Annotated in this window: 100 protein-coding genes and 2 pseudogenes (1 of these 102 only partly in view); 52 read left to right on the top strand and 50 right to left on the bottom strand. The window is 70.1% G+C overall.

From position 1 onward, the window contains the following. A pseudogene (locus JNB62_RS01975) lies at positions 1 to 230 on the top strand (hypothetical protein); the annotation flags it as partial. Positions 231 to 1,225: 995 nt separating this feature from the next. Here the strand turns inward: JNB62_RS01975 and JNB62_RS01980 are convergent. The 6 genes and pseudogenes from JNB62_RS01980 to JNB62_RS02005 form a co-directional block, all read right to left on the bottom strand. Beyond that, a pseudogene (locus tag JNB62_RS01980) lies at positions 1,226 to 4,402 on the bottom strand (efflux RND transporter permease subunit); the annotation flags it as partial. Between the two features lie 86 nt (positions 4,403 to 4,488). Further along, complete coding sequence (gene crcB / locus JNB62_RS01985; protein ID WP_220299213.1) at positions 4,489 to 4,866, bottom strand: fluoride efflux transporter CrcB; 378 nt, start codon at positions 4,864 to 4,866, stop codon at positions 4,489 to 4,491. Next, complete coding sequence (locus JNB62_RS01990; RefSeq protein WP_220299214.1) at positions 4,863 to 5,276, bottom strand: CrcB family protein; 414 nt, start codon at positions 5,274 to 5,276, stop codon at positions 4,863 to 4,865. The genes crcB and JNB62_RS01990 overlap by 4 nt, the downstream gene beginning before the upstream one ends. 114 nt (positions 5,277 to 5,390) lie before the next feature. Next, positions 5,391 to 6,371 carry a DNA topoisomerase IB gene (locus JNB62_RS01995; protein WP_220299215.1) on the bottom strand — a complete coding sequence of 327 codons (981 nt, stop codon included), beginning with the start codon at positions 6,369 to 6,371 and terminating at the stop codon, positions 5,391 to 5,393. 46 nt (positions 6,372 to 6,417) lie between these two features. Further along, the gene (locus JNB62_RS02000) at positions 6,418 to 6,684 is read right to left on the bottom strand and encodes a DUF7218 family protein (protein ID WP_220299216.1); all 267 of its coding nucleotides are present in this window, start codon (positions 6,682 to 6,684) and stop codon (positions 6,418 to 6,420) included. A gap of 52 nt (positions 6,685 to 6,736) precedes the next feature. Beyond that, positions 6,737 to 7,618, bottom strand: coding sequence for an SDR family oxidoreductase (locus tag JNB62_RS02005; RefSeq protein WP_220299217.1), 882 nt, complete (start codon positions 7,616 to 7,618; stop codon positions 6,737 to 6,739). Positions 7,619 to 7,816: 198 nt separating this feature from the next. Between JNB62_RS02005 and JNB62_RS02010 the strand changes: the two genes are divergently transcribed. Next, positions 7,817 to 7,981, top strand: coding sequence for a hypothetical protein (locus JNB62_RS02010; RefSeq protein ID WP_185843108.1), 165 nt, complete (start codon positions 7,817 to 7,819; stop codon positions 7,979 to 7,981). A gap of 73 nt (positions 7,982 to 8,054) precedes the next feature. On the opposite strand, the gene JNB62_RS02015 is transcribed toward JNB62_RS02010, so the two are convergent. After that, positions 8,055 to 8,825, bottom strand: coding sequence for a MerR family transcriptional regulator (locus tag JNB62_RS02015; RefSeq protein WP_220299218.1), 771 nt, complete (start codon positions 8,823 to 8,825; stop codon positions 8,055 to 8,057). 150 nt (positions 8,826 to 8,975) lie between these two features. Here JNB62_RS02015 and JNB62_RS02020 point away from each other — a divergent pair, with 150 nt between their 5' ends. After that, positions 8,976 to 9,863, top strand: coding sequence for a DUF4097 family beta strand repeat-containing protein (locus tag JNB62_RS02020; RefSeq protein WP_220299219.1), 888 nt, complete (start codon positions 8,976 to 8,978; stop codon positions 9,861 to 9,863). A gap of 2 nt (positions 9,864 to 9,865) precedes the next feature. Next, positions 9,866 to 10,474 (top strand): PadR family transcriptional regulator, encoded by a 609-nt coding sequence (locus JNB62_RS02025; RefSeq protein WP_220299220.1) that lies wholly within the window; start codon positions 9,866 to 9,868, stop codon positions 10,472 to 10,474. A gap of 148 nt (positions 10,475 to 10,622) precedes the next feature. Here JNB62_RS02025 and JNB62_RS02030 read toward each other — a convergent pair whose 3' ends face one another. Next, positions 10,623 to 11,150, bottom strand: a complete 528-nt coding sequence (locus JNB62_RS02030; RefSeq protein WP_220299221.1) for a universal stress protein — start codon at positions 11,148 to 11,150, stop codon at positions 10,623 to 10,625. Between the two features lie 167 nt (positions 11,151 to 11,317). On the opposite strand from JNB62_RS02030, the gene JNB62_RS02035 reads away from it, so the two are divergent. Next, entirely contained in the window at positions 11,318 to 11,515 is a 198-nt protein-coding gene (locus tag JNB62_RS02035) for a DUF3073 domain-containing protein (RefSeq protein ID WP_194397108.1), read from the top strand. A 137-nt stretch (positions 11,516 to 11,652) separates the two neighbouring features. On the opposite strand, the gene JNB62_RS02040 is transcribed toward JNB62_RS02035, so the two are convergent. Both JNB62_RS02040 and JNB62_RS02045 read right to left on the bottom strand, forming a co-directional pair. After that, a complete protein-coding gene (locus JNB62_RS02040) occupies positions 11,653 to 12,909 on the bottom strand; it encodes an MFS transporter (RefSeq protein ID WP_220299531.1) in 1,257 nt (418 codons plus the stop codon). 55 nt (positions 12,910 to 12,964) lie between these two features. Continuing rightward, complete coding sequence (locus JNB62_RS02045; RefSeq protein ID WP_220299222.1) at positions 12,965 to 13,729, bottom strand: IclR family transcriptional regulator; 765 nt, start codon at positions 13,727 to 13,729, stop codon at positions 12,965 to 12,967. Positions 13,730 to 13,842: 113 nt separating this feature from the next. Here JNB62_RS02045 and JNB62_RS02050 point away from each other — a divergent pair, with 113 nt between their 5' ends. Further along, complete coding sequence (locus tag JNB62_RS02050) at positions 13,843 to 14,409, top strand: DJ-1/PfpI family protein (RefSeq protein ID WP_220299223.1); 567 nt, start codon at positions 13,843 to 13,845, stop codon at positions 14,407 to 14,409. Between the two features lie 243 nt (positions 14,410 to 14,652). Here the strand turns inward: JNB62_RS02050 and purF are convergent, their stop codons facing one another. Continuing rightward, positions 14,653 to 16,113 carry an amidophosphoribosyltransferase gene (gene purF, locus JNB62_RS02055; protein WP_220299224.1) on the bottom strand — a complete coding sequence of 487 codons (1,461 nt, stop codon included), beginning with the start codon at positions 16,111 to 16,113 and terminating at the stop codon, positions 14,653 to 14,655. A gap of 34 nt (positions 16,114 to 16,147) precedes the next feature. Continuing rightward, positions 16,148 to 17,305 (bottom strand): phosphoribosylformylglycinamidine cyclo-ligase, encoded by a 1,158-nt coding sequence (purM, locus tag JNB62_RS02060; protein WP_308291698.1) that lies wholly within the window; start codon positions 17,303 to 17,305, stop codon positions 16,148 to 16,150. A gap of 233 nt (positions 17,306 to 17,538) precedes the next feature. On the opposite strand from purM, the gene JNB62_RS02065 reads away from it, so the two are divergent. Next, entirely contained in the window at positions 17,539 to 18,150 is a 612-nt protein-coding gene (locus tag JNB62_RS02065; protein WP_220299225.1) for a zinc-binding alcohol dehydrogenase, read from the top strand. A gap of 19 nt (positions 18,151 to 18,169) precedes the next feature. On the opposite strand, the gene JNB62_RS02070 is transcribed toward JNB62_RS02065, so the two are convergent. Together JNB62_RS02070 and JNB62_RS02075 are read right to left on the bottom strand one after the other, a co-directional pair. Further along, positions 18,170 to 18,523, bottom strand: coding sequence for a potassium transporter Trk (locus JNB62_RS02070; protein WP_220299226.1), 354 nt, complete (start codon positions 18,521 to 18,523; stop codon positions 18,170 to 18,172). Positions 18,524 to 18,561: 38 nt separating this feature from the next. Next, positions 18,562 to 18,933: a sterol carrier family protein gene (locus tag JNB62_RS02075; RefSeq protein ID WP_220299227.1), complete on the bottom strand. Its 372-nt coding sequence runs from the start codon at positions 18,931 to 18,933 to the stop codon at positions 18,562 to 18,564. A 196-nt stretch (positions 18,934 to 19,129) separates the two neighbouring features. On the opposite strand from JNB62_RS02075, the gene purD reads away from it, so the two are divergent. Beyond that, positions 19,130 to 20,404 carry a phosphoribosylamine--glycine ligase gene (gene purD / locus JNB62_RS02080; RefSeq protein ID WP_220299228.1) on the top strand — a complete coding sequence of 425 codons (1,275 nt, stop codon included), beginning with the start codon at positions 19,130 to 19,132 and terminating at the stop codon, positions 20,402 to 20,404. Positions 20,405 to 20,432: 28 nt separating this feature from the next. Here purD and JNB62_RS02085 read toward each other — a convergent pair whose 3' ends face one another. The 3 genes from JNB62_RS02085 to JNB62_RS02095 form a co-directional block, all read right to left on the bottom strand. After that, positions 20,433 to 20,591 (bottom strand): hypothetical protein, encoded by a 159-nt coding sequence (locus tag JNB62_RS02085; protein WP_220299229.1) that lies wholly within the window; start codon positions 20,589 to 20,591, stop codon positions 20,433 to 20,435. 121 nt (positions 20,592 to 20,712) lie between these two features. Continuing rightward, a complete protein-coding gene (locus JNB62_RS02090) occupies positions 20,713 to 22,263 on the bottom strand; it encodes a DHA2 family efflux MFS transporter permease subunit (RefSeq protein WP_220299230.1) in 1,551 nt (516 codons plus the stop codon). Further along, positions 22,260 to 22,880, bottom strand: a complete 621-nt coding sequence (locus JNB62_RS02095; RefSeq protein ID WP_220299231.1) for a PadR family transcriptional regulator — start codon at positions 22,878 to 22,880, stop codon at positions 22,260 to 22,262. The genes JNB62_RS02090 and JNB62_RS02095 overlap by 4 nt, the downstream gene beginning before the upstream one ends. A 52-nt stretch (positions 22,881 to 22,932) precedes the next feature. Here JNB62_RS02095 and JNB62_RS02100 point away from each other — a divergent pair, with 52 nt between their 5' ends. From JNB62_RS02100 to JNB62_RS02110, 3 genes are all read left to right on the top strand, one after another. Beyond that, a complete protein-coding gene (locus JNB62_RS02100; protein ID WP_220299533.1) occupies positions 22,933 to 23,943 on the top strand; it encodes a phosphoribosylaminoimidazolesuccinocarboxamide synthase in 1,011 nt (336 codons plus the stop codon). 143 nt (positions 23,944 to 24,086) lie between these two features. Next, complete coding sequence (locus tag JNB62_RS02105) at positions 24,087 to 25,418, top strand: uracil-xanthine permease family protein (RefSeq protein WP_220299232.1); 1,332 nt, start codon at positions 24,087 to 24,089, stop codon at positions 25,416 to 25,418. 343 nt (positions 25,419 to 25,761) lie between these two features. Continuing rightward, positions 25,762 to 26,601, top strand: a complete 840-nt coding sequence (locus JNB62_RS02110) for a VOC family protein (RefSeq protein WP_220299534.1) — start codon at positions 25,762 to 25,764, stop codon at positions 26,599 to 26,601. Positions 26,602 to 26,838: 237 nt separating this feature from the next. Here JNB62_RS02110 and JNB62_RS02115 read toward each other — a convergent pair whose 3' ends face one another. From JNB62_RS02115 to JNB62_RS02140, 6 genes are all read right to left on the bottom strand, one after another. Next, the gene (locus JNB62_RS02115; protein WP_220299233.1) at positions 26,839 to 26,985 is read right to left on the bottom strand and encodes a hypothetical protein; all 147 of its coding nucleotides are present in this window, start codon (positions 26,983 to 26,985) and stop codon (positions 26,839 to 26,841) included. Between the two features lie 3 nt (positions 26,986 to 26,988). Further along, entirely contained in the window at positions 26,989 to 28,002 is a 1,014-nt protein-coding gene (locus JNB62_RS02120; protein ID WP_220299234.1) for a LacI family DNA-binding transcriptional regulator, read from the bottom strand. A 50-nt stretch (positions 28,003 to 28,052) separates the two neighbouring features. Then, the gene (locus JNB62_RS02125; protein ID WP_220299235.1) at positions 28,053 to 29,528 is read right to left on the bottom strand and encodes a glycoside hydrolase family 1 protein; all 1,476 of its coding nucleotides are present in this window, start codon (positions 29,526 to 29,528) and stop codon (positions 28,053 to 28,055) included. A gap of 68 nt (positions 29,529 to 29,596) precedes the next feature. Beyond that, the gene (locus JNB62_RS02130; protein ID WP_220299236.1) at positions 29,597 to 30,511 is read right to left on the bottom strand and encodes a carbohydrate ABC transporter permease; all 915 of its coding nucleotides are present in this window, start codon (positions 30,509 to 30,511) and stop codon (positions 29,597 to 29,599) included. Next, complete coding sequence (locus JNB62_RS02135) at positions 30,508 to 31,581, bottom strand: carbohydrate ABC transporter permease (protein WP_220299237.1); 1,074 nt, start codon at positions 31,579 to 31,581, stop codon at positions 30,508 to 30,510. Before JNB62_RS02135 ends, JNB62_RS02130 begins: the two co-directional genes overlap by 4 nt. 165 nt (positions 31,582 to 31,746) lie before the next feature. Then, a complete protein-coding gene (locus JNB62_RS02140; protein ID WP_220299238.1) occupies positions 31,747 to 33,024 on the bottom strand; it encodes an ABC transporter substrate-binding protein in 1,278 nt (425 codons plus the stop codon). 254 nt (positions 33,025 to 33,278) lie between these two features. Between JNB62_RS02140 and purS the strand changes: the two genes are divergently transcribed. From purS to JNB62_RS02165, 5 genes are all read left to right on the top strand, one after another. After that, complete coding sequence (gene purS, locus JNB62_RS02145; protein WP_220299239.1) at positions 33,279 to 33,527, top strand: phosphoribosylformylglycinamidine synthase subunit PurS; 249 nt, start codon at positions 33,279 to 33,281, stop codon at positions 33,525 to 33,527. Further along, on the top strand, positions 33,524 to 34,231 hold the full coding sequence (gene purQ, locus JNB62_RS02150) for a phosphoribosylformylglycinamidine synthase subunit PurQ (RefSeq protein ID WP_220299240.1): 708 nt from the start codon (positions 33,524 to 33,526) through the stop codon (positions 34,229 to 34,231). Before purS ends, purQ begins: the two co-directional genes overlap by 4 nt. Positions 34,232 to 34,358: 127 nt before the next feature. Beyond that, on the top strand, positions 34,359 to 35,291 hold the full coding sequence (locus tag JNB62_RS02155; RefSeq protein WP_220299241.1) for a 2-hydroxyacid dehydrogenase: 933 nt from the start codon (positions 34,359 to 34,361) through the stop codon (positions 35,289 to 35,291). Positions 35,292 to 35,312: 21 nt separating this feature from the next. After that, positions 35,313 to 35,783, top strand: coding sequence for an anthrone oxygenase family protein (locus JNB62_RS02160; protein WP_220299242.1), 471 nt, complete (start codon positions 35,313 to 35,315; stop codon positions 35,781 to 35,783). Between the two features lie 97 nt (positions 35,784 to 35,880). After that, positions 35,881 to 36,468 (top strand): pyridoxamine 5'-phosphate oxidase family protein, encoded by a 588-nt coding sequence (locus JNB62_RS02165; RefSeq protein ID WP_220299243.1) that lies wholly within the window; start codon positions 35,881 to 35,883, stop codon positions 36,466 to 36,468. Positions 36,469 to 36,484: 16 nt separating this feature from the next. Here the strand turns inward: JNB62_RS02165 and JNB62_RS02170 are convergent, their stop codons facing one another. Continuing rightward, positions 36,485 to 37,000: an adenine phosphoribosyltransferase gene (locus JNB62_RS02170; protein WP_220299244.1), complete on the bottom strand. Its 516-nt coding sequence runs from the start codon at positions 36,998 to 37,000 to the stop codon at positions 36,485 to 36,487. 125 nt (positions 37,001 to 37,125) lie between these two features. On the opposite strand from JNB62_RS02170, the gene JNB62_RS02175 reads away from it, so the two are divergent. The 3 genes from JNB62_RS02175 (at position 37,126) to JNB62_RS02185 (ending at position 41,361) form a co-directional block, all read left to right on the top strand. After that, complete coding sequence (locus tag JNB62_RS02175; RefSeq protein ID WP_220299245.1) at positions 37,126 to 38,823, top strand: glycoside hydrolase family 13 protein; 1,698 nt, start codon at positions 37,126 to 37,128, stop codon at positions 38,821 to 38,823. A gap of 121 nt (positions 38,824 to 38,944) precedes the next feature. After that, positions 38,945 to 39,964, top strand: coding sequence for a LacI family DNA-binding transcriptional regulator (locus JNB62_RS02180; RefSeq protein WP_220299246.1), 1,020 nt, complete (start codon positions 38,945 to 38,947; stop codon positions 39,962 to 39,964). 170 nt (positions 39,965 to 40,134) lie between these two features. Then, positions 40,135 to 41,361 (top strand): amidohydrolase, encoded by a 1,227-nt coding sequence (locus JNB62_RS02185; RefSeq protein ID WP_220299247.1) that lies wholly within the window; start codon positions 40,135 to 40,137, stop codon positions 41,359 to 41,361. Between the two features lie 554 nt (positions 41,362 to 41,915). Here the strand turns inward: JNB62_RS02185 and JNB62_RS02190 are convergent. Next, positions 41,916 to 42,974, bottom strand: a complete 1,059-nt coding sequence (locus JNB62_RS02190) for a VanZ family protein (RefSeq protein WP_220299248.1) — start codon at positions 42,972 to 42,974, stop codon at positions 41,916 to 41,918. A gap of 75 nt (positions 42,975 to 43,049) precedes the next feature. Here JNB62_RS02190 and JNB62_RS02195 point away from each other — a divergent pair, with 75 nt between their 5' ends. The 10 genes from JNB62_RS02195 (at position 43,050) to JNB62_RS02240 (ending at position 56,535) form a co-directional block, all read left to right on the top strand. After that, on the top strand, positions 43,050 to 45,200 hold the full coding sequence (locus JNB62_RS02195) for an APC family permease (RefSeq protein ID WP_220299249.1): 2,151 nt from the start codon (positions 43,050 to 43,052) through the stop codon (positions 45,198 to 45,200). A gap of 76 nt (positions 45,201 to 45,276) precedes the next feature. Then, entirely contained in the window at positions 45,277 to 46,578 is a 1,302-nt protein-coding gene (locus JNB62_RS02200) for a SufS family cysteine desulfurase (protein WP_220299250.1), read from the top strand. Further along, positions 46,575 to 47,027: a Fe-S cluster assembly sulfur transfer protein SufU gene (gene sufU, locus JNB62_RS02205; protein WP_220299251.1), complete on the top strand. Its 453-nt coding sequence runs from the start codon at positions 46,575 to 46,577 to the stop codon at positions 47,025 to 47,027. The genes JNB62_RS02200 and sufU overlap by 4 nt, the downstream gene beginning before the upstream one ends. A 533-nt stretch (positions 47,028 to 47,560) precedes the next feature. Beyond that, a complete protein-coding gene (locus JNB62_RS19515; RefSeq protein ID WP_220299252.1) occupies positions 47,561 to 47,650 on the top strand; it encodes a potassium-transporting ATPase subunit F in 90 nt (29 codons plus the stop codon). Further along, positions 47,650 to 49,332 carry a potassium-transporting ATPase subunit KdpA gene (kdpA, locus tag JNB62_RS02215; protein ID WP_220299253.1) on the top strand — a complete coding sequence of 561 codons (1,683 nt, stop codon included), beginning with the start codon at positions 47,650 to 47,652 and terminating at the stop codon, positions 49,330 to 49,332. The genes JNB62_RS19515 and kdpA overlap by 1 nt, the downstream gene beginning before the upstream one ends. A 1-nt stretch (position 49,333) precedes the next feature. Next, positions 49,334 to 51,562 (top strand): potassium-transporting ATPase subunit KdpB, encoded by a 2,229-nt coding sequence (gene kdpB, locus JNB62_RS02220; RefSeq protein WP_220299254.1) that lies wholly within the window; start codon positions 49,334 to 49,336, stop codon positions 51,560 to 51,562. Positions 51,563 to 51,580: 18 nt separating this feature from the next. After that, entirely contained in the window at positions 51,581 to 52,192 is a 612-nt protein-coding gene (gene kdpC, locus JNB62_RS02225; RefSeq protein ID WP_220299255.1) for a potassium-transporting ATPase subunit KdpC, read from the top strand. Positions 52,193 to 52,370: 178 nt separating this feature from the next. Beyond that, positions 52,371 to 54,896, top strand: coding sequence for a sensor histidine kinase (locus tag JNB62_RS02230; RefSeq protein WP_220299256.1), 2,526 nt, complete (start codon positions 52,371 to 52,373; stop codon positions 54,894 to 54,896). After that, positions 54,893 to 55,570 (top strand): response regulator, encoded by a 678-nt coding sequence (locus tag JNB62_RS02235; RefSeq protein ID WP_220299257.1) that lies wholly within the window; start codon positions 54,893 to 54,895, stop codon positions 55,568 to 55,570. The genes JNB62_RS02230 and JNB62_RS02235 overlap by 4 nt, the downstream gene beginning before the upstream one ends. Then, complete coding sequence (locus JNB62_RS02240) at positions 55,570 to 56,535, top strand: DUF389 domain-containing protein (protein WP_220299258.1); 966 nt, start codon at positions 55,570 to 55,572, stop codon at positions 56,533 to 56,535. Before JNB62_RS02235 ends, JNB62_RS02240 begins: the two co-directional genes overlap by 1 nt. A gap of 30 nt (positions 56,536 to 56,565) precedes the next feature. On the opposite strand, the gene JNB62_RS02245 is transcribed toward JNB62_RS02240, so the two are convergent. The 11 genes from JNB62_RS02245 to JNB62_RS02295 form a co-directional block, all read right to left on the bottom strand. After that, on the bottom strand, positions 56,566 to 57,465 hold the full coding sequence (locus tag JNB62_RS02245) for a TerC family protein (protein WP_220299259.1): 900 nt from the start codon (positions 57,463 to 57,465) through the stop codon (positions 56,566 to 56,568). Positions 57,466 to 57,559: 94 nt separating this feature from the next. Continuing rightward, positions 57,560 to 58,432, bottom strand: a complete 873-nt coding sequence (locus tag JNB62_RS02250; RefSeq protein WP_220299260.1) for an alpha/beta fold hydrolase — start codon at positions 58,430 to 58,432, stop codon at positions 57,560 to 57,562. Between the two features lie 21 nt (positions 58,433 to 58,453). After that, positions 58,454 to 59,434, bottom strand: coding sequence for an SRPBCC family protein (locus JNB62_RS02255; RefSeq protein WP_220299261.1), 981 nt, complete (start codon positions 59,432 to 59,434; stop codon positions 58,454 to 58,456). 1 nt (position 59,435) lies between these two features. Beyond that, positions 59,436 to 59,822 carry an ArsR/SmtB family transcription factor gene (locus JNB62_RS02260; protein ID WP_220299262.1) on the bottom strand — a complete coding sequence of 129 codons (387 nt, stop codon included), beginning with the start codon at positions 59,820 to 59,822 and terminating at the stop codon, positions 59,436 to 59,438. A gap of 279 nt (positions 59,823 to 60,101) precedes the next feature. After that, positions 60,102 to 60,923, bottom strand: coding sequence for a hypothetical protein (locus JNB62_RS02265; RefSeq protein WP_220299263.1), 822 nt, complete (start codon positions 60,921 to 60,923; stop codon positions 60,102 to 60,104). Further along, the gene (locus JNB62_RS02270; protein WP_220299264.1) at positions 60,920 to 61,819 is read right to left on the bottom strand and encodes a hydroxyacid dehydrogenase; all 900 of its coding nucleotides are present in this window, start codon (positions 61,817 to 61,819) and stop codon (positions 60,920 to 60,922) included. Before JNB62_RS02270 ends, JNB62_RS02265 begins: the two co-directional genes overlap by 4 nt. A 158-nt stretch (positions 61,820 to 61,977) precedes the next feature. After that, complete coding sequence (locus JNB62_RS02275) at positions 61,978 to 64,251, bottom strand: carbohydrate-binding protein (RefSeq protein WP_220299265.1); 2,274 nt, start codon at positions 64,249 to 64,251, stop codon at positions 61,978 to 61,980. A 48-nt stretch (positions 64,252 to 64,299) separates the two neighbouring features. Next, positions 64,300 to 65,241: a carbohydrate ABC transporter permease gene (locus JNB62_RS02280; RefSeq protein WP_223230884.1), complete on the bottom strand. Its 942-nt coding sequence runs from the start codon at positions 65,239 to 65,241 to the stop codon at positions 64,300 to 64,302. Between the two features lies 1 nt (position 65,242). Next, positions 65,243 to 66,175 carry a carbohydrate ABC transporter permease gene (locus JNB62_RS02285; protein WP_220299267.1) on the bottom strand — a complete coding sequence of 311 codons (933 nt, stop codon included), beginning with the start codon at positions 66,173 to 66,175 and terminating at the stop codon, positions 65,243 to 65,245. After that, on the bottom strand, positions 66,172 to 67,473 hold the full coding sequence (locus tag JNB62_RS02290) for an extracellular solute-binding protein (RefSeq protein WP_220299268.1): 1,302 nt from the start codon (positions 67,471 to 67,473) through the stop codon (positions 66,172 to 66,174). The genes JNB62_RS02285 and JNB62_RS02290 overlap by 4 nt, the downstream gene beginning before the upstream one ends. 168 nt (positions 67,474 to 67,641) lie before the next feature. Further along, positions 67,642 to 68,682 (bottom strand): LacI family DNA-binding transcriptional regulator, encoded by a 1,041-nt coding sequence (locus tag JNB62_RS02295; RefSeq protein WP_220299269.1) that lies wholly within the window; start codon positions 68,680 to 68,682, stop codon positions 67,642 to 67,644. Positions 68,683 to 68,792: 110 nt separating this feature from the next. On the opposite strand from JNB62_RS02295, the gene JNB62_RS02300 reads away from it, so the two are divergent. From JNB62_RS02300 to JNB62_RS02350, 11 genes are all read left to right on the top strand, one after another. Next, complete coding sequence (locus tag JNB62_RS02300; RefSeq protein WP_220299270.1) at positions 68,793 to 70,409, top strand: FAD-dependent oxidoreductase; 1,617 nt, start codon at positions 68,793 to 68,795, stop codon at positions 70,407 to 70,409. A gap of 24 nt (positions 70,410 to 70,433) precedes the next feature. Continuing rightward, entirely contained in the window at positions 70,434 to 70,655 is a 222-nt protein-coding gene (locus JNB62_RS02305; protein ID WP_220299271.1) for a family 1 glycosylhydrolase, read from the top strand. Beyond that, entirely contained in the window at positions 70,648 to 71,943 is a 1,296-nt protein-coding gene (locus JNB62_RS02310; protein ID WP_308291700.1) for an alpha-L-fucosidase, read from the top strand. Before JNB62_RS02305 ends, JNB62_RS02310 begins: the two co-directional genes overlap by 8 nt. A gap of 267 nt (positions 71,944 to 72,210) precedes the next feature. After that, positions 72,211 to 72,522, top strand: coding sequence for a DUF3375 domain-containing protein (locus tag JNB62_RS02315; RefSeq protein ID WP_262985901.1), 312 nt, complete (start codon positions 72,211 to 72,213; stop codon positions 72,520 to 72,522). A gap of 668 nt (positions 72,523 to 73,190) precedes the next feature. Then, a complete protein-coding gene (locus JNB62_RS02320; RefSeq protein ID WP_220299274.1) occupies positions 73,191 to 75,029 on the top strand; it encodes an ATP-binding protein in 1,839 nt (612 codons plus the stop codon). Then, the gene (locus tag JNB62_RS02325) at positions 75,026 to 76,174 is read left to right on the top strand and encodes a Wadjet anti-phage system protein JetD domain-containing protein (protein ID WP_220299275.1); all 1,149 of its coding nucleotides are present in this window, start codon (positions 75,026 to 75,028) and stop codon (positions 76,172 to 76,174) included. The genes JNB62_RS02320 and JNB62_RS02325 overlap by 4 nt, the downstream gene beginning before the upstream one ends. Before the next feature lie 99 nt (positions 76,175 to 76,273). Further along, entirely contained in the window at positions 76,274 to 78,604 is a 2,331-nt protein-coding gene (purL, locus tag JNB62_RS02330; protein WP_220299276.1) for a phosphoribosylformylglycinamidine synthase subunit PurL, read from the top strand. 15 nt (positions 78,605 to 78,619) lie between these two features. Further along, positions 78,620 to 78,757: a hypothetical protein gene (locus tag JNB62_RS02335; protein ID WP_185843119.1), complete on the top strand. Its 138-nt coding sequence runs from the start codon at positions 78,620 to 78,622 to the stop codon at positions 78,755 to 78,757. 67 nt (positions 78,758 to 78,824) lie between these two features. Beyond that, the gene (locus JNB62_RS02340) at positions 78,825 to 79,001 is read left to right on the top strand and encodes a hypothetical protein (RefSeq protein ID WP_220299277.1); all 177 of its coding nucleotides are present in this window, start codon (positions 78,825 to 78,827) and stop codon (positions 78,999 to 79,001) included. 55 nt (positions 79,002 to 79,056) lie between these two features. Further along, a complete protein-coding gene (locus JNB62_RS02345; RefSeq protein WP_220299278.1) occupies positions 79,057 to 79,839 on the top strand; it encodes a hypothetical protein in 783 nt (260 codons plus the stop codon). 53 nt (positions 79,840 to 79,892) lie between these two features. Continuing rightward, complete coding sequence (locus tag JNB62_RS02350; protein WP_220299279.1) at positions 79,893 to 80,849, top strand: hypothetical protein; 957 nt, start codon at positions 79,893 to 79,895, stop codon at positions 80,847 to 80,849. Between the two features lie 27 nt (positions 80,850 to 80,876). Here JNB62_RS02350 and JNB62_RS02355 read toward each other — a convergent pair whose 3' ends face one another. Genes JNB62_RS02355 through JNB62_RS02365 form a run of 3 tightly spaced genes read right to left on the bottom strand, consistent with a single transcriptional unit; the run spans position 80,877 to position 84,135 of the window. Continuing rightward, a complete protein-coding gene (locus JNB62_RS02355; protein WP_220299280.1) occupies positions 80,877 to 81,767 on the bottom strand; it encodes a glycine betaine ABC transporter substrate-binding protein in 891 nt (296 codons plus the stop codon). A 17-nt stretch (positions 81,768 to 81,784) separates the two neighbouring features. Next, the gene (locus JNB62_RS02360) at positions 81,785 to 82,735 is read right to left on the bottom strand and encodes an ABC transporter permease (RefSeq protein WP_220299281.1); all 951 of its coding nucleotides are present in this window, start codon (positions 82,733 to 82,735) and stop codon (positions 81,785 to 81,787) included. Then, a complete protein-coding gene (locus JNB62_RS02365; RefSeq protein WP_220299282.1) occupies positions 82,732 to 84,135 on the bottom strand; it encodes a quaternary amine ABC transporter ATP-binding protein in 1,404 nt (467 codons plus the stop codon). The genes JNB62_RS02360 and JNB62_RS02365 overlap by 4 nt, the downstream gene beginning before the upstream one ends. Positions 84,136 to 84,462: 327 nt before the next feature. On the opposite strand from JNB62_RS02365, the gene JNB62_RS02370 reads away from it, so the two are divergent. From JNB62_RS02370 to JNB62_RS02380, 3 genes are read left to right on the top strand one after another with little or no spacing between them, the layout of a single operon-like run. Further along, on the top strand, positions 84,463 to 84,852 hold the full coding sequence (locus JNB62_RS02370; protein ID WP_220299283.1) for a GntR family transcriptional regulator: 390 nt from the start codon (positions 84,463 to 84,465) through the stop codon (positions 84,850 to 84,852). Then, entirely contained in the window at positions 84,849 to 85,766 is a 918-nt protein-coding gene (locus JNB62_RS02375; RefSeq protein WP_220299284.1) for an ABC transporter ATP-binding protein, read from the top strand. The genes JNB62_RS02370 and JNB62_RS02375 overlap by 4 nt, the downstream gene beginning before the upstream one ends. Continuing rightward, on the top strand, positions 85,763 to 86,458 hold the full coding sequence (locus tag JNB62_RS02380) for a hypothetical protein (protein WP_220299285.1): 696 nt from the start codon (positions 85,763 to 85,765) through the stop codon (positions 86,456 to 86,458). The genes JNB62_RS02375 and JNB62_RS02380 overlap by 4 nt, the downstream gene beginning before the upstream one ends. 73 nt (positions 86,459 to 86,531) lie before the next feature. On the opposite strand, the gene JNB62_RS02385 is transcribed toward JNB62_RS02380, so the two are convergent. Beyond that, positions 86,532 to 86,825, bottom strand: coding sequence for a chorismate mutase (locus tag JNB62_RS02385; RefSeq protein ID WP_220299286.1), 294 nt, complete (start codon positions 86,823 to 86,825; stop codon positions 86,532 to 86,534). 149 nt (positions 86,826 to 86,974) lie between these two features. Here JNB62_RS02385 and JNB62_RS02390 point away from each other — a divergent pair, with 149 nt between their 5' ends. The 3 genes from JNB62_RS02390 to JNB62_RS02400 all read left to right on the top strand — a co-directional run bounded on the left by JNB62_RS02390 (position 86,975) and on the right by JNB62_RS02400 (position 91,071). Next, positions 86,975 to 88,219 carry an AI-2E family transporter gene (locus tag JNB62_RS02390; RefSeq protein WP_220299287.1) on the top strand — a complete coding sequence of 415 codons (1,245 nt, stop codon included), beginning with the start codon at positions 86,975 to 86,977 and terminating at the stop codon, positions 88,217 to 88,219. Positions 88,220 to 88,263: 44 nt separating this feature from the next. Further along, positions 88,264 to 89,871 carry a response regulator transcription factor gene (locus tag JNB62_RS02395; RefSeq protein WP_220299288.1) on the top strand — a complete coding sequence of 536 codons (1,608 nt, stop codon included), beginning with the start codon at positions 88,264 to 88,266 and terminating at the stop codon, positions 89,869 to 89,871. 93 nt (positions 89,872 to 89,964) lie between these two features. Next, positions 89,965 to 91,071, top strand: a complete 1,107-nt coding sequence (locus JNB62_RS02400) for a flavin-containing monooxygenase (RefSeq protein WP_220299289.1) — start codon at positions 89,965 to 89,967, stop codon at positions 91,069 to 91,071. Positions 91,072 to 91,136: 65 nt separating this feature from the next. Here JNB62_RS02400 and JNB62_RS02405 read toward each other — a convergent pair whose 3' ends face one another. From JNB62_RS02405 to JNB62_RS02445, 9 genes are all read right to left on the bottom strand, one after another. Further along, positions 91,137 to 91,961: a ComEA family DNA-binding protein gene (locus JNB62_RS02405; protein WP_308291702.1), complete on the bottom strand. Its 825-nt coding sequence runs from the start codon at positions 91,959 to 91,961 to the stop codon at positions 91,137 to 91,139. Next, positions 91,958 to 92,479, bottom strand: coding sequence for a hypothetical protein (locus JNB62_RS02410; RefSeq protein ID WP_220299290.1), 522 nt, complete (start codon positions 92,477 to 92,479; stop codon positions 91,958 to 91,960). The genes JNB62_RS02405 and JNB62_RS02410 overlap by 4 nt, the downstream gene beginning before the upstream one ends. Then, positions 92,476 to 93,246 (bottom strand): 4Fe-4S single cluster domain-containing protein, encoded by a 771-nt coding sequence (locus JNB62_RS02415; protein WP_220299291.1) that lies wholly within the window; start codon positions 93,244 to 93,246, stop codon positions 92,476 to 92,478. Before JNB62_RS02415 ends, JNB62_RS02410 begins: the two co-directional genes overlap by 4 nt. After that, positions 93,243 to 93,458: a DUF2997 domain-containing protein gene (locus JNB62_RS02420; protein WP_220299292.1), complete on the bottom strand. Its 216-nt coding sequence runs from the start codon at positions 93,456 to 93,458 to the stop codon at positions 93,243 to 93,245. The genes JNB62_RS02415 and JNB62_RS02420 overlap by 4 nt, the downstream gene beginning before the upstream one ends. A gap of 11 nt (positions 93,459 to 93,469) precedes the next feature. Next, positions 93,470 to 95,092: an AAA family ATPase gene (locus JNB62_RS02425; protein ID WP_220299293.1), complete on the bottom strand. Its 1,623-nt coding sequence runs from the start codon at positions 95,090 to 95,092 to the stop codon at positions 93,470 to 93,472. Between the two features lie 39 nt (positions 95,093 to 95,131). Beyond that, entirely contained in the window at positions 95,132 to 95,920 is a 789-nt protein-coding gene (locus JNB62_RS02430) for a hypothetical protein (protein WP_220299294.1), read from the bottom strand. Continuing rightward, positions 95,917 to 96,717 carry a hypothetical protein gene (locus JNB62_RS02435; protein WP_220299295.1) on the bottom strand — a complete coding sequence of 267 codons (801 nt, stop codon included), beginning with the start codon at positions 96,715 to 96,717 and terminating at the stop codon, positions 95,917 to 95,919. The genes JNB62_RS02430 and JNB62_RS02435 overlap by 4 nt, the downstream gene beginning before the upstream one ends. Positions 96,718 to 96,779: 62 nt before the next feature. Continuing rightward, on the bottom strand, positions 96,780 to 97,943 hold the full coding sequence (locus JNB62_RS02440) for a lactonase family protein (RefSeq protein WP_220299296.1): 1,164 nt from the start codon (positions 97,941 to 97,943) through the stop codon (positions 96,780 to 96,782). 116 nt (positions 97,944 to 98,059) lie between these two features. Beyond that, positions 98,060 to 99,346 carry an adenylosuccinate synthase gene (locus JNB62_RS02445; protein WP_220299297.1) on the bottom strand — a complete coding sequence of 429 codons (1,287 nt, stop codon included), beginning with the start codon at positions 99,344 to 99,346 and terminating at the stop codon, positions 98,060 to 98,062. Between the two features lie 77 nt (positions 99,347 to 99,423). On the opposite strand from JNB62_RS02445, the gene JNB62_RS02450 reads away from it, so the two are divergent. After that, positions 99,424 to 100,158 (top strand): Pr6Pr family membrane protein, encoded by a 735-nt coding sequence (locus JNB62_RS02450; protein WP_223230885.1) that lies wholly within the window; start codon positions 99,424 to 99,426, stop codon positions 100,156 to 100,158. A 147-nt stretch (positions 100,159 to 100,305) separates the two neighbouring features. Further along, positions 100,306 to 101,040 (top strand): Pr6Pr family membrane protein, encoded by a 735-nt coding sequence (locus JNB62_RS02455; protein WP_220299298.1) that lies wholly within the window; start codon positions 100,306 to 100,308, stop codon positions 101,038 to 101,040. Positions 101,041 to 101,118: 78 nt separating this feature from the next. On the opposite strand, the gene JNB62_RS02460 is transcribed toward JNB62_RS02455, so the two are convergent. After that, positions 101,119 to 110,100, bottom strand: a complete 8,982-nt coding sequence (locus JNB62_RS02460) for a DUF5979 domain-containing protein (protein ID WP_220299299.1) — start codon at positions 110,098 to 110,100, stop codon at positions 101,119 to 101,121. 154 nt (positions 110,101 to 110,254) lie between these two features. Between JNB62_RS02460 and argG the strand changes: the two genes are divergently transcribed. The 4 genes in view from argG to JNB62_RS02480 are tightly spaced (at most 52 nt apart) and all read left to right on the top strand, a layout consistent with a single transcriptional unit that may run on beyond the window. After that, positions 110,255 to 111,697, top strand: a complete 1,443-nt coding sequence (gene argG, locus JNB62_RS02465) for an argininosuccinate synthase (protein ID WP_220299300.1) — start codon at positions 110,255 to 110,257, stop codon at positions 111,695 to 111,697. 52 nt (positions 111,698 to 111,749) lie between these two features. Next, a complete protein-coding gene (locus JNB62_RS02470) occupies positions 111,750 to 112,388 on the top strand; it encodes a TetR/AcrR family transcriptional regulator (protein WP_220299301.1) in 639 nt (212 codons plus the stop codon). Next, positions 112,385 to 113,575, top strand: coding sequence for a hypothetical protein (locus JNB62_RS19115; protein WP_223230886.1), 1,191 nt, complete (start codon positions 112,385 to 112,387; stop codon positions 113,573 to 113,575). Before JNB62_RS02470 ends, JNB62_RS19115 begins: the two co-directional genes overlap by 4 nt. Beyond that, positions 113,572 to 114,771, top strand: partial view of a YhgE/Pip domain-containing protein gene (locus JNB62_RS02480; protein WP_220299302.1) — the 5' portion only. The gene runs 654 nt beyond the window's last position; the window shows 1,200 of its 1,854 coding nt (coding positions 1-1,200); its start codon is at positions 113,572 to 113,574; its stop codon lies off the right edge, out of view. Before JNB62_RS19115 ends, JNB62_RS02480 begins: the two co-directional genes overlap by 4 nt.

The raw sequence follows: 114,771 nt of genomic DNA on the forward strand, positions 1-114,771 counted from the left end.
CAGGTGTGTATAAGAGACAGCGCTACAAGCAGGCGGTCACGATCTGGCTCGGCTTCTTCCCCACGAACCTCCTCGCGTCGTGGCTGCTCGGGTACCTGCCCGGGTTCGCGGAGTGGCCGCTGATCGCCCGCGTGCTGCTGTCGACCGTCCTGCTGACCCCGGTCATGACGTACGCCGTGCTGCCCGGAGTGACGCGCTTGCTGCGTCCCTGGCTGCAACGCGGCCACTGACGCGCCGGTCGGCCCCGACCCTCGCCCCGGACATCGGCGGCAGAGACGGAAGAGGGGTGGATGCCGCGACCCGCGGCATCCACCCCTCTCTTGTTCGTGGGTCAGGCGTCGTCGCGGCGCTCCGCCGTCCGGGTGCCGTCCGCGTCAGGGTCATCGGACACCGATCCGGGCTCCTGGTGCTGATGAGCGGCGGCCTCAGACTCGAGGTCGGCCGAGATAGCAGACTCGGGCTCGGCGCTCCCCGACGCGTCGCCATCGGCGGACTCCCTGCCGGGGACGGTGTCGATCACCTCGGGTGATCCCGAGGCGGCGGCTGCGCCGACGGTGGCGTCGTCGAGGGGCGCCCCCTCTGCAGCCGCGCCCTCGACGGGCGCATCCTCGACCGGGGCAGCCTCGGCCGGTGCACCCTCGTCCGATCGCTGCTCGACGGCAGCGGGCTCCTCGACAACCGCGTCCTCGGGCTCGGGCTCCGGCTCGGGCGCCGGCCCGGGCTCAGGGTCGGCCGCGGCCTCGGGCTCGGCCTCGGCCTCGGGCTCGGCCTCGGGCTCGGGCTCGGGCTCGGCAGGAGCGTCCGCCGGCGCGGCCTCGATGATCTCGGAGGCGGCGTCATCGACCTCGGCACCGGCGGCGTCGGTCTGCACGGGCTCGGCGTCCTCGAGCTGCGCCGTGTCGTCGGCATCCACGGACGCCGTCTCGACCCCGGACGGCGACGCCGGCTCAGGCGCATCCGCGAGCGCCGGCTCGACGGCATCCGTCGACGGAGCCTCGGCCGAGACCGCCGCGGGAGCGGGCGCGGATTCGGGCACCTCGACGTCGGGGCCCTCCTCGATCGCAGGCACCGCGACGGCAGCGGTCTCGGCCGCGACGGCGCCGCGACCGCGAGCCGCCTCGCGCTGACGACGCTCACGGCGCGTCTCGAACGCCAGAGCGCCGGCGGCTGCACCTGCACCCACACCTGCCGCACCGGACTCGGCGCCCGGGGCCGCCACGACCGATGCGCCGACGAGCTCGCGCTCGGCCACGGCATCCGTCCCGGCGTCCGGGCCGTCGCCCTCGGGGGCAGGGCCGTCACCGCCGTCGCCCGAACCGTCGCCGCCCGCGCGGCGGGCGGCGCGGCGCTCCTTGGCACCCTCGACGAGGTTGTACAGGGTCGGCAGCACGAGCAGTGTCAGCACGGTCGACGACACCAGGCCGCCGATCACGACGATCGCCAGCGGCTGCGAGATGAACCCGCCGTGGCCGGTGATGCCGAGAGCCATCGGGGTGAGCGCGAAGATCGTGGCGAGCGCCGTCATGAGGATCGGCCGCAGACGGCGGGAGCCGCCGGCGACGGTCGCGTCGTGCGTCGACAGCCCCTTCTCGCGGTACTGGTTCACCAGGTCCACGAGCACGATGGCGTTCGTCACGACGATGCCGATGAGCATCAGCACGCCGATGAGCGAGGCCACACCGAGCGGCACGCCGCTGATGATCTGCAGCAGGATCGCCCCGGTCGCCGCGAACGGCACCGACACGAGCAGCAGCAGCGGCTGGCGCAGCGACTTGAACGTCGCCACCATCACGATGTAGACGATGAGGATCGCCGCCAGCAGCGCCAGGCCGAGCTGCGAGAAGGCGTCGGTCTGCTGCGTCGCCACACCGCCCAGGGTCGCGTCGGCCGACGACGGCAGGTCTGCCTCGTCGAGCGCGGCCGTCACGGACGCCGTCGCGGTCGCGAGGTCGTCGGTCGACGGGGTCACCGTGACCGTCGCCGTGCGCTGGCCGCCCTCGGTCGTGATCGAGGTGGGGCCCTCGCTCTCTTCGACCGTCGCGACGTCCTCGAGGGGGATCGGGCCCGTGGCGCTCGGCACCTGCAGCTGACGCAGCTCGTCGAGGGATGCCGGAGTCTCGGATGCCGCCAGATAGACGGTCAGCGCGGTGTCGTCGATCTCCACCGTGCCGATCGACTGCGGCTGCATCGTGTTCGACACGAGGGCGCCGACCGCGACCTCCGAAAGCCCCAGCTGCGCGGCCTTGTCACGGTCGACCGTCACCGAGATGTACGGCAGCGACGCCGACAGGTTGCTCGACACCTGGCCGACGCCCTCCTTGCCGTCGACGGCCGCGACGACGGCATCCGTCGCGGTCGCGAGCGTCTTCGAGTCGGGGGCCGTCACGTCGACGGCGATGTCGGTCGAGCCGAATCCGCCGCCTGCCGAGATCGTGATCTCGCCGGCGTCGTCGAGGTCGGCCACGGCCTTCTGCACGTCCTCGCGCAGTTCGACCTGGTCGGCGTCGGGGTCGGTCGTGATCGAGTACGTGATGCCGCTGCCTCCGCCCGCGAAGGCGTCGCGCAGGGCGGAGCCCGACGAGCCGATCGACACCTGCACGGTCTCGATGCCGTCGACGTCCTTCAGGGCGTCCTCGACCTGCTCGGCGGCGGCGCTCTCGGCGTCGAGCGACGGGGCGGGACCGATGTCCTGCGTCATGGTGAACGTGTTCTGCCCCGAGTCGCCGAGGAAGTTCACCTTCATGAAGGGCGCCGCGGCGAGCGTCCCGCCGAGCACCAGCACCGCGATGAGCAGCGTCACCCAGGAGTGTTTGAGCGTCCAGTGCAGGATCGGCAGGTACGCCTTCTGCAGCCGCGAGGGCGGGGCCGCGGCATCCTCGGGATCGATCGCCACGCCGTCCGCGTCGAGGATCGGCTTGCCGGGCTTCAGGAACCAGTAGGCCAGCACCGGGACGATCGTGAGCGCGACCAGCAGCGACGCCGTCATCGCGATCGTGACGGTCAGCGCGAACGGACGGAACAGCTCGCCCGTGAGGTCGCCGACGAAGGCGATCGGCAGGAAGACGGCGACGGTCGTGATGGTCGACGCCGTGATCGCGGCAGCCACCTCGCGCACGCCGCGCAGGATGGCGGTCTTCTTGTCGGCGTCGCCGACGTAATGGCGTTTGATGTTCTCGATCACGACGATCGAGTCGTCCACGACGCGGCCGATGGCGATCGTGAGCGCACCGAGCGTCAGGATGTTGAGGGAGTACCCGAACGCCTGGATGCCGATGAACGTGATGAGCACGCTCGTCGGGATCGAGATCGCCGCGACGAGCGTCGAGCGCACCGACAGCAGGAAGACGAAGATCACCAGCACGGCGAAGACGAGGCCGAGCAGTCCCTCCTGCGCGAGGGACTCGATCGACTGCTGGATGTAGGGCGCCTGGTCGAACACGACGGTGAACTCGGCGCCGTCGAGCTTGTCCTCCAGGTCGGGCAGCACGGCGAGAACGCCCCGCGACACGTCGACGGTGTTGGCCGCGGGCAGCTTCGTGACGGCGATCGTGAGCGCGGGCTCGCCGTTCACGCGCGAGACGGTGGTGACCGGGTCGGCCTCCTCGGCGACGGTCGCCACGTCGGCGATGGTCTTCGGTCCGGCGGTGAGCTGCTCGGCGTCGGACGGCACGAGCGGCAGCGCCGCGATCTCGTCCACCGACGAGATCTTCGACCCGGTCTGCACGGTGAGCGTCTGGTCGCCCTCGGTGATCTGGCCGCCGGGGAACAGCACGCCGTTCTGGTCGAGCGCGTCGCGGATCGCCTGCTGCGTGTACCCGGCCTCGGCGAGCTTCGCCTGGTCGGGCGTGATCGTGACACGCTGGCCGACGCCGCCGACGATCTGGGCCGCGTTGACGCCGTCGACGTCCTCCAGTTCGGGGACGACGGATGCCTCCAGCTGAGCCTGGATCGTCGCCTCGTCGTCGTAGCCGGTCACGGCGAGCTGGATGACGGGGAAGTCGTCGATGCTGGCCGAGATGACGTTCGGCTCCACGCCGTCCGGGAGCTGCGACTTGATCCTGTTGATCGCCTGCGTCATCTTCTGCTCGGCGGTGCCGAGGTCGGTGCCGTACGTGAACGACGCCTGCACGATCGAGGCGTTCGTCGTGCTCGTGGCGGTGGATTCCTCGAGCCCCGGCACGCCCTGAATGGCGGTCTCGATCGGCGTCGAGACGTCGTTGCTCACGACCTCGGGCGAGGCGCCCGGGTAGGTCGAGACGACGATCAGCGCGGGGAACTCGATCGACGGGATGAGCTCCTGCTTGAGATTGGTCAGCGCGAGACCGCCGAAGATGGCGGCGACGATCGTGATGAGCGCGATCAGTGCGCGGTTCTTCAGACTCAGGACGGCGAGGTTCGACACAGCAATGCCTTCGCTGGGTGAGGTGGTGCATGGATGCGGGAGCCCGCACGATACGAACGTGTATCGGTTTTCAGTATTTCATGCAGTCAGATGCCCGATGCGACCGCTCCCAGCCACAGCCCGAGCCCCGCGCCCGCCGCGGCGAGGACGAGCGTGCCGAACAGGTTCAGTGCGGCATCCCGCCACCGCTTCCGCTGCGCGAGCAGCACCGTCTCGACCGACACGGTGCTGAAGGTGGTGTAGCCGCCGAGCAGGCCCAGGCCCAGCACGAGCGACAGCTCCGGCGCGATGGCCGAGCCGAGTCCGGTGATCACGCCCAGCACGAACGACCCCGACACGTTCACCACGAGGATCCCGACCGGGAACCGCCCGCCGCCGGCGGGCGTGAGCCACCGGTCGACGACGTAGCGCAGCCCCGCGCCGACCCCGCCGGCGAGCGCCGCGACCAGCAGCCAGGGGCTCACTCGGCGTCCTCGATCGGCTCGATCTCGCCGGGCACGCCGGCGATGCGGCGCCCGATGAACAGCCCGACGACGGCTCCCCCGACGCCCGCGACGAGGGATGCCGCGGCCAGCCCGGTCGCGAGCCAGGGGGCCGTCGCCCACATCGCCGTGGCGACGGCGAACGCGCTGTAGGTCGTGAACCCGCCCAGGACACCCGTGCCGAGGAACGCGCGCGCGAGGGGATGCCGGTCGTCGAGCCAGCCGACGACCACTCCGAGCAGCAGCGACCCGACGCCGTTGACGGCGAGCGTCACCCACGGCGCCGCCGTCGGATCTGTCACGGGCGCCAGGATCAGGCCGCGGGCGAGCACGCCGACCGCGCCTCCGGCGACGGTGACCGCGAGCACGCGGGGATCGACGGGCTGCGGCATCCCCTCACGCTACTCCGGGGCGCCCTTCCGGTCGTTGAGCGAGCGCCCTCGGTCGTTGAGCGGACGCCCCCGGTCGTTGAGCGAGCGAAGCGAGACGAAACGTCCTCGCTCCGCTCAACGACCGGGCGAACCCCCGGGCCGCAGCAGGCCGCGGATGGCCGACTCGGGCGTGATCGACAGGTCGAGCAGCTGGCCGTCGCGGTAGCGGGCGAACACGCGCGGGTCGATGTACGACCCGCGTGCGACCGATGGGGTGTTCCCCAGGGCCTCCGCGGTGGCGCGGACGGCCAGCACCTCTGCACGCTTGAGGTCGGTCTTGGTGTCGACCGTGCCGATGCGTGCGAGCGCTTCCGCGGCGAGGATCGTGCCCCGCAGCGTGCGGAAGTCCTTGGCCGTGAACCGGCCGCCCGTGAGCGCACGCACGTACGCGTTGACCTCGGCCGGCGTGAGGGCGACGCGACGGCCCGCGCGGTCCCACGCCAGCAGCGGCGAGCGCGGGCGGCCCGCCGCCAGCAGCTCTATCGCGGCGGCGAGATCGGCGTCGTCGATCTCGAGCAGCTGCCGCTTGCCGCTCTTGCCCGGAAAGGCGAGAGAGACGATGGATGCCTCGACCGCGGCATCCCGTCTCTGCAGCGTCGTGAGGCCCCGGCTGCCGTGCGCGACGAGATACCGTTCCGAGCCGACGCGCGGCGCGGCCTGGTCGAGCATCCGGAAGGCGACGGCGAGCACGCGCTCCCTGTCGAGGTCTGGCCGCCGCAGCGACGTCGTGACGCGCGCGCGGGCGCGCGGCAGGGCCTCGGCGAGCGCGAGCGACCGCGCGAACTTTCCACGGTCGCGTCCCGCCGTCCACTCGGGGTGGTACAGGTACTGGGTACGGCCCGCATCGTCCACGCCGACGGCCTGGATGTGCCCGTCGGGGCGGGCGCTGATCCAGACGTCGTGCCAGGCCGGCGGGATGACGAGGCCCTGGATGCGCTCGAGGTGCCGCTGCCCCGGGCTGCGGCCCTTCGCGTCGAGATAGCGGAACCCCGACCCGGCGCGCACGCGCCGGAAGCCGGGGTCCCGATAGGGGCGCACGCGTGCGAGCTTCGGCATCCGTCCTCCGTTCCTGCGAGTCCGGATGCCGGCCCGCACCGCCGCGTCAGTGGTTGCGGATCATCGAGATCAGCTCGGACTTCTTCTTGTCCGAGTATCCGTGCAGTCCGAGCTCCTTCGCACGCTTGCGCAGCTCGGGCACGGTGCGGTCGTCGTAGTCCTTGGCGTTCGCGCCGCGGCTGCCGACCTTCTTGCGACCCTGGCTCGCCGCCGCATTCGAGATGCGCGCGGCCTTCTCTTTCGAGGCGCCGTCCTTGCGGAGCTCCTCGTACATATCGCGGTCCTTCAGGTTCGATCCGCGCTTTCCGGGCATGATCTCCTCCTTCTCTCACCGCTCCTGCGCCGGTCGGGCGCAGGTGCGGACGTCACAGTCCCTTGCCGCCGGTCACCGGCAGGATGGCGCCCGACGTGTAGGTCGCATCGTCGCTCGCGAGGTACACGTATGCGCCCGCGAGCTCTGCGGGCTGCCCCGCGCGCCCGAGCGGCGTGTCCTTGCCGAACGTCGCAAGGCGCTCGGCGTCCCACCCTGTCGCCGGGATCAGGGGCGTCCAGATCGGCCCGGGAGCCACGCCGTTCACGCGGATGCCGCGCGGACCGAGCTCTTCGGCGAGCGCCTTCACCATCGCGACGTGCGCGGCCTTCGTCATGGCGTAGTCGAGAAGGCCGGGCGACGGGTTGAACGCCTGGATCGACGTCGTCACGATGATCGAGGCTCCCGGCTTCAGGTGCGGGATCGCGGCGCGCGCCGTGAACAGGGGCGCGTAGAGGTTCGTGCGGAACACGCGGTCCAGCTCCTCGGTCTCGAGGTTCTCGAGCCCGTCGCGGTCCTTCTGGTACGCGGCGTTCAGCACCAGGACGTCGAGGCCGCCGAGTTCGTCGACGGTGCGCGTGACGATGTCGGCGCAGAAGGCCTCGTCGCGCAGGTCGCCTACGATCGGCAGCGCCTTGGCGCCGGCCTCGGTGATCCACCGCACGGTGTCGTCGGCGTCCGCCTGCTCCTCGGCCATGTGCGTGAGCGCGACGTCGGCGCCCTCGCGGGCGAAGGCGATGGCGACGGCCCGGCCGATGCCGGAGTCGCCGCCGGTGATGAGCGCACGGCGCTCGCTCAGGCGCAGGGCGCCGCGGTAGGTGCGCTCGCCGTGGTCGGGCTCGGGGCGCGTCTCGTCCGTGGTGCCCGGCTGTTCCTGCTCCTGGCTGGGGAATCCCTCGTCGCGGTGCGCGGTCTTCGGGTCGGTCGATGTGCTCATACCGCGACGCTACGAGCGTCGGCCGCTCGGATCACGGGGGTTGACTTCCACGGTCGGCGGCCCTATCGACGGCGCCTATCACCGGCGGTGCGACCGCGTCAACCCACTACGGCGTGCGGGGCCGTGGTGCCAGTGTCGTGATGTGCCCACGAGGCAACCGGCGCACCTGCGCCGGCACCCAGAAGGAGGAGGACCCCCGTGAACATCGCCCTCATCATCATCATCGTCATCGCCATCATTCTCGCCATCGTCGGCGGCCTGAGCTCTGCTCTGAACTGGCTGCTGTGGGTCGCGATCATCGTCGGTGTCATCGCGCTCATCGCGTTCCTGTTCCGTGTACTGAGCGGAAACCGCAACACCTGACGACACCGGGAACGAGAGAGAGCGGATGCCGCGGCCCGAGGGCTGCGGCATCCGCTCGTTCACGTCTCAGCGTCTACAGCTGCGCCTCCGCGTACACGCGGAGCGCGTCGCGGACGAACTCCGCGCCCTTTTCACCGCCGTAGTTGGCCGCGAAGCGCGGGTCCGCGACGTACATCTCGCCGAGCCCGAGCACGTACGCCTTGACGTCGCCTCCCGGCGTCGCCGCGGGTGTGCCGGGCACGCCCGTCAGCCACTCGACGTGGCGCTTCGCGAGCGCCTGCGCGTCGTCGCTCTCAGGGGCGACGCCGGACTCCGCGGCCGCGATCCAGTCGCGACCGAGGTCCGACACGCGCTGCTGCCACGCGGCCTTCTCGTCGGCGCTCATGGAGCGCCACCAGCGGTCGCTGTCGGCGTACGCCTTCTTGCCCCAGCGCTGCTCGACCTCGTCCTTGTACTGCGTGTGGTCGAAGCCGTCGAACATGTTCTCTGCCATCAGTCGTTCACCTCCTCTCAATGCCGTGATCGTGTGCTCGACCGACGCGATCTGTCGCGCCAGTCGGTCCTGCTCCTGCCGCAGCCATGCGAGATGGCTCTCCAGGGCGTGCGCTTCGGATGCCTCGCGCCCGAGCACCTCCGCGATCTGCGGCAGTCCCAGCCCCAGCTCGCGCAGCAGCAGGATGCGCTGCAGGCGCACGAGCGCTGCCTGGTCGTAATAGCGGTAGCCGTTGTGGCCGACGCTCGACGGCGCGAGCAGCCCGATGTCGTCGTAGTGGCGGAGCGTGCGGCTCGTGGTGCCGGCGAGCTTGGCGATCTGCTGGATCGACCATTCCTCGTCCTCGTTCATGTCCTCCACGGTAAAGGTTGACGTTGCGTCAAGGTCAACCTGCGATTTCGCCGGGCACTTGACAGACTCGCGATATATCGTGTTACCGTTCTTCCATACGCGATATATCGCGATAAGGATCACCCCGACAGAAACGCAGGAGAAGCAGTCATGACCCTGGAGAAGTGGATCATCCACCCGGGCGAGACGCGCGTGATCGACATCGAGACCGTGCGCACGCTCAAGATCGGCCTCGTGGGCGGCCAGATCGACGTCATCGCCCACGACGAGCCCGGCGCCCGCATCGAGGTGCACGGCGTCACCGTGAAGGACCTCCGCATCGAGGTCTCCGACGACCACGTCGAGATCGATCACCCGCAGCTGCGGTGGGACAACTTCCTCGAAGTGTTCCGCAACTTCGGCGCGGGCGGCCCGCGGGCCGAGGTCAGCGTCGCGGTGCCGCGCGACGTCGCGCTGACCCTGGGCGTCGTGAGCGCGAGCGGCCTCGTGTCGGGTCTGCGCGGCAACGCGTCCCTCAACACGGTGTCGGGCGACATCATCGTCGACGGCCTCACCGGGGACGTCTCGGTCAACGCCGTGTCGGGCGACGTGCAGGTGCGCGAGCTCGTCGGCGCCCTGAGCGCCAACAGCGTCTCGGGCGATGTGGCGGCGACCGGCACGCTCCGCAAGGCGACCATCGACACCGTGTCGGGTGCCGCGCTGGTCGACTCGACGGGAGACATCCTCACCGTCAGCGTCAACACCGTGAGCGGCAACGCCACTGTGCGGCTCGACGAGGGCTACCCCGCCAACTACGTCGTGCGCAGCGTCAGCGGCCGCGTCCAGATCGACGGCGTCGTGCGCTCGGGCAGCGGCACGGGCCCGACGACCAACTACACCGGCTCGGTGGGCGAGCTCAGCGGCAGCTTCGCCGATGTCCGCGCCCACAGCGTGTCGGGCGACGTCACGGTGCTGCGCCGCGCGACAGCGTCGGGGGATGCCGCGGGTTCCGCCGCGCCGTCGGCCGAGGCCGCGGGCGCCGACGAAGAGGAGTGGTGAGCATGACCCCCGTGTTCTCGCACGGCGACCTTCGCCTGTACCTGCTGAACCTGCTCGATGAGGGGCCGCGGCACGGCTACGACATCATGCAGGCCCTGTCGGACCGCACCGGAGGCACGTACACGCCCAGCGCCGGCACCATCTACCCCCGCCTCGCGAAGCTCGAAGAGGAGGGCCTGGTCACCAAGACCGTCGACGGCCGCAAGACGGTCTACGCGATCACGGAGGCCGGTCATGCCGAGGTGCAGGCCCGCGCCGGTGAGCTCGAGGGCATCGAGGCCGGCCTCGCCGACTCGGTGCGGCTCATCGCCGACGAGGTGCGCGGCAGCGTGCGCGAGGCGATGAAGAGCCTGCGGGCCGACCTCGCCGCCGCATCGCGCGAAGAGCGCGCCTCGACGCCGCAGGGTCCCCGCGAGGACGACCCGCGCGTGCTGGCCCGCGAGCAGCTGCAGCGCGCGGATGCGTCGGTGAACGAGTTCCGCGCCCGCGTGCGCAGCGACCTCCGCACCCACGTGGCGCGCGGCGGCGACCTGGCGGCGACCGTGGTCGACCAGCTGGTCACCGAGCTCGACCGTGTGGCCCGCGACGTCACCCGCGCCCTGCGCGGCTGAGCCTCGCGCACCCCTCAACCGCGAGACCGCAGCGCGCGGACGAGACACCGGGGTTTGCCCACGGTCTCGTCCGCTCGCTGCGGTCTCGCCGTGAGGGACCGGGCGCGGGGCAGTCACGCCGCGAGGGACGCGGCGCGCGGCGGGTCGGTTAGGCCGGCCAGATCTCCTCGTCGTCCGCCACCGGCTCGCCGAGCGGCACGATCAGGATGGGACGGTGCTGGCGGTGCGCGAGACGCGCGCCGACCGAACCGGTGAAGAACTCGCGCACCGACTCGCCGAACCCCCGCTTGCGCGTGCCGACGACGAGCAGCCGGGCCTCGACCTGGTCCGCGAAGTGCTTGATAGCCATCGCCGGATCGCCCACGAGCTGACGTGTGACCCAGTCGACGCCGGACCCCTCGAGCACGGCGGTGGCGGCATCCTTCACCTTCGTCAGATCCCCTTCGCCGGCGGCGATGTTGAGGTCGATGGGAGCCGAGTGGACATACCCGTCGGGGTCTTCGTACGTGACGAACCGCGTGACGTCGACGTGCACCACCACGAGCGGGGCCTGGAACAGCTTCGCGTAGCGGGCCGCCTCCTTGAGAACGCGCGCGGACTGGTCGGGCACGACGCCCACGATCACGGCCCCGTGGAGCCCTTCGTTGCTGACGGCGTCGGATGCCTCGTCGGTCATACGTCCGTGCTCCTCCCGCACCCATGAGCGCGGAGCCGCCGGGGTACGGGGGCTCCGTGTTATCCTGAATGCTACTCTTACCGGTTCGAAGCCGGATTCGTGAATGCCCGGGTTTGCGAGGCCGACAGCCCGCAAAATGCCCGCAACTCTAAATGAGGGGGTCTCGCATGGGGCGTGGCCGTCAGAAGGCGAAGCACACCAAGATCGCCCGAGAGCTGAAGTACGACACGTACAGCGTGAACTACTCGGCGCTTGAGCGCGAGCTCGGTCACCACAGTGAAGACGAGTACGTCGACAAGTGGGCCGACCAGTACAACGACGAGGACGAGGACGAGACCTCGCCTGTCTCGTCGTCGCAGGCTTAAGCCACCGCAGCCGCAGGCCGCGGTGCACAGAGCACCCGCGGCGTCACGCGATCTCCCCGATTCGTGACGTCCGGGATGCCGCGCCGCGCCTTTCGGCGTGTCCGCGGCCGCACGGACGAGCCTCGTCGGCCCGCCTGTCACCAGGCGCCGTGCCGGCGCTCCCACTCGTCCTCGACGGTGTGCGGACGTGCCGCGACGACGCCGGCGGGGATCACGGCCGCCACGACGATCGCGAGCACGATGAGCGGACCGGTCCATGAGTCGGTCGCGTCGTGCAGCAGCCCGATGCCGAGCGGGAACAGCGCCGCGAGGGCGTAGCCGCCGCTCTGCACGAAGCCGCTCAGGGCGACCGCGCCCTCGTGCGTGCGCGTGCGCAGTCCGAGCAGCACCAGCACGAGCGGGAACAGCAGCGGAGCGAGGCCGAACAGCGCCACCCACAGCCACGTGGCCACCGTCGGCACGAGCAGCAGGCCGGCGAGGCCGACGAACCCGCACGCGACCGCGATGCCGATGAGCAGCCGCGTGGCGTTGCGGCGCGTGACGAGGAGCGGTACGGCGAGGGATGCCGGAAGCCCCATGAAGGCGAAGAGCGACAGCAGCACGCCGGCGGCGGCCGGGGTGACGCCGGCGGTGTCGACCAGCAGCTTGGGCAGCCACGCGAACGACGTGTACGCCATCGTGGATGAGGCGCCGAAGCACACCAGCAGCGCCCACGCGAGGGGCACGCGCCACATGCGCCCGAAGGCACGCGGACTCGGCTCGTCGAGGTCGTCCTCCGCGGGCGCGCCGACGGCCGCCTCGGCCGCGGCCGTCCGCTCGGCGCGATGACGCATGGCCAGGCCGACCCACGGGATCGCACCCGCCAGCGCGAACACCGACCACAGGCCCAGCGACAGGTGCCAGTCCGTGGCGTCGGCCACCGGCACGGCGATGAGCGCGGGCAGCGACGTCGACACGGCCATCGTGGTCGAGTACACCGTGGTCATGAGCCCGATGCGGTCGGGGAAGTAGCGCTTCACCAGCGGCGGCAGCAGGATGTTGCCCGTCCCGACCGCCGCGAACACGAGCGCGGTCCCCGCCAGAAGCAGACCCGAGCTGGGCGCGAGACTGCGGGCGACGAGACCGAGGGCGACGACGGCCATCGCCGCGACGGCGAGGCGCTCCAGCCCGAAGCGGCGCTCCAGCGCCGGGGTGAGCAGCCCGAACACCGCGAAGCACACCGGCGGCGCAGTGCCGATGAGGCCGATGACCGCCGCGGGCAGGTCGAACTCCGCCGAGATGTGATCGAACAGGGGCGAGAGGGAGGCGACCGCCGACCGCATCGAGAACGCGAACAGCACGATCCCGACCACCGCGAGGGTCCTCCCCTGCCACAGCGGGCGCGGGGTCGACATCACCCCTCCAGCCTATGGGGACGTGGATGCGGGGGGCTCCGGCATCCACTCTCCGCTACTGGCTGCTCGACACGTGCCAGGCGCCGCGGCGCACGATGCGCTCGAGTTCGTGCGCGCGGGCGGCGAAATCGTCGGCCGTCGTCGACAGCGACACCGCGCCGACGGTGCGCCCGCTGCGCGACTTCACCGGTGCCGCGATGCAGGCGAGCTTCGGCATGTACTCCTCGATCTCGACCGCGATCTGCTGGGCACGCACTTCGTCGAGCTGCTCCAGCAGTTCGCGTTCGCCCGTGACCGACCGCCGGGCCACCGCTGCGGCGCCGCGACGCTCGAGGAACCACCGCACCTCGGCGTCGTCGCGGGCGGCGAGCATGAGCTTGCCGAAGGCGGTGACGTGGACGGCCTCGGCGAACCCGACGTGCAGCTGGCCGATGCGCGGGTGCGCCGCCGAGTCCGCCACGTGGGCCACCGCGATGTCGTCGCCGCGGAACACGGTGAGATACGCGGGAGCACGCGCAGCGTCGCGCATGCGAGCGAGGATGTCGCGCACCTCGGGCGTCGCCACGAGCTGGGACCGCACGGCGCGACCGAGACCGTCGACCGCGCGGCCCAGCGTGTAGCGCGCGTCGGCGCCGCGCACGAGGTAGTCGTGCGTCTGCAGCGTGGCGAGCAGCCGGTAGGTCGTCGCCGTGGACAGCTCCAGCCGTGCGGCGAGCTCGGCGGCCGTCAGCCCCTCGGCGTCTCCCGACACCTCATCGAGGATCTGCAGCACGCGATCCGCGGAACGGATGCCGCCGGCCTCGCGCAGGGTGGCGCTCATGCCGTCAGTGTACGTCCGGCCGGATTCGCACATCGTGAGAATCCTGCTCGCACCGTCGAGGGCGCCGGATGCACGCTGAGGCCAGACACTGACGTCCAGAGAGGAAACCCGCCATGTCAGACAAGATCCTCATCCTCACCGGCGACGCCGCCGAGACCCTCGAGGTCTTCTACCCCTACCACCGGCTGCAGGAGGCCGGCTACGAGGTGCACATCGGCGCCCCCGAGAAGCGCAAGCTGCAGTTCGTGGTGCACGACTTCGTCGACAGCTTCGACACCTACACCGAGAAGCCCGGCCACACGTGGGACGCCGACATCGCGTTCGCCGATGTGGACCCCGCCGACTACGTCGCCATCGTGGTGCCCGGCGGTCGCGCGCCCGAGTACATCCGCAACAACGCCGACGCGAAGCGCATCGTGCAGCACTTCTTCGCGGCGAACGAGCCGGTTGCCGCGACGTGCCACGGCCCGCTGCTGCTCGCCGCGGCCGGCGTGCTGCAGGGCCGCACGTCGTCGGCCTACCCCGAGCTCGCGATCGATGTCGAGCTCGCCGGGGGCGTGTTCGAGAACGGCGGCGGCGTCGTCGACGGCAACCTCGTCTCGGCCCGCGCATGGCCCGACAACGGCACGTGGATGAAGGCGTTCCTCGAGGTGCTCGAGGGCGCGAAGGTCACTGCCTGACGCGGGAGCGCATCGGCCCGCGGCCTCCGGGGGGACGCCGCGGGCCGATGCCACACCGCCCTCGAGCCATACAGCTGTCGAGCGACACATCTGTCGAGCGACACATCTGTCGAGAACGCGGTTCGTCACCGAGACACCACGTCATGGGCGTGCACGACGTGCGTTCTCGGCGAGAAACCGCGGTGTCGACACGGAGGAAGGACCCGTGGATGCCGCGGCCACACGCCCGCGGGCGGCGCCGGCTCAGGACTCCTGCGAACCCTCGACCCAGGCCAGGTACTCGTCGGTGACGGTGCCGGTGACGTAGCGGCCGTCGAAGCAGCTCATGTCGAGGTCCTCGACGTCCGAGCCCTCGAGGATCGCGGCCTTGAGGTCCTCGACCTCCTGGTACACGACGAAGTCGGCGCCCAGCTCGTCGGCGATCTCGGGGATCGTCCGGCCGTGCGCCACGAGCTCGTGACGCGACGGCATGTTGATGCCGTACACGTGCGGGTAGCGGACGGGCGGCGCGGCCGAGGCGAACGTGACGCTCTTGGCGCCGGCATCCCGAGCCATCTGGATGATCTCTTTCGAGGTCGTGCCGCGCACGATCGAGTCGTCGATCAGCAGGACGTTCTTGCCCTTGAACTCGCTCGACATCGCGTTGAGCTTCTGGCGGACGCTCTTCTTGCGCACCGCCTGGCCCGGCATGATGAACGTGCGGCCGACGTAGCGGTTCTTGTAGAAGCCCTCGCGGTACTCCACGCCGAGCTTGCGGGCCACCTGCATGGCCGCCGGGCGCGACGAGTCCGGGATCGGCATGACGACGTCGATCGCCTCTTTCGGCGTGTACTTCGCGATCGTGTCGGCCAGGCGCTCGCCCATGCGCAGTCGCGCCTCGTACACCGAGATGCCGTTCATGACCGAGTCGGGACGCGCGAGATACACGTACTCGAACGAGCACGGGACGAGCTTCGGGTCGGCCGCGCACTGGCGCGTATGGAGCTTGCCGTCGAGGTCGATGAACACCGCCTCGCCGGGCTCGACGTCGCGCACGACCTCGAACTCGCCGTTCTCGAGCACGAGCGACTCGCTCGTGACGACCCACTCGTAGTGGCCGTCCTCGTGCTTGCGCGTGCCGAGGATGAGGGGGCGGATGCCGAACGGATCGCGGAAGGCCAGCAGACCGTAGCCTGCGATGAGCGAGATGGCGGCGTACGAGCCCTCGACGCGCTCGTGCACGCGCGTGACGGCCTGGAACACCTGCTCGGGGTCGAGCTCGAGGCCCGAGATCGACGACTGCAGCTCGTTGGCCAGCACGTTGACGAGCAGCTCGGTGTCGGAGCTGGTGTTGAGGTGGCGGCGGTCCTTGTGGAAGAGCTCGTCGGTCAGCTCACGCGTGTTGGTGAGGTTGCCGTTGTGCACCAGCACGATGCCGTAGGGGGCGTTGACGTAGAACGGCTGCGCCTCCTCCTCGCTCGACGCGGTGCCCTTCGTGGCGTAGCGCACGTGACCGAGGCCGATCTCGCCGAGGAGCGCACGCATGTCGCGCGTGCGGAACGCCTCGCGCACCTGCCCGCTCGCCTTGTGCATGTGGACGACGCCGGTGTTCTCGGCCGTGGCGATGCCCGTGGAGTCCTGACCCCGATGCTGCAGGAGGAGGAGGGAGTCGTAGATCTCCTGGTTGACGGACCCGCGGCCCACCATCCCGACGATTCCGCACATGGGTGTTGCTTGCCTTCGTTCTGTGTCTGCGCGCTCAGTGAGCCGCGTGGTCTGCGTAGCTGCCGACGAGGCGCACCGCGCCGCCGTCGACGCCCTTGGCGCCCTGTTCCCAGTGCCCGTGCGTGTCGTCCGGCCGTGCGCCGCCGCGCACGACGCCCACCTGCCAGGTCGCGATCCCCTCGCTGGAGAGGGTGGATGCCGCAGCCTCCGCCTTCTCGGGCGACACGACCGCGAGGAAGCCGATGCCGAGGTTCCAGGTGCCCTCGGTCGCTTCGAGTTCGAGGTCGCCGAGGTCGGCGAGCACGCGGAACACCGGAGAAGGCGACCACGTCGAGCGGTCGACCTCGACCCACGTGCCCTGGGGCAGCACGCGCGCGAGGTTGGCGGCGATGCCGCCGCCGGTGACGTGGCTGAGCGAGCGCACGGCGTCGCCGGTGCCCGCGATGAGGCGCAGCAGCGGCAGCGTGTACAGGCGCGTCGGCTCGAGGAGCGCCTCGCCCCACGTCGTGCCGAAGTCGGCGGAGTTGTCGCCGTAGTGGATGCCGGCGCCGGCCACGATGTGGCGAACGAGGGAGTATCCGTTGGAGTGCAGGCCGCTGGAGGCGAGTGCGAGCACCACGTCGCCGTCGCGCACGCGCTCGGCGCCGAGGACGCGGGATGCCTCGACCACGCCGGTCGCGGCGCCCGCGACGTCGTAGTCGTTCACGCCGAGCAGGCCCGGGTGCTCGGCCGTCTCGCCGCCGACCAGGGCCGTCCCGGTGGCCGCGCAGCCGTCGGCGATACCGCGGACGATGTCGGCGATGCGCTCGGGGAAGACCTTGCCGCACGCGATGTAGTCCGTCATGAACAGCGGCTTCGCGCCGACCACGACGATGTCGTCGACGACCATGCCGACGAGGTCCTGGCCGATCGTGTCGTGCTTGTCGATGGCCTGGGCGATCGCGACCTTCGTGCCGACGCCGTCGGTGCTGGTGGCCAGCAGCGGCTTGTCGTACGCCTTGAAGGCGGTGGCGTCGAAGAGCCCCGCGAACCCGCCGACGCCGCCGAGCACCTCGGGACCGTGCGTGCGCCGGACGGCCGACTTCATGAGCTCGACGGCCAGGTCGCCGGCTGCGGTGTCGACACCGGCCGCCGCGTACGGGTTCACGGGCGGTTGGGGGCGGGAGGGGGCATCGCGATCGGATGAGGCCACGCCTCCAGCCTACCGGCGGCCCGCCTGAGCGGACGCCGGATGTCGCACCTCCCCACCCCAGCCACTGAATCGGTTCACTTGCGCTGAACGTACGCATCTGCGGGCGTGCCGTGTACGTTCAGCGCAAGTGAACGGCATCGACGGGGCGCGGGCGCATCGCGGCTCGGAGTGCGGACGGGCGGGAAGCCCGCGAAACCGCTGGGGCACGGCGGCGCGCGCCTAGAATGAGGGGCATGGGAGGCGCCGGTGCTCCGGAGTGGCTGATCCGCGAAGACGCCGGTCAGCCGGTGCTTCTTGCCCTCTACCTGCGGCAGGTGCTCGGCATCCGCTCGCCCGAGGAGCTGCCGCATCTGCGCGGCATCCCGGCTCGCGCGAACGACCGCAGCGCGGCCGCCCAGGATGCGCTCGAAGAGCAGTGGCGCGCGTACTGGGCGATGACCGTCGAGCCGCAGGCGCATCCGTCGGCCGTGCCGCTGGAGCTGGTGGACGAGTTCGGCACGTCGCTGGCGCTGCCGAGCGAGGGCGCCGAGGTGCTGCGTCGCGCGGTCGTGCCGCACGCGGCCGAGGCGCTCGCGTTCGCCCAGTCGGCGAACGAGCGGTATCGCAAGGAGGCGTCGCACAGCTCGGGCACGACGTACCGCGCGTATGCGGGCGCGATCGCGGAGCACGAGCGGCAGGTGGGGCGCCGCGCCCACGCGTTCGAGCTCAACGTGCAGGTGCTTCCGCTCAATCAGCGCGGCGTGTGGTGGATCGGAGCGCTGACGATCGCGGTCACCGACGGCCTGCGCGGCGACGTCGCGGCGTTCGACGCCGCGATCCACCCGATCATCGCCGAGCTCGCCTAGCCCCGCTCGGCTCCCGGCCTCAGTGGCCCGGGCCGTGGCCGTTCGTGCCCGGTTCGGGGTCGACGTGCACCGACTCGTGGTCGACCGCGATCTCGTGCGTGCGCCGGCGCGAGCGGCGGTCGAGGACGAGCGCGAGGATGCCGCCGAGCACGAGGCCGATCGGAGCGCAGATCAGCACGAGGAAGCCGAAGACCTGACCCTGCGTGTACTCCAGCCCGGTGTTGGGGCTGGCCTCGGCGGTGCCGTTGAATGCGAAGGTGAGGATCATCGCAACCAGGGCGCCGACCAGTGCGCCGACGATGAGGAACACCGAGATCTTCGGTGCGCGGCGCACGCGCACGGTCTCGATGCGGTCCTGGCTGTGCTCGGGCATGCCTCCATTGTCCCACTCGGCCGGTGCGAGCGCGCCCGTCAGGGGCGCAGCGGCAGCAGGTGCGAGATGTCGGCGCGGGTACCCGAGGCGCTGATGCGGCCCGCGGTCGCGGCATCCACCCACTCCTCCGCGCCCGTCGCCAGTGCGATCCACGTCGCCGCGTCGGTCTCGACGACGTTGGGCGGGGTGCCGCGCGTGTGTCGCGGCCCCTCCACCACCTGCACCGCCCCGAACGGCGGCACGCGCACCTCGACCGAGTTGCCCGGTGCCTTCTCGGCCAGCAGCTGCAAGAGGTAGCGCACGGCGGTCGCGTTGTCGGTGCGGGCGGGAGGGGTGGATGCCGCCACCGCCGCCGCGACGGCGCTCAGCGCCGCGCGGCCGTCGTCGGTCGAGATCCTGCGCGTGGCCATCCCTCCACCGTACGCGCGGCTCGCCGCCTCCCGCTGCGGCTCCGGAATTCGGAGTTCGCGGCTGATTCCGGCGTCAGGCGCCCGACGGACTCCGGAAAGCGCGCGATTCTCCGATTTCCGGAGCGGAGGCGGATGCCGCCACCCGGCCGGTCCGGCATGCCTCGGCGGCTGAGCGGCCCCTCGGTAGGCTGAAGGGGTGAAGATCCTGGTCCTCGGTTCGGGCGCGCGCGAGCACGCCATCATCCTGGCGCTGCGGTCGGAGGAGGCCGAGCACGAGATCTTCGCGGCACCCGGCAACGCGGGCATCGGGCAGGTCGCGCAGCTCGTCGCACTCGACGCCAACGACCCCGGCGCCGTCACGGACTTCGCCAACGAGAACCACATCGACCTCGTGATCGTCGGCCCCGAGGCACCGCTCGTGGCGGGCGTCGCCGACGCCGTCCGCGAGCGCGGCATCCCCGTGTTCGGGCCGAGCCGCATGGCCGCGCAGCTGGAGGGGTCGAAGGCGTTCGCCAAGCGGATCATGGATGCCGCGGGCGTGCCGACGGGCCGGGCCGTACGCGCCGCGAGCCGCGCCGAGGTCGAGGCGGCGTTCGACGAGCTCGGCGCGCCGCACGTGGTCAAGGCCGACGGGCTGGCTGCCGGAAAGGGCGTCATCGTCACGTCCGACCGCGAGGCCGCCCTCGCGCACGCCGACGAGTACCTGCCGTCGGGTCCGGTCCTGGTCGAGGAGTTCCTCGACGGCCCCGAGGTGTCGCTGTTCTTCCTCAGCGACGGCGACCACGTGCTGCCCCTCAGCCCGGCACAGGACTACAAGCGTCTGCTCGACGGCGACGAGGGCCCCAACACGGGCGGCATGGGCGCGTATTCGCCGCTGCCGTGGCTCGACGGGAGGTTCGGCAGCGAGCAGGCGTTCGTCGACCTCGTGACACGCGAGGTCGCTGAGCCGGTGATCCGCCAGCTCGACTCCGAGGGGACGCCCTTCATCGGCCTGCTGTACGCCGGGCTCATCATCACCGACTCCGGCGTCAAGGTCATCGAGTTCAACGCCCGCTTCGGCGACCCCGAGACCCAGGTGGTGCTCCCCCGCCTCGTCGACCCGCTGTCGGAGCTGCTGCTCGCCGCGGCCTCAGGGCACCTCGAGGACCACGCCCGTCCGGCGTTCGCCGACGACGTCGCCGTCACGGTCGTGCTGGCCAGCGAGGGCTATCCCGCAGCGCCGGTCACCGGCCGTCCGCTCACGGGACTGCGCGACGCCGAGGCGGTCGAGGGAGTCCATCTCGCACACGCGGCGACCGCCGAGACCGACAGCGGATTCGTCGCCACCGGCGGACGCGTGCTCAACGTGGTCGGCGTGGCCACGACGTTCGCGCAGGCTCGCGAGCGCGTCTACCGCGCCATCGACGCGATCGGATTCGAGGGCGGTCAGCACCGCACCGACATCGCGGCCCGTGTCGTCGAGGGCCTCTGAGGCCCCCGACGGCAAGACGTGCGACCGGTCAGGCGCCGCGTCGGATGTAGCGGATCAGCCACGCGATGATCGCGATCACGATGATCACGATGCCGATCCACAGCAGGAACTTCGCCGCCTCGACGAACACGCCGAACAGCAGCAGCACGATTCCGATGATGAGCAGGATCACTGCGAGTGCGGTCATGTCTGCCATCGTGACGGCCGGTCGCAGGGCCGCGCCAACCTCTTGACAAACGCGCCGCCGGACGTCTGAGACGAGTGGATGCCGGCGGCCGCGGCCGCCGGCATCCACTCGTCATCTCTGGTCAGTCGGCGGCGCGTGCCGCGGCGTGACCTGCGTGCCAGTCCTCGGCGGACGACAGCTGGGGGCGCTGCAGGAACAGGACGACGACGACGCCCGCGAGCATCACGACAGCCGGCAGCAGGATCGCCTGGGCCATGGCCTGCGAGAAGCCGTCGACGACGAAGGCCGGGAGCGCGCCGGTGCCGAAGCCGCCGGGTGCTTCCGCGGCGCCCGGCAGGTTCGCCTCGAGGCGCGACTGCATGAACGCCGCGATCGAGGCTGAGCCGATCACCGAGCCGATCGTGCGCGTGGTGTTGTAGATGCCGGCGCCGGCACCCGCCTGCCGTGGCGGAAGGTTACGGGTCGCGGTCGTCGCGAGCGGACCCCACATGCCGGCGTTGCCGATGCCCATGAGCGCCGACGGCAGCAGGAACATCCAGATCGGGGTATCCGTGTTCATGAGCGTCGCGTACCAGAACAGCGAACCGGCGACCAGCAGGAGCCCCGGCACCAGCAGGAAGCGCGGATCTGTGCGGTCGAGGAGCTTGCCGGCGAACGGGGCCAGCACGCCCGACAGCACGGCCATCGGGATGAGCAGCAGCGCCGACTCGGTCGGGGTGAGCCCTCGGGCCAGCTGGATGAAGAACATCAGCGGCAGCGACATGCTCGTCACCGTGAAGCCCACGAGCGCGATCGCGAGGTTCGACACCGAGAAGTTGCGATCGCGGAACAGCGGCAGCGGGACGAGCGGCTCGTTCTTGGTGCGCGCCTGGGTCCAGATGAAGATCGCCATGACGACGACACCGGCGACGATCATCCCCCACACCCATGCTGCCCAGTCGTACTTCTCGCCCTCTTGCAGGCCGAAGACGATGAGGAAGAGGCCGAGGGCGCTCAGCAGCACGCCGACGATGTCGAACCGGTGCGGGTGCGTCTCGAGCCTGGGCACGAGGATCACCGCGAGCACGAAGGCGATGATGCCGACGGGGATGTTGATGAAGAAGATCCACTCCCATCCGGCGCCGTCGACGAGAAGGCCGCCGGCGAGCGGCCCGACGAGCGTCGCGACGCCCGCCGTGGCGCCCCACAGGCCCATCGCCGCGCCGCGGCGGTTCGGTGGGAACGTCCGGGTGATGACAGCCATGGTCTGCGGCGTCATGAGCGCGGCACCGAGCCCCTGCACGGCGCGAGCGACGATCAGCATCTCGAGCGTGCCCGAGAGCCCGCACCACAGCGATGCGAGTGTGAAGATCGACAGGCCGATGAGGTAGATGTTCTTCGGGCCGAACCGGTCACCGAGACGCCCCGTGATCAGGAGGGGCACCGCGTAGGCGAGCAGGTACGCCGAGGTCACCCACACCACGTTGTCGAGGTTGTTGGTGTCGGGGTCGAGCGCCGCCTTGATGGCGGGGTTCGCCACCGAGACGATCGTGGTGTCCACCAGGATCATGAAGAACCCGATGACCAGCGCCCACAGCGCCGGCCACGGGCTGCGGGGCTTGTGCCCGGCGGCGTAGGCGCCGGTGGGCGGGTGCGCGGCCGTCGAAGCCGCGTCGGAGGCGGGGTTGGTCACTGTCGTGCAGCCTTTCTCTGGGCGAGATAGCGTTCGGATGGGGACGCGTCCGGTCCCCACGGGAAGTCGGGTTCGGCGATGCGCTCGAGCGTCGCGTCGAGCCAGTCGAGGTCGGCCTTGAGGAGCGCGGCCTCGCGGTCGAGCTCGAGCAGGTACTGTGCGGGCACACCCTTGGCGAGCGCCCCGGCGTGCCCCGCCGTCGTCGCTGCGAGCGACGCGGCGAGCGCGTCGCGCCGGACTGTGAGCAGGCGGATCGCCTCGTCGCGGTCGAGATCGTGCGCCTCGGCGAGCGCGACGCGGTACTCGGCGGGCCGGTCCACCAGCGGCAGCTCGCGCCGGATCCACTCGCGCACGGCGGCGGCTCCGGCCTCGGTCTGGGTATAGGTGGTGCGCTCGGGGCGGTTGCCCTCGCGGTCGACGCCGACCTCGGCGACGAAGCCGAGGCGTTCGAGCCGCGCGACGGTGTGGTACACCGTCCCGTGGGTGATCGTCACGAGCCGGTCGTCGCGGCGCATGCGCATGAGCCGGATCATCTCGTAGGGGTGCATGTCGCCCTCGCCCAGCAGGGCGAGCACGACCAGCCCCAGCGGGGTCAGGCGGGCGACGGCATCCTTCACGATCACTCCATGTCGACTAGTCCAGATGGACTATACACCGCCCTCGCGAGGCATGCGAGAGCCGCATGACGATAATGGACAGGTGACAGTCACCCCCTCCCCCTCGACCGAGCTCGCCGGCTGGCGGCACGTCTACTCCGGCAAGGTGCGCGACCTGTACGTGCCCGCCGAGACGCCTGAGGGCGAGAAGCCGGAACGCCTGCTCGTCGTGGCGAGCGACCGGGTCAGCGCGTTCGACCACGTGCTGTCGCCCGGCATCCCGGGCAAGGGCGAGCTGCTCACGACGCTCAGCCTCTGGTGGTTCGACCAGCTGGCCGGCGCGGACGGGGGGCGCGGCATCCCGAACCATCTCGCGGCCTCGCACGTGCTCGGTGTGGGCGAGGACGGCGTGGCGAATACCGCCGACGACCTCAAGAGCCTGATCCCGGATGCCGTCGTCGGGCGCGCGATGGTGGTCAAGAGCCTCGACATGCTGCCCATCGAATGCGTCGTGCGGGGCTATCTCACCGGGTCGGGCTGGGCCGAGTATCAGGCCGACGGCACCGTGTGCGGCATCCCTCTTCCGGAAGGGCTGCGCAACGGCGACCGACTGCCCGAGCCGATCTACACGCCCGCGTACAAGGCACCGATGGGCGAGCACGACGAGAACATCTCGTACGAGCGCACCGTCGAGCTGGTCGGTGCCGAGCGTGCCGCCGAGCTGCGCGACCTCTCGCTCGAGATCTACACGCGCGCGTCGCGCACGGCCGAGGCGCACGGCGTGATCCTCGCCGACACCAAGTTCGAGTTCGGCCTCGACGAGAACGGCGTGCTGACCCTCGCGGACGAGGTGCTCACGAGCGACTCGTCGCGATACTGGGATGCCGCCGCCTGGGCCTCGGGCACGACCGAGGCCGAGCGCATGGCGAGCTTCGACAAGCAGATCGTGCGCAACTGGCTCGCGGCGAACTGGGCGCCGCCGCGCGAGGGCGAGCCCCCGGCGCTGCCCGCCGACATCGTCGAGCGCACCGCCGCCCGCTACCGCGAGCTGCTGGAGCTGCTGACCTCGGCACCCGGTCGTTGAGCGGAGGGCGCTCCAGCGCCCGCAGACGAAACGCGTTCCGGCACGAAGTGGCTCAACGACCGGCGGCGAGGGGCCGGGCCGCGCCCGCCCGCGCCGCTAGGGTGAGGCGAGCACAACACCCGAGCGCGAAGGAGCGAGCGCACATGCCCCTGTGGACCCTCCACGGAAACGGCCGGACCGTCGAACCCGGCCGGGTCGTCAGACCCGAGGAACGGCTGAACTGGCCGGCGACCATCGCGATCGGCGCGCAGCACGTCATCGCCATGTTCGGCGCGACGTTCCTGGTGCCGATCCTCACCGGCTTCCCGGTGTCGACGACGCTGCTGTTCTCGGGCCTCGGCACGCTGCTGTTCCTGCTGATCACGCGCAACCGCCTGCCCAGCTACCTCGGCTCGTCGTTCGCGTTCATCGCGCCCGTGACGGCGGCCACCGCGTCGCAGGGGATGGGGTCGGCTCTCGCGGGCATCGTCGCGGTCGGCGTGCTGCTGGCGGCCGTCGGATTCATCGTGCAGTTCGCGGGACTCGGCTGGATCGAGAAGCTCATGCCGCCGGTGGTCGCCGGTGCGATCGTGGCGCTGATCGGCTTCAACCTCGCGCCCGTCGCGTGGCAGAGCTATCAGCAGGCGCCGGTGACGGCCACCATCACCCTCGTCGCGGTGATCCTGTGCAGCGTGCTGTTCCGCGGGTTCCTCGGCCGCATCTCGATCTTCCTCGGCGTCATCGTCGGCTACATCGCCGCGCTCATCGCCGGCGAGGTGAAGTTCGACGCCGTCAACGAGCTCGTCGCCGACGGGCAGTGGATCGGCCTGCCGACGTTCGCGTTCCCGACGTTCGGCAACCCCGGCACCTGGAGCGTCATCGCGATGTTCCTGCCCGTCGTGCTGGTGCTGATCGCCGAGAACGTCGGCCACGTGCGCGGCGTCGCGACCATGACCGATGCCTCGGTCAACAGGTACACCGGCCGCGCGCTCATCGCCGACGGCGCGGCGACCGTGCTCGCCGGAACCTTCGGCGGTTCGGGCACCACCACGTACGGCGAGAACATCGGCGTCATGGCCGCCACCCGCGTGTACTCGACCGCCGCGTACTGGGTGGCGGGCGTCTTCGCGATCCTGCTGTCGCTGTCGCCGGTCGTCGGCGCGGTGTTCAACTCGATCCCCGCGGGTGTGCTCGGCGGCGTGACCACCGCCCTGTACGGACTCATCGGCATCATCGGCATCAAGATCTGGGTCGACAACCGCGTGGACTTCTCGCGCCCGGTGAACCAGTACACCGCGGCCGTCTCGCTCGTGATCGCGATCGCCGGCTTCACCATGGTGTGGGGCGACTTCCAGCTCGGCGCCATCGTGATCGGCGCCGCCGCAGCGCTACTGATCTACCACCTCGGCAACCTCATCGCCCGCTGGCGCAAGACCGGCGCCGACGACGGCGGCCCGATCCCTGCCGTGGGCCAGCTCGGCGGCGACCTGCAGTAGTCGTCCCCCTGGCCCGTCGAGCACGCACGTCCTCGCCGAAGTCGCACGTCATCCACGCGGACGGCGTGCGTGCTCGGCGAGGACGTGCGTCGTCGACGAGAGCGCCGGGCGCGGAGGCGAACGAGGGCTGCGGCCACCCCGGCTTCGGGGCCGGCTTCGGGGGACGGCATCCGCTGTTCTTCTCCCGGGTTTGGGGCGCGTTTTCTCCGTTGGGGCGCAGTTCTTGCGCCCCAACGGGGGATCTGCGCCCCAAACCCTGAGCGGGTAGGGGAATGGACGAGGGATGCCGGAGGTTCCTATTCGTGTGAATGCACAGGCCGACCGACTCGCCCCCGACACCGCGATGGGCGCCGTGACGCTGCTCGTCGGCGACCTCGACGCGATGACCGCGTTCTACCGCGACGTCATCACGCTGCCGGTGCTGTCGGCCGACGGCGACCGGGTCGTGCTCGGGCGCTCCGGCCGGGCGATCGTCGTGCTGCAGCACGAGCCGGCGCTGCGGCATGCCGCGCCGGGCGCGGCGGGGCTGTTCCACACGGCGATCCTGTTCGAGACGCAGGAGGCCCTCGCCGCCGCGCTCTACAGCGTCGCGACGCGGGCGCCGCACACCTTCACGGGCTCGGCCGACCACCTCGTGAGCCAGGCCTTCTACCTCACCGACCCCGAGGGCAACGGCGTCGAGCTGTACTGGGACCGCACGCGCTCCGAGTGGTCGTGGACGCACGGCACCATCGAGATGGCGACGCTGTACCTCGACCCCAACGCGTTCCTGCGCGAGCACCTGACCGAGAGCGCCGCGAGCGGCGGGACCACGCAGGATGCGGCATCCGTCGGTCACGTGCACCTCTCAGTGGGCGACGTCGAGACGGCGCGCGCGTTCTACGTCGATGCGCTCGGCTTCGACCAGACCGCTGCCATGGGCGACCAGGCGCTGTTCGTCAGCGCGGGCGGCTACCACCACCACATGGCGATGAACGTGTGGAACTCCCGCGGCGCCGGCCCCCGCATGCCCGCGCTCGGACTCGGCCGCGTCGATCTCGACCTTCCCGATGCCGATGCGCTCGGCGAGCTGTCGGAACGGCTGCGCCACCACGGCTTCGAGGTGCGCGACGACGGGCGCACGGTGTCGTTCGACGACCCCTGGCGCAACCTGCTGCACGCGACGGTGCCCGGCCGCGGCTGAGCTCGGTCGGCTCGCTGGACGGGCCTCCCTGCACCACTTGTCGGGAACGCGGTTTCTCGCCGAGAGACCACGTCATCGACGCGAATAAAGTGCGTTCTCGGCGAGAAACCGCGGTCTCGACGGCGTGGTACGCACGTGGCCACGACCTCCGGCACCGGGTGGAGTCCTCGAGGGCGTCTCGCCGCGTTTCGTCTTCGCTCGTTCCTCGCTCCGCTCAACGACCGGGGACCGGCCGCCTCAGCGCCGGATGATGCGGCGCTCGATCGCGGCGGCCACGGCGCTGGCGCGCATGCGGACGCCCTCGAGCGAGTTCGGTCCTGGCGCACGCACCCCGCCGTAGCAGGTAACCACGAATCCGCTCTGACCGCGGGCGGCGGCATCCACTGTTCAGACGGAGTCGCGGATGACGAGCTCGGTCTCGAGGATCGTGACGTGGCGCGGGTGGCGGCCGGCGAGGATGTCGAGCAGCACGGTGGCCATGCGCTCCCCCTGCGCGAACGACGGCTGGCGCACCGTCGTCAGCTGCGGGATCACCGACGTCGCCACGGGCGAGTCGTCGAAGCCGACGAGGGCGACGTCCTCGGGGACGCGCAGCCCTGCCGCCGTCAGCGTGGTCAGCACGCCGCGGGCCATCAGGTCGCTCGCGACGAACACGGCGTCGGGGCGAGCACCCGACTCGAGCAGGCGGCGCATGGCCGCCGCGCCGCCATCGGCGGTGAAGTTGCCGTCCTCGATGCCGACCTCGTCGAGCCCGTAGGCCTTGAGCGCGTCGCGGTAACCGCGCAGGCGGTCGACGCCCGCGGGCATGTCGCGGGGTCCGGTGATGGTCGCGATGCGGGTGCGGCCGTTCTCGATGAGGTAGACCGTCGCGTCGTACGCGCCGCGGGCGTTGTCGACGTCGACGTAGTAGTCGCGCTCGCGCTCACGCACCGGGCGGCCGCCGTAGACGACCGGCACGGCGCTCGCGATCCGGTCGATGAACGTGTCGCTCGTGTGGTGCGACACGACGATCGCGCCGTCCACGGCACCCGACCTCACGTACGACGTGGTCTTGTCGCCCGGATCGTCGCTCGCGATGAACAGGTTCAGCACGTAGTCCGAGCGGCTCAGCCGCGAGTTGATGCCCGACACGATCGCCGCGAAGAACGGGTCGCCGAAGAACCGCGTGGTGTCTTCGGGCACGATGAGCGCGACCGCGTGGGTCTTCTGGCTCGCGAGCGACCGCGCCGCCCGGTTGGGGACGTAGTTGAGCTCGGCGATCGCCTTCGTGACCGACTCCAGCGCTTCAGGGCTGACCGCGGTGGACCCGTTGACCACGCGCGACACCGTCGACCGCGAGACACCCGCCGCGGCGGCGACCTCTTCGATCGTCACCGTCTGCCGCGTGACATCCGAGCTCATCGCTGCACCTCCCTGCCCGACACCACGTCCGAATCTACGACCCGAAGCGGCTATGCCGACGCCGCGGCGCCGACACCGGCCACATCGAGCGCGCGAGCGGCGATGATGCGGCGGTACTCGAGCGCGCTGTCCTTCGGCGTGCGCTCCTGCGTGTCGTAATCGACCCGCACGATGCCGAACCGCTTCTCATACCCCCACGCCCACTCGAAGTTGTCGAGCAGCGACCAGTAGAAGTAGCCGCGCACGTCGACGCCGGCGTCGGCGGCATCCAGGATCGCACCCAGGTGACCGCGCAGGAACTCGACGCGGTCGACGTCGTGCACGCGCTTCTCGCCGTCCTCCACGACCAGCTCGTCGTCGTAGGCTGCGCCGTTCTCGGTGACGTAGAGCACCGTGCCCGCGGGCTGGGCGTACTCGTCCCACACCCGCTGCAGCAGCTCGGTCAGCCCCTCGGGCTGCACCTCCCACTGCATAGGCGTGCGCGGAAGGCCCCGCTCGTGCCAGAAGATGCCCTCGTGCGACGGGAACGGCGAGCGGCCCGGGCGGTCGGTCGGCGCGTCGCCGCCGATCGGCGGGTTCTCGGGCTGATGACCGCCGACGTACTCGCCGTGGTAGTAGTTCACGCCGAGCGTGTCGATGTGCGTCGAGATGACCTCGAGGTCGCCCGGGCGCACCGCGGACTCCCACGCGGCCACGGCTGCGGCATCCACTTCGCGGATGTCTTCGACGATGTCGGCCGGGTACTGCCCGCGGAAGATCGGGTCGAGGAACCAGCGGTTGAACTGGCCGTCGATGCGACGCGCCGCGTCGGCGTCGGCGGGATCGTCGGCGTCGACCGGCTCGGCGACCGTCAGGTTCAGGGTGATGCCGAGGTTGAGCGACGCGTCGCGGGCACGCAGCTCGCGGACGACCTGGCCGTGCCCGAGCATCAGGTGGTGCGCGGCGAGCACACCCTCCTCGACGCTGTAGTGGCCCGGCGCATGCAGGCCCGCCGTGTAGCTCAGGAACGACGAGCACCACGGCTCGTTGAGCGTCGTCCACACGTTCACGCGGTCACCCAGGGCGTCGTGCATCGTGAGGGCGTACTCGGTGAACTTCTCGGCGGTGTCGCGGTTGGCCCAGCCGCCCTGCTCCTGCAGGGCCTGCGGCAGGTCCCAGTGGTACAGCGTCAGCCACGGCAGGATGTCGGCGCCCAGCAGCTCGTCGACCAGACGCTTGTAGAAGTCCACGCCCTTCGCGTTGACCGCGCCGCCGTCGGGGCGCACGCGCGACCACGACGTCGAGAAGCGGTAGGTCTGCAGCCCGAGGTCCTTCATCAGCGCGACGTCGTCGCGGTAGCGGTGGTAGTGGTCGCAGGCCACGTCGCCGTTGTCGGCGTTGATGACAGCACCGGGCACGCGGCAGAACGCGTCCCAGATGGAGTCGCGGCGGCCGTCCTCGTGGGCGGCGCCCTCGATCTGGAAGGCGGCGGTCGCCGCGCCGAACAGGAAGTCCGACGGGAAGGCGCGCGGGATCGCGGTCGTCATGAGGGAGAGTCCTCTCTCGAAGAAGAGTCTGAATTCAGGATGCCGGGGGCCGGGGCTGGGCGGTAGCCCTAGCCCTTGACCGCGCCGGCCATGATGCCGCTGACCAGCTGCTTGCCCGTGAAGACGAACAGGATCAGGAGCGGGATGGTCGCGAGCAGCACGCCGGCGAGCACGATCGAGTAGTCGACGAAGTAGTTCGACTGCAGCAGCTGCAGCGCGACCGGGAGCGTCGGGTTCTGGGGGTCGAGCACGATGAACGGCCAGAAGAAGTTGTTCCACGCCGTGACGAACGTGAACAGGCCGAGCATCGCCGCCGCGGGCCGCGCGGCCGGCAGGCCGACGGTCATGAAGGTGCGGAACGAGTTCGCGCCGTCGACGCGGGCCGCCTCGATGAGCTCGTCGGGCACCGTCTGGCGCAGGTACTGCGTCATCCAGAACACGCCGAACGCGGTGACCAGCGCGGGCACGATGATCGCGCCGATCTGACCGGTCCAGCCGAGGTCGGCGAACAGGATGTACAGCGGCACGACGCCGAGCTGCGTGGGCACGGCCATCGTGGCGATCACGAAGATCAGCAGGATGCTGCCGCCCTTGAAGCGCAGCTTCGCGAAGGCCCAGCCGGCGAGCGTCGAGAAGAAGACGACCGAGAGGGCGATCACCGTCGAGCTCCAGATGGAGTTCCACAGCGCCGTCCAGAAGTTGACGGCCTCGTCGTTGATGACGGCGGCGGCGTTGGCGAAGAAGTTGCCGCCCGGGATCCACGACATGTTGGGGTCGCGGATCGTCGACGAGTCGCCCGAGCCGATCAGGAGCGACCAGTAGTACGGCAGCAGCGAAGCGAGCAGCACGAAGCTGAGGGCCGTGTAGACGAACCAGCCCGGCCGATCGCCCGCTCCGCCCCGGCGGCGACGGTGGCGGCGGTTCTCTTCGGGGGCGACCTCGGTGTCGTCGAGGTGCAGGGGCATTGCGGTCGTGGCGCTCATCGCACGGTCTCCTTCTGGGCGCTGGCGGGCGAGGCGCCGGCGTCGGCGCGGTGCGCGTCGGCGGCGACCGACGCGCGGGCGGCCCGGGCGGCGGCCCGTCGCTGCTTGCGGGTCAGCTGACCGCGGCCGCCTTCGTCGCGGATGAGGCTCTGCGACACGAACAGGTTCACGACGCCGATGGCCAGGATGATGAGGAACAGGATCCACGCGAGCGCCGCCGCGCGGCCGAAGTTCCACTCGCCCCAGCCGATGTTGTAGAGCCACAGGCTGATGGTGAGCCACTGCGAGTTGGCGCCGCCGACGCCGAACTGGTCGTACATGCGCGGCTCGTCGAAGATCTGGAGGCCGCCGATGGTCGAGGTGATGATGACGAAGATGAGCGTCGGGCGCAGGCTCGGCACCGTGATCGAGAAGAACTGGCGGATCTTGCCGGCTCCATCGACCGTCGCGGCCTCGTAGTAGTCGCGCGGGATGGCCTGCATCGCGGCGAGGAGGATGAGGGTGTTGTAGCCGGTCCAGCGGAAGTTGACCATCGTGGCGATCGCGATGTGGCTCGCGAAGGCGTTGGAGTGCCACGGGATGTCGGGGATGCCGATCCGGTTGAGCAGCGTGTTGATGATGCCGTACTGGTCGCCGAACATGTTGCTGAAGATCAGCGCGACGGCCACGGGCGCCATGACGTAGGGGACGAGGACGCCCATGCGCCAGAACGTCTTGGCGCGGATGTTCTGGTCGAGCATCGCGGCGATGAAGATCGCGGCGATGAGCTGCGGGATGCTCGACAGCAGGAAGATGCTGAACGTGTTGCGCAGCGCGGTCCAGAACTTGGGGTTCGTCAGGACCCATTCGTACTGGCCCCAGCCGATGAACTCTCCCGAGTTGCGGACGAGGTCCCAGTCCATGAACGAGATCACCGCGGTGTAGGCGATCGGGAACAGGCCGACCACGATGAACAGGATGAAGAACGGCGAGATGTAGAGGTAGGGCGAGAGCTTCAGATCCCACGCTGTCATCCGATGGCCGAAGCCGATGCGCTTGGGAGATCGCGAGCTCGGGACGGTGGTGGTCACGTGGGCTCCTCGGTTCGGGTCCGGAGCGGACGGGGTGGGGCGCCGATGCACGGCGCGTGACATGGTGCGGACGAGGCGGGTCGCAATCAGAACCCGCCCCGTCCGGGTCTCAGACGGGCTGCCGGGGACCGCCGCTGCGGCAGCGGCCCCCGGCATCCGGGATCATCAGCCGATCTTGTCGACCTCAGAGACCCACTGATCCCACGAGGTCTTGGCGTCCTGCGTTCCGTCCTCGACACGCGTCAGCGCCTGCTGCATCGCGTCGTTGATCTGGAAGTAGTACTCGCCCTTGAACGGCGCGACCGTGACCGCGTTGGCGCGATCGGTGAAGATCTGGCCCACCGGCGCGTTGTTGAAGTACTCGTTCGTCGAGCTCAGCAGCGTGTCGGACTCGAGGGCCTTGACCTGGCTCGGGAACGTGCCGGCGTTCTCGAACGCCTTGATCTGCTGCTCGGGAGCGGTCAGCCAGTCGGCGAGCTCCTGCGCCTCCTTGACGTGCGGGCCGTTGGCCGGAACGGTCAGGTACGAGCCGCCCCAGTTGCCGCCGCCGTTCGGGAACACGTTGGCGATGTTCCAGCCGGTCGTGTCGGGCGCGTTGCCGGTGATCTGGCCGAGCATCCAGCCCGGGCACAGCAGCGTCGCGAAGGCGCCGTTCGACATGCCGGCGTACCAGTCGTCCGACCACTGGCCGAGGTGTGCCGACTGCGTCGCGCTCGCGGCGAGCACCTGGTCGTAGATGTCCTTGACCTCGGGGTTCTCGGTCGCGATGATGTCACCGTTCTCGGGGTCCTCGTAGGCGGCCTCGACCTGGTTGATCATGCCCTGGTACGTGCTGCCGGCCGAGTCGAAGAACGCCTCGCCCGTCGCGGCGGTGTACTGCTCGCCGAGGGCGAAGTACTTCGACCAGTCGCCGTCGATCGCCGCGGCGACATCAGCCGGGTCGGTGGGGAGGCCGGCGGCCTCGAAGAGGTCCTGGCGGTAGCAGACGGCCTCGGGACCGATGTCGGTGCCGTAGCCGATGAGGTTGCCGTCGGGGTCGGTCGCGGCTTCGACCTTCCAGTCGAGCCAGCGGTCGGTCAGGTCCTCGGGCACCGGCGCGAGCAGGTCGGAGTACTTCATGACCTCGGGCAGCCAGTCGACCTCGATGGCCTCGATGTCCGAGAGGCCCTTCTTGCCGAGCTTCTGGAAGTAGTTGGCGCGGGCGTCGTTCGACGTGGCCGCCTTGTTGTGGACGACCTTGATGTTCGGGTGCTCCTTGGTGTACTCCGCGAGGAGGTCCTTGGTGTATCCGAAGTCGTTGAAGGTGGCGACGGTCAGCGTGATCTGGTCGTCCGAGCCGCCGGCGTCGTCACCGCTGCCGCTGGCGCAGCCGGCGAGGACGATGGCCGAAGCCGAGAATGCGGCGAGTGCCACGGCGCTTCTGCGGAAGGCGCGTGCGTTCACTGTCACTCCTTTGTGTTTTCAGGGGTTGTCTGTGTTGCAGGACCGACTCGGACGGGTGCCGCGCCGGCTGTCCGTGGGAGCGTTCCCACCGACCGAGAGGCAACGTTATGGGATCGCTCCCACGAAAGTCAAGGGAGCGCTCCCATGGACGGGTCACGGTTTGGTCACGACGCTGTGACGGAGCGAGGAACCGACGGGATGCCGCGGCCCGTACACTGGAGTCGACCCCTGCCCGCGACACTCGGAGCTGTCACATGCCCACCATCGTCGTCGACGTCATGCCCAAGGCCGAACTGCTGGACCCCCAGGGGAAGGCCGTCGCAGGTGCGTTCGCGCGGCTCGGAATCTCGGACTTCGCGGGCGTGCGCATCGGCAAGCGGTTCGAGCTCGCCGTCGAGGGCGAGGTCACCGACGAGCTGCTCACGGAGGCCAAGCGCGTCGCCGACGAGATCCTGTCGAACGCCGTGATCGAGGACGTCGTGGGCATCGAGGTCGTGGAATGACCGCCCGCATCGGCGTCATCACTTTCCCGGGCTCCCTCGACGACCGCGACGCGCAGCGCGCGATCCAGATCGCCGGCGCCGAGCCCGTCGCGCTGTGGCACGGCTCGCACGACCTCGAAGGCGTCGACGCGCTCGTGCTGCCGGGCGGCTTCAGCTACGGCGACTACCTCCGGGCTGGTGCGATCGCCGCCCTCGCGCCGATCATGTCGGAGGTGAAGGATGCCGCGGCCAAGGGCATGCCCATCCTCGGCATCTGCAACGGCTTCCAGATGCTCGTCGAGGCGCACCTGCTGCCGGGCGGGCTGATCCGCAACGCCCACCAGCAGTTCATCCGCCGCGACCAGAGGCTGCGCGTCGAGAACGCCGACACGGCGTGGACGAGCGACCTCGCCGTCGGGCAGGAGATCGTGATCCCGCTCAAGAACGCGGACGGCGGCTACATCGCCTCGGAGTCCGAGCTCGACCGCCTCGAGGGCGAAGGGCTCGTCGCCTTCCGCTATGTGGGCGTCAACCCCAACGGGTCGCTGCGCGACATCGCCGGCATCGCGAACGAGCGCGGCAACGTCGTCGGCCTCATGCCGCACCCCGAGCACGCCGTCGAGCCCGGCTTCGGGCCCGGCACGTCGGCCGCCATGCGCTCGGGCGTGGACGGCCTGGCGTTCTTCACTTCAGCGATCGCCGCCGTCGTCGCCCAGGCCGCCTGACCGCCGGCATCCCGCGTTCTCCAGATCAGGAGATCTCGCCTGCGCAGGACGATCCGCGCGGGTTCGTCCTGCGTACGCGAGATCTCCTGATCTCAGCGAGCGGCAGGACCCCGGTAGCGTGGAGCGGGTGAGCACCGGCATCCCGAATCTCGTCGTCAGCGTCCCCACCGAGCAGCTCGCCGCCGATCTCGGCGCGCTGCCCGACAACGTCGAACTCGTCGTATGGCCGATGGATGCCGCGGCCCCGCGTGACCGGTTCGACATCGTCGTTCCGCCGTACATGTCGATGGCCCGCGTGCTCGAGCGCCTCGAGGGCGTCGAGGTCGGGCTCGTGCAGGGCCAGTCGATCGGGTACGACGGCGTGGCGGACATCCTGCCGGCGGGACTGCGCTTCGCCAACGCCGCGTCGGTGCACGAGACGTCGACCGCCGAGCTCGCGGTCGGCCTCGCGATCGCGGCGCAGCGGCACATCGACCGGTTCGCCGTCGACACCGCCGCCGGCCAGTGGTCGCCGGTGTTCGCGCAGAGCCTCGCCGACCGTCGCGTCCTGCTGCTCGGCTACGGCGGGGTCGGCAAGGCGGTCGCCGCGCGCCTTGCGCCGTTCGAGGTCGAGATCACTCCCGTCGCATCGCACGCCCGCGACGAGGACGGCGTGACGGTGCACGGCGTCGACGAGCTGCCCGACCTGCTCCCCCGTGCCGAGATCGTGATCCTCACGCTGCCCGGCGGCGCGGCGACGCAGAACATCGTCGACGACGCGTTCCTCGCGGCACTTCCCGACGGCGCCCTCGTGATCAACGTCGGGCGCGGCTCGCTCGTCGACACCGACGCGCTCGTCGACCACGTGCGGCGCGGCCGCATCCGCGCGGCACTCGACGTCACCGCTCCCGAGCCGCTGCCCGAGGGCCATCCGCTGTGGAGCCTTCCCGGCGTTCTCATCACGCCCCATGTCGGCGGTGCGTCCAGCGCCATGCGGCCGCGCGTGGCGAAGCTCGTCCGCACGCAGATCGAGCGGCTCGTCGCGGGCGAGCCGCCCCTCAACGTCGTGCTGGGCGGCTGACCCCCTCCGCAAGGAGCGCACATGAACCTGCAGGACATCCTCACGGCGTCCGGCGCACTGCTGGGCGCCGCGATGGCGGGCGTGTATTTCGGCTTCTCGCTGCTGGTGATGCCGGGACTCTCGCGCACGCCGGACGAGTCCGCCGTGCGCGCCATGCAGCAGATCAACCGGTCCATCCGGCCGGTGTTCCTGCTGCTGTTCGTCGGCTCGGCATTCGTGGCAGCGGGCTCGGCGGTCGCCGAGCTCGTCGCCTGGCAGGGCGCCGTCTCGGCGTGGCGGCTCGTCGGCGACGTGCTGATCGTCGCCCACTTCTTCATCACCGGCGGATTCCACATCCCGCGCAACGCCGTGGTCGACCGGCTCTCGCCGTGCGCCCCCGCCGACCAGCAGGCCTGGCGGAGGATCAGCCGGCAGTGGACCATCGGCAACCACGTCCGCGGGTGGGCCGCCTTCCTCGGCGCCGGCGTGCTGATCGCGACGCTGCTGACCTGACGCGGCGGTCGGCCCGCCGGCCCGGCCGCCGGCATCCACCCCCTTCTGTTCTCGTACCCGCTGAGGTAGGACGGAAGGGGAGGAGAAAGGCCGATCGATGAAGGACCCGCGCGACGCACGCACACCCGGAGTCGAGCGGCTGTCGACCGCCGAATGCTGGGACTACCTGCAGCAGGCGGAGTACGGGCGCCTCGCCGTCATCAACACCGACGGGGCCCCCGACATCTTTCCGGTGAACCATCTCGCGCATGAGGGGTCGCTGTTCGTCCGCACGGCGCGCGACGCGAAGCTCATGCACATCGCGCACCACCCGCTCGTGGCTTACGAGGTCGACGGCGTGACCGACGACGTGCGGTGGAGCGTCGTCCTGCGCGGGCGCGCCGAGCGGGTGGCCCGCGACGACGAGATCCGCGACAGCGGCGTGCGCGACCTCGCGTCGGCGAGCCCGACGGCGAAGCTGTTCGCGCTGAAGGTGACCGCGACCTCGGTGACGGGCCGGCGATTCCACCGCGACGCGGCGCACACCGACCGGCTCATCCCGTTCGAGGACGATGTGTCGGCGACTGCTGCCGCTGATGCCGCGCCGCCTCCCCGGGCGAGGGGCGAACGGCCGAAGCCGATCCCGCACTTCGAGCCGCCGACCGGCGCTGTCCCGGTCCGCCCGGAGGACGAGCCGCCGAGGTGAGGTCGTCGCTGCCGGCTCAGGCCGTGAACACGGCGTGGACGTCGCCGACGACGTCGCGCCCGCCGAGCGCGGTGAGCTCCATGAGCACGGCCGTGCCGACGACGCTGCCGCCGAGCTCGGTGACGAGTTCGTGCGCGGCGACCAGCGTGCCGCCGGTGGCGAGGACGTCGTCGACGAGCAGCACGCGCATGCCGGACGTGATGTCGTCGTGCGCCTCGATGGTCGCGGTGCCGTATTCGAGGGCGTATGTCACGGATGCCGCGGGCAGCGGGAGCTTGCCGGCCTTGCGGATCGGCACCAGGCCGGCCCCCGCCTCCATCGCGGCCGCGCCGGCCAGCAGGAAGCCGCGCGCCTCGACGCCGGCGACCACGTCGAACGAGCCCTCGAACGGCGCGATCATCGCGTGGACCACGGTGCGCAGCGCCCTCGCGTCCGCGAGCAGCGGCGTGATGTCGCGGAACAGCACGCCGGGTTCGGGGTAGTCGGGGATGGTGCGGATGAGCGATTCTGCACGGGTGAGGGCTTCGGACACGCGCTTCACCCTACGCCCGCGTCCTGAACGTCCCTCGCGGCCGCGATCATCGTCGGCGCGCGCACGCACGCGCGCGCCACACGCACACGAGTTGGGAGTGTAAGCGCTTGCAGTACACTGGCCGAATGACTTCCGCAGAGACCGCCGAGCGCACCGCCGCGCCGTTCCCGTCCGCAGAACCGACCCCCGCGGGCTCGGAGTGGTGGCGCACCGCCGTGATCTACCAGATCTACCCGCGCTCGTTCGCCGACGCGTCGGGCGACGGCATCGGCGACCTCCCGGGCATCACGGCTCACCTCGACGACCTGCAGGCCCTCGGCATCGACGCCATCTGGCTGAGCCCCTTCCAGCGCTCGCCGCAGAAGGACGCCGGCTACGACGTCAGCGACTACTGCGACGTCGACCCGCTGTTCGGCACGCTGGGCGACTTCGACGACATGCTGGCCGCGGCGCACGCACGCGGCATCCGCGTCATCGTCGACCTGGTCCCGAACCACTCGTCCGACCAGCACGAGTGGTTCCAGCAGGCTCTCGCGGCCGCGCCCCGCAGCCCGGAGCGCGCGCGCTACATGTTCCGCGACGGCAAGGGCGAGCACGGCGAGCTGCCCCCGAACAACTGGGAGTCGGTGTTCGGCGGACCGGCATGGACCCGCGTGGTCGAGGCCGACGGCACGCCCGGACAGTGGTACCTGCACCTGTTCGACTCGTCGCAGCCGGACTTCGACTGGTCGAACGAAGAGGTGCGCGAGGAGTTCCGCCGCGTGCTGCGCTTCTGGCTCGATCGCGGTGTCGACGGCTTCCGCGTCGACGTCGCCCACGGCCTCATGAAGGCGGAGGGTCTGCCGGACTACATCCCGAACCCCGACGCGGGCTCGATGGGCGGCGAAGAAGAGAACGTCCCCTACTGGGGTCAGGACGCCGTGCACGAGGTGTATCGCGACTGGCGCAAGATCCTCGAGGAGTACCCGGGCGACCGCGCGCTCGCCGCCGAGGCCTGGCTGCCCACGGCCGAGCGCACCGCCGAGTGGGTGCGCCCCGACGAGATGCACCAGGCGTTCAACTTCCCCTACCTGCAGACGGAATGGGATGCCGCCGACCTGCGCGCCGTCATCGACCTGTCGCTGCGCGCCTTCCCCGGCGTCGGCGCGCCGTCGACGTGGGTGCTGTCGAACCACGACGTCGTGCGCCACGCGACGCGTCTGGCCCTCACGGCCGAGAACCCGCAGGGCCACGGCATCGGCCCGGACTCCCCCGGCCAGCCGATCCCCGAGGTGGGACTGGCCCGCGCCCGCGCCGCGACGACGCTGATGCTCGCGCTGCCCGGTTCGGCCTACCTGTACCAGGGCGAGGAGCTCGGCCTGCCCGAGGTCATCGACATCCCCGGCGAGGCCCGTCAGGACCCGACGTGGTTCCGCACCAACGGCGAGCGCTACGGCCGCGACGGCTGCCGCGTGCCGCTGCCGTGGACCGTCGACGGCCCCGCGTACGGATTCAACGACACCGGAGCCTCGTGGCTGCCGCAGCCGGCGCAGTGGGCCGAGCTGGCGCGCGAGGCCCAGGCGGGCGTCGCCGGATCGACGCTCGAGCTGTACCGCACGCTGCTCTCCGAGCGCCGCGCGCGCTCGCTCGGGGCGGGTTCGCTGGAGTGGCTCGAGGGCTATGGAGCGGATGCCGTCGCATTCCGAAACGGGAATGTCACGGTCGTGGCGAACACCGGTTCCCAGCCCGTTCCGCTGCCGAGCGGTATCGTGATCGCGGCGAGCGGTCCCGTCACCGACGTGATCCCCGCCGACACGGCGGTCTGGGTCGTCGACCAGGGCTGACCCGGCCGGCCGGGTGCGGCATCCACTCATCGACACGCACGATGACGTGGCGTAGATGTACGCGACACGCCTGGCGTGTTGTACATATGAGCCAAGTCAACGAAGGGGACAGGGAGACGACGTGGTCAGCATCGACGAGGTCGCCCGCGCGGCGGGCGTCTCGACGGCGACCGTCTCGCGCGCGCTGAGCGGGCGCGGCCATGTCTCGGCGGGCGCGAAGGCGAAGGTCGAAGAGGCGGCGAAGAGCCTCGGGTACGTGGTGTCGGCGTCGGCGTCGAGCCTCGCCTCGGGCCGCACGCGCAACATCGGCGTGCTGGTGCCGTTCCTCGACCGCTGGTTCTTCTCGACGGTGCTCAGCGGCATCGCGTCGGCGCTCATGCGCCGCGGCTACGACATCACGCTGTACAGCCTGACCGCCGACCGCGGCGAGCGCCACGATGTGTTCGAGACGTTCCTGCGCCGCGGCCGCGTCGACGGCGTCATCGCGATCTCGCTCGAGCTGGGCGAGGAAGAGACCGAGCGGCTCGTCGAGCTCGATCTCCCGGTCATCGCGATCGGCGGCCCCAACCCGCACCTGACGACCCTGACCGTCGACGACGTCGCGGTCGCGCGCCTGGCCACCGAGCACCTGCTGGCGCTCGGACATCGCGACATCGCGCACATCGGCGCGAGCCCCGAGTTCGACATCGACTTCCACATCCCGACGCAGCGGCGGCAGGGCTTCGAGCAGGCACTCGCGGATGCCGGCATCGAGGTCAGCCCCTCGCTGTTCGAGCCGGCGGACTTCACGATCGAGGGCGGCTTCCGCGCCGCCAAGCAGCTGCTGGGCAAGCCCGGCGGCCGGCCGACGGCCATCTTCGCGGCATCCGACGAGATGGCGATCGGCGCGCTGCTGGCTGCCCGCGACCTCGGCTACCGCGTGCCCGAGGACCTCTCGGTGATCGGCATCGACGGTCACGAGCTGGGCGAGTTCTTCCGCCTGACGACCATCGACCAGTTCCCGATGGGACAGGGCGAGCGCGCGGCCGAGGCGATCCTCGGCGCGCTGGAGGCGCCCGACGACGAGGCGCCCACGCACCGCCCCGGCGAGCTGCCGTTCGAGCTCATCGTGCGCGGCTCGACGGCCCGCCTTCCCGCCTGACCCCGGCGCCTGACGCCGGCGCCGACCCGCGGCGCCTCTCCTCCCGTCGTCCTCGCCGGGTGTTCACTTGCGCTGTTTGTACGCCGCGCCCCCGGTTTCGCGTGCATTCAGCGCAACTGAACGGGTTCAGACAGGGCGGGACGAAGGGACCCCACGGCTAGGCTCAGGTCATGACGATCGACCTCGAAGCGCTGTACATCGATCTGCACCGGCATCCGGAGCTGTCGTTCCAAGAGACGCGTACGGCGGGGGTGATCGCGCAGCACCTCGGCGACCTCGGCATCGAGTTCGAGGAGGGCATCGGAAAGACCGGAGTCGCCGGCGTGATCCGCAACGGCGACGGACCCGTCGTCTGGCTGCGCGCCGACATGGACGCCCTTCCGGTGCCCGAGCAGACGGGCCTCGAGTACGCCAGCACCGCGCGCGGCACCGACCCGGCGGGTAACGACGTGCCGGTCATGCACGCGTGCGGCCACGACATGCACGTCACCGCCATGCTCGGCGCGCTGGAGCGTCTCGTCGCCACGAAGGACGAGTGGTCGGGCACGGTGGTCGTCGTGTTCCAGCCCGCCGAGGAGTACGGCTCGGGCGCGCAGGCGATGATCGCCGACGGCGTGCTCGACCGGTTCCCGAAGCCCGACATCGTGCTCGGCCAGCACGTGACTCCCCTGCCCGCGGGCACGATCGGCGTGCGCAGCGGAACCCAGATGGCGGCATCCGACGGCCTCACCGTCACCCTGCTGGGCCGTGGCGGCCACGGCTCGCGCCCGCAGGCGACGATCGACCCGGTCGTCATGGCGGCCGCCACCGTCATGCGGCTGCAGACGATCGTGTCGCGCGAGATCGACCCGCGCGATGTCGCGGTGGTCACGGTCGGCTCGATCCACGCCGGCCTCAAGAACAACATCATCCCGGCCGAGGCGAAGCTCGAGCTGAGTCTCCGTTACCCCGACGACGAGGCCCGCGCCCGCGTGCTCGAGAAGGTCGAGCGCATCGTGCGCGCCGAGGCGCAGGCGTCGGGCGCCGAAGAGCCGCCGGTCATCGTCACCGACCACACGCTGCCGCCGACCATCAACGACGTCGACGCCACGGCGCGACTGACCGCGGCGTTCGACACCGCGTTCGGCGAGGGCACCGTCATCGACCCCGGCATGTTCACGGGCAGCGAGGACGTGTCGTGGTTCGCCCGCGAGGCCGGCGTGCCGCTCGTCTACTGGTTCTGGGGCGGCGTCGACCCCGAGGCGTTCGCCGCAGCGGCGGCTGCCGGGACCATCGAGCACGACATCCCGACGAACCACTCGCCCTTCTTCGCGCCGGTCATCCAGCCGACCCTGAGCCGTGGCGTCGACGCGCTCGTCGTGGCCGCGCGCGAGTTCCTGGGGTCGTCCGCGGCGTAGTCGGGTGGATGCCGGCGGCCCCGGCCGCCGGTTCCCGCTCGTTGAGCGAGCGAAGCGAGACGAAACGCCGCGTGCCGCCCGTCGGAACCAGCCCCGCGCGCGACTGTCGCGGGCCGAGTCCGCACAGCCGCTCACGACGTTTCGTCTTCGCTCCTTCGTCGCTCCGCTCAACGACCGGGTGGATGCCGGCGGCCCCGGCCGCCGGTTCCCGCTCGTTGAGCGAGCGAAGCGAGACGAAACGCCGCGTGCCGCCCGTCGGAACCAGCCCCGCGCGCAACTGTCGCGGGCCGAGTCCGCACAGCCGCTCACGACGTTTCGTCTTCGCTCCTTCGTCGCTCCGCTCAACGACCGGGTGGATGCCGGCGGCCCCGGCCGCCGGTTCCCGCTCGTTGAGCGAGCGGAGCGAGACGAAACGCCGCGTGCCGCCCGTCGGAACCAGCCCCGCGCGCGACTGTCGCGGGCCGAGTCCGCAGAGCAGCTCACGACGTTTCGTCTTCGCTCCTTCGTCGCTCCGCTCAACGACCGGGCGGAGACGCTGCGGCCGCCGGCATCCGTCACCCCTCGACGGGCTCGCGGGCGTCGACCAGGCGCTGGCACGAGACGATGCCGGGCAGGCCGCGGCGGTCGTCGGTGGTGAGCACGAGCACCGCCGAGACGAGGGCGAACGCGCCGGTCACGACGCCCCAGGGGCCGGGCAGGGCGCTCAGCAGCAGGTACCCGCCGATGCCGCCGAGGTACCGCAGCGGGCGGGCGAGCGCCGGCGGCAGCTGGCCGCCGGTGTAGCGCAGCTGCACGGCGTGGTCGCCGATGGTGCGTCCGGTCGCGAGCGTGACCACGAGCCACAGCGCGATCGGCACGGCACCGGCGACGACGTTCGCCGCGGTGCCCTCGCGCATGGCGCGGTCGGCGCCGAGCGCATACAGCAGCAGCTGGAACGCCACCGCGACGGCGACGCCGAGCACCCACGCCGCGAGCACGTCGCACAGCATCGCGAGAAAGCGGCGGCGGCGGGTGATCGGACGCGGCGACTCGGCGTCGGCGAACTTCGGCGTGCCCCAGTGGCGGCGCGGCACCGCCAGCGCGAGCACCGAGCCGATCAGCGCGCCGAGGGTGTTGGTGAGCAGGTCGTCGACGTCGAACACGCGGTACGCGCACGGGTACAGCTCCCATACGCCGGTGAGCTGCGTCGTCTCGATGAACGCCGAGACGCCGAGACCGACGAGAAGGGCGGTGAGGATGCCGCGGCCGCCGAGCACGCGGACGAAGAAGCCGAGCGGCACGAACAGCAGCACGTTCAGCAGCAGCTGCAGCACGGCCGGATCGGTCAACGTGCGACCGGGACGCGCGATCGCCCCGCGGACGTCGCCGACGAACGCCAGCAGGTCGAGGTTCACTCCGGCGCAGCGCATCGCGTCCGGGTCGGGCAGGGGCAGCAGCGTGTACGTCCAGATGGCCATGAGGTACACGAGGGCGGCGCCCCACAGCAGGAACCGGCCCACCCCGAATCCCCCGCGCCGACGGTAGCTGAGGGCGACGAACGGGACGAACAGGAGCACCCCGGCGACGAGGCCCGCGACGATGGCGAGCACCCCCAGAATCACCTGTTCATCCACCGTTTGAGTCTCTCAGAGGAGGTCGCCGTATGGATTCCGTGAGGATGCCCGTCCGGATGCGTCCTCACGGAATCCATGCGCGTAATATCGCCCGCCGTGACGAACGAAAGCCGCGAGCAGTCGGTGGACGAGGCGCCGATCGCAAAGCGTCTCATCCTGGGGGACCCGCTCGCCTCGACAGACTCCGACGAGCACCTGCTGCCCAAGAAGATGGCGCTGCCGATCTTCGCGTCCGACGCGCTGTCGTCTGTCGCCTACGCCCCGCAGGAGTTGCTGCTCATCCTGCTGACCGGCGGCCTGGCGTTCCTCGCCTTCGCGCCGTGGATCGCGGCCGCCGTCGTCGTGCTGCTCGTCGTCGTGGTGATCAGCTACCGCCAGCTCATCAAGGCGTATCCGTCGGGCGGCGGCGACTACGAGGTCGCGCGCAAGAACCTCGGTGAGATCCCCGGCGTGATCGTGGCGTCGGCCCTGCTCGTCGACTACGTCCTCACGGTCGCGGTGTCGGTGGCGTCCGGTGTCGACAACATCATCTCGGCGCTGCCCGGGCTCAATCCGTGGCGCGTGGAGCTGGCGGTCGGCTTCGTCATCCTGATCGTCATCGTCAACCTGCGAGGCGTGCGGGAGGCATCCCGCGCGTTCGCGATCCCCACCTACGTGTTCATCGGATCGGTCGGGCTCATGATCATCGTGGGCCTCATCGAGATCGCGACCGGCAACGCGCCCGTCGCCTCGAGCGCGCAGTACGCGGTCGAGACGCAGGACATCACGCAGGCCGCGGTCATCCTGCTCGTGCTGCGCGCGTTCTCGAGCGGCTGTTCCGCGCTGACCGGCGTCGAGGCGGTCTCGAACGGCGTGCAGGCCTTCCGCCGGCCCAAGGTCAAGAACGCGCAGACCACGCTCGCGATGATGGGCGGCATCGCGATCCTGCTGTTCACCGGCCTGACCGCGATCGCCCTGGTGTCGGGCGTCCACTACGCCGAGAACCCCTGCGACCTCATCGGCTTCGACTGCAGCAACCCCCAGCCCAGCCTCATGGCCCAGGTGTCGTCTGCCGTGTTCGGCATGAACTCCATCCCGTTCTTCATCATCCAGGCGGCCACGGCTGTCGTGCTGCTGCTGGCGGCCAACACGGCGTTCAACGGGTTCCCGCTGCTCGGGTCGGTGCTCGCGCGCGACGGCTACGCGCCGAAGGCGCTCAACACCCGCGGCGACCGCCTCGTGTACTCGAACGGCATGATCATCCTCGGCCTCATCGCCATCGGCGTGCTGATCGTCTACCAGGCCAACCTCACGAACCTCATCCAGCTGTACATCATCGGCGTCTTCGTGTCGTTCACGATCGGCCAGATCGGCATGATCCGCCATTGGCGGCGGGGCATCCGCGAGATCGGCCGGCTGCCCGCCGACCAGCGCGGCTCGCAGAGCGTGCGCGGGGAGCTGTTCGGCCTGCGCAAGGGCCTGTTCATCAACTCGCTCGGAGCCACCATGACGGCGTCGGTGCTCGTCATCGTCACGATCACGAAGTTCACGCACGGCGCGTGGCTGGTGTTCCTCGCCATTCCCGTGCTCTCGTTCCTCATGGTCGGCGTCCACCGCTACTACCGCGACGTCGAGCACGAGATCGCGATGGACGACCAGACCCACTTCGGCTCATCGGGCGACGTCGCCATCATCCTCGTCAACAAACTGCAGAAGCCCGTCGTCAAGGCCGTCGACTACGCCCTCGCCGCCAAGCACGACAAGACCTTCGCCGTGCACATCGCCGTCTCGAAGGACGACACCGAAGACATCCAGGCCGAGTGGCGCCGGCATCGCATGCCGATCCCGCTCAAGATCATCGAGTCGCCGTACCGGACGTACGCGGGGCCGATCGCCGAGTGGGTGCGCAAGTACCGCGAAGAGCACGGCTCGTCGGTGGTCACCGTGTACCTGCCGCAGTACATCGTCGGCCACTGGTGGGAGACCCTCCTGCACAACCGCAGGGCGCGACGCATCGCACAGCAGCTGATGCTGGTGCACGGCGTGTCGATCACGCTCGTGCCGTGGCTGCTCGACTCGTCCGAGCTCATCTACGGCCGCCGCTCGCGCGTGCTGCCCGGCGACGAGCGCGCCGGGCGCGCCGGCCAGCACGCCGTGCCCGCCGTCGAGCGCCGCGGCCGCCGGGTCGTGCGCCCCGCCGGTCCCCCGGCTCCCAGCGAGACGGCCGACGTCTCGCGCAACGCCTGACGGGCTGGTGAGTGGATGCCGCCGGCCGCGGCGGACCGACGGCCCGGGCGGGCGGCATCCCGCGTAGCCTTAAGGGGTGACCTCTGCACCCGTCCCCGCCACTGTGCCGGCCGCGCTCGACGCGGAGGCCGTGCGCGCCGACTTCCCGATCCTCGGCGAACGCGTGAACGGGGAGCGCCTGGTCTACCTCGACTCGGGCGCGACGAGCCAGAAGCCGCAGGCGGTCATCGACGCCGAGGTGGCGTTCCTGACGCGCGCGAACTCCGCCGTGCACCGCGGCGCGCACACGCTCGCCGCCGAGGCCACCGAGCTGTTCGAGGACGCCCGGGCCACCGTCGCGGGCTTCGTCGGCGCGCGGCCCGAGCAGCTGGTGTGGACGAGCGGCGCGACGGCCGGGCTCAATCTCGTCGCGTACGCGATCGGCAACGCGAGCGTGGGCCGCGGCGCTCCCGCCAGCGCCCGCTTCGCGCTGCGCCCCGGCGACGAGATCGTGGTGACCGAGACCGAGCACCACGCGAACCTCATCCCCTGGCAGGAGCTCGCGGCACGCACGGGCGCCGTGCTGCGGCACATCCCGGTGCGCGACGACGGCACGCTCGACCTCGACGCGGCAGCCGCGACCATCGGCGAGCGCACACGGGTCGTCGCATTCACGCACGTGTCGAACGTGCTCGGCATCGTGAACCCGGTGGCCGAGCTCGTCGCCCTGGCGCAGGCCGCCGGAGCGGTGACCGTGCTCGACGCGTGCCAGTCGGCGCCCCACCTGCGGCTCGACCTGCCGGCGCTCGGCGTCGACCTCGCGGTGTTCTCGGGCCACAAGATGCTGGGCCCGTACGGGGTCGGCGGCCTCTATGGACGCGCCGACGTGCTCGAGGCGCTGCCGCCGTTCCTCACCGGCGGCTCGATGATCACCACCGTCACGCTCGACGAGGCGCAGTACCTGGCGCCGCCGCAGCGCTTCGAGGCCGGCACGCAGCCGGTGTCGCAGGCGATCGCGCTGGCCGCCGCCGTGCGCTACCTCGATGGCCTCGGCATGCCCGCGGTCCACGCGCACGAGAAGGCGCTCGAGGCGCGCCTGGGCGACGGGCTGCGACAACTGGACGGCATCCGGCTCCTCGGCGATGCGCCGGGCGCCGACCGCGTCGGCCTGTGGGCCTTCGACGTCGAGGGCGTCCACGCCCACGACGTGGGGCAGTTCCTCGACGCCCGCGGTGTCGCGGTGCGCGTCGGGCACCACTGCGCCCAGCCGCTGCACCGCCGGTTCGGCCTGACCGCGTCGGTGCGGGCATCCACCTCGGTCTACAACACCGCGGACGACGTCGACGTCTTCCTCGACGCACTGTCGGGCGTCCGCTCGTTCTTCGGAGTCGGCGCATGAACGGTCTCGAATCGCTCTACCAGGAGCTCATCCTCGACCACTCCAAGCGCCCCCATGGCAAGGGTCTCGCCGACGAGGCCGCGCACACCGCAACGTCGCACCAGCGCAACCCCATCTGCGGCGACGAGATCACGCTCCGCGTGCGCATGACGGACGACGGCTCCGAGGTGGCCGAGGTCACCTGGGACGGCGCCGGGTGCTCGATCTCGCAGGCGTCCGCCTCGATGCTCGTGTCGCTGCTCGAAGAAGAGAGCAGGATGCCGCGGGCCGAGGCATCCACTCTCGTCGAGGGCTTCCGCGAGGCGCTGCGCTCGCGCGGAGAGCTGCCGCTGGACGAAGAGGTGTTCGGCGACGCCGCAGCGCTGTCGGGGGTCTCGAAGTACACCGCCCGCGTCAAGTGCGCCATGCTCGCGTGGGTGGCGTTCGAAGACGCCCTCGCCCGCGCCTGACCGGGCCCCCGGCTTCTCGGCAGTAGCGCTTCGTCTCGCTGGCGCTCGCTCAGCGACCGGGTTCTCGCGGCGGCGGCGGTTCTCGCCACGCTTCGTCTCGCCGGCGCTCGCTCAGCGGCCGAGTGCGCGATCCTGCGCCTGACGCCCGCGTAGCCGAGGCGATTCGTCTGCGGGCGCTGGAGCGCCCTCCGCTCAACGACCGGTGCTGCGCTCGTTTCGTCTGCGGGCGCTGGGGCGCCCTCCGCTCAACGCCCGGTGCTGCGCTCGTTGAGCGAGCGAAGCGAGACGAAACGCCCCGGACCGTGCTCACGGCTCCGGCGCGGCGTCAGCGTCGCGTGAGCATGGCCGCCGGAGGCGTTCGTATTCCGTGAGGACGACGGTGGCGGCATCCACCGGGGAGTTGCATCGAACGGTGCCCGCTGCACCGCGGGCCGAAGCCAACCGGGAGTCCCTGTGCTCGATGTCATCTACCTCGCCCTGACGGTCGCGCTGTTCGCGCTCGTCGGGCTCATCGCGAAGGGGGTGCAGAAGCTGTGACTGTCTTCTCGCTCCTTGCGGCCGCACTCGGCATCGCCGCGATCGTCTACCTCGTGATCGCCCTCGTGAAGCCGGAGAAGTTCTGATGGATGCCGCGACCATCTGGACCGGCATCCTGCAGATCGCCACCGTGGTGCTGATCCTCGCGCTGCTCTACCGGCCGCTCGGCGACGGGATCGCCCGCGTCTTCACGTCGGACAAGGACTGGCGCGTCGAGCGCGGTGTGTACCGTCTCGTCGGCGTCGATCCGCACTCCCAGCAGACGTGGCAGGCGTACGCGCGCGGCGTGCTCGTCTTCTCGCTCATGGGGGTTCTGTTCGTCTACGCGCTGCAGCGGCTGCAGGCCGTGCTGCCGTACTCGCTGGGCCTTCCCGCCGTGCCCGAGGGTCTGGCGTTCAACACTGCCGCGTCGTTCGTCGCCAACACCAACTGGCAGTCGTACTCGCCCGAGGTGACCATGGGCTACACGGTCCAGCTCGCGGGCCTCGCCGTGCAGAACTTCGTGTCGGCCGCGGTCGGCATCGCGGTGGCCGTCGCCCTCGTGCGCGGATTCGCACGCCGCGGGTCTGCGACCATCGGCAACTTCTGGGTCGACCTCACACGGGGTCTCACGCGCCTGCTGCTGCCGCTGGCCCTCATCGCCGCGGTGGCGCTGATCACGGCCGGCGTCGTGCAGAACTTCGCCGGGTTCACGGACGTGCAGACGGTCGCCGGAGGCACGCAGTCGATCCCCGGCGGCCCTGTCGCGAGCCAGGAGGCGATCAAGGAACTGGGAACCAACGGCGGCGGCTTCTTCAACGCCAACTCCGCGCACCCGTTCGAGAACCCCACCCCGTGGTCGAACGTGCTGGAGATCCTGCTGATCCTCGCGATCCCGGTCGCGCTGCCCCGCGCCTTCGGACGGATGGTCGGCGACGACCGCCAGGGGTACGCGATCCTCGCCGTGATGGGCTCCATCGCGATCGTCTCGATCATCGCCGTCACGTGGCTCGAGGCACTCGGGCTGGGCACGGCCCCGCAGCTGGCGGGCGGCGCCATGGAAGGCAAAGAGACGCGGTTCGGCATCTTCGGCTCGACCCTGTTCGCCGGCGCCACCACGCTCACGAGCACCGGCGCCGTCAACTCGATGCACGACTCGTACACCGCGCTGGGCGGCATGATCCCGATGATCAACATGATGCTCGGCGAGATCGCGCCGGGCGGCGTCGGCTCGGGTCTCTACGGCATGCTCGTGCTCGCCGTCATCGCGGTCTTCGTGGGCGGGCTCCTCGTCGGACGCACACCCGAGTACGTCGGCAAGAAGATCGGCCCCACGCAGATCAAGCTCGCGAGCCTCTACATCCTCGTGACGCCCACGCTGGTGCTGGCCGGCACGGCGCTGAGCTTCGGCATCCCGGCGATCCGCGCCGACGTCGAGTCGACGTCGATCTGGAACCCCGGCGTCCACGGCCTCAGCGAAGTCCTCTACGCGTTCACGTCGGCCGCGAACAACAACGGCTCGGCGTTCGCGGGACTCACGGCGAACACGCCGTGGCTGAACACGGCGCTCGGCGTCGCGATGCTGCTGGGCCGCTTCATCCCCATCGTGCTGGTGCTGGCCCTGGCCGGCTCGCTCGCGGCGCAGGAGTCCGTGCCGTCCAACGCCGGCACCCTGCCCACCCACCGCCCGCAGTTCGTCGGCCTCCTGGCCGTCGTCGCGGTCGTCGTCACCGCACTCACCTACTTCCCCGTTCTCACGCTGGGTCCCCTGGCGGAAGGTCTCGTCTGACATGTCCACTGTCTCGTCTCGCCCGGCCCCTGAGCCTGTCGAAGGCCGCTCAACGACCGAGGGGGTCCTCGGTGGGCCCGTCTCGGGCTCCGTTTCGTCTCGCTCCGCTCGCTCAACGACCGGTGGCAAGCCCTCCTCGCGGGCGTTCAGCGCCGCGCAGCTGTGGGCCGCCCTGCCCGGCGCACTGCGCAAGCTCAACCCGGCGGCGCTGTGGCGCAACCCGGTGATGTTCCTGGTGTGGGTGGGCGCGGCCCTCACCACGCTGATCGCCGTCGCGGAGCCGTTCCTCGGCGGCCCCGAGTCCTCGGGCGGCACGACGGTGCCGTTCGGGTTCACGTGGGGCATCGCGGTGTGGCTCTGGCTCACCGTCCTCTTCGCGAACCTCGCCGAGTCGGTCGCCGAGGGGCGCGGCAAGGCGCAGGCCGCGACGCTGCGCAAGACCCGCATGTCGACGACGGCGCGTCGCGTCGCCGCGTACGAAGAGACGGTGGATGCCGCCGCCCGGCGCGCCGAGATCGTCGAGGTCCCCTCCGCCGACCTGAGGCTCGGCGACATCGTCGTGGTGTCGGCCGGCGAGCTGATCCCCGGCGACGGCGACATCGTGAACGGCATCGCGACGGTCGACGAGTCCGCGATCACCGGAGAGTCGGCGCCGGTCGTGCGCGAATCCGGTGGCGATCGCTCGGCGGTCACCGGCGGCACCCGCGTGCTGTCGGACCGCATCGTGGTGCGCATCACCTCGAAGCCCGGCGAGACCTTCGTGGATCGCATGATCGCGCTCGTCGAGGGCGCGAGCCGGCAGAAGACACCCAACGAGATCGCGCTCGGCATCCTCCTTGCAAGCCTGTCGATCGTGTTCGTCGTCGTCGTGCTGACGCTCAACCCGATCGCGTCGTACGCCGCCGCGCCGGTCAGCATCCCGGTGCTCGTGGCGCTGCTGGTGTGCCTCATCCCGACGACGATCGGCGCGCTGCTGTCGGCCATCGGGATCGCGGGCATGGACCGCCTCGTGCAGCGCAACGTGCTCGCGATGTCGGGCCGCGCCGTGGAGGCTGCGGGCGACGTCACGACGCTGCTCCTCGACAAGACCGGCACCATCACGTACGGCAACCGGCGGGCATCGGACTTCGTCACGATGCCGGGCGTCGACGACGCCGAGCTCGCACGCGCGGCCGCGGTGTCGTCGCTGGCCGACCCCACGCCCGAGGGCGTCTCGGTGGTCGAGCTGGCGGCCACGCGCGGCATCCACGTCGAGGCACCGGAGGGCTCGACGGTCGTCCCGTTCACCGCCCAGACGCGCATGAGCGGTGTGGACCTCGCCGACGGCACCCAGGTGCGCAAGGGCGCCGGGTCAGCGGTGCTGGCCTGGCTGGAGGCATCCGCATCCCCCGTTCCGGCCTCCACGCGCGCACTGCTGACGAGCGAGACCGACGCCATCGCGCAGTCCGGCGGCACGCCGTTGGTGGTCGCGACGCTTGGCGCCGGGGGCGGCAGCGTGCTGGGCGTCGTGCACCTGAAGGACATCGTGAAGGACGGCCTCCGCGAGCGGTTCGACGAGCTGCGCGCCATGGGCATCCGCACCGTGATGATCACCGGCGACAATCCGCTGACCGCAGCGGCGATCGCGAAGGAGGCCGGCGTCGACGACTACCTCGCCGAGGCCACGCCCGAAGACAAGCTCGCCCTCATCACGCGGGAGCAGCGGGGAGGCAGCCTCGTCGCGATGACCGGCGACGGCACCAACGACGCGCCCGCCCTCGCACAGGCGGATGTCGGAGTGGCGATGAACACCGGCACGTCGGCCGCGAAAGAGGCCGGCAACATGGTCGACCTCGACTCGGACCCGACGAAGCTCATCGACATCGTCCGCATCGGCAAGCAGCTGCTCATCACGCGCGGCGCGCTCACGACGTTCTCGCTCGCGAACGACATCGCCAAGTACTTCGCCATCATCCCCGCCATGTTCATGGGCGTCTTCCCCGGGCTCGCGGCACTGAACGTGATGCAGCTGAGCTCGCCGGCATCCGCGGTCACGAGCGCGATCATCTTCAACGCCGTCGTGATCGTGTTCCTCATCCCGCTGGCGCTGCGGGGCGTGAAGTACCGCCCGGCGAGCGCCTCGCAGATCCTCAGCCGCAACCTGCTCGTCTACGGGCTGGGCGGCGTGATCGCGCCCTTCATCGGCATCAAGCTCATCGACCTCGTCGTGAGCCTCATCCCCGGCTTCTGAGCCCGACAGGAGACACGCATGTCCACCACCCGCACCACCGTCCGCACCGCCGGCGTCGCGCTGCGCGCCATGATCGTCTTCACGCTCGTGCTCGGCGTCGGCTACACGCTGCTGGTCACCGGCATCGGGCAGCTCGCCCTGCCGTGGCAGGCCAACGGCTCCGCCGTGCAGAACGAGGCCGGCGACACCGTCGGCTCCGCCCTCATCGGGCAGACGTTCGCCGGCGCCGAGGGCAACGCGCTGCCCGAGTACTTCCAGCCGCGCCCGTCGGCCGCGGGCGACGGCTACGACGCGGGCGCGTCCAGCGGCTCGAACCTCGGACCCGAGAACCCCGACCTCGTGTCGGCGATCGAAGAGCGCCGCGCCGCGATCGCCGAGCGCGAGGGCGTCGACCCCTCGCAGGTGCCCGCCGACGCCGTCACGGCGTCGGGCTCCGGCCTCGACCCCCACATCAGCCCCGCCTACGCGCTGCTGCAGGTGACTCGGGTCGCCGAGGCGCGCGGACTCGACGCGTCCACGGTGCGGACGCTCGTGGAGCAGCACATCCAGCAGCGCGACCTCGGCTACCTCGGCGAGCCCAGAGTGAACGTGCTCGAGCTCAACGTCGCACTGGACGAGCTCGGCCGATGAGGACCCCTCGGCTGGCGGCATCCCTTCTTCGCCGCTCCCCTGTCACGATCGACGCGCCCACCGCGCGCATCGTGACAGGCGAGCGGCGGGGGAGCACGCTCCGCTGTCGCGAATGGCGGCCGTCGGGCACCGGATGCGACAGGCGAGCGCGGCGACGGCGAGGAACTAAGGTGGCCGCATGAAGCGCGGCAGGCTGCGGGTGCTGCTGGGCGCCGCGCCGGGCGTCGGCAAGACGTACGAGATGCTCGAAGAGGGCCGGCGTCTGGCCGACGACGGACGCGACGTCGTCATCGCCGTCGTCGAGACGCACGGGCGAGCGGCGACGGCCGCGCTGACCGAGGGCCTCACCGTGGTGCCGCGCACCACCGTCACGCACCGCGGGGTCGCCCTGACCGAGATGGACGTCGAGGGCGTGCTCGAGCGTGCGCCCGAGATCGCCCTCGTCGACGAGCTCGCACACACGAACGCGCCCGGCCTGCTGCACGCCAAGCGCTGGCAGGACGTCGAGACGCTGCTCGATGCCGGCATCGACGTCATCACGACGGTCAACGTGCAGCACATCGAGTCGCTCGGCGGCGTCGTCGAGAAGATCACGGGGGTCGCCCAGCGTGAGACGGTTCCGGATGCCGTCGTCCGAGCCGCCGACCAGGTCGAGGTCGTCGACCTCTCGCCGCAGTCGCTGCGCGACCGGCTGTCGGCCGGGCTCGTGTACCCGGCGGAGCGGATCGACGCGGCGCTGTCGAACTACTTCCGTCTGGGCAACCTGACCGCGCTGCGCGAGCTCGCGCTGCTGTGGCTGGCGGATGAGGTCGACAGCGCGCTGAAGTCCTACCGCGCCGAGCACGGCATCCAGAGCGCATGGCAGGCGCGCGAACGCGTCGTGGTGGCCCTCACCGGCGGCGGCGAGGGCGAGACCCTGCTGCGTCGCGGCGCGCGCATCGCCGCGCGCTCCGCGGGCGGTGAGCTGCTGGCTGTGCACGTGTCGACGCAGGACGGGCTGCGATCGGGCAACCCCACGGCCCTCGCGGCGCAGCGGGCGCTCGTCGAATCGCTGGGCGGCAGCTATCACCAGGTCGTCGGTGACGACGTGCCGCGCGCGCTCGTCGAGTTCGCGCGCTCCGCCAATGCGACGCAGCTGGTGATCGGCGTGAGCCGGCGCGGGCGGCTGTCGGCGGCGCTCACCGGGCCGGGCATCGGCGCCACCGTGATCCGGGAGTCCGGCGACATCGACGTCCACATCGTGACGCACTCCGCGGCCGGCGACCGCTTCACGCTCCCCCGCCTGTCGGGCGGCGCCCTGAGCGTCAAGCGCCGCATGCTGGGCTTCGCGCTGGCCCTCGTGGGCGGCCCGCTGCTCACGTGGCTGCTGGTGTCGTTCCGCAGCGACGAGACCATCACGACCGACGTGCTGGCGTATCAGCTGCTCGTGGTGCTGGTGGCGCTGGTGGGCGGCATCTGGCCCGCCGTCTTCGCCGCCGTGATGTCGGGGTTCACCCTCAACTACTTCTTCGCGCCCCCGCTCTACACGATCACGATCGCCGACCCGCGCAACGTGTGGGCGCTCATCCTGTACGTGGTGATCGCCGTGCTGGTGAGCTTCGTCGTCGACCGGGCCGCCCGTGCCGCGCGTGCGGCACGGCGCTCCGAGGCCGAGGCCGAGCTGCTGGCGACCGTCGCCGGCAGCGTCCTGCGCGGCGAGTCGGCGGTGCCTGCCATGGTGAGCCGCACGCGGGAGTCGCTGGGGCTCGCGGGCGTGCGCCTCATCGGTCCTGACGGCGGGGTCATCGCGACCGACGGTGAGCCCGTCCGCGACGGCCGGCACGAGACGGTCGCCGTCGGCCGCACGATCGACGGGAGCCCGCGCGCGACCCTCGAGCTGCACGGACACCCGCTGGACGCCTCGGAGCGACGCCTCGTCGACGCCGTCGCCGCGCAGCTGGCCGCCGCGCTGGAGCACACCGACCTCGCCGCCACGGCGCGCACCGCGGGCGTGCTCGCCGAGACCGACCAGGTGCGCAGCGCGCTGCTGTCCGCGGTGAGCCATGACCTGCGCCGCCCCCTGGCGGCTGCCGTCGCCGCTGTCGGCGGGCTGCGCGCGGCGGGGCCGCAGCTCTCGCCCGAGGACCGGGCAGAGCTCGTGGCCACCGCCGACGAGTCCCTCACCACGCTGTCGGCCCTCGTGACCGACCTGCTCGACGTCAGCCGGATCGAGGCCGGCGTGCTCGCGGTGTCGCTCGTCGACGTCGACGGCGCCGGCATCGTGCTGTCGGCCCTCGACGAGCTCGGGGGCGGTCCCGACCGGTTCGAGCTCGCCCTCGACCCCGACCTGCCCCTGGTCCGCGCCGATCCCGTGCTCCTGCAGCGCGTGCTGGTGAACGTCATGGCGAACGCCGCCCGGCATTCCCCGCCCGGTGCGCGTGTGCGCGTGTCGACGAGCCGCCTCGGCCGCACCGCCGAGATCCGCATCGTCGACCACGGCGCGGGTGTCTCGCCCGAGCGGCGCGACGACATGTTCACGCCGTTCCAGCGCCTCGGCGACAGTGACAACACCGCGGGTCTCGGTCTCGGTCTGGCCCTGTCGAAGGGGTTCACCGAGGGGATGGGCGGTACGCTCACCCCCGAAGACACGCCTGGAGGAGGGCTCACGATGGTCGTCGCGCTGCCGGTGGCGGAGTCCGCCCGTCCCCGCGGGGCGGTCTCGTGAAGGTCCTGATCGCCGACGACGATCCCCAGCTCGTCCGCGCCCTGCGCATCACCCTCGCCGCCCACGGCTACGAGGTGATCGCCGCGCCCGACGGCGTCGCGGCTGTCGCCCTCGCCGCGAAGGAGAACCCCGACATCGTCATGGTCGACCTCGGCATGCCGCGGCTGGACGGTGTCCAGGTCATCGAGGCGCTGCGCGGCTGGAGCGCCGCGCCGATCATCGTCGTGTCGGGACGCACGGGCTCCGCCGACAAGGTGGAGGCCCTGGATGCCGGAGCCGACGACTACGTCAGCAAGCCGTTCCAGATCGACGAGCTGCTCGCGCGGCTGCGGGCGCTCTCGCGGCGTGCGGGTGCGGCATCCACTGCTCCCGTCGTCCGCTTCGGCGACGTCGTCATCGACCTGTCGACCAAGACGGTCACCCGCGGCGGCGAGCGCGTGCACCTGACGCCGACGGAGTGGCGGATCCTGGAGTTCCTCGCGCGCAACCCCGGCTCGCTCGTCACCCGCCAGGCGCTGCTGAAAGACATCTGGGGCACCGAGCAGGTCGCCGACACCGGCTACCTGCGCCTGTACATGTCGCAGTTGCGCAAGAAGCTCGAGGCCGACCCGGGCCACCCGGCGCATCTGCTGACCGAGTCCGGCATGGGCTACCGCCTGGTCGTCGACGCCTGATGCTCACCGTCCGCGTCACCGCGCCGCACGAGCTGGCCACGCAGCTGTGTGAGCGCCTCCGGGACGAGCCCACCGTCAGCGACGTCGTCCACCTGCCCGCGGCCGGCGCGGGCGGCGGCCAGGGCGACGTCATCCTGTTCGAGCTCGCACGCGAGAACGCCAACAACGTCATGCGCATGCTTCGGCACGCGGGGGTGCCTGCGCAGGGATCGATCGTGGTGAGCGAGCCGATCGCGGTGGTGTCGGATGCCGCGGCCGCCGCCGAACGCGCGGCACCGGGTCATCCCGCCGACGGCGTGCTGTGGGCGCAGCTCGCCGATCGCTCGCGCGAGGACGCGCGACCCTCGTGGAGCTTCTTCGCGTTCCTGCTGCTGGCGACGCTCATCGCCGGCATCGGGCGCCTGCTCGACCAGCCGATCCTCATCATCGGCGCGATGGTGGTGGGCCCCGAGTTCGCCCCTCTCGCCGCCATCTGCTACGCCGTGGTGCGGCGCAAGCGCGGCATCGCGGGCATGGCGTCCGTCACGCTCTTCGGCGGCTTCGCGCTGTGCGCGGCGATCGCGTGGGGCGTCTGGACGATCGTGTACGCGTTCGGGCTCTTCACATTCGAGCAGGCGACGACCGGTCCGCTCACCGAGTTCATCATCGCCCCCGACGCCTGGTCGTTCGTGATCGCGCTGCTGGCGGGAATCGCGGGCGTGCTGTCGCTCACGACGTCCAAGTCGTCGGCGCTGGTCGGCGTCTTCATCTCCATCACGACGGTGCCGGCCGTCGGGACGATCGGCCTCACGCTCGCCGTCGGCGCGTGGGACGAGGCCTTCAGCGCCCTGCTGCAGCTGCTCGTCAACCTCGCGGGCCTGTTCGTCGCCGGCATCGCGACGCTGTGGGTGCAGCTGCACGTCGGCCGGCGCATCGGATCTCAGCTCGAGGCCCGTCGGGCCCGCCGCAGCGCCGAGAACGCCTGACGCGGGTGGATGCCGGCGGCCGGGACCCGGTCAGCCCAGGCCGTGGCGCTCGTCGGTGCCGGGGGCGGCGTCGCCGTCGACCGGCCGCGACGACAGGCCCACCGACCCCGAGTGCGGGTCCTTCGACAGCGCGGCCGTGACCGCGATCGACTCGTCCACGTCCGGGTACTGCGGGCGCAGCTGCACGGGGTTGCGGCGACGCTGCTCGCGCTTGGCCTTCGCGGCGGCCGCCCAGAGGTTCAGCGCCTCGACGAAGATCGCGAACGCCATGGGGCCGTAGATGAACGCCTTGTCGATGTGGAAGCCGAAGCCCTCGGCGATGAGGAACACGCCGATCAGCAGGAGGAACGACAGCGCCAGCATCTTCACCGTGGGGTGCTTGTTGACGAACGCGAAGATGTAGCGCGACGCGAACAGCATGATGCCGAACGACAGCACCACGACCGTGATGATCACGACGAGGTTCTCGGTCATGCCGACGGCGGTGATGACGGAGTCCAGCGAGAACACGAGGTCGAGGACGAGGATCTGCGCGATGACCGAGCCGAACGTGATGGCCTTGCGTCCTCCGGCACCGTGCTCCTCCTCGGAGCCCTCGAGCTTGTGGTGGATCTCGGTCACGGCCTTGTAGACCAGGAACAGACCGCCGGCGATGAGGATGAGGTCCTTCCACGAGAAGCCCATCTCGCCGATGAAGAACACGTCCTCTTTGAGCGTCACGATCCACCCCGCGAAGAGCACCAGCACGATGCGCATCAGCATCGCGAGGGTGAGGCCGAGGTTGCGCGCCTTCGCCTGCTGCTCCTTCGGCAGCTTGGACGCGAGGATCGAGATGAAGATGACGTTGTCGACGCCGAGGACCACCTCGAGCACGAACAGCGTCAGGAACACGGCGACCAGATCGGGCGTGAAGGCGAAGGAGAAGTCCACGCCGCCATGCTAAGCGGCCGGGCTGACCGCACCCGGGCATGACGAGGGGCGGGATGCCGCGGCATCCCGCCCCTCGTCGGTCAGCGTCGTCGTGTCAGGCGCCGTCGAGGACCGTGCGCAGGCGGTCGGCGAAACCCTCCGGATCGCCCGGGTACCCCGGCTGGTCGGTGAACCCGGCGTGGTGGCTGGGGAACTCCGTCACGGGCCTGCCGACCGCCGCGGCGAGCGTGCGGGCGCCGCGCGCGGCCAGGGTGTCGCCCGACTCGACCCCCGCCGCGATCACGAGGCGATCGCCGAGGCCGCGCAGGGCGTCGAGGTCGGCGTGGTACTGGATGAGCGCCGGCATGTTCCGGATGAGCGGGTTCGTCCGCGAGCCGTCGTCGACCGCCGACATCCCGAACATCGCCGGGTCCGGGGCGGGCTGCTCGAGGTAGTCCTCCGGCACCTGACCGTCGAACATGACGAACGGGATGAACTTCGCCATCGCTGCACCGTCGCCCTGGTCGGCATAGGTGCGCTTCATGTCGGCGATCACCGCGAGCACCGCGTCGCGATCGGGCAGGTGCTCGGCGAGCGGCGGCTCGTGCACGACGGCGATCCGCACGTCGTCCGGGTGCGCGGCGAGCAGACCGAGCAGGTTCACGGCGCCGCCGCTGGACCCGAACGCATCGACGGCGCCGGCGCCCAGCGCCTGGATGACGCGGTGCAGGTCGGCGGCGTGCTGCTCGACACTGATATCGGCGGTGCCGACGGGGTTGCGGCCGGCTCCGCGCGGGTCGTACGTCACGACGGGACGATCGGTGAACTGCCCGGCGAGCAGCGCGAGTCCTGTCGCGTCCATCGGCGCGGCGAAGAGGAACAGGGCAGGGCGGTCCGCGGTGGCAGCGGCCAGGTCTCCGTGCACGTCGTACGTGATCGCGTCGTCGCCGGTTCCCACCACGTGGGTGGTGATGGTCTTCTCGCTCATGACATCGTCCGCTCGCCCGGGTCAGACCCCGGCGAGCACTCCTTCCAGGCGTGCATAGCTGGCCTCCATGCCGTCGGTCATGCCGGTGGCGAGCACGATGTCGCGCGTCTGGGCGTCCGGGTACTCGACCACGAGCGTGATGAGCGTGGCGCCGTCCTCTTCATAGAGGCTCAGGTCGTTGAGCGTCGCGGGGAAGTCGGTGCCCGTCATGTGCTCGGTCGTCACCGCCCGGTGCGGGGCGTCGATGACGAGCGTCTCGCCGTCGAAGCCGAACGTCTCGCCGTCGGTCCCCTCGAGCGGCTGCCACTGGTAGCGGTAGTGCCCGCCGACGCGGGGGTCGACCTCGCACACCGACATGCGCCAGCCGTCGGGGCCGAGCAGCCACTGCTGCAGGAGCTCCGGCTCATGGTGCGCCCGCCACACGAGCTCGATCGGGCCCTCGATGAGCCGCGTGATGCGCACGTGCCGGTCGTCGAGGATCTCGGTCTGCGTGCCCTTGCCCTGGGCGTAGGCGCGCAGTCCTTCGAGCACGCGGTCGAGCTGGTTGATGGCCATCGTGGAACCCTCGACGGCGCCCATCGCGACGACCTTCTCCAGCGCCTCTGCCGAGTCGAAGTGCGTCGTGTTGACCAGTCGCGACCCGGTGGCCGTCCGGTCGAAGGTGAACACCATGCGCGAGGTCGGCATGTCGGCCAGCACCGTCCCGTCCGCGTCGGCGAACGAGTCGAGTGCGGTGAAGGTGCGGGGTCCGTCGATCTCGAGGAACTCCCACACCCCGTGGTACTCCTCGCCCTTCGGGCTGGTGAGGTGGTACCTCGCGCGTCCGCCGACGGTGAGGTCGAACTCGGTGAAGGCGGCGGGGTAGCCGGGAGGGCCCCAGAACCGCTCGAGCTGGCGCGGGTCGGTGAACGCCGACCACAGCCTCTCGACCGGCGCCGCGAAGTCCGCGACGAGGGTCATGGTGAGCGCTTCGGGATCGGTCGTGACATCGGTGACAGGCATGTCACTCTCCTTCGTTGGGTGTGTCGTCTGTGTCATGGATGCCGGCGGCAGGTGCCGGCTCGGAAAGCAGCGCATCGAGCCGATCGATGCGGGCGCGCCACAGCTCCTCGTACCGCGAGAGCAGGGCGCGGGCGCGGGCGATCATCGCCGGATCCGCCCGGACGAGGCGTTCGCGCCCTTCGGCGCGCTTGACGATGAGGCCCGCCGCCTCGAGCACGGTGACGTGCTTCTGGACGGCCGCGAACGACATGTCGTAGTCGCGGGCGAGGGCCGAGACCGAGTGCTCGCCGTCGATCGTCCGGCGCAGGATGTCGCGCCGGGTCGCCGCCGCGAGCGCGTGGAACACGCGGTCGATCTCGTCATCGCTGAGCTCATTTCGTACAACCATTTGGTTGTACGTTACGCCGGCCGCCGGCATCCGTCAACAGCCTCCTGTGTCAGTTGATCGGGAACTCGTATGACACGCGCCATGATCGGTCGCAGCAGGTGACATGGGGCTGGGCAGCGCGGGATATCACCTGGAGAGGAATCCTGTCCGAGGACCTCGAGTGGGTGAAGGTCTCTCGGCACTTGCGCACGGGAGCGCCCGCCTACGCGCTGGACACATCCTCACGGCCGTCCGAACGGAGCGACCCGCGCTGAACTACTGGCCGTCACAGCTTCGCGGCTACACCCAGCCCCGTTGGCGACAGGCAGCGGCGATGAGCTCTGAGACCGTGCCCTGGCCCTCCGCGGTCAGGTGCACGGCGTCCTTACGGATGCGCGCCGGGACCACGGATGCTGTCTCGCCCGGTGCCGCGTGGATGCGCCGCAGTTCCTCATCCACATCCAGCACATGGTCTTTCCAGGTCATCGAGATCGCGGCGTTGAGAGTGGTGATGGCTCGACCGGTTGTCGACCGGGGATGATCATCTCCGCCGTGTAACACGGTTAGAACAAGGAAACGACCGGTCTTCAGCCTCGCGATCATCGCGGAAAGGTCGCTGATCACGGTGCGGACGTCGCGGAAATTGTTCCTACCGACCCAGAGCACGCCGATGCTCGAGAGATAGGCATCGTGCACATAGGGAATGTAGGCGGCGTGCCCCGCGAAAGGTGGTGGCGATTCGTCGTCCGCGACGAAGACATATCCACCTTCGACGTCGTCGCGCGCGAAAACCACGCCGGGCACCCCGTCCAGCCAGCCACCGAGCAGGCTGTTCGTCGTGCCGCTTCCCTGCAGCAGCGGGCGAAAACCTGTGGGTGAGACGAATGAGATGAGATGTTCACGGGGATGCGAATTCCCGCAGACGTGAGCGGTTATCGGGATGGCGCCCATGCGCGCAGCGACCGTCGTCGATGTCTCCCCGCCAACGCCCGCATTCAGCACGGCAGCGCGAGTCAGCGCGCTAAGCCCAGCGTCGTCTCCCTGTTGCGTGAGCGAATCACCCCACCGAGCGATCGTCGGTCGGGAGGACCCTGGTGTGTTCTCGGCGGGGGCGGCGATCATGCGAGGAGCGTCTGCTGGGAGTGGCTGATGGCATGCGGCGTGGAACCCGTCGCGATCACTCTTCTCAGTTCTTCGAGGATGAACGTGGTCATCCGGTGGATGTCATGCCCCATCGCGCCTGCGATGTGAGGTGTGACGAAGCAACTCTCCAGGGTGGGCAGTGCACTGTCGGGTGGAAGGGGCTCAGGTTCGGTCACATCCAAGTAGGCGAAGAGGCGCCCGCTGCTGCACTCGGAGGCTATCGCCTCGGTGTCGATCAGATCCCCTCTCGCGGTGTTGATCACGGATGCACCGTCACGAAGAGCCGCGAGGCGGGCGGCGTTGATCATCCCGCGCGTGACGGGGACGGATGGCGCATGGAGCGACAGGATGTCGCACCAGCGGATGAGCTCGTCGAGATCTCGAGGTTCAGCGCCGGCGCACGCGATCTCTTCCTCGCTGATTGTCGGATCGTACACAGAGATGCTCACGTCGAAATGCTGCATCAGGCTCAGCAGATGTCGACCTGTCGCGGACAGCCCGACGATGCCGATGCGGGAGCCGTACAGCCCGGCGTTGGAGCGAACCGCGGGACTCCAGTAGTCGTCCCCGGTACGGAGTCGATGCGCGAACTGCGTAGCTCGCTTGGCAGCCATGATCACGCAGGCGAGGGCGTACTCGGCGACCGGCACGGCGTTGGCCGTCCGTGCCGAAACCACGATCAGGTCGGGACGCCACGCGCCCTCCGGGAGGAGGCCGTGAACGCTGCCTCCGATGTGGAGCAATGCCGAGACTTGAGGCGTGATCAGCTCCGCCGGGATCTGGCCAGCACCCCACCCTGTCAGAAGAAACGCGTGGTCGGTACGGCTCGGCGTCTCGCCGGGCCGTATGTGGATCCAGTCGACGAGCTCGGTCATTCTCTCCCGCAGAGCGGGAGAGAATGACCCATCGGCATCCTCGTCACTCGCATACAGAACAGCGCGCGGGCGCGCAACAGCGTCTTCGTTGTCGCGGCCGACGCAGGAACTGCCGCGTGACGCCTTCCCGCGTCTGCCGTCGCGGCCATCCTCTGCCATCAGATCTCGCCGACCCTTTGCCACGCGCCACCAGAGCCGTCTGGGGCCTGGTTGCGTGACCACCAGCGCGCGCGATAGATCACGCCGTGGTAGAGCACCTTCTCGTCACCCTTATAGATCCAGCTCGCGGTCCAGGTCCGCACCGGGCCGTCAGGCGTTGCGAGTTCGCAGCCCAGTTGTGACCACGGTCCTGTGGGGTCCCCTGGCCGAAGATCTCTCGTCCACCACTGAGCGACCCAGAAGCTGCCTTCGAAGTTCACTCGGTCACCCGTGGTGTACGTGGTGTTCGACGACCAGGGGGCCGCGAACTCGATCTCGATCAGGGCGCTGGCACCCACCGGAATGGACAGCTGGTGGACGCGTCGGGTGCCACCGAGCAAGGTCATGGGAGTGGATGAGAGCGTCACGGCAGACTCGGCCCCCCAGGAGATCTGCATGCGCACTCCGTTGCGTTGCACGCGAACCCACGTCGCCTGTGCGGCGCTCGTTGCGTTGAACGTCGCCGTCGCACCATTCGAGTACGTGACCTCGTCTGTCGCGCGTAGGACGAGAGGCAGCCGGAATGAACCTGTGGCGGCGGCGTCCGCATACAGTGTGAGGCCTGTGTCTCGCAGCGTGGTCAGGGCCCTCGTCCCGCTCGCAGAGCTGGTCGCGTCGAAGGTGATGACGCCCGTCTCCGCATCGAGGGCATCCGGGACGATCACCGCGCCGGAACCGCTGTTGCCGTGGCGATACACGACCGTCATGTCGGACAGGGTCGAATCGGTTCCAGCCCCGTCGACGAACCCCCATGAGGCCGCGCCGACGGATGTGTTCGTCGCGGCCAGGACGGTGCCCATCTGAGGGTGCCAGAGCAGGCCCGGTCCCATTCGGTTCATCGGTTGGGAGCGCGTGCCGAAGAACGAAGAGAGGTAGTACGCGGGGCGGCGGGCGAAGACATAGTCCTGGGCCAGTGTGCCCACCCGTCGCTCCGTGAACCTCTCGGACATGATGTATGGCAGCGATGCCTCGGACGCAGCACGGTCGGCATCCGACGGCACGTCTGGTCGCTCGATCACGTGCATCCAGAGCCGCGGGGACGTCCCCTGCTTGGCACGGGCGACAACAGGATCGGGTGTTGCGGCCCACGCACCCCGGGACGCGAGCTTCTCCTCCAAAGTTGTAAGGAAGGCCGCGAGCTCCGGAGCCTCGGGGGCGAGCGCCGCGCTCAGCGCACCGCGTTCGGCATCGTCGGTGAAGTTCGTCAAGAAGTTCCAGTCCGCCGTCCGCGAGCATGCGGCGGAGTGGGCGATATAGCCGGACACATCCGGCTCGCGCACCACGGCATGGCGAGCGAAGTCCGTCCACTTCTGCGCCATGTCGAGGACCACGGGATTGCCCGTGATGACGTGCAGGTCGGCGAGGTCAGGCAGCATCACGAAGAAGTTGTACCCGAAGTCGAAGCCGAACGGCTCGTGGAAGAACCCGGCCGGCGCCTGCCCATGCTCGGCGATGAAATCGATCCGGTCGCTCAGATCGGCCGCCAGCTGAGCGTCGTCGAGGACGCGTGCCGCTCGCGCGATACCAGCGAGCCCGCCCACCGTCTGATTCACGAAAGGGAGCGGGATCTTCCAGTGGCCGTTTGTCAGATCCATGAACCAGACCGACGCACGGCGCAGCGCCGCCTCGAGCTCGACCTGACGCTCCGGCAGCGCATTCGTAGCTCGGAGGTTCGCAAGCGCTTCTGATAGCGCGACCATGCCGAACGCAGTCGCCGCACGGGAGAACTCGGTCGTCGTGTACTCGGGGAACGCCCCGTTGGGGTGTTGAATTCGCAGGTAGTGCCCAATCGCGGCGTCCAGCCGACCCAGCAGAGCACTGTCGAGGTAGTACGGGTTCCAGCTGCGCTCGTTCGCGTAGAACCAACTGAGCGTGGCCACATGTTCCTGTACCCGCGCGTTGAAGGGCTCGCTCGGGGTGCGCCACCAGCCTCCACCCATGAACCCGAATCGGTCCGGATCGTCGTCGACGATGTCGTTCGCCATTGGTGCCACGATCATCAGATACGCAGCAAGCACTTGCTCATTCGGAGCGAACAGCATGCGATTGGGCGCTCCCGCCGGCAGGGGGGCGACGAGCGGGAGAACCGTGCCGGCACTTGCTGCCGCGGCGGGCGAGCGCTCGAAGACGCCCAGTGCTGTGACTGCTGCTGCGCCAAGGCCGGCGAGCAGGAGGGTACGGCGCGAGAGCGGCCGAAGCAGCGGAGCTTCGGCGGACGGGGATGGATCAGTCATCGGTGACTCCTTTGTCGTGACGTGTGAAGTGGCCGCTGCAGGACACGGTCAGCCCTTGAGGCCGGACCTGGTGAGACCTTCGACGAATTGCTTTTGAGCGAAGAAGAACACGATCAACACGGGGATGACGCTCAGGGTGGTGGCGCCCAGCTGTGTGGTCCACAGCGGTTCGCCATAGCCGTCCTGGTACCGGGTCAGACCCAGACCGATCGGGAACAGCTCGGCCGTGCGTAGGAAGATGAGCGGCTCGAAATACATGTTGAAACTCTTCAAGAACGTCATGATCGTGACCGTGGCGATCGCGGGGCCCGCCAATGGCATCGCCACGCGGGCGAAGATGCCGAGTCGACCCAGCCCGTCCAGACGCGCTGCCTCTTCGAGCTCGAGGGGCAGGCCGAGGAAGAACTGTCGGAAGATGAACGTCGAGACGACGGCGCCGGGACCGAAGATCGGCAGGATGATCAGAGGCCAGTAGGTATCGACCAGACCCCAGGAGTTCACCACCTGGAAGATCGGGATGATGGTCACATCCGCAGGCACCATGATCCCGGCGAGCGTGAGGATGAACAGCGGCCCGGCGAGCGGGAACCTCATCCGCGCGAACGCATAGCCCGCGAGCGCGGACACCAGCACGGTACCCGCGGTGATGATCGCGGCCAGCACCAGAGAATTCGCGTACTGACGGGCGAAGGGGTTCGCGGTGAACACCTTGGACCAGCCGTCCAGGGTCCAGGTCTGCGGCCACAGCGTCGGCGGGATCGCGAAGATCTCGCTGGTCGGCTTGAAGGAGGAGAAGACCATCCACAGCGTCGGGTAGAGGAAGGGGATGGCCAGCACAACGAGCAGGCCATACAGGATGGCCGTGCTGATGATCCGTCGGCGCCGTGCGCTCTGCGAGTCCCGCTGCGAGCGCGCCGGTCGTGGCTGCGATCGTGTGCTAGGCCGCGACTCCGCCATGACGGGGACCGCGTCTGCGGCAGTGTCGAGCATGTCAGACCTCATCCTGTACCCATGTCTTGCGCACCTTCCACTGCAGTGCGGTGATGGCGAGCGTGATCACGAAGAGAAGCACACCGAGCGTGGCGCCGTAGCCGAACTGCTGTTGGCCGAAGGCGGTCTGATAGATGTAGTAGGAGAACACCAGCGTGGAGTTCCCCGGCCCACCACTGGTCAGCAGCTGGACGGGTGCGAACACGTCGAACGCGGAGATCGTGGTGATGATCAAGACCATGAGGATGGTCGGACTGATCAGCGGAAGCGTGATGGAACGGTAGGACCGCCAAGGACTCGCGCCGTCGAGGCGGGCGCTTTCCTTCAGCTCGGACGGAACGCCCTGCAGCGCCGCCAGGAACAGGATCATGTTCATTCCCACGCCCTTGGACACCTGGACGATGACGAGGGCTGCCATTGCCCAGCCTGGCTCGGCGAGCCAGTTGGGGCCCTGTATGCCGAACATGCTCAGCACGCCGTTCACGCCGCCGTTCGAGGCGAGCAGGAAGTTCCAGATGATGACCCACGCGACGATGGAGACCACCACCGGAGAGAAGAAGATCGATCGGAACACCACCGTCCCACGCAGTCGCTGATTCAGGAGGGAAGCCAGCGCCAGTGCGACCGCGACATTCGTCGCCACCAGTCCCAGCGCGAAGATGCCGGTCGCCTGCAGAGACTGGGCCACCGTCTTGTCCGTGAACATGCGGACATAGTTGTCAAGGCCGATGAAGTCGAAGGACCCGAGGAAGACATTCCAGTCATGGAAGCTGTACCAGATCACGAACCCGAACGGGATGATCCCCAGCAGAATGATGCCCAGCACCTGCGGAGCGACGAAGGTGAGCCCGAGAATGCGATCCGCCCTCGCATCGGGAAGAAGGCGCCCGGCGCGGGCTGCTCGCCCGGCGCCGGGCGCTTTCACGGAGGTCATCCCGCGCTCGTCTCCAGTGCCGGCTGGATTGCTGTGCACACGTCGCTGAGCACCTGAGCCACATCGGCATCCGGGGTCCATAGCGCGTCGGCGGTGGTCTGGATCACGGGACTCACCTGGCTGTAGATGATCGAGTTCGACTTCGTGATCGCGTCCGGGATCGCGTCGATCACGGTCTGCTGGATCTGCTCCGGAGACAGTGCCGGAGCGGCCTGCTGCAGGGTCTCGACCGTCAGCAGCGACGTGCGAGGGGCCGGGAAGAACTGGGCGAGCTTTGCGGCATTCTGGGCACCCGTGAAGTACGTGAGGAAGTTCGCGGCCGCCTCCGGGTGTGCACTCTTAGCGATCACACCGATGGCCGCCTGGCCGACGACGTCGGTCTGCCCTGCCGGACCGGCGGGCAGCGGGAGGAAGTCCCAGTTCATGGACTCATCGATCCCGCCCGACGAGCTCATCTGGGCGATGAGCATTGCGGAGCCACCCGAGCCGAAGGAGAAGGTCTCGCCCGGCTTGGCGAACGCCGATGCGGAGTACATCTGGTCGTGGTACCAACTGACCGCATCTGTCATCTCCGTGGAGTCGAAGGTGCAGGTCGTGCCGGCCGCATCCCACGGTGCCGCACCCCAGCCGGCCCAGACCGTCGTCAGACCGTCCCACTGCTTGTCGGGGGCGGTGCCGATGACGATCGGTCCGGTTCCGGGCGTGGCTGCGGCGGTGGCAGCGGCGATCTCTGCCGCGGCATCCCAGGTCCACTTGCCTTCGGCGAGGAGATCAGCCGGCTGGGGCTGTCCGGCGGCCGCGACGAGATCGCGGTTGACGAACACGCCGAACGGGCTGGTGGAGAAGGGGTACGCGTAGATTCCATCGCCGTTGCTCCAGAGCTCCAGCGAGCTCGGGACGACATCGGCGATGTCGAAGTCCTCGGAGTTCTTGAAGTAGTCGGCGACGTCGAGCAGCACGCCGTTCTCAACGAACTCGGTGGCGTTGGCTTCGGCGACCCAGGCGAGATCGGGGGTGCTTCCGCCAGCGATCTGCGTTGTGAGCGTGGTCAGATATGTTCCGGCCAGGGGCTGGAAGGTGATCGAGGAGACTTCGTCGCCGTGCTCAGCGATGTAGGCGTCGGCAATCTCATCGAACACCGCGAGATGCTTGTCGTTGGTCGTCCAGACGGCCATCACCAGGTCGACGGGGCCGTTGGCGGCGGGTTCTCCGGTCCCGGCGCAGGCTGACATCGTCAGCGCGGCGCAGGCGATGGCGGCGGCGGCCGCGCGTCGCATGCCACGAGGGCTCTTGTTCACGATCAGTGCTCCTTTGTACTGTCATCGCTCGCAGGCGGGGGCCTGGCGAGTGGAACAGCCTGATCGCTCGAAACGTCCTGTCCCTGAAGGATCACGGCCTCTCCGAAACCCACTGTACCAACGTTCCCGATAATCGCAATTCAAAGTTGCGACAATTGTTTCGGGTGCTCAGTCTGACGCGCTCCGTGAGGACGCCCGGACGACGAGAGACGTGGCGAGCTCCGTATGGTGCGTCGCGGGTTCCTCGCCCCCCGTCATCGCGATGGCCGTGCGCATGGCGAGAGCTCCCATCTCGGCGAGCGGCTGGCGCACGGTCGTGAGCGGCGGGGATGCAGACAATGCGATCGGGAGATCATCGAACCCGACCACGCTGAGGCACTCAGGAACGCGGACAGCTCGCTGGCGGGCCGCCTCGATGACGCCGAGCGCCTGGTGATCACTGGCGGCGAAGATGGCAGTAGGCGGCTCGGACAGCGCCAACAGCTGCAGCGCTCCCTCGACTCCGGACTCGAAGGTGTACTCCCCGGGCAGAATCAGGCCCGGGTCCACGGCGATGCCGGCAGCGGTCAGCGCGGCGACGTACCCGTGCTCGCGCGCACGTGAGGCGAGCGCATGGCGGACGCCGATAAGCAGCCCGATCCGACTGTGGCCCAGGGTGAGCAGGTGTTCCGTCCCGGCGAGTCCACCGTTCCAGTTCGTGCTGCCGATGCTCACCGTGTCCGGCCGAGGATCGTTGAACGGATCTACGATCACCAGCGGGAGTCCAACTTCGTTCAGCCGGTCGATCTCCTCGGCGTCGAGCATCGACGTGACAGCGATCACGGCGTCACGGCCGCCACGGACCATCGACTCGATCCAGGAGCGGTCGTCACTGCCGTCGTGGTACAGCGAGAGCACCAGGTCGGCATCCGCAGTCTCGGCCGCGGAAGCAGCGCCTCGGAGGATCTCCAGCGTATACGGCGAGGTCATACTGCGGGCGAGCACGGCGATGGAGAGTCGGCTGTCGCCTCGCCGGTCACGAGGCGGCACGTACTGGCGGTTGCGGAGCGCCTCTTCGACTCTCCGGCGGGTCGCCTCCGAGACATCGGACTTGCCGTTCACCACTTTGGAGACCGTTGAGATCGATACGCCCGTCTGCTCTGCGATATCGGCCAGGGAGGGCCTTCGCCGGGGCTCGACGGGACTCAACGGGCCGGACTGACTCTTCATGACGTCCTAACCGTGCGGAGAAGCTCTTGATCCGCACTGACTTGCATTATGCCCCAGGTTCTGCAACCGTTGCCGATAACTTTTCGTAGAACTTGCGCCAATGGAGACTCATGCTTGACACGAATGCGGATGTGGTGATCATCGGAGGAGGCTTCGGCGGCGTCTCCGCAACACTGGCGGTGCTCCGTCGTGGGTATCGCGTCATTCTGACAGAGCAGACCGCCTGGCTCGGTGGCCAGCTGACCAGCCAGCTCGTGCCGACCGACGAGCACATCTACATCGAGCGCACCGGGGCGAACCAGAGCTACCGCGACTTCCGTGAAGCTCTGCGTGATCACTATCGTCGCTGGTACCCGCTGACGCCGGCGGCCCGGGCCGACGCACACCTGAACCCGGGTGCCGCCTGGGTCAGTCCGGTGTCGGTCGAGCCGCGAGTCGCGCTCTCGGTGATTGAGTCGATGCTGCTTCCGTACGAGGCGAGCGGGCGGTTGCAGATCCTCCGACGGACTCGGCCGGTCGCGGTGGAGAGTGACAAAGACACCGTGCGCTCAGTTGTGGTGGAGGGGATCGAGACTGGTGAGCGAACCACGCTGACCGGCACATACGTCCTCGACGCGACCGAACTCGGCGAGCTGCTGGAACTGGGCGGAGTCGAGTTCACCAGCGGGCGCGAGGCCCAGGCTGACACCGGCGAGCCGGGAGCGGCCGAGACCGCGGATCCCACCGACATGCAAGGTGCCACCTGGTGCTTCGTGATGGACCACCGAGCGGGCGAGGATCACACGATTGACCGCCCGGCGAACTATGAGCGGTATCGCGATGCGATTCCGCCGCACGCCACGAACCGACGCCACCAGCTCAGCTTCGTCACCGCGGTCGACGCCGCGGGAGCGCCTACCGTGACCTACGGATTCCACCCCGACATGGATGACGATCCGTCCGCCATCGACCTCGACCATCACCACATGGGCGCAGCACCCGAACTCTGGAACTATCGTCGGGTCGCCGCGCGCCGACAGTTCGCGCCGGGCTTTTATGCCAGCGACATCGTCGTGGTGAACTGGCTGCAGAACGACTACACGGACGGCCCGCTGTTCGGCGTCCCGGATGCCCAGCAGCACTGGCAGGGCGCAAAGGACCTGAGCGCCGCGACGCTCTACTGGCTGCAGACCGAAGCGCCACGACCCGACGGGGGCACCGGCTGGCCGGGGCTGCGGCTGCGTCCCGACGTCGCGGGGACCACGGATGGTTTCGCGATGATGCCGTATGTCCGAGAGTCACGTCGCATTCGCGCGCGCAAGACGATCCTCGAACAGGAGGTCTCGCTCACGTATCGGCCCGAAGGTGCCGTGCAATATCGGGACACGGTCGGCACCGGCCACTACTTCTGGATCGACCGCCACCCGACCACCGGCGGCCACAGCTATCCGGCGAGTCTCCCACAGCCGTTCGAGATCCCGCTCGGCGCTCTGATCCCGCAGCGGGTCAGGAACCTCATCCCGGCTTGCAAGAACATCGGCACCACTCAGATCACGAACGGCTGCTACCGGCTGCACCCGGTGGAATGGAGCATCGGCGAGGCGGCCGGTGCGCTCGCAGCATTCTGTCTTCGTGCGCAGAGCGAACCCCATGCGGTGCTGGACGACGAAGGGCGCCTGGATGACTTCCAGGACGATCTGACCCGCGGCGGGGCGCAGCTGCGGTGGGAACGCTCGCTGCTCGCCTGAGTTTCACGTCGGGAAGAGGAACCAATGCACGATCGCTGCATAGAGGACGGCATCGACATCCGCGGGTATTTCGGCTGGTCGCTGTTGGACAACTTCGAGTGGGCCCCTGGTTACAAGCGGCGCTTCGGTCGGGTCCATGTGGACTACGAGACGCTCGCGCGAACACCGAAGAAGAGCGCGTACTGGTACGCCGAGTTCTGCCGGACTGCAGCGCTCCCGTCGACGGAAGGGGCTTCCGGTGCTTGATCAGCCCGTCGACCCCGAGGGCAGGCTGACCTGGTTCACGCAGGCGCGCTTCGGAATGTTCGTCCATTGGGGGCTGTACTCGCTCGCCGCGCGCCATGAATGGGTTCAAAGCCGTGAAGCGCAGACCGAGGACGAGTATCGTCGCTATTTCGAGCACTTCGACCCGGTCGACGCCGACATCGGTGCGTGGGTGCGTGATGCTCGGGACGCCGGGATGAAGTACGTCGTTCTGACAGCCAAGCACCACGACGGATTCTGTCTCTGGAACACGCGCACGACCGATTTCTCTGCTCCTCACACACCGTGGGGGCGAGACGCCGTGGCCGAATTCGTCGCCGCATGCCGGGCGGAGGGAATGCGAATCGGACTCTATTACTCGCTCATCGATTGGCATCATGCGGACTTCGTCATCGACGAACTGCATCCCGAGCGAGACCGGGACGCGCTGGCGCGAAACGCGGAGCGTGACATGTCCCGCTATCGCGACTACATGGTCGCTCAACTGACGGAACTGCTCACCGAGTACGGCGCGATCGACTATCTCTTCTTCGACTACTCCTATCCGGACCTGCGTACCGATGAACGGTTCGTCGGAAAGGGAGCGCGGGACTGGAACTCGGAGAGGCTTCTGGCGCTTTGCAGACGATTGCAGCCGAGGATGCTCGTGAACGATCGTCTCGGCATTCATGCCGACTTCGTGACCCCCGAGCAGTACCAGCCGGCCTCACGGCTCGAGCGTGAGGGGGTGGCGGTGGCGTGGGAGGCCTGCCAGACGCTCAACGGGAGCTGGGGATACGACGCCGCGAACACCGCCTTCAAGTCCGAAGATCTCCTGATTCGCATGCTTGTCGACACCGTGAGCAAGGGCGGGAACATGCTCCTCAACGTCGCCCCCGACGGTCAGGGACGGCTCGATGAGATCTCCAGGGACACGCTCTCTGCTATCGGTGGATGGCATCGTCTGCACTCACGAGCGATCGTGGGGGCGGGGACAGCCGAGCTCCCGTTGCCTCTCGACGCGCGCTACACGCGGAGGGAGAACCGGTTGTACCTGCACCTGTTCGCCTGGCCGTTCGAGCGAATCGACCTCCCGGGCCTGGGCGGCCGGGTTGGTTACGCGCAGTTCCTGCACAACGCGGCAGAGGTTCCCATATCTCGGGGTGATCCCAGCGTGAACGCTGATCTCCTTACGCCCCAGGGAGCAGACGAGGACGTGCTACACCTGCACCTGCCTGCACAGAAACCGAAGGTCGCCGTTCCGGTGATTGAACTTTTCCTCGAGGAATGAGCGACGCGGAGGTCCGGGAACAGACTCTGGTGCATGAGCTCGACCGCGGCGTCCGCCACAGAGGGAGCGCCACGACGCGAGCCAGCGGGCGCGCAGATACTCGACCGGGGATGAATCGCACGCTCCGGGCTTGCAGCGCACGAGCGGAACGTCACACGGGCTGAGCACAATGGAGCCATGTCCGTCCTCGCCGCGTCGCTCGCGTTCCGGCGCGCTCTCGATGAGAACGCCACGCTGCGGATGTTGCGGGCCGACAACCTCGCGCTCATGGCGGCCACCCTGAGCGCGCACCTCGGAACCCCCGGCTCCCGCATCGCCGCCGACGAACTCCACGAGCGCATCGACGGCGACCTCGAGACGCTGCGGGATCATTTCGTGCTCTCGTCGAAAAACGCGAAGGCCTTCTGCGACGACTGGAGGCAAGCGGGCATCCTGATCCGCCGCCCGTCGGGGTCAGCTCGAGGCGAGACATATGAACTCTCCGCGGCCGGCTTCGGACCGCCGTCGAACAGTTCGACGAACTGCGAGACGCGCACGACCATGTCGTCCAGCTCCGCCAGCAGCGCGACCATCTGCTGATTCTGCGCGACGCTTCCGATGCACTGGATGCGGCCGATGCCGAAGCCGCGAGCGCGCGGACGCTGTCGGATGCCCTGCTCCCCTATCAGCGACGGCGCACCCTCGACCTGGCGCGCGATGAGCAAGGGGCTGCGCGCGAGCAGATCCAGACCCTGGAAGACGACGCAGCACGGGCCGATGCGGATGCGGTCCGTGCCGACGAGGACTACGACATCGCACAGCGCCGCATCCATGAACTCGGCGGCGGAGATGTCGATCAACTGCAGTTGCGCATCCGGGATGCCGAGGCGGCAGAGGCCGGCGCACGGCAGAGGTGGGAGCAGTTCCAGCGTCAGCTCGCCGGGGTCGGCATCAGTCCCGCGCCGGTGTCGGCCGCGGAGTTCGCCGAGCTCATCAGTTCGATCGACGGCTTGCTCGCGACTGGAGAGGTGTCCGGGCCGACGTACGAGGAGAGTCGTCACGAGACACAAGCACGGCTGGAGCTCGACAGGATCGACCGCGAGATCCGTGCATTGCGTGACAGCGGAACCACGGTGCCCGCGGAGCTGCTCGATGTGCGGCGCCTGCTCATGAATGCGACCGGCCTACCGAGCTCGGCCGTCCCGTTCGCGGCCGAGCTCATCGATGTGAAGCCGGCCTTCGAGGAGTGGACAGGTGCGATCGAGCGGGTGCTGCGCCCGTTCGCACTCACGCTGCTGGTTCGCAGCGACATTCTGGCCACCGTGCGGCGATGGGTGGACGAACATCACCTCGGCACCCGGCTGGTCTACGAGGAGGTGGAGCGGAACTCTCCACCGCCACGGCCGGCATCGAGCCCGATCTCGCTCGTGCATCGTGTATCCATCGCTGACGGCGCATTCGCTGAATGGGTGTCGGGGGCTCTCTCCGAGAGATACGACGTCGCGTGCGTCGATGCGGTCGACGACCTCGACGATCACGCGCGCGCGGTGACGATCAACGGTCAGATCAAGTCATCACGAACGCGATACGAGAAGAACGACCGCATCGCCATCGCCGAGCGCAGTCATTGGGTGCTCGGGGACAGAGACGCGAAGCTTGAGGCGCTCGTCGAACGGCGGCAGGCGGCACAGCGAGAGTGGGACGCGGCCAACGATGTCGTTCGATCGGCCATGGTCCGGCAGCGCGCCGCGTCAGAACGCGTAGGAGCACTGCGCGCCATCCGTGAGCAGCGCTGGGCAGACATCGATCGGGACACCGCCGCATCGGCCGTCGCCGACCTTCGGCATCAACTCGTTGTCCTGACGCGCGGCGATGGAGACCTGCAGCAGGCGATCGACGCGAGCGAGGCGGCGCGCGCGGTGCGAGACCGGCTGCGGGGTCGCGCGAAGGATGCGGGCATCGTGCTGAGCGAAACCCGTCATCGTCTCCGCGATCTCGACGAGGTGGTCGCCGGCCTCGACGCCGAGATCGCTTCGGGCGCGCTCGCCGAGGTCGACGAGGAAACGACCTCGGCGCTCGACACCCGCTACCGCGCCGTGCAGCGCAGCATCGCTCGCAGCACGATTGCGGAGGTCGGCCAACAGGTGCAGGACCGCTTGCATCGTGAGCGCGATCGAGCACTCACCACGGCGATCGAGGCGGGAAACCTGTGCCAGCGCCTGATCACCGAGTTCGTCGATCACTGGCCGGCAGCATCCGCCGATCTCAGCGCATCGATCGCCGACCGCCGTGGCTTCCTCGAGATGCTAAACGAGATCGTCGCGCACGGACTGCCCGAGTACGAGGCGCGGTTCCTCCAGCTGTTCCGCGAGCGTTCGAGCAGCCTCATCGGCGAGTTGCGCAACGAGATCCTCGGAGCTCCCCGCGAGATCGAAGATCGCGTCCGACCGGTAAACGCCTCCCTGAGACGGTCGCCCTTCGACGCTGATCGCTATCTGCGTCTGCGAGTCAAGACCCGGCGCACCGACACCGTGAATCGGTTCATGAACGATCTGAAGTCGATCTCCGAGGGCAGCTGGGGCGACGATGACGCGGCGTCTGCCGAGGCGCGATTCGCTCTCCTGGCGGATCTCATGCGCAGGTTCTCGTCGAGTGATCACGTCGACCGCGTGTGGACGTCACAATGCCTCGACACGCGCCTCCACGTCAGGTTCCGCGCCGAAGAGATCGACGACCACGACCGCGTGCACGCGACGTACGACTCGGGCGCCGCAATGTCCGGAGGCCAGCAGCAGAAGCTCGTCGTGTTCTGTCTCGCCGCCGCGCTCCGGTACCGGCTGGCCGACCCGGATGACGAGTACAGCAGGTACGGCACGATCGTGCTCGATGAGGCCTTCGACAAGGCCGATACCCGGTACACCCGGATGGCCCTCGATGTGTTCGTCGCCTTCGGATTCCAGTTGGTGCTCGCGACGCCGCAGAAGCTTCTGCAGACCATCGAACCGTACGTCGGCGCGGCGACCTCGATCGATAACCCGACGCGTCGGCGATCGACGGTGGCCGACGTCACGTGGACCGATCGCGCGACGGATGAGGACAACACGTGATCACGGTCAGCGGCGCGCGCGAGACCGCCAGGGCGCGTCTCACGACGAAACGCGCTGCATGGGCGACCGCCGTGCATCCGGAACCGGTACTGACCATCCCACTCAAGCCTCCCTCAGAGCGGGAGATGCTGGCGGACCAGCGCACAGCTGAGCGCTGGGCACAGGACTGGGCGGCCGTCACGGGCGCGGCCGTCGACTGGGAGACCCGATCGTGGCACAGCATCGGTCGCCAGCGAATCCCGGTTCGCCTCGTGCTGGCGTCGCCCGACGAGGTCGCCTCGTTCGTCGGCGGTGACGAGTTGCGGCAGTGGCGTTCGCTGCGGCGGCGAGTGGCGCGGCTCCGCACCGTGATCGCGGACGATGTCACACGCTCGGATGAGGTTGCGGCGGCGATGCGGCGATCTGCCGAACAGCTGTTACGGTACACCGACGACGAATTCGAGGATGTTCTGCACGGAACCCGGTGGCTCATCGACAACCCCGTCCGCGGACTGCGTCCGCGCCAGCTGCCGATCCGCGGTGTCGACACGAAATGGTTCTCTGCCCACCGGGGCATCCTGTCGGCGCTGCATCGCGCCGCAACGGGACAGGACGGGCTGGGCATCGTCGACAGTGATCCGCTGGTCCGGCTGCGGGTGCTCGACGACGCACTCGCCGTCGGTGGCATTGCCGAGCTCGCGGCGCCGGCAAGCGCGCTTGCGCGGCTTCGATGCACACCGCGCGCGGTGATGGTCTTCGAGAATCTCGAGTCGGTCCTAGCCCTCCCGGCATGGCCCGGCGCGATCGCTATACATGGCTCCGGATACGCGGTGGACGTCATCGGCTCGCTGCCGTGGGTGCAGCAGCGGCCGGTGCTCTATTGGGGAGACCTCGACTCGAACGGCTTCGCCATTTTGAGCCGGTTGCGCACTCACCATTCGGATGTGAGGTCGGTCCTCATGGATCAGGACACCCTGCTCGGCTACCGCGACATGTGGGTTCGCGAGCCGACGCCGAACCGCGGGGTGTTCGCTGCACTCACGGGCACGGAAGAGCGAGCCCTCAAACGCATACGCGACGAAGGTGACGTGCGCCTCGAGCAGGAGCGGATCGAGTGGGCAGCCGCGTTGGAGGCTCTTCGGCGTGCGTGGGACGAATTGGGCTAAGGCTTCGGGATGCCGCGGCCGCCGGCAGCCGTCACCCGCTTCTCGCGGCGAATAGACTGGTGGGGTCCGGCATCCCCCGAATTCCTGGAGTTGAGCCGCGTGACCACCCCCTCTTCGACCGCCGTCGCCGATACCGTCGAGAACGCGCTCGCCACTCCCGAGAAGGAGCAGCCGTACGCGGCGCTCGGACTCAAGGACGACGAGTACGCGAAGATCCGCGAGATCCTCGGCCGCCGCCCCACCTCGGGCGAGCTGGCCATGTACTCCGTCATGTGGTCGGAGCACTGCTCGTACAAGTCGTCCAAGATCTACCTGCGCAAGTTCGGCGAGAAGGTGTCGGACGAGATGAAGGAACGGCTCATGGTCGGCATGGGCCAGAACGCCGGCGTCGTCGACATCGGCGAGGGCTGGGCCGTCACCTTCAAAGTCGAGTCGCACAACCACCCGAGCTACATCGAGCCCTTCCAGGGCGCCGCGACCGGCGTCGGCGGCATCGTGCGCGACATCATCTCGATGGGCGCGCGCCCGGTGGCCGTCATGGACCAGCTGCGCTTCGGCGACATCTCCGACCCCGACACGGCGCGCGTCGTGCACGGCGTCGTGAGCGGCATCAGCTTCTACGGCAACTGCCTCGGCCTGCCCAACATCGGCGGCGAGACCGTGTTCGACGCGGTCTACCAGGGCAACCCGCTCGTCAACGCCCTCGCGGTCGGCGTGCTGCGCCACGAGGACCTCAAGCTCGCCAACGCCACCGGCGCCGGCAACAAGGTCGTGCTGTTCGGCGCCCGCACCGGCGGCGACGGCATCGGCGGCGCGTCGATCCTCGCGTCCGACACGTTCTCGGAGGGCGGCCCCACCAAGCGCCCCGCCGTGCAGGTCGGCGACCCGTTCGCCGAGAAGGTGCTCATCGAGTGCTGCCTGGAGCTCTACAAGGACGAGCTCGTCGAGGCCATCCAGGACCTCGGCGCCGCCGGCATCTCGTGCGCGACGTCGGAGCTCGCCGCCAACGGCGGCTCGGGCATGCGCGTCGACCTCGAGAACGTGTTGCTGCGCGACCCCACGCTCACGCCCGAAGAGATCCTCATGAGCGAGAGCCAGGAGCGCATGATGGCGATCGTCGCGCCCGAGAAGCTCGACGCCTTCATGGCCGTCGTGAACAAGTGGGATGTCGAGACGAGCGTGCTCGGCGAGGTGACCGGCGACGGCCGCCTGCAGATCTTCTGGCACGGCGAGGAGATCGTGAACGTCGACCCGTCCACGGTCGCCGTCGACGGCCCGGTGTACGAGCGTCCCGTCGCGTACCCGACCTGGATCGACGCGCTGCGCGACGACTCGGCATCCGCACTCCCCCGCGCGACCGACGCCGACACCCTGCGCGCGCAGTTCACGAAGCTGGTCGCGAGCCCCAACCTCGCCGACACGTCCTGGATCACCAACCAGTACGACTACTACGTCATGGGCAACACGGCGCTGTCGTTCCCCGACGACGCCGGCATGATCCGCGTCGACGAGCACTCCGGTCTCGGCTTCTCGATCGCGACCGACTGCAACGGCCGCTACTGCCAGCTCGACCCGTACCAGGGCGCCAAGCTGGCGCTGGCCGAGGCGTACCGCAACGTCGCCGTCTCGGGCGCGGTTCCCACGGCCGTCACCGACTGCCTGAACTTCGGCTCGCCCGAGAACCCCGAGGTCATGTGGCAGTTCTCGCAGGCCGTCGACGGCCTGTCGGACGGATGCCTCGAACTCGGCGTGCCCGTCACCGGCGGCAACGTCTCGTTCTACAACCAGACCGGCGACCAGCCGATCTTCCCGACCCCGGTCGTGGGCGTCCTCGGCATCATCGACGACGTCGCCCGCCGCATCCCGTCGGGCTGGCAGGACGCCGGCGAGAACATCTACCTGCTCGGCGTGACCGCCACGGAGCTGTCGGGCTCGCAGTGGGCGGGCACGATCCACGGCCACCTCGGCGGTCGCCCGCCGGCGGTCGACCTCGCGAACGAGAAGAAGCTCGCCGAGCTGCTGCACGCGGCCGGCCAGCAGTCGCTCGTGTCGTCGGCGCACGACCTGTCGTCGGGCGGGCTCGCGCAGGCCCTCGCCGAGGCGGTCATGCGCTTCGGCGTCGGCGCGCGCGTCTGGCTCGACGAGATCCAGGAGCGTGACGGAGTGGATGCCGCCACCGCCCTGTTCTCGGAGTCCACCGGCCGCGTCATCGTGAGCGTGCCCCGCGAGGACGACGTCAAGTTCCGCGGCCTGTGCGAGGGGCGCGGCTACCCCGTGCTGCGCATAGGCGTGACCGACCCGGCCGCGGACGGCGACGAGCCCGCGCTCGAGGTGCAGGGCCTGTTCACGGTGCCGCTGGCCGAGCTGCGCGACCTGTCGACCTCGACGCTGCCGGACGCCTTCGGCCCGACCGTCGTCGAGCCCGCCTGACCCTAGGATTGAGCCATGGCGGCGGACGACGACGAGTACAGCGACTACAACGACGCCCGGCAGCGGCGCGTCAAGATCGTCGCGTGGGTGACCATCGTCGCCCTCATCCTCGTCGGCGGCGGCGCGACGGTGTTCGCGCTGCTCTTCGGCTGATCTGTTGCTGACCTGGCGCTTTCGCAGTCACGCGTGACCCGCTAGCCTCCACACAAGGAGGTCCCCCATGTCTGGCAACCAGTCCCTCTGGACCCGCATCCACAACCTCATCTCGCCCCCGCGCGAGAGCTACGACACGCGGACCGCGCGCCCGGGCGAGCCAGGCGCCGGCCCGGACGCCCCCGTGTACGACGCCACCGACGGTCGCCGGCACGGCGGCACGATGCAGATCGGCGGGCACTGACGCCGTTCAGCACACTCCCGGGCGCGGCGTCGCGGCTCGCGGGTAGCATGACACTGTGGAGCCGATCCTCCTCATCGTGGCGGGCTGGTGGTGGATCGTTCCGGCCGCCGCGGGCGCCGGAACGGCGACCTACGTGGGCCTGACGACACGCGGGCGCCGTGCGCGGCGACTCGAGCTCGACGCTGCCCGCCATGAGGAGTCCCAGGCGTACCGCGCGCTGGTCGCCGCGAAGGCACGGGTGCGCATCGCGCAGGCCGACGCCATGACCGCGAAGGCGCGGGCGGCGGCACCACAGGCTGCAGAGGCCCGGCGCGAGCTGCAGCTCGCGCGCCAGTCCGAGAAGTCCGCATCGCTCGCACTCCGTGCGAGCCGCTCCCGCGTGAAGGCGGGGTACTCGCAGTACCGTGCCGCCTCGGCGCGCGATCCGCTCCCGATCGAACGACTGTGGGCCGAGCACGACGCCCTCAACACGCGCTGGCTGTCGTACGAGACCGATGTCGACAAGGCCCTGAAGTACTCGCAGGTGACCGACCCGCGGCATCCCTCGACAGTCGTCTTCCTCCGCGCGCAGCGCGAGGCCCTCGCCAAGCGGCCGACGCTGCGCGACCGCGTGACGCCTCAGCAGTACGTGGAGTACCGCGACGCCGTGCGTGCGATGCAGGCGGCGCTGGCCGACGCCGAGCGTCAGGCCGGCGTGCCCGGCGCGGCGCCGCCGAGCGCCGCCGCCACGACGGCCGCCACGATCGGCGCGGCGGCGGCGATGATCGCAGAGCTCGCCGACCGGCTGCCGTCGATGATCCCGCGCATGCCCCCGCCGCGCCAGACGCCACCCACCTGACAGCCTGCTTCGGACCCCGTACGGCGTTCGCCGACGGCCGTTAGCATGACAGGGTGGATGAGGTCCTCCAGTCGGTCTTCACATGGATCGGCCATAACTGGTGGGTCGCCTTCGTCGCGCTGGGCGTGGTGGGGACGATCGGCCGACGCTGGGAGCTGAGTGCGCGGCGCCGACACCAGCGTCGACTCGAGGTGCTCCACGCCAAAGCCGAGCTCAAGGCCGCGCAGGCGGCGGCGCGCGGCAAGGCGGTGCCGGCGGCATCCCTTCCCGCCTTCACGGCACCCACCGCCACCGCGGGGACCCCCGAGGCCCCGGCGCGCGAGACGCAGGCGACGCAGCTGGAACGCCTGTTCGCGACCCACGACGCCGTGACCGCGCGGTGGCTGGAGTACGAGCTCGACGTCGCGAAGATCATCGCGTTCCCCGCCATGAGCGACGGGCGTCAGCCGCTGACCGCGGCGTTCCTGCGGGCCAAGCGCGTCGCCGACGGCCTGCGGCCTGCCTCGGCGAAGGCGAAGCTCACGAAGGAGCAGCTCGCCGAGTACCGCAACGCGGTCGCGGACTTCGAGGTCGCGTTCGACGTCGCCGAGCGCGATGCGCGGCGCCTGCGCGACTCGGGCTTCACCGAGGTCGAGCGCAAGCGCCTCGACACCGCGAAGAAACTGCTGACCGTCGCGATCGACGAGGCCGCGACGCCCGCTGAGCGTCAGCTCGCGTACCGCCGCGTGCGCGAGGAGCTCGACGGGCTCATCTCGATCTCGGACGAGGCCATCGAAGTGCTCGAGAACAAGGTGATGCTCGAGCTCGGGCCGAAGGCCTCGGCCGCGGGAGAGGATGCAGCCGCCCCGGCACAGCCGGCGGCCTCGGCGCCCGCACCCGAGCCCGAGCCCCTGCGCGCGCCCGGGCGCCCGAGCACGACGCCGCCGGCGCCGCCGGCGCAGTGGCCGGTCCCCGCGCGCGGCAACGGCGATGCCCCGGGCCGCGTGGTGCACCCGAAGCCGCCGCGCTGATCCGGCGCGTCGGCGCCGGGCGCCACGTCAGCGCGTAAGGGTGTCGACGTAGTCGCGGTTATCGGCGATCCACTGCGCGACGACGGGGCCGTAGTCGTCGTCGCCTCCCTCGCGGAACATCGCGTCCTCGAGCGAGTACAGCAGCTCGTTGTCCATGCGGAACGCCTCCAGCCACGCCGCGACCTCGGGGAACTCCTCCGCGAAGCCCGTCGACGTCACGGTGTGGATGCCCTCGGCGTCGCCGAGCAGGCCGTCGGGGTCTTCGAGGTCCTTGATGGGGAACGCGTTGTACGCCCAGTGGGGACGCCACAGGGTGACGGCGACGTCGCGGCCGGCATCCGTCGCCGCCTGCAGCTCGGTGAGCATCGCCGGGGTGGACGACGTCACGAACTGCATGCCCTCGAGCCCGTAGCCGGGGATCACCTCGTTCTGCGTGACCGTGACGAGGCCCGAACCCGACTCGATGCCCACCAGGCGGTTGCCGAACAGGTCGGCGTTGGCGGCGAGCTCGGACAGCGAGTCGATCGGCGCATCCTCGTTCACCGCGATGGTGAGCTTGGCCTCGTCGTTCCACGCGCCGAGGTCGACCAGATCGTCGCCGTACGTCTTCATGTACTCCGCGTGCGTGAGCGGCAGCCACGTGTCGAGCGTGAGGTCGTAGTCGCCCTTCGCGATGCCGGTGTAGGCCGCGGCCGGGTCGGCGTACACCAGGTCGACGGCGTACCCCTCGTCTTCGAGCACGGCCTTCCACAGCTCGGACGCGGCGATGCCCTCGTCCCAGCCGTTGAACACCGCCACCGTGAGGCGGCCCTTCGTGTCGTCACCGGCCACGCCCGTCTGGTCAATGGCGCCGGTCACGAGCAGTGCGGCGGTCCCCGCGAGGGCGAGGCCGGCGGCGATCATGCGTCGCTTCGTCATGTGCGTGTCCTCTCGGTTCAGGCCGTGACCGGCTGGCGGTCGTCGGCGACGTCGGCGGGGAGGGATGCCGCGGCCCGCGGCTGCTCGACCGTCGGGGTCGCGGCGGTGGCGGCATCCGTCGAGGTCTTCGGCGTCCGCTCGCGCGGCACCGCGAAACCGGAGGTCACGCGGTCGAGGATCATCGCGAGGATCACGACCGACAAGCCGGCCTCGACGCCGAGCCCGATGTCGATGCGGCTGAGGCTCTGCACGACCGCGCCGCCGAGCCCGCCCGCGCCGACCATGCCCGCGATGACGACCATCGACAGGCTCAGCATGATGACCTGGTTGACGCCGGCCATGATGCTGGGCATCGCGAGGGGGAGCTGGATCTGCCGCAGGATGCGTCCCGGCGACGCGCCGAACGCATGGCCGGCCTCGACGATCTCGGCGTCGACGCCGCGGATGCCGAGCTCGGTGAGGCGCACGCCCGGCGCGAGCGCGAACGCGATCGTCGCGACCATGCCGGGCACGGGCCCGACGCCGAAGATGAGCATCGCGGGGATGAGATAGACGAAGGCGGGCATCGTCTGCAAGAAGTCCAGGACGGGACGCAGCACCGCCGAGACCCGGTCGCTGCGGGCGGCCCAGATGCCCAGGGGCACGGCGATCGCGATCGCCACAACGGCGGCGAGGATCACGAGTGCGAGCGAGTCCATCGCGTTCGGCCACTGGCCGACAGCGACGATCACGAGCAGGCCGAGGGCGCTGCCGACGGCGAGCACGAGTCCTCGCGACCAGTAGGCGAACGCCGCGATCACGAGGATCACCGCCCAGAACGGCGGGGCCGACAGTGAGGCGTCGAGCCAGTCGTAGAGCCCGCCGAAGATCACCGCGAGGACGTCGAAGAACCCGCCGAGCGCGTCGATGAGCCAGCGCACGGCGGCCTCGACGACGTCGCCGAGCGGGAGCCGGAAGAAGTCGTTCATCGGCTCGCTCCTTCCGCCGCGGCGGCCGCGTCGTCGGCGATCCTCGAGACGCCGACGGTGGTGGGCGGCGCCGCGCGGCCCGCGAGCGTGGTCGTGGCGCCCGAGGGCGCCTCGACGACCGCCAATGTCTGCGTGATCTCGCTGACCGGCACGCTGGCCGGCACCTCGATGACGGGGTTCTCGCGCGTGATCGGCGGCACGTCGCCGAGGGCGGCCAGCAGCGTCACGCGCGGGATGGTGCCGACAAGGCGGCCGGCGTCGTCGACGACGGCGACCGGCACGGGACTCTCGACGGCGCGCTCGACCACGTCGGTGAGCGGATCGTCGACGTGCACGGCGGGCCGGCCGCTGCGCACGAGCGAGCGTAGGTCGGTGTTGCCCGCCTTGACGGCCCGGATGACTGCGCGGTCCGAGACGGTGCCGACGAAGCGGCGGTTCTCGATCACCGACACCGAGCCGACCTGCAGGTCGCGCATCACGCGCAGCGCGCCGCGCACGCCGGCGCTCACCGGCGTGGTCGCGGCGGGCGGGGCCATGACGGAGCCGGCGGTGAGCACGCGGGCGCGATCGACGTCCTGCACGAACTGGGCGACGTAGTCGTTGGCGGGATCCGTGAGGATCTCTTCGGGCGTGCCCGTCTGCACGATGCGGCCGTCGCGCATCACGGCGATGCGGTCGCCGAGGAACATCGCCTCATTGAGGTCGTGGGTGATGAACACGATGGTGCGGCCGAGCTCGCGCTGCAGCTCGATGAGCTGCTCCTGCATCTCACGGCGGATGAGCGGGTCCAGTGCCGAGAACGCCTCGTCCATCAGGAGGATGTCGGTGCCGGCCGTCAGGGCGCGGGCGAGTCCCACACGCTGGCGCATGCCGCCCGACAGCTCGTCGGGCATGGCGTCGGCCCGCTCGCCGAGCCCGACCTTGCCGAGGATCTCGCGGGCCCTCGCCCGGCGTTCGTCGCGGCCCACGCCCTGGATCTCGAGCGCGTACGCCGCGTTGTCGAGCACGGTCAGGTGCGGGAGCAGCGCGAAGTGCTGGAACACCATCGAGATGGATCGGCGCCGGATGCCCCGCAGCGTCTTGGGTGAGGCATCCACGACGCTCTTGCCCTGCACCCGCACGTCGCCCGCGGTCGGCGGGAGCAGTCCGTTGAGCATGCGGAGCACCGTCGATTTGCCCGAGCCCGACAGGCCCATGATCACGAAGATCTCACCGGGCTGGACGGTGAAGCTCGCGTCGATGACGGCGGCCGAGCCGGCGTCGGCGACATCGGCCCGGGTCGCGCCGCCGCGGAGTCTCTTGACGGCGTCGTGGGGGTTTCGTCCGAAGACCTTGAACAGATTCTTCGCCTCGATGGCAGGCGGGAGCGTCACTGTGCACCTCGGCGGCAGGAGCCGCATCGGTCGCGCCCGGGTGGCGGCCCCTCACGCAGCGGATGTCGGATCCGCGCCGCGGCCGCCGACCGTACGCCCGCCGGTCTGACGTCCCGGGTGAGACGTCACCGGCGACCGCGGACTGGTCGGGTCTGACCCGTGCAGGGCCTCATCCACCGTTTCATGTGGGCGCAGGGGTCGCAAATTCGACACCGATCGGCCCGGCGGGTACGCCGCGCGCACGCGCGATACCACGCCGGCGCTGACGGGGGTCGGGTCCAAGGCTTGACACTCGGTCCCGAACGTTGCATGGTTAGCTAGTCAAGTATGTAACCAACCAAGCAGGAGCGGGATGTGATCGAAGAAGGCCGGGCGCTGTTCCTCCAGATCGCCGAGAACGTGGAGGACGCGATCATCGACGGCAGCCTCGCCGAAGAGGCCCAGGCGCCGTCGACGAACGAACTGGCCGCCTTCTACCGCATCAACCCCGCCACCGCGGCGAAGGGAGTGGCGATGCTCGCCGACAAGGGCGTGCTGTACAAGCGGCGCGGCATCGGCATGTTTGTCGCGCCGGGGGCGCGCGACCTGCTGCTGACCGAGCGGCGCAACGCCTTCGCCGACCGCTTCGTCGAACCGCTGCTCGTCGAGGCCCGCAAGCTCGGGCTCGGACCCGAGGATCTGGAACAGCTCATCCGCGACCGCGCATCCGCGCCGGCCGCCACCACAGAAGGGAACGCACGATGACGACCGGGACGCACGTCATCGAGGTGAACCATCTCACCAAGCGATATCGCGACGTCGTCGCGGTCGACGACGTGAGCTTCACCATCGAGAAGGACACCATCTACGGTCTGCTCGGTCGCAACGGCGCGGGCAAGACCACCGTCATGTCGATCCTCACGGCACAGAACTTCGCCACGTCGGGGGACGTCCGCGTGTTCGGGATGCAGCCGTACGAGAACGCCAAGGTGCTCTCGCGCATGTGCTTCGTGCGCGAGAGCCAGAAGTACCCCGACGACGCGCTGCCGAGGCACGCCTTCGGCACGGCGAAGCTGTTCTTCCCCCACTGGGACGAAGAGCTCGCCGAGCGGCTCATCGACGACTTCCAGCTGCCGATGAAGACGCGCATCAAGAAGATGTCGCGCGGGCAGCTCTCGGCGGTCGGCGTGATCATCGGGCTCGCCTCGCGGGCCGAGATCACGTTCTTCGACGAGCCGTACCTCGGCCTCGACGCGGTCGCTCGCCAGATCTTCTACGACCGGCTTCTCGAGGACTACGTGCTACATCCGCGCACCGTCATCCTGTCGAGCCACCTGATCGACGAGGTGTCGAACCTCATCGAGCGCGTGCTGGTGATCGACCGAGGCCGCATCCTCATCGACGAGGCAACGGATGCCATCCGCGACCGTGCGGCCAACATCGTGGGCGACGTGGCGGCAGTGGATGCCTTCGTCACGGGCCGCGAGGTCATCCACCGCGAGACGCTCGGGCGCGTCGCCTCGGTGACCGTCGTCGGGCACCTGACCGACGCCGATCGCGCCGAGCTCGCGTCGGCGGGCCTGGACGTCGCCCCCGTCTCGCTGCAGCAGCTGATCGTCCGCACCACCCAGCGTGCGGCATCCGAATCCGCCGCCTCTGAAGAGGGAGCACTGCGATGAACCGCACCGTCAACGTCGTCCGCATGCAGCTGATCAACAAGCAGACGTTCGTCTGGGTCCCGCTGCTCGTGCTCGGCGCCTCGTTCGCGATGTCGATCGCGATCTACGCGATCCTCAACTCGTCGGGACTCGAGGGACCGTTCTACGGCGGCGGGTCCCAGGCGCCGCTGTGGGTGCTGCTGTTCGTGGGCATCTCGTCGCTGACGCTCACCTTCCCCTTCTCGCAGGCGATGAGCGTGACGCGTCGCGAGTTCTTCCTGGGCACCATGCTCGCAGCGGCGATGTGCGCCGTGCTGCTGGCCGCCGTGTTCGCCATCGGCGGGCTCATCGAGGATGCGACGAACGGCTGGGGCATCAACGGCTACTTCTTCGCGCTGGACTGGGTCGTCGAGGACGGCGCTCTCGGAGCCGCGTTCTTCTACTTCGTGATGGCGATGCTGATCTTCATGCTCGGGTTCTGGTCGGCCACCGTCTACAAGCGTTTCGGCGCCCTGCTGCTCACCCTGATCTGGGTCGGCGTCGGCGTGCTGCTGCTCATCGCGATCTGGGCCATCACGCGCTTCGAGGTGTGGGGCGACGTCATCACGGCGCTCGTGCAGCTGGGCGCGGTGGGGCTGGCCGCGTGGGGGCTCGTCCTGACGGTCGTGCTCGGCGCGATCTCGTACGCGACGCTGCGGCGCACCGTGCCCTGAACCGCGGACAGAGGATGCCGCCACCCGGCGCGTGCGCGGGGTGGCGGCATCCGCATTCCGTACGGAACGACGCTCAGCGGGAGTCGGCGACCTCGGTGTGGTGACGGATGACCTCGGCGACCACGAAGTTGAACCACTTCTCGGCGAACGCGGGATCGAGATCCGCCTGCTCGGCGAGACTGCGCAGGCGCGCGACCTGCTGCTCCTCTCGCGCGGGGTCGGACGCCGGCATGCCGTGGTCGGCCTTGAGATGCCCGACCTGCTTCGTCGCCTTGAAGCGCTCGGCGAGCAGATACACCAGGGCGGCGTCGATGTTGTCGATGCTGCTGCGCAGCCGGGTGAGCGTCGCCGTGGGGTCTTCGGTCATGGGGTCCTCCTTCGCCCCTCGACCCTACCCGAGGGGTCTCTCGCGCAGCGTCGCGCGATCGGCGGCATGCGGCGGCGCGTCATGTCATCCGGGTGATGTTGCGGTCGTTCTCTCGTGCACACGCGCGGCACAGCCCTAGAGTGTCTCGCATGACGGATGCTTCGCCCTCGCTCGGCGCTACGGACGCCGAAGCCGCCGAGCCCCTCTCGGCCCCCGTGCTCGCGGGCACCGACCGCCAGGCGACGGCCGCCGGCGCGGCGACGCGCGCCGTGAACGCCGACGGCACGGTGACCGGACCCGACGGCCAGCCGGTGTTCACCGGCGAGGCACCGGCAGGCAAGACCTTCTGGGCCAACCTCAACAGCCCGTTCCGCCTGGGCCTGCTGCTCACCCTCGGCGCCCTCGCCGCGGCCGCGCTGGGCCTGGCGTTCTGGAACCTCTCGACGATCATCATCTACGTCGTCTTCGCGCTGTTCGCGGCGCTCGGGCTCGACCCGGTGGTGCGCTGGCTCGGCAAGCATCACGTGTCGCGACCGTGGGCGATCGTGGTCGTCTACACGGCCTTCGCGCTGGTGTTCGCCGGCGTGATGCTGTTGGTCATCCCTACGCTCGTCAAGCAGATCTCGGCCTTCTTCAGCGATCTGCCGCAGTACGTCGACGACTTCCAGAAGTCCGACTTCTACGCGTGGCTGAGCTCGACGTTCGGCAATCAGGTCGGGCAGATCACCGACCAGGTGGAGAAATTCCTGACCGATCCGGCGAACATCGCCGCGATCGGCGGCGGCGTGGTGAACTTCGCGGTGAGCGTCGGAACGACGATCTCGGGCCTGATCATCGTGCTCGTGCTGAGCCTGTACTTCCTCGCGGGCCTGCCGACCATCAAGGTCGCGTTCGTCCGGTTCGCCCCGGCGCGCAACCGCGCCAAGGCCGGCGCGATGACGGAGCAGATCACCGACTCCATCGGCGCCTACCTCATGGGCATGGTCGTGCTGGCGTTCTGCAACTCGATCGTGGCCTTCCTGCTGCACCTGTTCCTCGGGCTGCCCTTCCCGGCCCTCATGGGTGTGCTGGCGTTCTGCATCACGCTGATCCCGCTCATCGGTTCGGTGCTCTACTGGATCACGGCGACCGTCATCGCCCTCTTCACGGGCTGGCTGCCGGCGCTCATCTTCGCGATCGTGTACCTGATCTACATGCAGCTCGAGGCGTATGTGCTGACGCCGAAGGTCATGAACAAGGCGATCTCGGTGCCCGGCGCGCTCGTCGTCATCGGGGCGATGGTCGGCGGCACGCTGCTCGGTCTGCTCGGGGCGCTCGTCGCCATCCCCGTGACGGCGTCGATCCTGCTCATCATCAAGCAGGTCTTCATCCCGAAGCAGGACGCCAAGATCTGACGCGCGGCCTTGTCGGCCGATCGCCGCGCGCCCATACTGTGCGCATGGCGATCCGCGGCGCCGCCGTCGTGGACTGGACCGGACGGTTCGAGCAGCTCGCCGCTCACGAGGCCGCTCTGGCCGGCGACGAGCTGGACGAGCTCGGCCAAGCGGCCTGGTTCGTGGGGCGCGACGACGTCTCGCAGCGCGCGTGGGAGCGCGCGCATCTGCGCTACCTCGACGACGGCGACCTCGCGTCGGCCGTCCGATGCGTGTTCTGGCTCGGCTTCACGCTGAGCGAGCACGGCGACGGCGTCCGCGCGGGCGCGTGGATGGGCAGGCTCATGGAGCTGTGCGGCCGACCGGACGCGAAGCCCCCGGTCGACGGGATGCGCGCCCTCTGCGCGGCGTTCGGAGCCTTCGCGCACGGCGAGGCTGCGGCATCCATCCCCCTGTACCGCGACGCGATCGAGCGAGCGGATGCCGCACACGACGCCGACACGGCGACCCTGGCGACGATGGGACTCGGCCGGGCACTGCTGGCCGACGGTCGCGTCGCCGAGGCCTTCGAGACGTTCGACGGCGTGATGCTGCGGATCGCGAACGGCCGCGTCAGCGATCGCGCCGCTGGCCCGGCGTACTGCGCCGTGATCGCGAGCCTGCTCGCCCGCGGCGACATCGAACGGGCGCGCGTGTGGACGCGCGAGCTCGGCGACTGGTGCGACGCGCAGCACGGGCTCGAGCCCTTCCGGGGCGAGTGCACGCTGCACCGGGCGAGCGTCATGCAGATCGGCGGCGAGTGGACGGGTGCCGCCTCGGCCGCCGCGCAGGTGTGCGAGACCGAGAAGCGCACCGAGACCCTCGCCAACGCGTGGTACCGCGCCGCCGACCTGCATCGCGTGGCGGGGCGCGCCGACGCGAGCCGCGATGCGCTGCGCCGCGCTGCGGCGCTCGGACGCGACGTGCAGCCGGCGCTGGCCCTGCTGCACCGCGACGCCGGGGATCTCGCCGGCGCGTGGGCCGGGCTGACGACGGCTCGGAGCACGAGCGTCGACCCCGCCACACGGAGCGAGGTGCTCGCGGCCGCGGTGCGGATCGCGCTGGACCGCGGGCACCTGGAGGACGCGAAGGATGCCGCGGCGGAGCTAGCCACGTGCGCCGAGGCGTTCGACACGCTGTACCTGCGGGCGCTGTCGTCCCGAGCCGACGGCGACGTCGCCGTCGCGGCCGGACGCCCGCTGGAAGCGCTGCCCCTGCTGCGTGCCGCGTGGGCGGGATGGCGCCGGCTCGACGCACCGTACGATGCGGCCGTGACGCGCGTCTCCATCGGCGAAGCGGTGCGGGCGCTCGGCGACGGCGAGGGGGCAGAGCTGGAGTTCGACGCGGCGCGCGGGGTGCTGGAGGGCCTCGGCGCCATCCCCGACCTCGCACGACTCGAGCGGACCGCGACCGCCGCGGCGACGGAGTCCGATCCGGGACTCAGCCGCCGCGAGCGCGAGGTCCTGACCCTCGTCGCCCGCGGCTGGTCGAACCGGCGCATCGCCGAGCACCTGTTCCTGAGCGAGCGCACGGTCGCCCGCCACGTCGGCAGCATACTCGCGAAGCTCGGGGTGCCGAGCCGCTCGGCCGCCACGGCGTACGCGTTCGAGCACGGCCTCGCCGCGACCGCGTAGGGGCGCCGGGCCGCGGCATCCACGCGCGAATTGGTCATTTCTGCCGATGCCGGCCCGTGCGCCGCGGACCTACCGTGAGCGCAGGAGGACGACATGGACACGACAGAACTCGACACCATCGTCATCGGCGCGGGCGCCGCCGGCCTTCACACGGCACGCCTGCTCGCCGAGCGCGGCATCGACCACCTGCTCATCGACGCGGGCGACCGGGTCGGCGACACGTGGCGGCACCGCTATCGCTCGCTGCGGCTCTTCACGCCGCGGCGCTGGGCCGAACTGCCCGGGACGCGGCTCGACATCGGCTACTTCGCCTACCCGACGGGCACGCAGTTCGGCGACTACCTGGAGCGCTGCGCCGCGGCCATCGGCTCACCGCTGCGGCTGTCGACACGCGTGTCGCGGCTGTCGCTGGATGGCGACGGGCGCTTCCGCCTCGCACTCTCGACCGGGGATGACCTGGTCGCCGCGCATGTCGTCGTCGCCGCGGGCGCGCACCATGTGCCGATCGTGCCGTCGTTGGCGCGGGAGCTCGATCCGGCGATCCGCACCGTCCACTCGCTCGACTACCAGGGCCCGGAGGACTTCGCCCCCGGTCCCGTGCTCGTCGTCGGCGCCGGAAACTCGGGCACCGACATCGCGCTGGAGGCCGCCGCCGCCGGCCACGCCACGACGCTCGCCGGGCGGCACCCCGGCCAGGTGCCCGGGCGCATCGACACACCCGTCGGCAACCTGATCGCGGGCATCGCGATCCGCCGGCTGCGCGGGCTGAGGCTCGACACCGAGCGGGGTCGCCGGTTCGCCGACGAGCATCGCGGCCACGGCGTGAACCTCGTGCGCAACCACCTGTCGGACCTCGACCGCGCGGGTGTGCGCCGCGTCGGACGCCTCACCGCCGTGTCGGGAGGACGCCCGGTCGTCGACGGAGAGGCGATGGATGCCGCCACCATCGTGTGGAGCACCGGCTCGCGCCCCGACCTGGCGTTCATCGACATCGCGGCCGCGTTCGGCGGCGACGGCTGGCCCGACCACGTGCGCGGCCTGGCGAGGCGGGTGCCCGGGCTGGCGTTCATGGGCCTGCCGTTCCAGTACGCCGTCGCCTCCCCGACGCTCATGGGCATGGGCCGCGACGCAGAGCACGTGGTCGACCGCCTGCACGAGCCGGTCGCGCCCGCGCGCGCGGCATCCGTCCGAGCCGCCTGACGCGGCCGGTTCGGGATGCCGCGGCCCGCGGTGCGGCATCCCTCACCGCCGTATCGCCCGGCGGATCAGAAGTCGACGCGACGACCGAACCGGCGCTCGCCGCGCGGGCGCGGGGAGCACACCGCAACCTTGCGCAGCCGCACGATCTCGTGCGGCTGCAGGCCGAGCGTCTCGCCGAAGTCCTCGAGCGAACTGAAGCCGCCCTGCTCGTCGCGCTCGGCCACAGCCTTGCGGGCACGGGCGCGGGTGACACCCGGGAGCCCTTCGAGCTCCTTGGCCGTCGCGGTGTTGACGTCGACCGGCTCGGCGGGGGCGGCCGGAGTCGGCGTGGGCGCCTCGAGCAGGTCGTCCGCCGACGCTCCCACCTCGGCGGCGAGCTCTCGCGCCTCGTCGGGCACCGGTTCCGGTGCGGGCGCGGCGGCGCGCGACTTCGCGGCGTCAGCCTCGGCCTTCTGCTGCGCGGCGCGCTTGCGTTTGGCCGCGGCGCGCCGGCTCGCACGGTTGCCCGTCGGGGTCGTCCCGGCCCCCGTCGCGGCGGTGCGCGCCGCCGTCACGCCCATGCCGGACCTGTCGAGGCGCCGCTGCCACATGGTGCGCAGCCACCCCGGGTTCACCGCGAGCGCGCACACCATGCCGGCCAGGTACGCGACCGCGCGCACGATCGGCTGTGCCTCGCCCCACAGCTCCAGGTTCACGAGGATGGCCACGGCCGCCCACACCACGCCGAGGATGATGAGCCGCCGGCTGCGCGACACGACGCCGATGATGCCGAAGCCCAGCCACGCGAACATGGGACCGGGAACCAGGGTGAGCAGCATCCAGGAGCTCATTCCGAGCAGCCAGCCGATGCTCGGGACGTCGTTCGCCGGTGTCGCGCGGGTCGTGCTCACGCGTAGTCCTTCACGTCGAGCACCATCGTGACGGTGTCGTCCTGGTCGCGGGACTCCGAGACCAGTTCGAAGCCGGCGGATGCCGCACGGTCGCGGATCCGCGCGGCCACGGCCTGCTGCACACGCAGGGCATACGCGGCGTCCAGCCGGGCCACGAGGTCGGCCGCCTCGGACTCGGCGAGCTCGCGGCCGTCGGCACGCTGGAAGTGCGCCGCCCACACGCCGTCCTCGGAGCGGGTCATGTCGAGCTCGACGCCGTCGATCGCCGCGGACAGCGCGTCGCCGTCGAGCCTCACCGCGGTCGCACCGATGTCGCGCAGGGCGTCGCCCAGCAGGTCGGGGTCCTTCATGCGCGTGCGCACCTCGATGGGGCGCGGCCCGCTCTCGGCCCCGCCCGTGGCGGTCTCGTCCTCCTCGTGCTCGCGCCCCAGCTGGCTGAGCGCGCCGATGCCGCCGGCGGCGGAGATCGCGGTGGCGGCGGCGAGCGCCGCGGGGATCAGGATCAGGGTCACGCTCATCGCACGGCCTCCACTCGTGTTCGTCTGTGTGCGGCGGCGACCTGCGCGGGGCTGTCGGCGCGCACGCCGAGGTCGTCGAAGAGCGCCGCGAGGGCGGCATCCGTCGCCCACCCGTTGACGGCGACCGTCCCGTCGCGGGCGATGCGCACCTCGACGCGGTCGGGGCCGCCGTCGGCGTCGATCTCTCGAACCAGGGTCTCGTAGCGAGGCGTCAGCGCGCGGATGCCCTGGTTGCGTGAGCCGACCCACGGGCGCTCGGTGTCGGGCAGCTCGCGCAGGTACGGGCCGTCGCACAGCAGATCCGTCGCGGCGAGCAGCTCGGCGATGTCGTCGCGGCCGTCCTCGGCCCATGCCGCGAGCAGCTCGTACGGGTGCCCGCTGAAGGTCATGACGCCCAGGCCCGCCTCCTGGAACGCGCGAGCGAGGGATGCCGCACCCCGCGCCTGCTCGAACGGCTCGCCGCCGAGCAGCGTGAGGCCTTCGGCGCCGGCGGCCAGGGCCGCGGCCACGCACTCCCGCGCGAGCTCGTCGGGCGCGGTGACGACTCCTCCGCGCGGCGCCCACAGCTGGGGGTTGAAGCACTCGGGGCAGTGGACCGCGCACCCCTGCAGCCACACCGCCGCGCGCACGCCCGGCCCTTCGGCCGCCGTCGCGGGCAGGAACCGCGACCAGCGCACGGCGCCGGCCGGTCCCGCGACGGGCGGGACCGTGCCGAGGAGGGAACCCTGCCCTCCGCGGCCCTGCGACTGGGCGACGACGGTGGTCATGTGGTCCGGTCCGACTGCTCGTCGTCGATCGACGAGACGGCCGACGTCGAGGCCGTCGTGTAGTCCTCGGTGAAGCTCGACGACACCGTCTCGGCGTCGAGCAGCGCCTCGAGCGCCTCGATGTGATCGAGGCATTCCGGTCCCTGCATGCCGATCGTCTCGGCATCCACGGTTCCGTCCGGGTGCAGTCGCACCACGAGCTGCTTGGCCATGTTCCCCGTCCTCAGTAGTCCACTGTCCGGCCGCCGCGACGCGACGACAGGGCGCCCTCGGCGGCCGCGCCGGTCAGTTCAGCGGCATCCAGGTCCTCGGTGCCCGTCGCGCGGACGGCGCGTTCGGTGGCCCACGCGCGGATGCGCTGGACCTGTTCGGCCTGCGTCACCGCGAGCGGGATCATCGTGTCGACGACCTCGCGCACGGTGTCGAGCGTGATCTTCGAGCGCCCGCCGAAGCCCTCGTACAGCGACGACACCACCGACTGCTCGATCTCGGCGCCCGAGTGGTTCTCGCTGGCCGCGGCCAGCTCGGCCAGGGCGGCGTCGTCCGACGCGATCGCCTCGAGGCCGTTCGCCTCCGACGCGCGCGAGCGCAGCTGCAGCCGCCAGATCGCCTCGCGCTCGTGGGCCGTCGGCAGGTCGACGAAGAAGATCTCGTCGAAGCGGCCCTTGCGCAGGAACTCCGGCGGCAGCGAGTCGATGTTGTTCGCCGTGGCGACGACGAAGACGGGATGCCGCTTCTCTTGCATCCACGTCAGGAAGGTGCCGAACACCCGGGCGGTGGTGCCGGAGTCGCCCTGGCCGGTGGTGTTCGAGAACCCCTTCTCGATCTCGTCGACCCACAGCACGCACGGGGCGACCGCTTCGGCGGTCGCGATGGCGGTGCGCAGGTTCTGCTCGCTGGAGCCCACGAGGCCCGAGAAGATGCGGCCGATGTCGAGGCGCAGCAGCGGCAGTCCCCACGACGCCGCCGTCGCCTTCGCGGTGAGCGACTTTCCACAGCCGGGGATGCCCGTGATCAGCACGCCCTTCGGCGCCGGCAGCCCGTAGTCGCGGGCGCTGCCGAGCCACGAGCCGTCGCGGCGCGACAGCCAGCGCTTGAGGTTGTTGAGCCCGCCGACGTCGTCGAGGTCGATATCGGCCTGCACGAACTCGAGCACGCCCGACTTGCGCACCACCTGGCGCTTCTCGTCGAGCACGATCGGCACGTCCTGCGCCGACAGGCTGCCGTCGTTGACCATGGCGCGCGCGAACGCGTTCTCGGCCTCGGCCATCGACAGGCCGAGCGCGGCATGCACGAGCTGCTCGCGGGCCGCGTCGTCGGCATCCACCCGGATCCGCCCGTCGCCCGACGCGTTGTTCTCGATCATCGTCTCGAGCAGGTCGCGGATCTCGGCGGCGGTCGGCAGCGGGAAGTCCAGCAGGTGCGTGACCTCTTCGAGCTCGGGCGGGATGACCCGCACCGGCGCGGTGATCACGAGCGTGCGCGACACGTCGCCGTGGCGGAACTCGAGTGCCGTCTCGCGCACCGTCCGCACCAGCACAGGGTCGCCCGGACGGTGCTCGCCGCCGAGGTAGGCGTGCAGGTCGCAGAACACGAAGACGCTGGGGGTGTCGACGCCGGCGATGTGCTGCAGCGCGCGGGCGGGGTTGACGGTGTTGCCGACCGACTTGCCGTCGGGGCCGACGAGGCCGAGCGCGGCGCTCCACGTCCACAGCGCCCTGGGGTGGCGCTGTGTCTCGGCGGCGTCCGAGATGGCCGCGATGGCGCGCACCTCTTCGCCGGTCTCGATGTACAGCAGCGGCAGGCGCGCCTTGAACGCCTCGGTGAGGGTGTCGGCGAAGGTCACGTCAGCTCCTTTGGGTGGGGATCGAAGGGATGCCGGGGCTCACGGCGCCGGCGTCGGTGCGGGATCGGGGGCGGCCCCGGCGGGGGTGTCGAGCGTGATGGTCCAGTTGCCGTCGCCGGTGTCGGACTCGACCTGGAACACGATGCGGTCGGTCGGCTCCCACGATGCCCTCTCGTCGACCTCGTCGACGTCGTTGACGAGGCTGTTCCAGTCGCCCACGGTGACGGCCCCGACCAGGAAGACGCCGGTGCCGGTGTGCTGGAAGCGACCGCTGAGCGCCTCGCCCTCGTACAGCAGCAGCGCGTTGCCCTTGCCCGAGGCGGTCCCGGTCATCGGCGTGGCCTCGGGGTACGTGACCGTCGCGGACCAGTCGTCGAGCGCCTCGCCGAACCACAGCAGGCCGTCCTCGCTGCCGGGGAGGACCACGACATCGCTATCGGGATACAGCGCACCGAGGTACCCGGGCCAGTCCCAGTCGCTCGCCTCGGGGTCGGTCCCGGTGCCCCGCTGCTGGTACACGCGCACCCACTCGTCCTCGTCGTTGCCCGGCGCCGGCGTGAGGGTCAGCAGCGCCGAGCCGCCCGGCAGGCGCAGGTACCCGCCCGCCCGCGTGCCGTGCACGACGCCGTCGACGATCTCGAGCTCCGTCGCGCCGGGGGTCTCCCACGGGTACTCGTACTCGCCCTCGCCCTCCCCCACGAGCAGCTCGCCGGTGCGGGGGTTGATCGCCAGCGACGGGAAGGTGAAGAACGCGAGCGCCACGACGACGACCGTGCCGACCGCCCACGTCACCGCCGAGAACAGGCGGATCCGGCGGAACCCGTTCACTCCCCGGTCCCTTCCGTCGGTGTCGCTGCCGGCGTGGGAGCGGCCGCCGGGGTCGGGAAGTCGATGGTCCACGCGGTGTCGTCGGACGCGTCGACCACGAACATCGCAATGTCGCTGTCGGCCCACGCGATCGACTTGTCGGTGGCGTCGGTCGACGAGAACACCTCTTCCTGACCGGCGACGGTGACCGCGGTGAGGTACAGGTGACCGTCGCCGCGCATGCTCACGCGCGCCGTCGTGACGCCCTCGTCGACGAAGAACGTCGTGCTTCCGATCCCGCTCACGACGCCCGTGCGCTTCTCGACCTCGGGCGTCGTGATCTTCAGCCGGAAGCGCTCGTCGCTGAATCCGTCGACCCAGAGCGCGACATCCGCCTGCGGCACGAGCACCCACTGCTCGCCCGACAGGTTGTAGGCGTCGAAGGACGGCGCGTCGCCGTACTCGCCCGGTGTGAGGATCTCGCCGTCCGGGCCCGTCACCCACACGCCGGCGACGTACGTGTCGTCGAGGGCCGTGATCAGCAGCGGTCGCGAGGGGTCGAGGCCCTGGAGCGAGATCTTGGCGCCGTCCGTCCCGCTGAAGACGCCGTCGCCCTCGTCATCGGCGATCGGCGGGTCGGGGTTGACCCACGGCTCGCCGTAGTAGTCGTCGCTCGACGAGGACGTCTCGCCGACGGCATCCGAGATCAGGAAGACCGAGATGACGGCGATGAGGATGAGCCCCGCGATCCAGGCGGTGCCGTTGAACGCGAACAGGCGGTTGCGTGCCGCACCGCTCAGCGTCGTGTTCGCGCTCATCGCCGCCTTTCGTCCCGCGACCAGGCTAACAAGGGCCGCAGCGCCGCCCCGACGGCTGTGGATCAGCGGACGGGCAGCAGGCAGGTCGGCGACGGCGCGCCCGTGCGGTGCCGCACGCGGCCGGGCACGCCGGTGCGCAGGTCGAGGGTGAGCGAGGCCACCTCGTCCGACAGCTGGCCGGCCACGAGCAGCGTGTCGCGCACCACCACGTGGTGGCGGGGCCAGTTCACGCCTGCGTCGACGAGCGCCACCGGCGCCGCCGACTCCCCCGCGCCGCGCACCCGCAGCGTCGCGATCGTGTTGCTGCCGCGCACGCCGGCGTAGAGGAACTCGCCGTCACGCGAGGCCGCGAGCTCGGCCGCGCTGTCGCCCGGCAGCGTGCCCGCGCCGAGCGGCGTGCCGCTCACGAGCGACCACGTCCCGTCGGCGGACGCCGCGAGCACGAACAGCTCGCACGACAGCTCGGTGACCACGTAGAGGTGCCCGCTCGGGTGCCACACCATGTGCCGCGGGCCGCTGCCCTTCGGCAGCGCCACCTGCTGCAGCGGCGTCAGCGACGTCGCACCCGCGCGCCAGAAGCGCACGACGTCGTACCCGAGATCGGTCGTCGCGACCAGACCCCCCGGCAGGAACACGGCCTGATGCGCACGCGAGGGGCGACCGGATGCCTCGTCCCCGGCCGTCTCGTCCGGCACGTCGTGGTCGGGCACGAGGTGGGCGAACTCCTCACCCGCGGCCTCGCGCAGCGCGCGAGCGGCCGCGGTGAGATCGAGATCGCCGGCCTCGGCAGGAGCCGCGTCGGGACCGTACGGGTCCACGGCCGCCGGAGCCAGGACCGGGGAGGAGGGGCGGCCGGCGGCATCCACCGTCATCCGCACCACTCGGCCGTCGCCCCAGCAGCTGGCGATCAGCGAGCCGCCGTCCGGAGCGACAGCGATGTGGCACACGGCCTCACCGGCCGCCACGGGGTCGCCGAGCGGTGCGAACGTCGTCTCGCCGGTGCGCCGGAAGGCCTGCACCTGCTGCCGGTGCTCGAGCGCCGCGTACACGACATCCAGGCTCGGGTGCGGAGCGAGCCACGACGGCGAATCAGCCGTGGCGACCTCGCCGGCGTAGGCCAGCGGCCCGCCGGCCGAGGCTTCGTCGGCCGCGCCGGCGAGCAGCATCCCGATTCCGGACGCGCTCCCGCCCATGTCGGCGGTGTACCCGCCCAGCCAGAACCGCACCGATCCCACACCCTTTCCCAGATCAGGAGATCTCGCCTACACAGGCAGATCCGCGCGAAATCGACCTGCCTACGCGAGATCTCCTGATCTCGGCGAATGGCGAGGCCGCGAAAACCTCAGTCGACGAGGTCGTGGCGGACGATGACGGCGTCGCGGGCCGGGCCCACGCCGATCACCGAGATGCGGGTGCCGCTCATCGCCTCCAGCGCGAGCACGTACTCCTGCGCCTCGCGCGGAAGGTCCTCGAAGGTGCGGGCGCCCGAGATGTCGTGCTTCCAGCCGGGGAAGTACTCCAGGATCGGCTTCGCGTGGTGGAAGTCGGACTGGTTCACGGGCACCTCGTCGAAGCGCGTGCCGTCGACGTCGTACGCGACGCACACGGGGATCTGGTCGAGACCCGTGAGGATGTCGAGCTTCGTGAGCACGAGGTCGGTGATGCCGTTGATGCGGGTCGCGTAACGCGTGATGGGCGCGTCGTACCAGCCCACGCGCCGCGGACGCCCCGTGGTCGTGCCGAACTCGAACCCGCGCGAGCGCAGGAAGTCGCCGTTCTCGTCGAACAGCTCCGTCGGGAACGGACCGGCCCCCACGCGCGTCGTGTAGGCCTTGACGATGCCGACGATGCGGTCGAGGCGGTTCGGGCCGACGCCCGAGCCGGTCGCCGCGCCGCCGGCGGTCGCCGACGACGACGTGACGAACGGGTAGGTGCCGTGGTCGACGTCCAGCATCGTCGCCTGGCCGCCCTCGAACACCACGACGTCGTCGGCGTCGAGCGCCTCGTTCAGCAGCAGCGCCGTGTCGGTGACCATGGGCCGCAGGCGGTCGGCGTACGACAGCAGGTCGTCGACGATCTCGTCGCACGTGATGGCGCGGCGGTTGAAGACCTTGACCAGCAGGTGGTTCTTCTGGTCGAGCGCGCCCTCGACCTTCTGCCTCAGGATGTTCTCGTCGAAGAGGTCCTGCACACGGATGCCGACGCGGTTGATCTTGTCGGCGTACGCCGGACCGATGCCGCGACCGGTCGTGCCGATCATGCGCTTGCCGAGGAAGCGCTCGGTGACCTTGTCGAGCGTGCGGTGGTACTGCGTGATGATGTGCGCGTTGGCGCTCACCTTGAGCCGCGACGTGTCGACGCCGCGCGACTTGAGCGCCTCGAGCTCGGCGAACAGCACCTCGAGGTCGATGACCACGCCGTTGCCGATCACCGGGTTGACGCCGGGAGAGAGGATGCCGGACGGCAGCAGGTGCAGGGCGTACTTCTCGTCGCCGATCACGACCGTGTGACCGGCGTTGTTGCCGCCGTTGAACTTGACCACCCAGTCGGTGCGCTCACCGAGGAGGTCGGTGGCCTTGCCCTTGCCCTCGTCTCCCCACTGGACTCCGACGATCACGATGCCTGGCATGGGCTACTCCCCCGTTTATTGGACGGTTACACCCCATCCTATCCAAGTGGCCTGCGACCAGCCGATATCGTGTGGCCATGACGCGTACTCCGGGGTGGGCACAGGGTTGGACGATCGCGCGGGCGGCCATGGCCGCGCTGATCGTGGCGGCGATCGTCGCGCAGCTGGCGAAGTCGGTCGGCACGTCGATCGGGCTCGGACGAGACGTCGGCACCACCATCGCGAACTTCTTCAGCTTCTTCACCATCCTCTCGAACGCGTCCGCGGCGGTCGTGCTGCTGGTCGCGGCGATCTGGTTCTGGACGCGGGGCCGCGACGCCGACAGGGAGCCGACCGGTCTGGCGGTGGCCCTCGCCGCGGTCAGCACCTACATGATCATCACGGGGATCGTCTACAACACGCTCCTGCGCAACGTCGTGCTGCCGCAGGGCAGTGAGCCGGTGTGGTGGTCGAACGAGGTGATGCATCTGATCGCCCCGCTGTTCCTCCTCGCGGACGTCTTCTTCGGACCGCTGCGCCGAGCGTTGCCGTGGCGGTCGCTGTGGTGGATCGTCGCCTTCCCCATCGTCTGGGTCGTGTACACGATGGTGCGCGGACCGCTCGTGACCAACCCGGTCAGCGGCGACCCGTTCTGGTACCCCTACCCGTTCCTGAACCCGAACAACCCCGGCGGCTGGCCGTCGGTGATCCTCTACGTGATCGGCATCGCGATCGCGATCGTCGCGGTCGCGTCGTTCGTCGTCTGGTGGGGTCGCCGGAGCGCTGATCGCGCCGTTGTGGCATCTGTCCCCCAAACGGCCGACATGTTGTAGACCTAACACAACCGCCGGCGATCGGCGAGCGCTTTCAGCGCCGTCGCGCGCCAAGTTTTCACGCGCCCGCGTATTGCCGCGAGCACCCTCGACCTCGAAGACAGCGACCCGCGCTCCGCGGGTCGTCGCAACATCTGGGGGTGTGTCATGCATTGGGCATGGTTTCGGATCGCGGCCGCCACGGCCGGGTTCTCAGGCGTCGTCGCCGGCTTCATCGTGAACGTCGACCGCGCGGCACGACAGGGCCAGGGGCTCGGCGACGTCCTCGCCAACTACTTCAGCCTGTTCACGATCGTGTCGACGCTGCTGAGCATCGGCACGCTGCTCGCCGCCGCGTCATGGACGATGCGACGCCCGGGCTCTGCCCGCGAGCCGCTGGGCATCGCTCTGGCGATGGGGGCCGTCACCGGCCCGGTCCTGCTGCTCGGCGTCGTCTACAACGCGCTGCTGCGCGATCTGCCCTCACCCGTCGCGCTGGGCGACACGGCGGGCATCGCGATCCTCGACCAGTACGCGGTGGAAGTGCTGCACGTCGTGCTGCCGCTGTACTTCATCCTCGATCTGCTGTTCGCCCCGCGGCGCCGCGGACTGCCGTGGTGGTCGCTCGCGGTGTTCGTCGGCTACCCGCTCGCGTGGACCGGCTACACGATGATCCGCGGCGAGCGCGTCGCGAACCCCGACGGCACGACGCCGTGGTGGTACCCGTATCCCTTCCTCGACCCGCACGGCGCCGGCGGCTACAGCGCGGCGTTCGCCTACATCGGCGCGATCATGGCGGCGTTCCTGGCGATCGGCACGATCATCATCGTCATCGGCCGCTACCGCGACCGCCGCGCGACCCGCCAGGGCTCTCGGGCGGCTCGCGGCGCCCTGCCGGCCTGACATCGGCCGCGGGAGGCGGCGGGATGGTGGATGCCGGGGGCCCGGCATCCACCATCCCCCTGTTCAGGGCGCCGAGGGTCAGCCCAGCCGGCGGCGGCGCATCGCGACGATCACGAGGGCGACGCCCCCGGCGAGGATCGCGAAGCCGGCCGCCAGTGCGAGCACCGTGGCCCGGGACTCCAGACCGGTCGCCGGCAGCGGGGCGATGAAGGTGTTCGTGAACACGATCGTCACCTGGCCCGACGTGAGCGTCACCGTGCCGGAGGCGCCCGGCTGCTCCTCGCCGTCGACGGTCATCGTGGTCTGCGCCGCCGAGCCCGTGTCGGTCTCGGTGACGGTGCACTCGCTGCCTGCGGGCAGGTTCGAGACCTCGGCCGTGAGCCGGTTCGGGCCGCCGATGTCGTACGACGCGTCGAGCACGACGAGGCCCGGATCGGGGTGCGACGGGTCGATCAGCACGCACGTCACGTCGACCGGGAACGTGCGGGTCACGCTCGACGCTCCCGTCCCGTCGACGATCTTCGAGATGCTGAGGTCGGTGACCCCGAACACGTTGGTGATCACCGCCGACGTCTGATCGGCGGCATCCGTGTTCGGCAGCGGTGCCAGCTCGACGACCGTGCCGGTCTGCGGGTCACCGGTCGCGCCGCCCTCGGTCACCACGGAGGTCGTCGACTCGGCGCCGGCGGTGTCGGTCTCGGTCACCGTGCAGTCCGCGCCTTCGGGCAGCTCGGTCCACGTGACCGTCTCGCCGTCGGCGATCTGCTGGGTCATCGGCTCGGCCGCCGTCACCTGCTGTTCATCCCACATGCAGGCGAGCGTGACCTCGAAGGGACCGTAGACGACCGGGTCGCCGTTGGCGTCGACCGCTCCGCTGTTGTCGACCGTCTTCGTGACCGACACCTGCGCGAGGTTGAAGGTGTTGCGCACCTGCAGGCTCGGCTGGGGTTGGTCGTCGACGCTCAGGATCGTCGGGTCGGTCTCGACGGTGAAGGTGTAGCCCTCGCCGTCGCCCGCCAGCACGTTGCCCTCGGCGTCGAGGATCTCGGTCGAGTTCGCGCCGCCGGCATCCTGCTCGACCAGACGGCACTCCGAGCCGGTGGGAAGGTTCGTCCACAGCGCCGTCGGCGAGTCGGCGCTGACGACGCGGATGCGGCCGTCGGGGATGTCGACGAGCTCGCCGTCGCGCACGCACGTCAGGCTCAGCTCGTAGGCGGAGGTGCCGAACTTCTCGGCGCCGTCGCCGGCGAACGTCTTGGTCACCTCGGCCGAGCCGGTGAGGTACCAGTTCGTCGCGGTCACCGTGACGAGGCCGCCCGTCACCGGGACGATGCCGGTGCCGACCGACGTGTCCTCGCCGTCGTTCGGGGTGATGACGACTGCGTCGGCGCCGTTGAGGTCGTCCTCCACGACGGTGCACTCGGATCCCGCCACCACGTCGTGGACCGCGGAGCTCCAGCCGTTCTCGGCGTTCAGCTCGATGGTGGTGTCGATGAGGGTCTCGCCCCCGAACGTGCACGTCACCGAGAACGTGAAGGTCTTGTCGAGCCCGAACTGGGCGGCCCCGGCGCCCTCGAACTCCTTCACGAGGATGACGGCGGTCGCGTCGTAGTAGTTCGTGTACGTCACCGTGTTGACGACCGCGGTGCTGTCGGGCTGCAGTTCGGGAATGACGACCGTGCGGGTCGCCTGGTCGATGATCGGGGCGAGGTCGCCCTCGACGCCCGGCACATCGGCCGCGGTGATCGTGGCGTCGGCGGCGCGGTCGTCGGTCTCGGTCACCGTGCACTCGGACCGCGCCGGGATCTCGGTGATCGTCTCGGTCTCGTTCGCGTCCAGGGTGAACGTCTCGTCGACGACCGTCTCGCCCTGGAACATGCACACCACGCTGAACTCGAAGCCGGTGGGGATCTCGGGGGCGAGCGACTCGACGAGCTTGCCGACCTCGAGCGAGGCCCACTCGTACGTGTTCTCGACGTCGAACGCGAACGTCTGGTCGGCCTCTGCGACGGTGATCGACTCCGGAGAGACGGTCGTGCCGGTCTGGCCCGCGTCGTCCTCTTCGACCGAGCAGATCGAGCCGACCGGGACGTCGGGGATCACGACCGGATCCTCGCCCGGGACGATCGTGACGACACCGTCGTCCGCGAGCGGGACGTCGGCGCCCTGCCACGTGCACGACACGGTCGCCGTGAACGACTCCGGCACCGGGAAGCCGGCGGGGGCGGCGACCGACTTCTGCACCGACACCGAGCCGTTCTCGAACACGTTGGTCACGGTGACCTCGACGGGCGTCGTGCCCGAGCCGATCGTGACCGGCTGGTCGGGCGTGATGACCGGCGTTCCGGTCGCGAAGCCCTGGTCGGTCTCGGTGACCGTGCACTCGGCGCCGGTGGGGAGTCCCTCGTACACCGCCGTTCCCGCGCCGGTGATGGTGCGGGTCGCGCCGCCCGGGATCGCCACGTCGACGGTCTCGCCGTTGACGACGCGTGTGCAGGCGAGGCTCACCGTGTAGGTGTCGGTCGTCGCGGGGTCGAGCCCGTTCGCGGGAGCGCCCTCGAGCTCCTTGTGCACCTCGAGCGAGCCGAGCGTGAAGACGTTGGTGATGTCGGCGTCCACGACACCCGTCGTGTCGTCCCCGACCGTCACCGTGACGCCGGCCGTCGACTCGTTCGCGCCGCCGTCGTCGGTCTCGGTGACGGTGCACTCCGCGCCGGTCGGCAGGTCGTCCACCTGCCACGTCAGATCGTCGGGCGAGGTCAGGGTGCGGGTGTCCTCGAACACGGGGTTCGGACTCACGCCGTCGAGCGTGCACGTCATCTCGACGGTGAACGGCCCGGCACCCCACGCCTCGGCTCCGGCACCGGTCACCGTCTTGACGACCCGCACCGAGCCGGTGGTGTACACGTTCTCGACGGCGACGTCGGTGCGAGCCGTCGTCGTGCCCTCCTCGTACGGCAGGATCGCGAACGGCTGGTCCACCGTGCCGTCGCCGTCCTCGGTGACCGTGATGGTGGTGGATGCCGCACCCCCGGCATCCGTCTCGGTCACGGTGCACTGCGCACCGGCGGGGAGGTTCTCGAACGTCTTCGACTGGCCGCGCTCGAGGGTGAAGGTGCGGTCCGCCTCGGGGATCGCCTCCTGGTCGAGGAAGATGCAGCTCGCCGTGAACGTGTAGGTGCGGTCGTAGGTGATGGGCTCGCCGTCCTGGTTCACCGCGCCCCCGTCGTCGACCGCCTTCTCGACGGTGAACCCTCCGGCGGAGTACTCGTTCGTGATCTGGAACAGCGTGCTGTCGGTGTCACCCGTGTAGGGATCCCACACGCGGGTGTCCTGCACGAAGTCGCGTTCGGCGGTGACGGTGGAATCCGGATCGACGCTCCATTCGACGCCGGGCGTCACCGGATCCTCGACCACCGAGCAGTCCGCGAACAGCGGCAGGTTCACCGGTCCGGTCGCGCTGTCGTAGACCAGCACCGTGCCGTCGGCCGGCAGCAGCGGGCGGCTGGCATCCGAGCCGTCGGCATGCAGCAGCGTGGTCTGCTGCCCGCCCGAGACGCAGCTCACCAGCAGCGGGTACTCGTCGGGCAGGTCGATGGGACTCGCGAACTCGGGCGCGACGACGGTCTTCTGCATCTCGAGCTGTCCCGTCGCGGCGGCGATGCCGACCTTCTGGGGCTCGACGACGAGTGAAGCCCGCTCGGGCTGCGTCACTGTCGCGTTGGACCGGGATGCCGTCGCGAACGAGTTCCAGGCGACCGGAAGGCCGTCCGGCACGGCGGAGTTGGCCGGCAGCACATACGGGGTCTGCGTCTGGTAGATCAAGCGCAGCGTCTCGCCCGGCTCCAGACCCGGAGCGGGGCTCGCGCCCGTCGGGTTCTCGTACTCGAGCACGAGCATCATGCTGCGCGCGGCCTGGATGACCGCCGACGGCGTCGATGCGTCGGCGCGCACCCAGCCGAAGCTGCAATTCGGGTCGGGCGTGGCGTTCTCGGTCCACACCTTGATGGCGTTCGAGTTGCAGGACTGGCTGAGCTGCACCGGCGAGAGGTAGATGCCGTATGTCGCGGTGGCGCTGCCGACGAGTTCGTCGAAGTTCGCCTGCAGCTGACCGGTGAGCGACACGGGGAACTGCGACCCGCGGTCACCGGGCACGATGACGCCCTGGTCGCCGACCGTCGGCAGCGTGTCGACTGCCGCGACGACGCGCGCCGCGGTGTTGCCCGTGTTCGTGAAGTCGACCTGCCAGAGCGCGTTGCCGCCCGGCCTCGTGACCGGAGCGCAGGGATACGAGTAGAAGCCGGTCGCGGTGACGACCCCGGGCACGCTCGGGTCGCACGACGACGCGCCGCCCGTGAACGCGAGCACGCCGAGGTCGTCGTCGCCCGGGACGGTCGGGTCGCCGGCGTCGTCGCCCTTGACGTACTTCTTGGCGGCGATCGTGGCGGCGGCCAGCGGTGCGACCGACGTGTCGGCGGAGCAGTCCGGCACGCCCGGCGGCGTGTTCTCGACGGGTTTGGGCGTGAGGTCCCTGCCGTTCGCGACGGTCGTGCCCTGGCACGTCTCGAAGAGGCGGTCGGAGCTCACCGTCACCTCGTTGGTCACGATCGTGTCGGGGGTCACGTCGGCGCGGAACTTCAGCGGGGCGTTCACCGTGAGCGTCCAGCCCGCATTGAACACGAAGCCGTCCGGCGGCGTGATCGTGAGCAGGCCCGTGGCCTCATCGAGCGATGCCGTGAAGCCGGGGTCGCCGGTGGGCGCGCCCGTGCCGCTCAGCGCGAACCGGTAGGCGGGAGGATCGGGCTCGACCAGCAGGGAGCCGTTCGCGTCGGTCGCGACCTGGTCGACGATCGTGAACCCCGTCATGTTCCACTGGCCGGTGTTGGTTGCGGTGATGACATAGGGGATATTCGCCGACTGGGCGATGAGCTGCGACGAGCCGCGGGTCTTGGTGACCGACACCGCGTTGGTGCGGTGCCGCACGATCGTGCTGGCGGCAGCCTCGCCCGTCTGCGTGAAGGTCTGCGCGCCGAACTGCGCCTCGCTGTACGACTGCACGTCGTTCGAGATGACACCGAGCGCGGTCTCACCCGGGTTGGGCTGCAGGTCGGGGCGCGTGGTGGACACGAGGGTGCTCGGGTCGCTGCGCAGCGTGTCGCGGCGCATGGTGGTGAGCGAGAACGTCAGCTGCGGGTTGTACGGCCGCTCCCACTGCAGCACGTTCCCGTCGGCGTCGACCTCCTGAGCGCGGAAGCGCACGCCGACGACCGTGCCCGCGTCGGCCACGCCGGCGGGAAGGTCGAAGCTCTCGATCGTGCCGGGTGCGGCATCCACCCACTCCCCGTTGACCCAGCAGGGCGAGTCGTCCGCGAGCGGCTGGCCGTTGCACGTCGCGGTGAGTACGCCGCCCGACTCCGTGTACTCGACGTCGCTGCCGGCGTCGTCGTCCACGAGCACGTCCATCGCGACGTTGTTGACGGGCGCGGGGACGTTGATCTGGGCGCCGACGTAGTCCATCGTGTTCCAGAACGTCGGCGTCGTGTCGGTGAGGCTGAAGAACGTGGTCCGCGCGGTGCCGTTGGGGCGGCCGCCGAGGTTCGTCACGTAGCTCTTCGACTGGTCCTCGTAGATGCTTGCGGGAGTGATCGACTTCGTCGTGGTGATCGTGTAGCTCGCAGCGACGATCTGGAAGTCGTCGTTCGCGTCGGCCGCGCCGGTGCCGCACTGGTTGTCGGCGCAGTCGTCGAGCACCGGGCTCTCGAGCTGCGTGTGCGCGTCGTTCTCGATGCTCTCGCCCGGGGGAGTCACCGTCACCAGCGTGCCGGGAGCGGATCGCAGCTCCTCGCGCAGCTGCCACGTGAGCGTGATGCCGCCGGTGGCGCCTGTCGCGATGACGGCCCCGCCGTCGTCGTCGCGGAAGGTCACGGTGACTCCGACGACATCCACGAGGTCGGCCGCACCGAGCGCGAGCGCGTCGGCGTAGGAGTACGTGGTCGACGTGCCGTCGAAGAACGCCAGTGTGACGCTCGTCTCGGCCTCGGTGATGCCCTGCGGCACCTGGATGGCGTCGATGTCGTACAGGTTCAGCGTGTCGAACGCCGTGTCGGCCAGCGCCTGCCCGGATGTCGGGTCGCTGATCGTCATTCCCACGACGCGCGCGGCCGACGTGTTCGTCGCGGTGATCGTGCCGCTGATGAGCGGGTAGTCGGCGGGGTCGATGCCCAGGCTCGGGTCGGGCAGGCCCAGCTGATCCTGGTCGAACGTCTTGGTCATCGTGGCGTTGATGGGCTGATCGACGATCTGGATGTCGTCGTCGGCCACGTCGACGCTGTCGACCCCGGTCGCCGGGTTGACGCCGTGGGCGCTGGCGGTGTTGTTGACGCGCCCCGGGCTGGTCGTGTTGTACGTGTACGGGTGCAGGTCGCCGAGCACCCACTGGTCGGGGTTGCTGCGCAGGGTGTCGCGGACGCGGAAGTCGAGGTCGATCGGCCGGCGGTCGTACGAGGAGCCGACGCCGGCGCCCGGCGTCTTCTCGGTCAGCACGATGCGCACCGACAGCGTGTCCTCGGACTGCGCGTCGGTCAGCGTGTAGCCACCGAACCCGCCGTCGCAGCCGGCGGCGCAGGCCTGGGAGGTGATGTCGGTCCATCCGCTGCCGTCGAGGTAGAGCGACACCTCGCTGATCACGGCGTTCGCGATCAAGGGATCGGTCGCCGTCGTGATGGGGTCGATGCGCACGAGGTCGAACGCGTCGTACACCGTCGACACCGTCGTCGCGGGGTTCTGCGTCTCAGAGATGTCGGTGAGCGTCATCTGCGAGATGTTGAGCCCGTCGGTCGACCACCACAGCCGGGCGGTTCGCACGTCGCCGGTCAGCGCCGCCACGTTGTCTTCGGGGGTCCACTCCTTGTCGAGGAAGTCCGGGCCGTCACCACCTTCGATCGGCTCGACGTCGATCCCGTCCGCGGCGGTGTCGGTGTGCTCGCCGCCGGCGTCGGGGTTGTCGACGAGGGACTGGGCGGTGTTGGTGAACGTCGTGGTCTCGTCGACCTCCTGAGTGAGCTCGAGGTCGAGGTGCGTCACCACGGTGAACCCGGGCGCCAGCTGGGCGGGGCATCCCTCGGCGTCCATCGGGAGGTATTCGAACTGGATGCCGCCGATGTCGGATTGCAGCTCGGCCGGCACGTCGTACGACCACAGGCTCTCAGGACCGGGCACCTCCGTCGCGCCCGGGAAGTCCACCCACTCTCCTGCCGACGTCGACCAGTAGCGGACGGTGAGCGTCGTGCACTCCGGGATGTCGGTGTCGTCGATCTGGGTGACGGTGAAGCTGTCCCAGAACTCCGTCTCGGTGCCCGGGAACGCGGGGTCGGAGATGACGAGCTTGTCCGAGCCGGCCGTCGACTCGGGGGTCACGTTGCCCGTCAGCGTCATGTCGGCTGTCGTCCCGGGGACACCCCAGATCCGGTCGGGGTTGATGCCCTTCGTGACGCTCGTGTCGAGGAACAGGGGTTCGATCGTGAAGGGGGCCTCGGCCTCGGCGGTGCCGGTCTGCCCGTTCGTGTTCTCGACTGCCGTGTCGACCACGTTCGTGCTGGCCACCGCGGACTCGGTCGTCAGCGCGGTCACGTCCATGGGCAGTGTCGCGTAGGCGCCCGACACGATGTCGTCACCCTCCGCCGAGAACACCACGGTGTATCCCTCGACCGTGCAGTCCGCGGTCGGAGCGGGGAGCGTGTTGACGGTCGTCGTCGAGGCCGTGCTGGTGGCGCAGTCGCTGTAGGTGTAGGTGATCTCGGCCGACGTCGCGGCCACCGGCCACGAGATGCCGTCGCCGAAGCCGTCGAAGCGCAGGCCCTGATCGGTGAAGGTCGCACTGCCCGCGGAAGGCTCCGTGATGGTGACGGTCTGCACGTTCTGCTCACCCACCGTCGCGGTGATGTCCGCGGTGGTGCTCTGCCCGCTCACGAGGGTGTTGTCGCCGAAGCTCTTCGTGATCGACACGTCGGGCTCGCGCTGCGCGATCGTGACGCCCGCATCGTCGGTGACGGGGTCGCTCGTGTCGGCCCCCTTCGACACGGTCGACGACGCATCGTTGGTGACGGTCACGTCCTCGCCGTCGAAGATGGTCGTGACCCCATCGTTGGTGACGGTGTGCACCACGACGCTGCCTGTCGCCCCGGGCGCGAACGTGCCGGTGAAGGTGACGCGGATACCGCCGGCGTCGCTGATCGGGTCGGGCTCGGTCGTCGTCCACACGCCGTCGACGTAGTACTCGGTGGTCGTGGACGTGGTGCCGGCGGGCGCGGTGACGTCGTAGCCCGTGACGTCGAGATAGCCGCTGAACGTGCTCGGCGGCGACACCGGGTCCTGCACGACGATCGTGTCGACGTTCTGGTTGGACGCATTGCCGGGCGTCACCGTCCAGTCCACAGGCCGCCCGGGCACCGCGGGAATGGTGGTCGTCGGCGTCACGGACTTGTCGATGCTCGGCACGAGGGTGGTCTCGACGGCGAGCGTCACATCAGCGGAGCTGCTGGCGGTCGAGGCGTTGTCCGCCGCGACCGACGCGGTGTTCGTGACGGTCTGACCGTCCCACGTGCCCTCCGCATCGGGCGGCACGATCGCGTTCACCGTGATCGTCATGCTGTTTCCCGCGGGCCACACCACCGGGCTGGCATCGAGGTCGGTGCCCGGGGTGACGGTGAAGCTGTTCGTCGCGGGATCGACGGCCAGGTCGTACTCCCCGACCGGCTGGCCCGAGGGCGCCGCGAGCGCGACGGTCACGGGGGTCGGGTTGTCGGGGTTGAACTCCAGCGGCGCGGGCAGCGTGTCGCTCAGGACGGTGTCGAAGCAGCCGGGGTCGTTCGTCGACGAGCAGTTGACGACGATCTGGAAGGTGACGGTGTCGCCGGGGCTGAACGGCCCCTGCTCGACGGTGGTCTTCTGGATCGAGAACGCCGCGACGGCGAATGCCGCCGGAGCGACTCCGACGAAGACTGTGGCTGCCGCCAGGACGACCGCTGTGATCCCTGCGAGAACTCCCCGACGACGACCCATGATTCCCGAAACCCCCCGATTGCGCGTATCAGGCCTCAGCCTAGGGCCAGCTCACAGGCGGTTTCCAGCCCCGCCGGTGATGCGGGTGTGCCTGGTGTGACGGGGGATGCCTCGGCCCGCGGCATCCACTCGCCCCTCGGTAAGCTGGGGGACTATGTCGAAGGTCCTCCAGTCCCTGCCCGTCGGCGAGCGCGTCGGCATCGCCTTCTCGGGGGGACTTGACACCTCCGTGGCCGTCGCGTGGATGCGCGACAAGGGTGCGATCCCCTGCACCTACACGGGCGACCTCGGCCAGCCGGACGAGGACGACATCGACGCGATCCCGGCCCGGGCGCTCGAGTACGGCGCCGAGCTGTCGCGCCTGGTCGACTGCAAGCCGGCCCTCGTCGAAGAGGGCTTCGGGGCACTGGCGTGCGGCGCGTTCCACATCCGCTCGGGCGGCCGCACCTACTTCAACACGACGCCGATCGGCCGCGCCGTCACCGGCACCCTGCTCGTGCGCGCCATGAAAGAGGATGGCGTCGACATCTGGGGCGACGGCTCCACCTACAAGGGCAACGACATCGAGCGGTTCTACCGCTACGGCCTGCTCGCGAACCCCGCACTGCGCATCTACAAGCCGTGGCTCGACGCCGACTTCGTGACGCAGCTGGGTGGCCGCAAAGAGATGAGCGAGTGGCTCGTCGAGCACGGCTTCCCGTACCGCGACTCCGCCGAGAAGGCGTACTCCACCGACGCCAACATCTGGGGCGCCACGCACGAGGCCAAGACCCTCGAGCACCTGGACGTCTCGCTCGAGACCGTCGAGCCGATCATGGGCGTGCGCTTCTGGGACCCGTCGGTCGAGATCGAGACCGAGGACGTCACGGTCACCTTCGACGCCGGCCGCCCGGTCGCGCTCAACGGCGTCGAGTACACCGACCCGGTGGAGCTCGTCTTCGAGGCGAACCGCATCGGCGGCCGCCACGGCCTCGGCATGAGCGACCAGATCGAGAACCGCATCATCGAGGCGAAGTCCCGCGGCATCTACGAGGCCCCGGGCATGGCACTGCTGTTCACGGCGTACGAGCGCCTGGTCAACGGCATCCTGAACGAAGACACGCTCGCCACCTACCACGAGCAGGGCCGCCGCCTCGGCCGCCTCATGTACGAGGGCCGCTGGCTCGAGCCGCAGTCGCTCATGCTGCGCGAGTCGATCCAGAAGTGGGTGGGCTCGACGATCACCGGCTCGGTGACGCTGCGCCTGCGCCGCGGCGAGGACTACACGATCCTCGACACCGACGGCCCCCGCCTGTCGTACCACCCCGAGAAGCTGTCGATGGAGCGCGTCGGCGACGCCGCGTTCGGGCCTACCGACCGCATCGGCCAGCTCACGATGCGCAACCTCGACATCGCCGACTCGCGCGTGCGCCTCGAGCACTACGCCGCCGCCGGCATCATCGGCGGCGCGACCGGCGACCTCGTCGGCCACCTGTCGCAGGGCGAGGCGGGCGACATCACCGAGAGCGCGACGCCGCTGACGGCCGCGGGCGAAGAGCTCGCGGACGCAACGGATGCCGCGAACGAGGCGTCCGCCTTCGACCTCGGTACCGACTGAGCATCACCTGGATAACTTGCACACTACTGTGCAAGTTACGTAGCATGGGGGCATGACCTCCACCGATGTCGCGCGCGCTCCGCGCCGTGATGCCCGCGAGAACCGCGCCGGCATCCTCGCGGCGGCCCACGTGGCGCTGGCGCACGACCCCCGGGCCTCCGTCGACGCGATCGCCCGTCAGGCGGGCCTGTCGCGTCGCGCCCTGTACGGCCACTTCGACGACCGCGACGCGCTCGTGAGCGAGCTCGTCGCCCAGGGCGCCGAGCGCTTCAACGCCGTCGCCGCCACGATCGACGACGCCGACGCGCGCGTCGCGCTCGCGCGGCTGGCCGCGGCCCTGTGGAACGAGGCCGCCCACGTGCAGGTGCTCGCCGCGATCGCTCTCGACGAGGCGCACCTCGAAGAGACCGCCGCCGCCCTCGCGCCGCTGCGGCGCACCGTCGTGCGCATCGTGCGCGAGGGGCAGGACGACGACGTGCTGCGCACCGACGTCGCCGCGCCGACGCTCGCCCGCCTGATCGAAGAGACCGCCCGCACCGTGATCACCCGCATCGACGCGTCGTCGCCCGAGGCGCGCGCGCTCGCGGTGCGCGCCGTGCTGTCGATCGCCGGGCTGTCGTGGCGCGAGGCGGCCGCCGTGCTCGACGCGCATCCGGGCATCCTCGCCGACGCCGAGGCGGCGGGAGCATGAAGGTCGTGCTCGACGCGGTCGGCAAGGGCCGCCGCGAACACGCCCTGCCCGTGACGTCGACCGCCTACGCGTCGGGCACCGCGACGCTGGTGGTCGCCGAGACCGAGCAGCGCCCGACCGTGCTGGGTCTCATCGCGTCGGGCCGCATGCGTCCCGACACGGGCCGCGTCGAGCTCGACGGAGAGGTGGATGCCTCACGCCTGCGCCGCCGCGTCGCCCTGGTCGACGCCCCCGAGGTGTCGGAGCCCGAGCCGAACGTCACCCTGGCCGGCGTCGTGGCCGAAGAGCTCATGTTCGCCGGGCGCCCCTCGCACCCGATCGCGGTGCAGAACTGGCTGGCCGACAACGGGCTCGCGGAGGCGGCATCCCTTCCCGTCTCGAACGTCGACCCGGCCGACCGCGTGCGGGCGCTGTGCGAGCTGGCGGTGCTGCGCAAGGGCGTCGAAGGTCTCGTGCTGGTCTCGCCCGACCGCCACGGCGGCGAGCCCGAGGCCTGGTGGGCGATCGCCGAGGAGTTGGCGGCCCGCGGTCTCGCCGTGCTCGTGATCGCCGGGCAGGCTTCGGCCCGCGTCGCGCTCCCGGCCGTCGAGCGATCGACCCTCCCGGCCGTTGAGCGAGCGAAGCGAGACGAAACGTCGCAAGCAGACCCGACCGTCAGCACAGGCGTTTCGTCTTCGGGCGCTGGAGCGCCCTCCGCTCAACGACCGACATCCCCGGCCGTTGAGCGAGCGAAGCGAGACGAAACGTCGCAAGCCGAACTCGACGACGCGCCGACCGTCAGCCGAGGCGTTTCGTCTTCGGGCGCTGGAGCGCCCTCCGCTCAACGACCGACACCCCCGGCCGTTGAGCGAGCGAAGCGAGACGAAACGTCGCAAGCCGAACTCGACAACGACCCGACCGTCAGCACAGGCGTTTCGTCTTCGGGCGCCGGAGCGCCCTCCGCTCAACGACCGACACCCCAGGCCGTTGAGCGAGCGAAGCGAGACGAAACGTCGCAAGCCGAACTCGACAACGACCCGACCGTCAGCCGAGGCGTTTCGTCTTCGGGCGCTGGAGCGCCCTCCGCTCAACGACCGACACCCGGCACAGGCGTTTCGTCTCGCTCGGTCCTCGCTCGCTCAACGACCGGGAGCGGGAGCCCGCGCCTGCGCAGGCTCACCGTGCGCACGAGAGGAGGCCGGGCATGAAGGTCCCCCAGATGATCCTCGCCGAGCTGCGGCGCCTCACGTCGACGCGCATGTCGCTCATCGCCCTGATCGCGCTCATGGCGGTGCCGATCCTGTACGGCGGGCTGTACCTGTGGGCCAACCGCGACCCCTACGGGCAGCTCGACCAGGTGCCGGTGGCGCTCGTCGTCGCCGACACCGGCGCGCAGCTCAACGGCACCGACCGCAACCTCGGCGACGAGGTCGCGCAGGAGCTCATCGAGGACGGCTCGTTCGACTGGCACCTGACGACCGCCGAAGAGGCGACAGCCGGGCTCGACGACGGCACCTACGACTTCGGCGTCGAGCTGCCGGCCGACTTCACGGCATCCATCGCATCGATCACGTCGGCCGACCCGCACACCGCCGACCTCGTGCTGCTGACGAGCGATGCGAACAACTACCTCGCCTCGACGATCGGCACACAGGCGGTCGAGAAGATCAAGACCACGGTCACCGAGAAGGTGGTGGCCGAGGCCGGCCTCACGATGCTCGACGCCCTCGACACCATCCGCGTGCAGCTGACAGATGCCGCCGCCGGCGCGGGGCAGCTGGTCGACGGGCTGGCGCAGGCCGGCGACGGCGCGACGCAGCTCGCCGATGGCGCGACGCGGCTCACGGACGGTGCGACGCAACTCGCCGACGGCACGGCGCAGCTGCGCGACGGCGCCGCCCAGCTGTCCGCGGGCGCGGCACAGGTAGCCGACGGCACCGCGCAGCTCGCGGGCGTCGCCGACCGGGTCGGGGCCGCGGCATCCACCGCGACCGCGGCGCTGCCGCAGGCGCGCACCGACATCGCGACCAAGCTCGCGGCGGCCGGGCTCGACCAGACGCAGATCGACGAGGTGCTGACGGCCCTCGACCCGGTCGGCGAGCGCATCACGGCCATCGACCAGCGTGTGCAGGGCGCGGTGGCGCAGATCGACCGGCTCAACGACGGCGCGCAGCAGGTGTCAGGGGGTGCCGCCACCCTCGCCGCGGGCACGGCGACCGCCGCCGACGGCGCCGCGCAACTGCGCGACGGCTCGGCACAGCTGCGCGACGGCGCGACGACCCTCGACGACGGCATCACGCAGCTCGAGGACGGCGCCACGCAGCTGCGGGACGGCCTGAGCTCCGGTGCGGCGCAGCTGCCCTCGTACGACGCCGCGACGCGGCGGCAGCAGGCCGACACTCTC

The sequence above is a fragment of the Microbacterium jejuense genome (assembly GCF_019511665.1).
In the GTDB taxonomy this organism is placed as follows: Bacteria; Actinomycetota; Actinomycetes; order Actinomycetales; family Microbacteriaceae; genus Microbacterium; species Microbacterium jejuense_A.

Excerpts from the sequence above, each read along its gene's own strand:
- JNB62_RS02110 (WP_220299534.1), top strand. The coding sequence starts at position 25,762 with ATGGGCGCCGTGACGCTGCTCGTCGGCGACCTCGACGCGATGACCGCG.
- JNB62_RS02275 (WP_220299265.1), bottom strand. The coding sequence starts at position 64,251 with ATGACTGATCCATCCCCGTCCGCCGAAGCTCCGCTGCTTCGGCCGCTC.
- JNB62_RS02415 (WP_220299291.1), bottom strand. The coding sequence starts at position 93,246 with ATGACCACCGTCGTCGCCCAGTCGCAGGGCCGCGGAGGGCAGGGTTCC.
- JNB62_RS02255 (WP_220299261.1), bottom strand. The coding sequence starts at position 59,434 with ATGCCTGTCACCGATGTCACGACCGATCCCGAAGCGCTCACCATGACC.
- purQ (WP_220299240.1), top strand. The coding sequence starts at position 33,524 with ATGACCGCCCGCATCGGCGTCATCACTTTCCCGGGCTCCCTCGACGAC.
- JNB62_RS02020 (WP_220299219.1), top strand. The coding sequence starts at position 8,976 with ATGACCCTGGAGAAGTGGATCATCCACCCGGGCGAGACGCGCGTGATC.
- JNB62_RS02035 (WP_194397108.1), top strand. The coding sequence starts at position 11,318 with ATGGGGCGTGGCCGTCAGAAGGCGAAGCACACCAAGATCGCCCGAGAG.
- JNB62_RS02300 (WP_220299270.1), top strand. The coding sequence starts at position 68,793 with ATGCTTGACACGAATGCGGATGTGGTGATCATCGGAGGAGGCTTCGGC.
- JNB62_RS02295 (WP_220299269.1), bottom strand. The coding sequence starts at position 68,682 with ATGAAGAGTCAGTCCGGCCCGTTGAGTCCCGTCGAGCCCCGGCGAAGG.
- JNB62_RS19115 (WP_223230886.1), top strand. The coding sequence starts at position 112,385 with ATGAAGGTCGTGCTCGACGCGGTCGGCAAGGGCCGCCGCGAACACGCC.
- JNB62_RS02120 (WP_220299234.1), bottom strand. The coding sequence starts at position 28,002 with ATGAGCTCGGATGTCACGCGGCAGACGGTGACGATCGAAGAGGTCGCC.
- JNB62_RS02400 (WP_220299289.1), top strand. The coding sequence starts at position 89,965 with ATGGACACGACAGAACTCGACACCATCGTCATCGGCGCGGGCGCCGCC.
- JNB62_RS02125 (WP_220299235.1), bottom strand. The coding sequence starts at position 29,528 with ATGACGACCGCGATCCCGCGCGCCTTCCCGTCGGACTTCCTGTTCGGC.
- argG (WP_220299300.1), top strand. The coding sequence starts at position 110,255 with ATGTCGAAGGTCCTCCAGTCCCTGCCCGTCGGCGAGCGCGTCGGCATC.
- JNB62_RS02260 (WP_220299262.1), bottom strand. The coding sequence starts at position 59,822 with ATGGTTGTACGAAATGAGCTCAGCGATGACGAGATCGACCGCGTGTTC.
- JNB62_RS02375 (WP_220299284.1), top strand. The coding sequence starts at position 84,849 with ATGACGACCGGGACGCACGTCATCGAGGTGAACCATCTCACCAAGCGA.
- JNB62_RS02420 (WP_220299292.1), bottom strand. The coding sequence starts at position 93,458 with ATGGCCAAGCAGCTCGTGGTGCGACTGCACCCGGACGGAACCGTGGAT.
- JNB62_RS02270 (WP_220299264.1), bottom strand. The coding sequence starts at position 61,819 with ATGACCGAGCTCGTCGACTGGATCCACATACGGCCCGGCGAGACGCCG.
- JNB62_RS02335 (WP_185843119.1), top strand. The coding sequence starts at position 78,620 with ATGGCGGCGGACGACGACGAGTACAGCGACTACAACGACGCCCGGCAG.
- JNB62_RS02305 (WP_220299271.1), top strand. The coding sequence starts at position 70,434 with ATGCACGATCGCTGCATAGAGGACGGCATCGACATCCGCGGGTATTTC.
- JNB62_RS02395 (WP_220299288.1), top strand. The coding sequence starts at position 88,264 with ATGGCGATCCGCGGCGCCGCCGTCGTGGACTGGACCGGACGGTTCGAG.
- JNB62_RS01995 (WP_220299215.1), bottom strand. The coding sequence starts at position 6,371 with ATGCCGAAGCTCGCACGCGTGCGCCCCTATCGGGACCCCGGCTTCCGG.
- JNB62_RS02250 (WP_220299260.1), bottom strand. The coding sequence starts at position 58,432 with ATGAGCGAGAAGACCATCACCACCCACGTGGTGGGAACCGGCGACGAC.
- JNB62_RS02445 (WP_220299297.1), bottom strand. The coding sequence starts at position 99,346 with ATGCCAGGCATCGTGATCGTCGGAGTCCAGTGGGGAGACGAGGGCAAG.
- JNB62_RS02070 (WP_220299226.1), bottom strand. The coding sequence starts at position 18,523 with ATGCCCGAGCACAGCCAGGACCGCATCGAGACCGTGCGCGTGCGCCGC.
- JNB62_RS02175 (WP_220299245.1), top strand. The coding sequence starts at position 37,126 with ATGACTTCCGCAGAGACCGCCGAGCGCACCGCCGCGCCGTTCCCGTCC.
- JNB62_RS02185 (WP_220299247.1), top strand. The coding sequence starts at position 40,135 with ATGACGATCGACCTCGAAGCGCTGTACATCGATCTGCACCGGCATCCG.
- JNB62_RS02385 (WP_220299286.1), bottom strand. The coding sequence starts at position 86,825 with ATGACCGAAGACCCCACGGCGACGCTCACCCGGCTGCGCAGCAGCATC.
- JNB62_RS02030 (WP_220299221.1), bottom strand. The coding sequence starts at position 11,150 with ATGACCGACGAGGCATCCGACGCCGTCAGCAACGAAGGGCTCCACGGG.
- purF (WP_220299224.1), bottom strand. The coding sequence starts at position 16,113 with ATGTGCGGAATCGTCGGGATGGTGGGCCGCGGGTCCGTCAACCAGGAG.
- JNB62_RS02040 (WP_220299531.1), bottom strand. The coding sequence starts at position 12,909 with ATGTCGACCCCGCGCCCGCTGTGGCAGGGGAGGACCCTCGCGGTGGTC.
- kdpB (WP_220299254.1), top strand. The coding sequence starts at position 49,334 with ATGTCCACTGTCTCGTCTCGCCCGGCCCCTGAGCCTGTCGAAGGCCGC.
- JNB62_RS02160 (WP_220299242.1), top strand. The coding sequence starts at position 35,313 with ATGAACCTGCAGGACATCCTCACGGCGTCCGGCGCACTGCTGGGCGCC.
- JNB62_RS02455 (WP_220299298.1), top strand. The coding sequence starts at position 100,306 with ATGCATTGGGCATGGTTTCGGATCGCGGCCGCCACGGCCGGGTTCTCA.
- JNB62_RS02435 (WP_220299295.1), bottom strand. The coding sequence starts at position 96,717 with ATGAGCGCGAACACGACGCTGAGCGGTGCGGCACGCAACCGCCTGTTC.
- JNB62_RS02390 (WP_220299287.1), top strand. The coding sequence starts at position 86,975 with ATGACGGATGCTTCGCCCTCGCTCGGCGCTACGGACGCCGAAGCCGCC.
- JNB62_RS02025 (WP_220299220.1), top strand. The coding sequence starts at position 9,866 with ATGACCCCCGTGTTCTCGCACGGCGACCTTCGCCTGTACCTGCTGAAC.
- purS (WP_220299239.1), top strand. The coding sequence starts at position 33,279 with ATGCCCACCATCGTCGTCGACGTCATGCCCAAGGCCGAACTGCTGGAC.
- JNB62_RS02460 (WP_220299299.1), bottom strand. The coding sequence starts at position 110,100 with ATGGGTCGTCGTCGGGGAGTTCTCGCAGGGATCACAGCGGTCGTCCTG.
- JNB62_RS02340 (WP_220299277.1), top strand. The coding sequence starts at position 78,825 with ATGTCTGGCAACCAGTCCCTCTGGACCCGCATCCACAACCTCATCTCG.
- JNB62_RS01990 (WP_220299214.1), bottom strand. The coding sequence starts at position 5,276 with ATGCCGCAGCCCGTCGATCCCCGCGTGCTCGCGGTCACCGTCGCCGGA.
- JNB62_RS02065 (WP_220299225.1), top strand. The coding sequence starts at position 17,539 with ATGGGAGGCGCCGGTGCTCCGGAGTGGCTGATCCGCGAAGACGCCGGT.
- JNB62_RS02410 (WP_220299290.1), bottom strand. The coding sequence starts at position 92,479 with ATGAGCGTGACCCTGATCCTGATCCCCGCGGCGCTCGCCGCCGCCACC.
- JNB62_RS02265 (WP_220299263.1), bottom strand. The coding sequence starts at position 60,923 with ATGATCGCCGCCCCCGCCGAGAACACACCAGGGTCCTCCCGACCGACG.
- JNB62_RS02285 (WP_220299267.1), bottom strand. The coding sequence starts at position 66,175 with ATGACCTCCGTGAAAGCGCCCGGCGCCGGGCGAGCAGCCCGCGCCGGG.
- JNB62_RS02470 (WP_220299301.1), top strand. The coding sequence starts at position 111,750 with ATGACCTCCACCGATGTCGCGCGCGCTCCGCGCCGTGATGCCCGCGAG.
- JNB62_RS02450 (WP_223230885.1), top strand. The coding sequence starts at position 99,424 with ATGACGCGTACTCCGGGGTGGGCACAGGGTTGGACGATCGCGCGGGCG.
- JNB62_RS02100 (WP_220299533.1), top strand. The coding sequence starts at position 22,933 with ATGCGAGAGCCGCATGACGATAATGGACAGGTGACAGTCACCCCCTCC.
- JNB62_RS02015 (WP_220299218.1), bottom strand. The coding sequence starts at position 8,825 with ATGAACGAGGACGAGGAATGGTCGATCCAGCAGATCGCCAAGCTCGCC.
- JNB62_RS02380 (WP_220299285.1), top strand. The coding sequence starts at position 85,763 with ATGAACCGCACCGTCAACGTCGTCCGCATGCAGCTGATCAACAAGCAG.
- JNB62_RS02050 (WP_220299223.1), top strand. The coding sequence starts at position 13,843 with ATGTCAGACAAGATCCTCATCCTCACCGGCGACGCCGCCGAGACCCTC.
- JNB62_RS02315 (WP_262985901.1), top strand. The coding sequence starts at position 72,211 with ATGGCGGCCACCCTGAGCGCGCACCTCGGAACCCCCGGCTCCCGCATC.
- sufU (WP_220299251.1), top strand. The coding sequence starts at position 46,575 with ATGAACGGTCTCGAATCGCTCTACCAGGAGCTCATCCTCGACCACTCC.
- kdpC (WP_220299255.1), top strand. The coding sequence starts at position 51,581 with ATGTCCACCACCCGCACCACCGTCCGCACCGCCGGCGTCGCGCTGCGC.
- JNB62_RS02165 (WP_220299243.1), top strand. The coding sequence starts at position 35,881 with ATGAAGGACCCGCGCGACGCACGCACACCCGGAGTCGAGCGGCTGTCG.
- JNB62_RS02085 (WP_220299229.1), bottom strand. The coding sequence starts at position 20,591 with ATGACCGCACTCGCAGTGATCCTGCTCATCATCGGAATCGTGCTGCTG.
- JNB62_RS02005 (WP_220299217.1), bottom strand. The coding sequence starts at position 7,618 with ATGAGCACATCGACCGACCCGAAGACCGCGCACCGCGACGAGGGATTC.
- JNB62_RS02360 (WP_220299281.1), bottom strand. The coding sequence starts at position 82,735 with ATGAACGACTTCTTCCGGCTCCCGCTCGGCGACGTCGTCGAGGCCGCC.
- JNB62_RS02355 (WP_220299280.1), bottom strand. The coding sequence starts at position 81,767 with ATGACGAAGCGACGCATGATCGCCGCCGGCCTCGCCCTCGCGGGGACC.
- JNB62_RS02075 (WP_220299227.1), bottom strand. The coding sequence starts at position 18,933 with ATGGCCACGCGCAGGATCTCGACCGACGACGGCCGCGCGGCGCTGAGC.
- JNB62_RS02195 (WP_220299249.1), top strand. The coding sequence starts at position 43,050 with ATGCGCGTAATATCGCCCGCCGTGACGAACGAAAGCCGCGAGCAGTCG.
- JNB62_RS02000 (WP_220299216.1), bottom strand. The coding sequence starts at position 6,684 with ATGCCCGGAAAGCGCGGATCGAACCTGAAGGACCGCGATATGTACGAG.
- JNB62_RS02105 (WP_220299232.1), top strand. The coding sequence starts at position 24,087 with ATGCCCCTGTGGACCCTCCACGGAAACGGCCGGACCGTCGAACCCGGC.
- JNB62_RS02280 (WP_223230884.1), bottom strand. The coding sequence starts at position 65,241 with ATGCTCGACACTGCCGCAGACGCGGTCCCCGTCATGGCGGAGTCGCGG.
- JNB62_RS02130 (WP_220299236.1), bottom strand. The coding sequence starts at position 30,511 with ATGAGCGCCACGACCGCAATGCCCCTGCACCTCGACGACACCGAGGTC.
- JNB62_RS02240 (WP_220299258.1), top strand. The coding sequence starts at position 55,570 with ATGCTCACCGTCCGCGTCACCGCGCCGCACGAGCTGGCCACGCAGCTG.
- JNB62_RS02365 (WP_220299282.1), bottom strand. The coding sequence starts at position 84,135 with ATGCGGCTCCTGCCGCCGAGGTGCACAGTGACGCTCCCGCCTGCCATC.
- kdpA (WP_220299253.1), top strand. The coding sequence starts at position 47,650 with ATGGATGCCGCGACCATCTGGACCGGCATCCTGCAGATCGCCACCGTG.
- JNB62_RS02230 (WP_220299256.1), top strand. The coding sequence starts at position 52,371 with ATGAAGCGCGGCAGGCTGCGGGTGCTGCTGGGCGCCGCGCCGGGCGTC.
- JNB62_RS02045 (WP_220299222.1), bottom strand. The coding sequence starts at position 13,729 with ATGAGCGCCACCCTGCGCGAGGCCGGCGGCATCCGTTCCGCGGATCGC.